General features: G+C 39.6%; 112 protein-coding genes and 1 rRNA gene (1 of these 113 running past the window's edge). 49 read left to right on the forward strand and 64 right to left on the reverse strand.

The genetic code is table 11. The features are described from left to right. Positions 1–198 precede the first annotated feature (198 nt). The 6 genes from rrf to AACZ73_RS08020 all read left to right on the forward strand — a co-directional run bounded on the left by rrf (position 199) and on the right by AACZ73_RS08020 (position 4,768). Positions 199–310 (forward strand): 5S ribosomal RNA (rrf, locus tag AACZ73_RS07995). A 224-nt stretch (positions 311–534) separates the two neighbouring features. Next, the gene (locus AACZ73_RS08000; protein ID WP_339876980.1) at positions 535–1,779 is read left to right on the forward strand and encodes a dihydroorotase; all 1,245 of its coding nucleotides are present in this window, start codon (positions 535–537) and stop codon (positions 1,777–1,779) included. Then, a complete protein-coding gene (locus tag AACZ73_RS08005; RefSeq protein WP_339876982.1) occupies positions 1,772–2,284 on the forward strand; it encodes a DUF4199 domain-containing protein in 513 nt (170 codons plus the stop codon). Before AACZ73_RS08000 ends, AACZ73_RS08005 begins: the two co-directional genes overlap by 8 nt. 7 nt (positions 2,285–2,291) lie before the next feature. Then, a complete protein-coding gene (locus AACZ73_RS08010; RefSeq protein WP_339876984.1) occupies positions 2,292–2,840 on the forward strand; it encodes a DUF4199 domain-containing protein in 549 nt (182 codons plus the stop codon). 3 nt (positions 2,841–2,843) lie between these two features. Continuing rightward, positions 2,844–3,806, forward strand: a complete 963-nt coding sequence (locus AACZ73_RS08015; protein WP_339876986.1) for a glycosyltransferase family 2 protein — start codon at positions 2,844–2,846, stop codon at positions 3,804–3,806. Next, positions 3,806–4,768, forward strand: coding sequence for a glycosyltransferase (locus AACZ73_RS08020; protein WP_339876987.1), 963 nt, complete (start codon positions 3,806–3,808; stop codon positions 4,766–4,768). Before AACZ73_RS08015 ends, AACZ73_RS08020 begins: the two co-directional genes overlap by 1 nt. On the opposite strand, the gene AACZ73_RS08025 is transcribed toward AACZ73_RS08020, so the two are convergent. Further along, positions 4,765–5,529, reverse strand: coding sequence for a class I SAM-dependent methyltransferase (locus AACZ73_RS08025; protein ID WP_339876988.1), 765 nt, complete (start codon positions 5,527–5,529; stop codon positions 4,765–4,767). The genes AACZ73_RS08020 and AACZ73_RS08025 overlap by 4 nt on opposite strands. 173 nt (positions 5,530–5,702) lie before the next feature. Here AACZ73_RS08025 and AACZ73_RS08030 point away from each other — a divergent pair, with 173 nt between their 5' ends. Further along, positions 5,703–7,196 carry a TolC family protein gene (locus tag AACZ73_RS08030; protein ID WP_339876990.1) on the forward strand — a complete coding sequence of 498 codons (1,494 nt, stop codon included), beginning with the start codon at positions 5,703–5,705 and terminating at the stop codon, positions 7,194–7,196. A gap of 13 nt (positions 7,197–7,209) precedes the next feature. Here AACZ73_RS08030 and AACZ73_RS08035 read toward each other — a convergent pair whose 3' ends face one another. The 11 genes from AACZ73_RS08035 to AACZ73_RS08085 all read right to left on the reverse strand — a co-directional run bounded on the left by AACZ73_RS08035 (position 7,210) and on the right by AACZ73_RS08085 (position 14,503). After that, complete coding sequence (locus tag AACZ73_RS08035) at positions 7,210–7,554, reverse strand: hypothetical protein (RefSeq protein WP_339876992.1); 345 nt, start codon at positions 7,552–7,554, stop codon at positions 7,210–7,212. A gap of 57 nt (positions 7,555–7,611) precedes the next feature. After that, complete coding sequence (locus AACZ73_RS08040) at positions 7,612–7,788, reverse strand: Arc family DNA-binding protein (protein ID WP_339876994.1); 177 nt, start codon at positions 7,786–7,788, stop codon at positions 7,612–7,614. 3 nt (positions 7,789–7,791) lie between these two features. Beyond that, positions 7,792–8,280 carry a hypothetical protein gene (locus AACZ73_RS08045; RefSeq protein WP_339876996.1) on the reverse strand — a complete coding sequence of 163 codons (489 nt, stop codon included), beginning with the start codon at positions 8,278–8,280 and terminating at the stop codon, positions 7,792–7,794. A 2-nt stretch (positions 8,281–8,282) separates the two neighbouring features. Beyond that, a complete protein-coding gene (locus tag AACZ73_RS08050; RefSeq protein ID WP_339876998.1) occupies positions 8,283–9,134 on the reverse strand; it encodes an SPFH domain-containing protein in 852 nt (283 codons plus the stop codon). Positions 9,135–9,318: 184 nt separating this feature from the next. Further along, on the reverse strand, positions 9,319–10,314 hold the full coding sequence (locus tag AACZ73_RS08055) for a hypothetical protein (RefSeq protein ID WP_339876999.1): 996 nt from the start codon (positions 10,312–10,314) through the stop codon (positions 9,319–9,321). A gap of 5 nt (positions 10,315–10,319) precedes the next feature. Beyond that, positions 10,320–11,774 (reverse strand): MBOAT family O-acyltransferase, encoded by a 1,455-nt coding sequence (locus AACZ73_RS08060; protein ID WP_339877001.1) that lies wholly within the window; start codon positions 11,772–11,774, stop codon positions 10,320–10,322. 770 nt (positions 11,775–12,544) lie between these two features. After that, complete coding sequence (ftsY, locus tag AACZ73_RS08065) at positions 12,545–13,504, reverse strand: signal recognition particle-docking protein FtsY (protein ID WP_339877003.1); 960 nt, start codon at positions 13,502–13,504, stop codon at positions 12,545–12,547. A 91-nt stretch (positions 13,505–13,595) separates the two neighbouring features. Continuing rightward, on the reverse strand, positions 13,596–13,748 hold the full coding sequence (locus tag AACZ73_RS08070; RefSeq protein ID WP_310108035.1) for a DUF4295 domain-containing protein: 153 nt from the start codon (positions 13,746–13,748) through the stop codon (positions 13,596–13,598). Between the two features lie 37 nt (positions 13,749–13,785). Beyond that, positions 13,786–13,968 (reverse strand): 50S ribosomal protein L33, encoded by a 183-nt coding sequence (gene rpmG / locus AACZ73_RS08075; RefSeq protein ID WP_057939355.1) that lies wholly within the window; start codon positions 13,966–13,968, stop codon positions 13,786–13,788. A gap of 31 nt (positions 13,969–13,999) precedes the next feature. After that, on the reverse strand, positions 14,000–14,242 hold the full coding sequence (gene rpmB, locus AACZ73_RS08080) for a 50S ribosomal protein L28 (RefSeq protein WP_057939354.1): 243 nt from the start codon (positions 14,240–14,242) through the stop codon (positions 14,000–14,002). Positions 14,243–14,344: 102 nt separating this feature from the next. Beyond that, entirely contained in the window at positions 14,345–14,503 is a 159-nt protein-coding gene (locus AACZ73_RS08085) for a DUF5522 domain-containing protein (protein ID WP_339877004.1), read from the reverse strand. 74 nt (positions 14,504–14,577) lie between these two features. Between AACZ73_RS08085 and rocD the strand changes: the two genes are divergently transcribed. From rocD to AACZ73_RS08115, 6 genes are all read left to right on the forward strand, one after another. Next, positions 14,578–15,813, forward strand: coding sequence for an ornithine--oxo-acid transaminase (rocD, locus tag AACZ73_RS08090; RefSeq protein WP_339877006.1), 1,236 nt, complete (start codon positions 14,578–14,580; stop codon positions 15,811–15,813). A gap of 111 nt (positions 15,814–15,924) precedes the next feature. Further along, the gene (locus tag AACZ73_RS08095; RefSeq protein ID WP_339877008.1) at positions 15,925–16,578 is read left to right on the forward strand and encodes an HAD family phosphatase; all 654 of its coding nucleotides are present in this window, start codon (positions 15,925–15,927) and stop codon (positions 16,576–16,578) included. Between the two features lie 3 nt (positions 16,579–16,581). After that, positions 16,582–17,550 (forward strand): porphobilinogen synthase, encoded by a 969-nt coding sequence (hemB, locus tag AACZ73_RS08100; protein ID WP_339877010.1) that lies wholly within the window; start codon positions 16,582–16,584, stop codon positions 17,548–17,550. 519 nt (positions 17,551–18,069) lie between these two features. Further along, complete coding sequence (gene amt, locus AACZ73_RS08105; protein WP_339877012.1) at positions 18,070–19,368, forward strand: ammonium transporter; 1,299 nt, start codon at positions 18,070–18,072, stop codon at positions 19,366–19,368. Positions 19,369–19,468: 100 nt separating this feature from the next. Beyond that, positions 19,469–20,659, forward strand: a complete 1,191-nt coding sequence (locus tag AACZ73_RS08110; protein WP_339877013.1) for a porin — start codon at positions 19,469–19,471, stop codon at positions 20,657–20,659. A 300-nt stretch (positions 20,660–20,959) separates the two neighbouring features. Next, complete coding sequence (locus AACZ73_RS08115) at positions 20,960–21,244, forward strand: hypothetical protein (RefSeq protein WP_339877015.1); 285 nt, start codon at positions 20,960–20,962, stop codon at positions 21,242–21,244. Positions 21,245–21,303: 59 nt separating this feature from the next. Here the strand turns inward: AACZ73_RS08115 and AACZ73_RS08120 are convergent, their stop codons facing one another. Together AACZ73_RS08120 and dnaK are read right to left on the reverse strand one after the other, a co-directional pair. Beyond that, positions 21,304–21,678: a co-chaperone GroES family protein gene (locus tag AACZ73_RS08120; RefSeq protein WP_339877017.1), complete on the reverse strand. Its 375-nt coding sequence runs from the start codon at positions 21,676–21,678 to the stop codon at positions 21,304–21,306. A gap of 127 nt (positions 21,679–21,805) precedes the next feature. After that, positions 21,806–23,731 carry a molecular chaperone DnaK gene (gene dnaK / locus AACZ73_RS08125; RefSeq protein WP_339877019.1) on the reverse strand — a complete coding sequence of 642 codons (1,926 nt, stop codon included), beginning with the start codon at positions 23,729–23,731 and terminating at the stop codon, positions 21,806–21,808. 438 nt (positions 23,732–24,169) lie between these two features. On the opposite strand from dnaK, the gene AACZ73_RS08130 reads away from it, so the two are divergent. Next, on the forward strand, positions 24,170–24,976 hold the full coding sequence (locus tag AACZ73_RS08130; RefSeq protein WP_339877021.1) for an MOSC N-terminal beta barrel domain-containing protein: 807 nt from the start codon (positions 24,170–24,172) through the stop codon (positions 24,974–24,976). Between the two features lie 27 nt (positions 24,977–25,003). On the opposite strand, the gene hemE is transcribed toward AACZ73_RS08130, so the two are convergent. From hemE to truA, 6 genes are all read right to left on the reverse strand, one after another. Next, entirely contained in the window at positions 25,004–26,026 is a 1,023-nt protein-coding gene (hemE, locus tag AACZ73_RS08135) for a uroporphyrinogen decarboxylase (protein ID WP_339877023.1), read from the reverse strand. A gap of 114 nt (positions 26,027–26,140) precedes the next feature. Next, positions 26,141–26,671 (reverse strand): hypothetical protein, encoded by a 531-nt coding sequence (locus tag AACZ73_RS08140; protein WP_339877024.1) that lies wholly within the window; start codon positions 26,669–26,671, stop codon positions 26,141–26,143. Positions 26,672–26,749: 78 nt separating this feature from the next. Further along, positions 26,750–27,265, reverse strand: coding sequence for a hypothetical protein (locus AACZ73_RS08145; RefSeq protein WP_339877026.1), 516 nt, complete (start codon positions 27,263–27,265; stop codon positions 26,750–26,752). A 4-nt stretch (positions 27,266–27,269) separates the two neighbouring features. Next, positions 27,270–27,851, reverse strand: coding sequence for a hypothetical protein (locus AACZ73_RS08150; RefSeq protein WP_339877027.1), 582 nt, complete (start codon positions 27,849–27,851; stop codon positions 27,270–27,272). Between the two features lie 38 nt (positions 27,852–27,889). Beyond that, a complete protein-coding gene (locus AACZ73_RS08155; RefSeq protein WP_339877028.1) occupies positions 27,890–29,662 on the reverse strand; it encodes an ABC transporter ATP-binding protein in 1,773 nt (590 codons plus the stop codon). A gap of 6 nt (positions 29,663–29,668) precedes the next feature. Further along, entirely contained in the window at positions 29,669–30,427 is a 759-nt protein-coding gene (gene truA, locus AACZ73_RS08160) for a tRNA pseudouridine(38-40) synthase TruA (protein WP_339877029.1), read from the reverse strand. 102 nt (positions 30,428–30,529) lie between these two features. On the opposite strand from truA, the gene AACZ73_RS08165 reads away from it, so the two are divergent. Further along, positions 30,530–31,006, forward strand: coding sequence for a DUF4293 domain-containing protein (locus AACZ73_RS08165; RefSeq protein ID WP_339877031.1), 477 nt, complete (start codon positions 30,530–30,532; stop codon positions 31,004–31,006). Positions 31,007–31,148: 142 nt separating this feature from the next. Here AACZ73_RS08165 and AACZ73_RS08170 read toward each other — a convergent pair whose 3' ends face one another. The 3 genes from AACZ73_RS08170 to AACZ73_RS08180 are packed head-to-tail and all read right to left on the reverse strand — an operon-like array spanning position 31,149 to position 33,137. Then, positions 31,149–31,907, reverse strand: a complete 759-nt coding sequence (locus AACZ73_RS08170) for a hypothetical protein (protein ID WP_339877033.1) — start codon at positions 31,905–31,907, stop codon at positions 31,149–31,151. Positions 31,908–31,929: 22 nt separating this feature from the next. Beyond that, on the reverse strand, positions 31,930–32,610 hold the full coding sequence (locus AACZ73_RS08175; protein WP_339877034.1) for a hypothetical protein: 681 nt from the start codon (positions 32,608–32,610) through the stop codon (positions 31,930–31,932). Then, a complete protein-coding gene (locus AACZ73_RS08180; protein WP_339877035.1) occupies positions 32,607–33,137 on the reverse strand; it encodes an RNA polymerase sigma factor in 531 nt (176 codons plus the stop codon). The genes AACZ73_RS08175 and AACZ73_RS08180 overlap by 4 nt, the downstream gene beginning before the upstream one ends. A gap of 160 nt (positions 33,138–33,297) precedes the next feature. Between AACZ73_RS08180 and AACZ73_RS08185 the strand changes: the two genes are divergently transcribed. Then, positions 33,298–34,398 (forward strand): aminotransferase class I/II-fold pyridoxal phosphate-dependent enzyme, encoded by a 1,101-nt coding sequence (locus AACZ73_RS08185; RefSeq protein WP_339877036.1) that lies wholly within the window; start codon positions 33,298–33,300, stop codon positions 34,396–34,398. A 35-nt stretch (positions 34,399–34,433) separates the two neighbouring features. On the opposite strand, the gene AACZ73_RS08190 is transcribed toward AACZ73_RS08185, so the two are convergent. The 7 genes from AACZ73_RS08190 to AACZ73_RS08220 all read right to left on the reverse strand — a co-directional run bounded on the left by AACZ73_RS08190 (position 34,434) and on the right by AACZ73_RS08220 (position 43,241). Next, entirely contained in the window at positions 34,434–35,171 is a 738-nt protein-coding gene (locus AACZ73_RS08190; RefSeq protein ID WP_339877037.1) for an MBL fold metallo-hydrolase, read from the reverse strand. 69 nt (positions 35,172–35,240) lie between these two features. Further along, positions 35,241–35,687, reverse strand: coding sequence for a DUF2214 family protein (locus AACZ73_RS08195; protein ID WP_339877039.1), 447 nt, complete (start codon positions 35,685–35,687; stop codon positions 35,241–35,243). 44 nt (positions 35,688–35,731) lie between these two features. Further along, positions 35,732–37,270, reverse strand: coding sequence for a YifB family Mg chelatase-like AAA ATPase (locus AACZ73_RS08200; protein WP_339877041.1), 1,539 nt, complete (start codon positions 37,268–37,270; stop codon positions 35,732–35,734). Between the two features lie 117 nt (positions 37,271–37,387). Continuing rightward, positions 37,388–39,085, reverse strand: a complete 1,698-nt coding sequence (locus tag AACZ73_RS08205; protein ID WP_339877043.1) for an arylsulfatase — start codon at positions 39,083–39,085, stop codon at positions 37,388–37,390. 164 nt (positions 39,086–39,249) lie between these two features. After that, positions 39,250–39,618, reverse strand: coding sequence for a hypothetical protein (locus tag AACZ73_RS08210; protein ID WP_339877044.1), 369 nt, complete (start codon positions 39,616–39,618; stop codon positions 39,250–39,252). A 29-nt stretch (positions 39,619–39,647) separates the two neighbouring features. Further along, on the reverse strand, positions 39,648–41,480 hold the full coding sequence (locus tag AACZ73_RS08215; protein ID WP_339877046.1) for an ABC transporter ATP-binding protein: 1,833 nt from the start codon (positions 41,478–41,480) through the stop codon (positions 39,648–39,650). 60 nt (positions 41,481–41,540) lie between these two features. After that, complete coding sequence (locus AACZ73_RS08220) at positions 41,541–43,241, reverse strand: hypothetical protein (RefSeq protein ID WP_339877048.1); 1,701 nt, start codon at positions 43,239–43,241, stop codon at positions 41,541–41,543. 284 nt (positions 43,242–43,525) lie between these two features. Between AACZ73_RS08220 and AACZ73_RS08225 the strand changes: the two genes are divergently transcribed. The 10 genes from AACZ73_RS08225 (at position 43,526) to AACZ73_RS08270 (ending at position 52,417) form a co-directional block, all read left to right on the forward strand. After that, positions 43,526–43,771, forward strand: a complete 246-nt coding sequence (locus AACZ73_RS08225) for a type B 50S ribosomal protein L31 (RefSeq protein WP_091695367.1) — start codon at positions 43,526–43,528, stop codon at positions 43,769–43,771. Between the two features lie 69 nt (positions 43,772–43,840). After that, a complete protein-coding gene (locus AACZ73_RS08230; protein ID WP_339877050.1) occupies positions 43,841–45,037 on the forward strand; it encodes a GlmU family protein in 1,197 nt (398 codons plus the stop codon). An 11-nt stretch (positions 45,038–45,048) separates the two neighbouring features. Continuing rightward, positions 45,049–46,185: a hypothetical protein gene (locus AACZ73_RS08235; RefSeq protein ID WP_339877052.1), complete on the forward strand. Its 1,137-nt coding sequence runs from the start codon at positions 45,049–45,051 to the stop codon at positions 46,183–46,185. A gap of 1 nt (position 46,186) precedes the next feature. Continuing rightward, positions 46,187–46,624 (forward strand): RimK/LysX family protein, encoded by a 438-nt coding sequence (locus tag AACZ73_RS08240; protein WP_339877054.1) that lies wholly within the window; start codon positions 46,187–46,189, stop codon positions 46,622–46,624. A gap of 61 nt (positions 46,625–46,685) precedes the next feature. Further along, positions 46,686–47,591, forward strand: coding sequence for a 30S ribosomal protein S6--L-glutamate ligase (gene rimK / locus AACZ73_RS08245; RefSeq protein WP_339877056.1), 906 nt, complete (start codon positions 46,686–46,688; stop codon positions 47,589–47,591). Further along, a complete protein-coding gene (gene hemC, locus AACZ73_RS08250; protein WP_339877058.1) occupies positions 47,588–48,517 on the forward strand; it encodes a hydroxymethylbilane synthase in 930 nt (309 codons plus the stop codon). The genes rimK and hemC overlap by 4 nt, the downstream gene beginning before the upstream one ends. Further along, positions 48,514–49,356 (forward strand): peptidylprolyl isomerase, encoded by an 843-nt coding sequence (locus tag AACZ73_RS08255; RefSeq protein WP_339877060.1) that lies wholly within the window; start codon positions 48,514–48,516, stop codon positions 49,354–49,356. The genes hemC and AACZ73_RS08255 overlap by 4 nt, the downstream gene beginning before the upstream one ends. Continuing rightward, a complete protein-coding gene (locus AACZ73_RS08260) occupies positions 49,340–50,263 on the forward strand; it encodes an SDR family oxidoreductase (protein WP_339877061.1) in 924 nt (307 codons plus the stop codon). Before AACZ73_RS08255 ends, AACZ73_RS08260 begins: the two co-directional genes overlap by 17 nt. Before the next feature lie 40 nt (positions 50,264–50,303). Further along, positions 50,304–51,689, forward strand: coding sequence for a sodium-dependent transporter (locus AACZ73_RS08265; protein ID WP_339877063.1), 1,386 nt, complete (start codon positions 50,304–50,306; stop codon positions 51,687–51,689). 137 nt (positions 51,690–51,826) lie between these two features. Further along, positions 51,827–52,417: a porin family protein gene (locus AACZ73_RS08270; protein WP_339877065.1), complete on the forward strand. Its 591-nt coding sequence runs from the start codon at positions 51,827–51,829 to the stop codon at positions 52,415–52,417. A 63-nt stretch (positions 52,418–52,480) separates the two neighbouring features. Here the strand turns inward: AACZ73_RS08270 and AACZ73_RS08275 are convergent, their stop codons facing one another. From AACZ73_RS08275 to AACZ73_RS08300, 6 genes are all read right to left on the reverse strand, one after another. Next, positions 52,481–53,656, reverse strand: a complete 1,176-nt coding sequence (locus AACZ73_RS08275; protein ID WP_339877067.1) for a hypothetical protein — start codon at positions 53,654–53,656, stop codon at positions 52,481–52,483. After that, on the reverse strand, positions 53,653–54,789 hold the full coding sequence (locus AACZ73_RS08280) for a hypothetical protein (RefSeq protein WP_339877069.1): 1,137 nt from the start codon (positions 54,787–54,789) through the stop codon (positions 53,653–53,655). Before AACZ73_RS08280 ends, AACZ73_RS08275 begins: the two co-directional genes overlap by 4 nt. Further along, positions 54,786–55,979 (reverse strand): hypothetical protein, encoded by a 1,194-nt coding sequence (locus AACZ73_RS08285; protein ID WP_339877071.1) that lies wholly within the window; start codon positions 55,977–55,979, stop codon positions 54,786–54,788. Before AACZ73_RS08285 ends, AACZ73_RS08280 begins: the two co-directional genes overlap by 4 nt. Positions 55,980–56,077: 98 nt before the next feature. After that, positions 56,078–56,770 carry an arylesterase gene (locus AACZ73_RS08290; protein ID WP_339877073.1) on the reverse strand — a complete coding sequence of 231 codons (693 nt, stop codon included), beginning with the start codon at positions 56,768–56,770 and terminating at the stop codon, positions 56,078–56,080. Positions 56,771–57,100: 330 nt separating this feature from the next. Next, positions 57,101–58,426 (reverse strand): PepSY-associated TM helix domain-containing protein, encoded by a 1,326-nt coding sequence (locus AACZ73_RS08295; RefSeq protein WP_339877075.1) that lies wholly within the window; start codon positions 58,424–58,426, stop codon positions 57,101–57,103. Positions 58,427–58,435: 9 nt separating this feature from the next. Next, entirely contained in the window at positions 58,436–60,880 is a 2,445-nt protein-coding gene (locus AACZ73_RS08300; RefSeq protein WP_339877077.1) for a TonB-dependent receptor, read from the reverse strand. 259 nt (positions 60,881–61,139) lie between these two features. On the opposite strand from AACZ73_RS08300, the gene AACZ73_RS08305 reads away from it, so the two are divergent. Together AACZ73_RS08305 and AACZ73_RS08310 are read left to right on the forward strand one after the other, a co-directional pair. Further along, the gene (locus tag AACZ73_RS08305; RefSeq protein WP_339877079.1) at positions 61,140–61,817 is read left to right on the forward strand and encodes an ABC transporter ATP-binding protein; all 678 of its coding nucleotides are present in this window, start codon (positions 61,140–61,142) and stop codon (positions 61,815–61,817) included. Continuing rightward, the gene (locus AACZ73_RS08310) at positions 61,810–64,332 is read left to right on the forward strand and encodes an FtsX-like permease family protein (RefSeq protein ID WP_339877081.1); all 2,523 of its coding nucleotides are present in this window, start codon (positions 61,810–61,812) and stop codon (positions 64,330–64,332) included. Before AACZ73_RS08305 ends, AACZ73_RS08310 begins: the two co-directional genes overlap by 8 nt. 67 nt (positions 64,333–64,399) lie before the next feature. Here AACZ73_RS08310 and AACZ73_RS08315 read toward each other — a convergent pair whose 3' ends face one another. Further along, positions 64,400–66,031, reverse strand: coding sequence for an ABC-F family ATP-binding cassette domain-containing protein (locus AACZ73_RS08315; RefSeq protein WP_339877083.1), 1,632 nt, complete (start codon positions 66,029–66,031; stop codon positions 64,400–64,402). Positions 66,032–66,268: 237 nt separating this feature from the next. Here AACZ73_RS08315 and AACZ73_RS08320 point away from each other — a divergent pair, with 237 nt between their 5' ends. Then, complete coding sequence (locus tag AACZ73_RS08320; RefSeq protein ID WP_339877084.1) at positions 66,269–66,997, forward strand: class I SAM-dependent methyltransferase; 729 nt, start codon at positions 66,269–66,271, stop codon at positions 66,995–66,997. Positions 66,998–67,017: 20 nt separating this feature from the next. Here AACZ73_RS08320 and AACZ73_RS08325 read toward each other — a convergent pair whose 3' ends face one another. Beyond that, positions 67,018–67,368, reverse strand: coding sequence for a hypothetical protein (locus tag AACZ73_RS08325; protein ID WP_339877086.1), 351 nt, complete (start codon positions 67,366–67,368; stop codon positions 67,018–67,020). Between the two features lie 495 nt (positions 67,369–67,863). On the opposite strand from AACZ73_RS08325, the gene AACZ73_RS08330 reads away from it, so the two are divergent. The 3 genes from AACZ73_RS08330 to AACZ73_RS08340 all read left to right on the forward strand — a co-directional run bounded on the left by AACZ73_RS08330 (position 67,864) and on the right by AACZ73_RS08340 (position 70,282). Continuing rightward, complete coding sequence (locus AACZ73_RS08330) at positions 67,864–68,418, forward strand: DUF2911 domain-containing protein (protein ID WP_339877087.1); 555 nt, start codon at positions 67,864–67,866, stop codon at positions 68,416–68,418. A gap of 120 nt (positions 68,419–68,538) precedes the next feature. Next, positions 68,539–69,714 (forward strand): dicarboxylate/amino acid:cation symporter, encoded by a 1,176-nt coding sequence (locus AACZ73_RS08335; RefSeq protein WP_339877088.1) that lies wholly within the window; start codon positions 68,539–68,541, stop codon positions 69,712–69,714. Positions 69,715–69,940: 226 nt separating this feature from the next. Then, a complete protein-coding gene (locus tag AACZ73_RS08340) occupies positions 69,941–70,282 on the forward strand; it encodes a phosphoribosylpyrophosphate synthetase (RefSeq protein WP_339877089.1) in 342 nt (113 codons plus the stop codon). Between the two features lie 54 nt (positions 70,283–70,336). Here the strand turns inward: AACZ73_RS08340 and AACZ73_RS08345 are convergent, their stop codons facing one another. Beyond that, complete coding sequence (locus AACZ73_RS08345; RefSeq protein ID WP_339877091.1) at positions 70,337–71,605, reverse strand: hypothetical protein; 1,269 nt, start codon at positions 71,603–71,605, stop codon at positions 70,337–70,339. A gap of 552 nt (positions 71,606–72,157) precedes the next feature. Between AACZ73_RS08345 and AACZ73_RS08350 the strand changes: the two genes are divergently transcribed. After that, the gene (locus AACZ73_RS08350) at positions 72,158–72,385 is read left to right on the forward strand and encodes a hypothetical protein (RefSeq protein WP_339877093.1); all 228 of its coding nucleotides are present in this window, start codon (positions 72,158–72,160) and stop codon (positions 72,383–72,385) included. 47 nt (positions 72,386–72,432) lie between these two features. On the opposite strand, the gene AACZ73_RS08355 is transcribed toward AACZ73_RS08350, so the two are convergent. Further along, complete coding sequence (locus AACZ73_RS08355) at positions 72,433–72,612, reverse strand: hypothetical protein (RefSeq protein WP_339877094.1); 180 nt, start codon at positions 72,610–72,612, stop codon at positions 72,433–72,435. Positions 72,613–72,813: 201 nt separating this feature from the next. Then, entirely contained in the window at positions 72,814–74,007 is a 1,194-nt protein-coding gene (locus AACZ73_RS08360) for a hypothetical protein (protein ID WP_339877096.1), read from the reverse strand. A gap of 403 nt (positions 74,008–74,410) precedes the next feature. On the opposite strand from AACZ73_RS08360, the gene AACZ73_RS08365 reads away from it, so the two are divergent. Continuing rightward, the gene (locus AACZ73_RS08365) at positions 74,411–74,860 is read left to right on the forward strand and encodes a KTSC domain-containing protein (RefSeq protein ID WP_339877097.1); all 450 of its coding nucleotides are present in this window, start codon (positions 74,411–74,413) and stop codon (positions 74,858–74,860) included. Between the two features lie 92 nt (positions 74,861–74,952). Here AACZ73_RS08365 and AACZ73_RS08370 read toward each other — a convergent pair whose 3' ends face one another. Then, the gene (locus AACZ73_RS08370; RefSeq protein ID WP_339877099.1) at positions 74,953–76,224 is read right to left on the reverse strand and encodes a DUF445 domain-containing protein; all 1,272 of its coding nucleotides are present in this window, start codon (positions 76,222–76,224) and stop codon (positions 74,953–74,955) included. A gap of 452 nt (positions 76,225–76,676) precedes the next feature. On the opposite strand from AACZ73_RS08370, the gene AACZ73_RS08375 reads away from it, so the two are divergent. Both AACZ73_RS08375 and AACZ73_RS08380 read left to right on the forward strand, forming a co-directional pair. After that, positions 76,677–78,836: a S9 family peptidase gene (locus tag AACZ73_RS08375; protein ID WP_339877101.1), complete on the forward strand. Its 2,160-nt coding sequence runs from the start codon at positions 76,677–76,679 to the stop codon at positions 78,834–78,836. 137 nt (positions 78,837–78,973) lie between these two features. Continuing rightward, positions 78,974–79,711, forward strand: coding sequence for a phytanoyl-CoA dioxygenase family protein (locus tag AACZ73_RS08380; RefSeq protein WP_339877102.1), 738 nt, complete (start codon positions 78,974–78,976; stop codon positions 79,709–79,711). A gap of 53 nt (positions 79,712–79,764) precedes the next feature. On the opposite strand, the gene AACZ73_RS08385 is transcribed toward AACZ73_RS08380, so the two are convergent. Next, the gene (locus AACZ73_RS08385; protein ID WP_339877104.1) at positions 79,765–80,226 is read right to left on the reverse strand and encodes an SRPBCC family protein; all 462 of its coding nucleotides are present in this window, start codon (positions 80,224–80,226) and stop codon (positions 79,765–79,767) included. Positions 80,227–80,762: 536 nt separating this feature from the next. Here AACZ73_RS08385 and AACZ73_RS08390 point away from each other — a divergent pair. Beyond that, complete coding sequence (locus AACZ73_RS08390) at positions 80,763–81,221, forward strand: small multi-drug export protein (RefSeq protein ID WP_339877106.1); 459 nt, start codon at positions 80,763–80,765, stop codon at positions 81,219–81,221. 131 nt (positions 81,222–81,352) lie between these two features. Here the strand turns inward: AACZ73_RS08390 and arr are convergent, their stop codons facing one another. Further along, positions 81,353–81,784, reverse strand: a complete 432-nt coding sequence (arr, locus tag AACZ73_RS08395) for an NAD(+)--rifampin ADP-ribosyltransferase (RefSeq protein ID WP_339877107.1) — start codon at positions 81,782–81,784, stop codon at positions 81,353–81,355. 80 nt (positions 81,785–81,864) lie between these two features. Further along, positions 81,865–83,046: an MFS transporter gene (locus AACZ73_RS08400; protein WP_339877108.1), complete on the reverse strand. Its 1,182-nt coding sequence runs from the start codon at positions 83,044–83,046 to the stop codon at positions 81,865–81,867. 167 nt (positions 83,047–83,213) lie between these two features. Between AACZ73_RS08400 and AACZ73_RS08405 the strand changes: the two genes are divergently transcribed. Further along, positions 83,214–83,666 carry a GNAT family N-acetyltransferase gene (locus tag AACZ73_RS08405; RefSeq protein ID WP_339877109.1) on the forward strand — a complete coding sequence of 151 codons (453 nt, stop codon included), beginning with the start codon at positions 83,214–83,216 and terminating at the stop codon, positions 83,664–83,666. A gap of 8 nt (positions 83,667–83,674) precedes the next feature. On the opposite strand, the gene AACZ73_RS08410 is transcribed toward AACZ73_RS08405, so the two are convergent. From AACZ73_RS08410 to recQ, 4 genes are all read right to left on the reverse strand, one after another. Continuing rightward, complete coding sequence (locus tag AACZ73_RS08410; RefSeq protein ID WP_339877111.1) at positions 83,675–84,130, reverse strand: gliding motility lipoprotein GldH; 456 nt, start codon at positions 84,128–84,130, stop codon at positions 83,675–83,677. Further along, the gene (gene ricT, locus AACZ73_RS08415) at positions 84,123–85,535 is read right to left on the reverse strand and encodes a regulatory iron-sulfur-containing complex subunit RicT (protein ID WP_339877451.1); all 1,413 of its coding nucleotides are present in this window, start codon (positions 85,533–85,535) and stop codon (positions 84,123–84,125) included. The genes AACZ73_RS08410 and ricT overlap by 8 nt, the downstream gene beginning before the upstream one ends. Positions 85,536–85,667: 132 nt before the next feature. After that, complete coding sequence (purD, locus tag AACZ73_RS08420; RefSeq protein ID WP_339877113.1) at positions 85,668–86,954, reverse strand: phosphoribosylamine--glycine ligase; 1,287 nt, start codon at positions 86,952–86,954, stop codon at positions 85,668–85,670. A gap of 14 nt (positions 86,955–86,968) precedes the next feature. After that, positions 86,969–89,146, reverse strand: a complete 2,178-nt coding sequence (recQ, locus tag AACZ73_RS08425; RefSeq protein ID WP_339877115.1) for a DNA helicase RecQ — start codon at positions 89,144–89,146, stop codon at positions 86,969–86,971. 96 nt (positions 89,147–89,242) lie between these two features. On the opposite strand from recQ, the gene AACZ73_RS08430 reads away from it, so the two are divergent. Together AACZ73_RS08430 and AACZ73_RS08435 are read left to right on the forward strand one after the other, a co-directional pair. After that, a complete protein-coding gene (locus AACZ73_RS08430) occupies positions 89,243–90,211 on the forward strand; it encodes a KpsF/GutQ family sugar-phosphate isomerase (protein WP_339877117.1) in 969 nt (322 codons plus the stop codon). 8 nt (positions 90,212–90,219) lie between these two features. Continuing rightward, a complete protein-coding gene (locus tag AACZ73_RS08435) occupies positions 90,220–91,290 on the forward strand; it encodes a mannose-1-phosphate guanylyltransferase (RefSeq protein WP_339877119.1) in 1,071 nt (356 codons plus the stop codon). Between the two features lie 31 nt (positions 91,291–91,321). On the opposite strand, the gene rlmB is transcribed toward AACZ73_RS08435, so the two are convergent. After that, positions 91,322–92,095 carry a 23S rRNA (guanosine(2251)-2'-O)-methyltransferase RlmB gene (rlmB, locus tag AACZ73_RS08440; RefSeq protein ID WP_092896414.1) on the reverse strand — a complete coding sequence of 258 codons (774 nt, stop codon included), beginning with the start codon at positions 92,093–92,095 and terminating at the stop codon, positions 91,322–91,324. Next, positions 92,068–93,303, reverse strand: a complete 1,236-nt coding sequence (locus AACZ73_RS08445; RefSeq protein WP_339877120.1) for a GWxTD domain-containing protein — start codon at positions 93,301–93,303, stop codon at positions 92,068–92,070. The genes rlmB and AACZ73_RS08445 overlap by 28 nt, the downstream gene beginning before the upstream one ends. Positions 93,304–93,364: 61 nt before the next feature. On the opposite strand from AACZ73_RS08445, the gene AACZ73_RS08450 reads away from it, so the two are divergent. Then, positions 93,365–94,141 (forward strand): class I SAM-dependent methyltransferase, encoded by a 777-nt coding sequence (locus AACZ73_RS08450; protein ID WP_339877121.1) that lies wholly within the window; start codon positions 93,365–93,367, stop codon positions 94,139–94,141. Between the two features lie 19 nt (positions 94,142–94,160). Here AACZ73_RS08450 and AACZ73_RS08455 read toward each other — a convergent pair whose 3' ends face one another. The 5 genes from AACZ73_RS08455 to AACZ73_RS08475 form a co-directional block, all read right to left on the reverse strand. Continuing rightward, entirely contained in the window at positions 94,161–94,775 is a 615-nt protein-coding gene (locus AACZ73_RS08455) for a MarC family protein (protein WP_339877122.1), read from the reverse strand. A 236-nt stretch (positions 94,776–95,011) separates the two neighbouring features. Beyond that, positions 95,012–95,896, reverse strand: a complete 885-nt coding sequence (locus tag AACZ73_RS08460) for a sterol desaturase family protein (RefSeq protein ID WP_339877123.1) — start codon at positions 95,894–95,896, stop codon at positions 95,012–95,014. 94 nt (positions 95,897–95,990) lie between these two features. Continuing rightward, the gene (locus tag AACZ73_RS08465) at positions 95,991–96,398 is read right to left on the reverse strand and encodes a hypothetical protein (RefSeq protein WP_339877124.1); all 408 of its coding nucleotides are present in this window, start codon (positions 96,396–96,398) and stop codon (positions 95,991–95,993) included. A gap of 133 nt (positions 96,399–96,531) precedes the next feature. Then, complete coding sequence (locus AACZ73_RS08470; RefSeq protein WP_339877125.1) at positions 96,532–96,747, reverse strand: dodecin family protein; 216 nt, start codon at positions 96,745–96,747, stop codon at positions 96,532–96,534. A gap of 122 nt (positions 96,748–96,869) precedes the next feature. Then, positions 96,870–97,724: a peptidylprolyl isomerase gene (locus tag AACZ73_RS08475; RefSeq protein WP_339877126.1), complete on the reverse strand. Its 855-nt coding sequence runs from the start codon at positions 97,722–97,724 to the stop codon at positions 96,870–96,872. A gap of 124 nt (positions 97,725–97,848) precedes the next feature. Here AACZ73_RS08475 and AACZ73_RS08480 point away from each other — a divergent pair, with 124 nt between their 5' ends. The 3 genes from AACZ73_RS08480 to AACZ73_RS08490 are packed head-to-tail and all read left to right on the forward strand — an operon-like array spanning position 97,849 to position 100,306. Continuing rightward, positions 97,849–98,199, forward strand: a complete 351-nt coding sequence (locus tag AACZ73_RS08480) for an MmcQ/YjbR family DNA-binding protein (protein ID WP_339877127.1) — start codon at positions 97,849–97,851, stop codon at positions 98,197–98,199. Next, complete coding sequence (locus AACZ73_RS08485; RefSeq protein ID WP_339877128.1) at positions 98,196–99,149, forward strand: ABC transporter ATP-binding protein; 954 nt, start codon at positions 98,196–98,198, stop codon at positions 99,147–99,149. The genes AACZ73_RS08480 and AACZ73_RS08485 overlap by 4 nt, the downstream gene beginning before the upstream one ends. Before the next feature lie 17 nt (positions 99,150–99,166). Next, entirely contained in the window at positions 99,167–100,306 is a 1,140-nt protein-coding gene (locus tag AACZ73_RS08490; protein WP_339877129.1) for a phosphatase domain-containing protein, read from the forward strand. Between the two features lie 77 nt (positions 100,307–100,383). Here the strand turns inward: AACZ73_RS08490 and AACZ73_RS08495 are convergent, their stop codons facing one another. From AACZ73_RS08495 to AACZ73_RS08505, 3 genes are all read right to left on the reverse strand, one after another. Then, entirely contained in the window at positions 100,384–100,914 is a 531-nt protein-coding gene (locus tag AACZ73_RS08495; RefSeq protein WP_339877130.1) for an FKBP-type peptidyl-prolyl cis-trans isomerase, read from the reverse strand. Positions 100,915–101,009: 95 nt separating this feature from the next. After that, a complete protein-coding gene (locus AACZ73_RS08500; RefSeq protein ID WP_339877131.1) occupies positions 101,010–101,729 on the reverse strand; it encodes a class I SAM-dependent methyltransferase in 720 nt (239 codons plus the stop codon). Continuing rightward, positions 101,716–104,127, reverse strand: coding sequence for a YfhO family protein (locus AACZ73_RS08505; protein WP_339877132.1), 2,412 nt, complete (start codon positions 104,125–104,127; stop codon positions 101,716–101,718). The genes AACZ73_RS08500 and AACZ73_RS08505 overlap by 14 nt, the downstream gene beginning before the upstream one ends. Before the next feature lie 160 nt (positions 104,128–104,287). Here AACZ73_RS08505 and ffh point away from each other — a divergent pair, with 160 nt between their 5' ends. From ffh to AACZ73_RS08520, 3 genes are all read left to right on the forward strand, one after another. Beyond that, positions 104,288–105,631 (forward strand): signal recognition particle protein, encoded by a 1,344-nt coding sequence (gene ffh / locus AACZ73_RS08510; protein WP_339877133.1) that lies wholly within the window; start codon positions 104,288–104,290, stop codon positions 105,629–105,631. Positions 105,632–105,882: 251 nt separating this feature from the next. Next, positions 105,883–106,368: a hypothetical protein gene (locus AACZ73_RS08515; RefSeq protein ID WP_339877134.1), complete on the forward strand. Its 486-nt coding sequence runs from the start codon at positions 105,883–105,885 to the stop codon at positions 106,366–106,368. 267 nt (positions 106,369–106,635) lie between these two features. Beyond that, the gene (locus tag AACZ73_RS08520; protein ID WP_339877135.1) at positions 106,636–107,109 is read left to right on the forward strand and encodes a hypothetical protein; all 474 of its coding nucleotides are present in this window, start codon (positions 106,636–106,638) and stop codon (positions 107,107–107,109) included. Positions 107,110–107,177: 68 nt separating this feature from the next. Here the strand turns inward: AACZ73_RS08520 and AACZ73_RS08525 are convergent, their stop codons facing one another. Then, the gene (locus AACZ73_RS08525) at positions 107,178–107,921 is read right to left on the reverse strand and encodes a LytTR family DNA-binding domain-containing protein (protein ID WP_339877136.1); all 744 of its coding nucleotides are present in this window, start codon (positions 107,919–107,921) and stop codon (positions 107,178–107,180) included. Between the two features lie 88 nt (positions 107,922–108,009). Next, a complete protein-coding gene (locus AACZ73_RS08530) occupies positions 108,010–109,083 on the reverse strand; it encodes a histidine kinase (RefSeq protein ID WP_339877137.1) in 1,074 nt (357 codons plus the stop codon). Positions 109,084–109,417: 334 nt separating this feature from the next. Here AACZ73_RS08530 and AACZ73_RS08535 point away from each other — a divergent pair, with 334 nt between their 5' ends. Next, positions 109,418–111,934, forward strand: a complete 2,517-nt coding sequence (locus tag AACZ73_RS08535; RefSeq protein ID WP_339877138.1) for a TonB-dependent receptor — start codon at positions 109,418–109,420, stop codon at positions 111,932–111,934. A 294-nt stretch (positions 111,935–112,228) separates the two neighbouring features. Here the strand turns inward: AACZ73_RS08535 and AACZ73_RS08540 are convergent, their stop codons facing one another. The 3 genes from AACZ73_RS08540 to AACZ73_RS08550 all read right to left on the reverse strand — a co-directional run bounded on the left by AACZ73_RS08540 (position 112,229) and on the right by AACZ73_RS08550 (position 114,995). Then, entirely contained in the window at positions 112,229–113,206 is a 978-nt protein-coding gene (locus AACZ73_RS08540; protein ID WP_339877139.1) for a pyruvate dehydrogenase complex E1 component subunit beta, read from the reverse strand. A gap of 83 nt (positions 113,207–113,289) precedes the next feature. Next, positions 113,290–114,660 (reverse strand): NAD-dependent succinate-semialdehyde dehydrogenase, encoded by a 1,371-nt coding sequence (locus AACZ73_RS08545; protein ID WP_339877140.1) that lies wholly within the window; start codon positions 114,658–114,660, stop codon positions 113,290–113,292. Beyond that, the gene (locus tag AACZ73_RS08550; RefSeq protein WP_339877141.1) at positions 114,657–114,995 is read right to left on the reverse strand and encodes a rhodanese-like domain-containing protein; all 339 of its coding nucleotides are present in this window, start codon (positions 114,993–114,995) and stop codon (positions 114,657–114,659) included. The genes AACZ73_RS08545 and AACZ73_RS08550 overlap by 4 nt, the downstream gene beginning before the upstream one ends. Before the next feature lie 128 nt (positions 114,996–115,123). On the opposite strand from AACZ73_RS08550, the gene AACZ73_RS08555 reads away from it, so the two are divergent. Next, positions 115,124–115,343 carry the start of a metallophosphoesterase family protein gene (locus AACZ73_RS08555; RefSeq protein WP_339877142.1) on the forward strand. 290 nt of this gene lie beyond the right edge of the window, so 220 of the gene's 510 nt are visible here — the first part of the coding sequence; its start codon is at positions 115,124–115,126; the stop codon falls past the right edge of the window.

Raw genomic sequence — 115,343 nt, forward strand, 5'->3', positions numbered from 1 at the left:
GAGACGATGACGTTGATAGGCTACAGGTGTAAAGGCAGTAATGTCATAGCCGAGTAGTACTAATTGCCCAAAAGCTTACCCTACGTTTGTTACAGTTTCTGCAAAGACATGTTAGTAACTGTCGGATGTTTGGTGTCGGGTGACCGGTGCAGACAAAGACAGAGAACTTAAGATATTAAGTGGTCATACCACAAAGATTTAGGCGGCCTAGCGCAGGGGTCCCACCTCTTCCCATCCCGAACAGAGAAGTTAAGCCCTGCAGCGCCGATGGTACTGGGGTTACACCCGGGAGAGTAGGTCGCCGCCTCATTTATTCCAAAGCCAGCTTTAAACAGCTGGCTTTTTCGCGTTTAAGACTATTCCGGTTTTGTATTAATCCATCCGATAAATCAAGTTTTGCCCGTGAACCTTATTCTGATCAAAATATCTGTGAATGATTTTAGTTGTATATACTTTGGTTTTTATCACACAATTTCAAATTCCACTTTTCATTTTTAGAATATTGTTGCAGTTTTGCATCAAAGCCCAATTTGAATGTCTATTCTATTTAAAGGTCTCCGTATTGTTAATCCTGATGGTATAAAAGAATCTGGGGATTATGTTTTTGACAATGGAGAATTGATTCTAGCTGCTTCTGGCAACTCTCTGAAATTTGATAAAGAAATTAATGCCTCTGGATGGTTATTGACAGAAGGTTGGATTGATCTCAGGTGCAGTATGGGTGAGCCTGGTCATGAATACAAAGAATCTATCGAAAGTCTGGCTGAATCATTGACTTCGAGTGGCTTTTCAGCTGCTGTTATTTTGCCAAATACAGATCCCGTTATTCAGTCTAAAAGTGATGTGGACTTTGTCATCAATCGTTCCAAACGATATACACCTGAATTTTTAATACAAGGAGCAGTGACAAAGAACACAGATGGGGAAAATCTGACAGAGATTCTGGATATGCATCATCAGTCCGGAGTTAGTGTGTTTGGAGAAGGTAATAAGCCTTTGTCAAATGGAGATCGGTATATGAAAATACTTCAATACCTTCAGAAATTTAACGGAGTATTATTTGATCACGCCTATGATCCACTGCTTGCCATCTTTGGTCAAATGCATGAAGGGGAGAATTCTACCATGTTAGGTGTGAAAGGTATTCCTAATCTTGCCGAAGATGTAGCTATTCAAAGGAATTTGGAGATTATTCGTTACGCAGGTGGGCGAGTTCATTTTCAGACCATCAATACAGCCAAAGGTGTGAACCTTATTCGCCAGGCAAAAGCTGAGGGATTGAATGTGACTGCTGATATTTCTATTTATCAATTGTTGTTTTCTGATGGGGACTTGATGGATTTTGATCCTAATCTAAAAGTTAAGCCTCCTTTCAGGGGAGACGCGGATCGAGAGGCTCTTATTGAGGGCCTGAAAGACGGGACTATAGATGCATTAGTAAGTAATCATCAACCTGAGGATCTTGATTCAAAGTTCATGGAATTTGATCTTGCCAATTTTGGAATGGTCGGGTTACAAACGTTTTTACCGGCATTGGTGGAACTTGAAAAAGAACTTGGATGGCCACTTTTGATAGATAAAATCACTGCCAAACCAAAATCCATACTTCCTCACAAATTGAGCGAGTCTTGGACGATCTTTGACCCGAAAGCTGAATGGACATACGATGAGAAATCCAATAAATCACTTTCATCCAATTCACCATGGTTTGAAAAGGAGCTTGTTGGACAAGTCAGATATGTGGTGCAGAAGGGACAATTAATAGAGGTAAATGTATAAATACTTTAGTACTGCTTATAAGTTTGGAGGTTTTGCGGGAATTTTGAGTATTCTTTCGTTTATAATTTTATCATTCTTATATCCTGATCCCACTAATCTAAATCTGGTCTTTGGATATGTTATAACCCCTGTAGCTATTTATCTTGCTATCAAATTCTTCAAAGAATATAGCAATACAGGTTACCTTTCTTTTGCTGAGGGAATGTCTGTAGGCTTTGTAACTTATATTTTAGAGGCTTTAGTGTCTTTGGGAGGAATCTGGATAATTTTGATTGTTCGTCCTGATTTATTTGGTCAAATAAAAGACTCAAAGCTAGCTGTGCTATCCACGAGTAAGGAATCCATAGTATCCCAAGTGGGAGAGAATTCTTTCAATATGACCTTAGAGAGCATCAAAAATATGATTCCTTGGGATGTGGCTTTGAATGATGCACTTTGGAAAATCATCCCGGGTCTGTTTTTTACTATTATTATATCTATTATTTTAAGGAAAAATCCTAACTAACGAACTTATGGAAGAGAAACAATCTCCTTTTCAGGCTGCAATTAAGCCAGGCTTAACTATTGGATTAGTGTCATTGGCACTTACTTTTATAGCATATTTTATTAATTCTACTCTACTTGGTTCAGCATGGTTTGGACTAGTAGCTATAGTTTTATTCTTTGTTTTGATCATATACTTTGGAAAGCAATATAGATCTGAAATAGGAGGTTTTATGTCCTTTGGGACAGCTTTTAATTTTAGCTTCACAACTATGGTAATCTCTGGATTAGTCGGTTTGATTGGACAAATACTTTTGTTCCAAGTCATAGATCCTTCTCTTGCTGGAGTTTTAGCAGACCAAGCATTTGAAAATGCTTTGGGTTTTATGGAGAATCTTGGTCAAGACCCAGATACAATGGATCCTGCCATTCTGGAGAAAATGCGAACCGACACTGCGAGTAGCTTTACTTTAGCAGGTCAATTAAAGAACTTTGGCTTTGGGCTTATTGTGTATGCGATTATTGCTTTAATTTTGGGAGCAATCCTAAAGAAGAGAGACAAGTCTCTCGATTATTAAATTATGACCCAAATTTCAGTTGTAGTTCCTGTATTTAACGAGGAAGAGTCACTGCCTGAATTAACTCAATGGATTAGCCGTGTCATGAATGATCACGGCTTTTCTTATGAGTTGATATATGTAAATGATGGCAGTTCGGACAATTCCTGGGGAATTATTAATTCATTATCACATCTTTCGACAGAGGTAAAAGGAATCAACTTTACCAGAAACTATGGAAAGTCAGCTGCACTGGATGCTGGGTTTAAGAAGGCTTGCGGAGATGTAGTAATCACTATGGACGCAGATCTCCAAGATAGTCCAGACGAAATACCTGGATTATATGTGATGATTACGCAAGGGAAATTTGACGTGGTCTCTGGCTGGAAAAAGGAACGTCATGATCCAATAGGAAAAACTATCCCTTCCCGTTTTTTTAACGGAATAACACGATGGATTTCCGGGATCAAATTACATGACTTCAATTGTGGACTGAAAGCTTACAGACTGAAAGTGGTGAAGAATATACAGATCTATGGTGAAATGCATCGGTATATTCCTCTGCTGGCCAAATGGAATGGATTTGGGAAAATAGGAGAGAAGGTCGTCCAGCACCAAGCTAGAAAATATGGGTATTCCAAATTTGGATTAGAAAGATTTTTAAATGGATTTTTGGATCTGATCTCTGTATCTTTTGTACATAGGTATAAAAAGAAGCCCATGCATTTTTTTGGATTATTGGGTAGTTTTTCGTTTCTCACAGGTTTTGCGATTACTTGCTGGTTGATATTTGAGAAAGTTTACGGCTTGAGCAAAGGATATAAAGTAAGAGAAATTACTGAGCAGCCACTTTTTTTCTTGGCATTAGTAGCTTTGATTATAGGTGTGCAGCTATTTGTTACTGGATTTATTGCTGAGTTGATGACTTCCAATCAATCAAAGGATACAGAATACAAAATTGATGAAGAGATTAACTTCGATTTTTGATGAAGTTTTCGGTAATCATACCGGTTTATAATCGACCAGAGGAATTAAGGGAATTATTGCGAAGTCTTTTTAAGCAAAAAGATGATGATCTTGAAATTGTTGTGATTGAGGATGGTTCCAGCGTAACTTCATCTCATGTGGTCGGTAGCTTTAAGAATGCTCTTCATATCCAGTATCTAATTCAAGAAAATACCGGGCAAGGATTTGCCAGGAATAAGGGTATGAAAAATGCCACAGGGGATTTTTTCGTGATTCTGGATTCAGACGTGATCTTGCCCGTCGATTATTTACAAAAGCTTTCAGAAGCTATAAAGGACAGACAATTAGATGCTTTCGGTGGTCCTGATGCTGCAGATGAGGATTTTTCTGCATTGCAAAAAGCAATGGATTTTGCGATGACATCTTTTTGGACTACGGGTGGTATTCGAGGTAAGATGAAAGATCTTTCAAACTATCAGGCTCGAGGATTCAATATGGGTGTCTCGCGGAAAGTATTTGAAACAACTGGAGGTTTCGTAGACCCAAATCAGGGAGAGGACATAGAATGGAGTATGCGCATCAAGAACGCGGGATTCAGACTTGAATTAGTTAAGGAGGCGTTTGTATATCATAAGCGTAAAAACACACTCAAATCATTTGCGAAACAAGCCTTTTCCTTTGGTAGAAATCGAGTGAATGTGTCAAGGTTTCACAAAGGAGCGATCAAATTGGTGCATTGGCTACCTACAGCTTTTCTCCTTTTTTGCCTGAGTATACCGATTTTTTACTTTTTGGATGCATTGCTTTTTAAGTTCAGTGCATGCTTATTTATGCTATGGAGTTTGGGAGTTGTTCTTTCTTCAGCTTTACAAAACGGCTCGGCCAAAGTAGGGATATTGAGTTGGGTTACTTCCCTCTCTCAACTTTGGTCCTATGGACTCGGGTTGCCTTTTGAGCTTTTCAAAAAAGTGATTAGAGGTTAAGCACCTTTTCTACAGACGAAAATTACCTCTTCCCGAGGAAGCGCATTTTGCTTGACTACCTCGGAGGAAATTTCCTTTACAAATTGATTTTCTTCAATTTTAATTCCCGACTTTCTTAAACGTTCAGCATAGTCTTTACCAAACTTGCGTACATGATCGCGCTGTCCAAAAATGCGTTCCCTTTCTACAGTGTCAGTAATTGTATTGTCTTCTAAGGTATTTTCGATTGGGTATACAGGCGATTGAAGTATACCCCATCCATCGGGCTTCAAAACCCGATTGAACTCAGAACATGCTCTTATGTCATCTTGTACATGCTCCAGGACATGATTGCAAAATACCACGTCAAAACTGTTTTCAGGAAAAGGGATCTCATGAACATCCATTTTCACTTTTGCCAAAGGGGATTCTATATCTGCAGTGATGTAATCAAGATTTTTTAACCCTTCAAAACGCTCAATAAAACAATGCTCGGGTGCGACATGCAAAACCCGTAGCGGAGCAGTAAAGAAGTCTGTTTTCTCCTGAAGAAATAGCCACATCAATCTGTGACGTTCCAAAGACAGGCAATTAGGACACAATGCATTTGCTCTTGCGATTCTACCATAGGGCAGAAATTTTTTATAACTGTGATTGCAGATTGGACAAGTGACATTTTTGCCAGAATTCATCTGCGCAAAGACTTTCATTACAAATGGGCTAATACGCTGTAATAGTGGCCTAGGTACGTATCTAATAACGAAACTGATGATGGATTTCATGGTGGGTTCTAATCAGGCTGCAAGTTACGCAAAGGGACAAAAGGAGGGTAATGAATATTAATGTTTCGCTTTTTTTAGATTTGATGAGCAATAAGATTCTTGTTTGTGATCAATCAATCAGTATTTTAGTTGATGAGAAAAGTTTTCCTTTTTCAGAATTAGAATTCCACTCCATGAAGATCAGAAGATTTCAATTTTTAACATCCTTATCCCTATTACTAATTTTCAGCTTATTTCCTAGCTTTTCCAGAGCTCAGAATAATCCGACTTTTACCTTAAAGGAGCTTGTGCAGCAAGCGAGGGATAATTCTCCGGCGGCTCTTCGTGCGAAAAACAGAAAGGAAAATAGCTTTTGGCAGTATAGGCTGTTTCGGTCCAATTACAATCCTCAATTAAGACTTACAGGGACAATTCCACAATATTATCAATCTTACAATCAAATTACTCAGCCCGATGGATCGATAGAATTTCTTGAGGTGAAGCAAAATTTGATGGATTTAGGATTAGGATTGGAGCAGGTAATTGGAGCTACAGGAGGAACCGTTTCCGTGAATACTTCCACTACAAGATTCGATAATTTTCTTTCATACCCTGGAGAACCAAAGACCCAATACTCAGGTGTTCCCGTAAGCGTAGCTTTGCAGCAACCCATTTTTGCATATAATGTATATAAGTGGGACAAGAAAATTGAACCATTGATTTTTGAAGAAAGTCAGAGGGCGTATGTGAAAGAAATGGAAGAAGTTTCGATCTATGTCACTCAGCTGTATTTTGAATATTTGATTGCCCAAGTCAATTCTGAAATTGCTACTTCTAATCTAAACAACACAGAGAATATCTTCACTATAGAAAAAAAGAGAAACGAAATTGGGGTCACACCGGAAGATGAGCTTTTACAGGTAGAATTGCAGGTGCTGAATGCTCAGCAAGAAATGGCGGAGGCACAACTTGAACTGGAAAGCGCCGCGTTTTCTATGAACTCTTTCATAGGATTAAATCAGTCATCCAAACTCAATCTGATCTCCCCCGAGAATATTCCTGACTTTGAAGTAGACGTCGATCGAGCGATAGAATTGGCCTTTCAGAATAGGGCTGAAGCTATAGGATTCGATAGGCAAAAGATTGAAGCAGCTTCTGCTTTAGCTCAGGCAAAAGGCCAACGATTTCAGGTAATGCTCAATGCACGATACGGCTACAATAATGCGGCTTTGAATTTTCCTGATATTTACCAAAATCCAAATACACAATCCTTGGTAAGTCTTGGGCTTTCGGTTCCCATCTTAGACTGGGGTAGAAATAAAGCCAGAATGTCCATGGCTATGGCAAATCAAGATCTGGTAGAGAATACACTGGCCCAGGAAAAGATTACTTTTGAACAGGAGATTTTCACCAAGGTGAAAAACTTTTTGATGATTAAAGAGCGCCTGAATGTGACTAAAGTTTCAGATGACGTAGCGCAGCGCAGGTATGATATCGCCTTAAGAAGATATCAAACTGGTAATGTGACCATCTCAAATCTTAACATTGCACAAAATGAAAAAGACTCGAATAAACGAGCCTTTTACACATCCTTACGCGATTTTTGGATGGCTTATTATGAATTGAGGTCACTCACTTTGTATGATTTCGAAAATGACCAACTTCTGTATGTCCCTGAAAAACAATAAACTTAAGTGTCAGTTAGGTATTTTCCTCAATGTACTCTTCAAGCTTTGACATTTTCTTTTCCATCTTTTCAATAGACTTGGATTGCTTGTCCATTTTCTTTGTGATTTTTGAGATATCATCTGGTGAAAGTTTTCCAGATGAGTTTTTCTTTTCAAAATCTTCTCTCAATTTTTGTCGCTTTTCAATTGCCTTGTCATAGTCTTCTTTATATTTTTCGAGTTTGACTTTTGCTTTCTCGACCTTCTCCATAGTTTTTGCGTCTACTGAAGAAGATATTACTGTCTGGGCTTTTACTTCAGGTGGAGATAGGTGGATCAATCCACCTAATAGTATGAATGCGAAAATTAGTTTTTTCATAGTTTCAGTAATTATAGTGTAAAGGTACAACGCTTAATAGTTTGGTGATGTTTGGAATTACTCTATATCCGAGTCGCTATTTCCTTTTGGTAAGCGGCTGGCTTTTTTAAGAGATTCCCGGATGATCCACTCAAGTTGACCATTTGTACTACGAAACTCATCTGCGGCCCATTTTTCAAGAGCTTTCATCATACTTTCATCCAGTCGTAGTGCAAATGCTTTCTTCTTAGACATAATTTATTCCTCCATCCAGTTTTCGATGAAATCTGCCAGTTCTTTAGATTTCATCGTTCCTATCAATATTTTTTTCTTTTCACCTACATTAATAAGTAGTCCTTCATTGCCCAGAACCGAGTAGGCCTTAGTAGTTTTGTTTCCTTTAAATCCCCATCCACCAAAATCGGTCAATGGGCTATAGTTGATTACTTTGGCATACTTTATTGCTTCCTTTGGAAATTGTCTCCATTTAAGAATAAATGGCTTGTACCGAAATGATATGCCTTTTGGGTCAATCCTCGTTTCCAGTTTTAGATTGGAAATCAGACCTAAGATCAGAACCATAGTACCAACAACCAATCCTAGGGCAAGCGCCATTTCTTGCTTTTTCTGGGACGTAGCGTATAAAACAATCAATAAGATCAGGACTGGAAGCTCTGTCAGTATGATTACATACATTACCCAGCTTCCTACATAAGATTGAGTCTCTTTGAAAATCCTGGTGGCCATGGCTATTGATTCAATGTTCCTACATTGAGAACAGGTGATGCGCTCTTATCTGAGCAAAGAACTACCATCAAGTTGGATACCATTACCGCCTTTTTCTCATCGTCAAATTCTATGATTTCTTTTAACTTTAAATCCTCCAAAGCCATTTCGACCATTCCAACAGCTCCTTCCACGATTTTTTGACGGGCTGCTACAATTGCAGTTGCCTGTTGTCTCTGTAGCATAGCAGAAGCTATCTCTGAAGAATACGCCAAATGGGAAATTCTAGCCTCTATTACTTTGATTCCTGCGTGATGTAGGCGTTCACTTATTTCTTGCTCCAGAGAATGATTGACATCCTCTACTCCAGATCTCAGTGTCACTTCCGCTTCTTCCGCTTCGAAATTATCATAGGGATACAAGCCAGCCATTTTTCTAATAGCAGCGTCTGACTGTAGGTGAACAAAATTCTCATAGTCATCTACATCAAAGGTAGCTTTGAATGTATCTTCCACTTGCCATACAACAATGGTCCCTATCATTACAGGATTACCTATTTTGTCATTTACTTTCACAGGCTTGTTTTCAAAGTTTCTCACCCTTAGGGAAATTTTCTTTTTTGTCATAAAAGGACTTACCCAGTAGAAACCATTGGCTTTTACACTTCCTCTATAATCACCAAAAAGCAGAAGAACCATCGATTTGTTGGGTTCCACGATAAAGAATCCACCAAGACAGATTAATGCTATCACCACTGATAAAATGCCGACTACAATCATTATTTGCTGAATAAAAAGTGCAACCGCGAAAATGACAAGTCCAATAACAAGCAGGATCATGATATATCCTGATATAGGTTTAGTTACTTTTTCCATATTTTTTTTGATGTTAAAATGATATCATATTGAATTACGCTAATTTTTCTGGAAAAGTTTGAAATCATCAAAAAAAAATACCCCGACCTTGGTCGAGGTATTTCTTGGTTTTACAGTTCCTGTTTTTAATGAAGATAAAATTGTGGTAAGTTTCAGGTTTTGAAATCCTGTCGTTGTACTGATTTTAGTAAATTTCCTCCATGATTTGCTTTCCAATATCCTTCCTGAAATGCATTGATTCATAGAAATTGTATTTATCTTCTGTTATAGCATTCTTACCGGAATAGTCATAAACATTATTTTCAAATATTTTATTAAGAATTTTCAAGTCTGCACTATTCATTTTTACCTGCGTATACATTGGACTGATTACAATCTTATATTTAGTATTGTGTTTGTCAAAAATTTCTTTTATTTGAGTTAAGAGCTTTGTTACGCTAGAATATATTAATCTCTTTGATACTTGTTCTTCTTTTGGTCTTTCATAGAAGATTTCTTCCTTTTCTTTATAATACTTATTTTTATCAGCATTAATTTGTTCTTCTAATTTTAGTGCATCAAAAGGGATAAATTTTTTACCAATTTCATTATTGTCTAACATAAGATACCCATCCATATAAGCTCTCTTTTTTCCGAAAATTTTGTAATCCAGATATCGTATAAAGAAGCCAGTAAAAATATAATCTTTTAAGTATTCAGAAATGAATGCGCTCCTACTTTCATGAGAAACTCTTGGATGTTTAATTACCAAATGGCCATGACTATTAATTAGTTTTTGCAAAGTTAATTCTGTGTCAATTACAATTAATACATTATCCATTTTTCCACCTAGCTCATCTATCAATTTTATTTTTCCCACTATCCCGAATATAGATTCATTGCCAGCAGAATATGGAAAAGGTTTGGCACTATCGGGAAGATGGGTTTTCCAATCACTAATGAGAAAGCCATATGCAGAACGTGAGCTTCCAAAAATAAACGAATCATAATTATCCGGTAAGTTTAAGTAACGCTCAGTATTTACATAATCTACATCATAATCTACTATAGAGTTGGTGAACTCGTCCTGATGATGAAGAATTTTAAATGGATCCATTATATAAAATGTACTGATTGGAATAGAACCTAAAAGTACTAATGGTATTAGAAAAAATATTGAATTGCGAATAAACTTGACCATATGAATTAAAATTGAAAATATATAAATTCTTGATTGCTGTTACCAAGAGAATTATACATAATAATTATAATAAGAGTATAATACATAGTGTATCTAACAGGTCTTTTCCATTTCAGGCCCAAGTTTGCTATTGCGAATTGTTGATCTCTCCCTATCCATTCAAAGCCTAAAAAAATGATTATAAAAGTAATTACCTGTGCCGCACCAAGCCTGTTTGAAAATACTGGAACTTGAAACAGTGACTGAGAGAAAATTCCTGCGATGTAGTCAAATGCGTGATGAAGATCTCTTGCTCTAAAAAATATCCAAGCAATCACTGTAAGCCCAAATGTCACCATAATAGAAATAAACTCTTTAAAACCAGGTAGATACCTTCCTTCTGCAATTGGTCCTAAATTATTTCTATTGTTATTGGTCAGTAAGAGAGGTAAAAAATAAATTGCGTTTAATAAGCCCCATACAATAAACGTCCAATTGGCACCATGCCAAAAACCACTTACTATAAATATGATAAAAGTATTTCTTACTTTCATCCAGATACCCCCTTTACTTCCTCCTAGTGGTATGTATAGATAATCTCTAAACCATGTTGAAAGTGATATATGCCAACGCCTCCAAAATTCTGCTATATCTCTTGAGAAATAGGGATAGTTGAAATTTCTCATTAAATCAAAACCAAATAATCTAGATGTTCCAATTGCAATATCAGAGTACCCGGAGAAATCTCCATAGATTTGAAATGTAAAAAATATAGCACCTAGAAGTAGTGTACTTCCTGAGTAGTCCGACGAGTTGTTGAAAATCAAGTTAGCGTATTGGGCACATCCATCTGCTATAACTATCTTTTTGAACAAGCCCCATAATATCTGCCTCATTCCATCTACAGCGAGATGATAATTGAATTCTCTTTTTTTATAAAATTGAGGTAATAGGTGAGTAGCCCTTTCGATCGGACCAGCCACTAATTGAGGGAAAAAACTTACAAACGTGGAAAATGAAATAAAATCAGAAGCCGGTTCTAATTTTCTTCTATATATATCAATCGAATAACTTAGTGTTTGAAAAGTATAAAAACTTATTCCTACTGGTAATATAACATTTAATGTATTAGGGTGTATTTCGCTTCCAAAAAAGGAAAATGCTTTAATGAAATTATCTATAAAGAAATTGTAGTACTTGAAAAAACCTAACAAGCCAAGATTTATAGCGAGACTTACACCTAATAGAAATTTTCTTCTAGTTTCATTATTCTCATCTTTCATCCTTTTGCCAACAAGAAAGTCAACAACGGTACTAAAGAAAATCAGAAATAAAAATCTCCAATCCCACCATCCGTAGAAGACATAGCTTGCAACGAGTAATAATGAATTTTGATTTTTTAAATTCTTATTTACTACAAACCAATATAGGATGAAAACAATTGGTAAAAATATAGCAAAGTCTAAGGAGTTAAGTAGCATTTGAAGTATTGTTAAAGCTTAGTTACTATAAAATAAAAATAGTTAAAAATTGAGTATGCTAAGTTTATGTATAGCGCTTCCAAAGATTTAAATAAGTGAGTTAAATATCCTCACTTTAAGTTCTTTTTAATATTCATTTATTTTCACAGCTATCTGTAAATTGAATAAGTTATACCGATTAATAATAATATAATTATTAAATTAAATCTACTGTGACTCTAGTTCAATTATCTAAATTAGAGAATGGATTTTTGCTTACCTTTCTAATTAGGCCGTTCGTAGATTGGGCATTAGTTTCCATATTTCCACTTTAGAAATTTGTTGTTTCTTGCTGATCGGTTCTGATGGTTTAAAGCAACACATTTTTTTTACCACTTTCTATTTTAAATTATTTTTTAAATCTAAAATATCCATAGGTGGTCAGAATATCACCTTGATGGGCTATTTACGCATCAAGTTTTATAATTTCGGTATAGTTGGTTGTGCTTTTGGTATCCAATTAGGGTTTCAATTTTTCCCGATAGCAATGGTGTTTTCAATTCTTTACCATATCTGGGTCATTTATTCTGTCTGGATCACCGATTTAAATCAGAGTTTTGATGAATATAAAATGAAGGATTTTTTTGCTTGAAAGCGTTAAAAATAAGTCTGTAAGTTCATAGGTGTAAATTCATCTTACAGGATACCAGCATTATCTCTTGCGAAAATTATAATGCAATGGTCATTTGCCAATATTGATTTATGGAAGAAGTATGAAAATTTAATTACAATTATTTCTTCTTCGTAAATAGCGAATCGACAAATTCTTTTCGATTGAAAATCTGTAAATCGGTCATTTTTTCACCAACGCCTATGTATTTGACAGGTATTTTGAATTGATCCGAGATTCCGATCACAACTCCTCCTTTGGCTGTGCCGTCCAATTTGGTGATAGCTAATGATGTGATTTCAGTTACTTTTGTAAACTCTTTAGCCTGGATAAATGCATTTTGCCCAGTAGACCCATCCAATACGAGCAAAATCTCATGCGGTGCATCTGGGATGAATTTCTGCATTACGCGCTTAATCTTACCAAGCTCATTCATCAGATTTACTTTAGTATGAAGTCGACCTGCCGTGTCGATGATGACAACATCTGCATTGGTGCCTACTCCTTGCTTAACTGCATCAAATGCGACAGATGCAGGATCTGTATTCATTCCGTGGGATATCACAGGCACGCCAACCCGATCTCCCCAGAGAATCAATTGATCCACTGCCGCAGCTCTAAAAGTATCGGCAGCTCCTAGGACTACTGACTTTCCAGCTGATTTAAAAAGATTGGCGAGCTTGCCTATAGTGGTGGTTTTTCCTACTCCATTTACTCCCACTACCATGATCACATACGGCTTTTTGCCTTCAGGTAGATCAAAATCAAGGAGGTCCTGAGTATTATTTTCTTTGAGTAGGTTTTCTATTTCTTCTTTTAGAATTACATCAAGCTCGGCGGTATTCACATATTTGTCTCTGGCTACACGCTCTTCTATTCTACGGATGACTTTTATAGTAGTATCCACACCGACATCTGAGGTAATAAGAATTTCCTCTAATTCATCCAAAACTTCATCGTCTACTTTGGATTTGCCGACGACAGCTTTGCTAAGTTTGGTAAAAATATTTTCGCTTGATTTCTGAAGGCCCTGATCAAGGCTTTCTTTTTTATCTTTTGAAAAGAAACCAAAGATTCCCATACGTGTGCTTTTTAAAAGTGGAATTTAACGAAAAAGTCCCTGCTGACCGATGGACAGAGGGACTAAAATGTCTTATGCTGCAAATTGCAACTTATTTTTTCAAGGTGTCCTGTACCAAAGGGGAAGGAACCATTTCTTCTCTGAAGGTATAAGCGCCAGTCTTTTCAGATCTAACTGCTTTAATTACTTTGGCGTAAGACACGCCACCTTCTTTTTTTAGGGTTGCTACTACTTTCTTAGCCATGGTCTTGTCGTTTTAACGGAATTGCTTCCGAGCTAAATTATTTAATTTCTTTATGAACAGTTACTTTCTTCATGATTGGGTTGAATTTTTTCAATTCCAATCTCTCAGTAGTATTTTTTCTATTCTTGGTCGTGATGTATCTTGAAGTACCTGGCAAGCCTGAAGCTTTGTGCTCCGTGCATTCCATAATCACTTGTACTCTATTGCCTTTCTTAGCCATCTTTAAATTAATTTAAGGGTCGTGACCTTGATTATCTGATTACAATCATCCCGTTATCCTGAGCTTCTTTCAAAACTGCAGTGATACCTTTCTTATTGATAGTCTTCAATGCCTTAGTACAAACTTTCAAAGTGATCCATGCATCTTCTTCTGGAACGTAGAACGTCTTCTTGTGAAGATTTGGGTAGAATCTACGCTTAGTCTTGTTGTTTGCATGGGAGACGTTGTTACCTACTCGAGGTCTTTTTCCGGTTATGTCACAAACTTTTGCCATGGTAATGTATAGTAAATTGTATCCGTTTCTGTAATGAGTCTGCAAATATCGGAACTTTTTGGGGATATACAACAATGCCTTTCAAAAATATTTCCTTTTATATCAGACTTTTGGATAGGGGCAGTGTTTGCAGCCATTGCCGCAGCAATATCCACGTTTTAAATGGTATTTTTTTGTAAATACCATTAATCCTTCTTCGTTAAAATAAAAGTCTTCCGAACTTAATACGGTAGCAGGGAAAGGCTTCTTGGGATCTTTCATGGTTCGGGTAAAGGCAATTACTATATTTGAACTTATCGAGTCCTTATTATATAGTATACAAAATTACGAAAAACATGCAGACTATCACTTCCAGTAAGCAGGCAATAGAATTAGAAGACAAGTACGGCGCACATAATTATCATCCATTACCAGTTGTATTGGCAAGGGGAGAGGGAGTATTTCTTTGGGATGTAGAGGGTAAGCGTTATTATGATTTTCTGTCCGCCTATTCAGCTGTGAACCAAGGTCACTGCCATCCCCGAATAAAAGATGCTTTGATAGAGCAGGCAAGTACATTGACTTTGACTTCGAGAGCATTTCACAACGATGTGCTAGGTCCTTTTGAAAAATACATTTCCGATTATTTCGGTTATGATAAAGTGCTTCCCATGAACACCGGAGCCGAAGGTGTGGAGACTGCGATCAAAATCGCCAGAAAGTGGGGCTATGAGAAAAAAGGTGTTGACGAGAATCGAGCAAAGATTGTCGTAGCTGAGAATAACTTTCACGGCAGAACCACTACTATTATATCCTTTTCTAATGATGAAAATGCGAGGAAGAACTTTGGGCCTTACACTGCGGGGTTTGTGAAAATTCCTTTTAATGATATATATGCGTTGAAAACAGTCTTAGATGACCCTGATGTAGTTGCTTTTCTAGTAGAACCAATCCAGGGCGAGGCAGGTGTATATGTGCCGGGACCAAACTACTTGAAAGAAGCAAAAGCAGCATGTGAGGCAAAGAACGTTTTATTTATAGCGGATGAAATTCAGACAGGAATTGCACGAACAGGAAAGTTGCTGGCTGTGGATCATGAAGAGGTACGGCCGGATATTCTGATTTTGGGAAAAGCAGTTTCAGGAGGATTTTATCCGGTATCTCTTGTTTTGGCAGATGATGCGGTGATGAATGTCATCAAGCCAGGCCAACATGGGTCTACTTTTGGCGGAAATCCTCTCGGGGCGAAAGTGGCTATGACTGCACTTCAAGTAGTGAAAGATGAGAAACTTGCTGAAAATGCGGAGAGGCTAGGAGAATTATTTAGACTGAGAATGCAGAAGCTTGTCGATAAATTTGATATCGTGAAGCTGGTTCGAGGAAAAGGATTACTCAACGCAGTAGTGATCAATGATACTGAGCAAAATAGTACAGCCTGGGATATTTGTGTTTCACTGATGGATAATGGACTATTGGCAAAACCTACTCATGGTAATATTATCCGTTTCGCACCTCCATTAGTGATGACCGAGGAGCAGATCCATGAATGTTGTGATATTATAGAGAAGACTATTGCTACATTCGAAAAGTAGGTGAAAGAGATTTCTTAAACTTTGATGAACCCTCCCTGGTAATTGGAACTTGGGAGGGTTTTTTAGTGTCTTATACTTAATTTTGAAAACTTAAAAAAACTTGACCAACACATGTTAAAGGCTGTAATTTTTGATATGGATGGGGTGATTTGCCATACCAATCCATTTCATTCTATCGCTTTCCAGCAGTTTTTCGCGAAGCGTAACCTCAATCCTACTGAAGCAGAATATGTAGAACATATGTATGGGAAAAACAACGGATATATCCTGAGTCATTTCCTTGGCAGAAAAATAGAGGGTGAAGAATTAGCTTTACTTGAAGATGAGAAGGAAGGGCTATTTAGAGAGATTTATAAGTCAGAAGTAGATCCTATTGCCGGATTTATGGAGTTTTTTGCGAAGCTAAAATCTGAGGGTTTGCTTACTGCTGTGGCCACGTCAGCTCCTCGAGCAAACCTTGACCTTATTATAGGTGTGCTGGGGATAGGAGGACAAATGCAATCACAGCTTGCATCAGAAGATGTGTCTAAGCATAAGCCAGACCCGGAAGTTTATCTGAAAAGTGCAGCGAATCTTGGTTTGAAGCCTGAAGAATGTTTGGTGTTTGAAGATTCTTTCTCAGGGGCAAGTGCCGGTATTAATGCTGGGATGAAAGTAGTAGGGGTACTTTCCAGTCATACTAAGGAAGAGTTACCAACGTGTGACCTATATATAGAGGATTATAAAAACTTAGATCTTATCCAAATTCAACAACTTTTCAACTAAATCATGCTAAGAAGACCTAGAAGAAATCGAAAATCCGAAGCGGTAAGGAATCTAGTAGAAGAAACCAGTCTTTCTGTCAAAGATCTTATCTTCCCCATGTTTTTGGTAGATGGAGTAAACAAGAGGGTTGCGATTGATTCAATGCCTAATATATATAGGTACTCTATAGATACTATGCTCGGTGAAATCGAAAGCTGTTTGAAATTAGGAATTCAGTCCTTCGATGTGTTTCCGGCTTATCCGGACACTTTGAAAGATACGATTGCTTCTGAAAGTTATAATCCTGAAACTTTTTACCTGAAGGCACTTCGTGAAATCAAAAAGGAATTCCCGGAAGTATGTCTGATGTCCGATGTGGCAATGGATCCCTACAGTAGTGACGGGCATGATGGATTGGTAAAGGATGGCAAGATCTTAAATGATGAGACTCTTGAAATTCTTGCAAGGATGTCTTTGGCCCAGGCTGATGCTGGAGTGGATATTATTGGCCCTTCGGATATGATGGATGGTCGAGTAGGGTATATACGTGAGTTGCTGGATGAAAATGGTTTTACTGACACCTCAATAATGTCTTACACGGCAAAGTATGCCAGCGCATTTTATGGTCCTTTTAGAGATGCTTTGGACTCTGCTCCGAAATTCGGTGATAAAAAGACCTATCAGATGAATCCAGCAAATTCTCAGGAAGCTTTGATAGAAGGCGATTTGGATACCGAAGAAGGTGCCGACTTCCTAATGGTGAAGCCTGCGCTTTCCTATTTGGACATTATAAAACTGCTGAAAGATAATTTTCCACTACCAATTGCAGCATACAATGTGTCTGGTGAGTACAGTATGATCAAAGCCTCTGCTGAAAAGGGTTGGATTGATCATGACCGTGCCATGCTCGAAGTTTTATTGAGTATCAAGCGTGCTGGAGCGAAGGTAATTCTTACGTACTTCGCCAAAGAATATGCAAGTTTGGTGAAATAGCATATTTTGATTCAATTTATAAGTAATTAACCGGCCTTGGTCGGTTTTTTTTATGTCTTCTGTTTAAAAAGTGACTGATTTTGTTCCAATTCAATTCATTTTTTTGAAAGTAGAGTAAAAAAATATGGACTTTCTAAAAATTTATATTTTTCGTAAAAGCAAACAGTTTACTTAAAATACTGTTTTTTTTTCTTTTTAAGAATAATATTCCTAATACCTAGTGTTTTTTTTGTCAAAGTTTGGAATTGACTAGTCAGTAATCAATTTCAGAGAATTTTATAAACATATACCAAATATTATTTTTCTGTATTATATGTTCGCAGAATCACTTGAAATCTAGGATTTATTGCAAAAAATGTAAAAAATAGATTTAAAATGACATTAAAAATCACTTTTCAATGTATTAATAGTAAAAATGGATTTGTTTTTTTAGGAATAATATAATTACATTCGGTTCAAGCTAACTAATTCAAACCTATCGTAAATTCTGAATAACGTTCTAAAAACTATATAAAACCTATGAAGTATTTCGCAACACTGCTGGCTCAAGATTCGGCCGCAACGATGGACTTGTCCGCTGAGATCGCTCAAAATTTACTGACGACAAACAATGTGTGGATGATGCTATCCACTGCCTTGGTATTTATTATGCACCTTGGATTTGCAGGTGTAGAAGCTGGCTTTGGTCAGGCCAAAAACACAGTAAATATCCTTTTTAAAAATACCATCACGCCAATCATTGGTATTTTATCTTATGCCTTTGTTGGCTTTTATCTAATGTATCCTGGTTTTGAAACTCCAGGATGGTTTGCTTTCGACTCTGCAGGATGGAGTATGTTCTGGTTTTCACCGGGTGATGCAGACGTGACTTCTGGTTATGCTGATGGAGGCTATACCTACTGGACAGACTTTTTGTTCCAGGCTATGTTTGCTGCTACTGCCGCTACTATCGTGTCTGGAGCTATAGCAGAGCGCGTGAAATTATGGGCCTATTTAGTGTTTACACTGATTTATGTAGGAATTATCTATCCATTAATTGGTAGCTGGAAGTGGGGCGGAGGAGCATTGGATGCAATGGGCTTCTATGATTTTGCTGGAAGTACTTTGGTTCACTCAGTAGGTGGATGGGGAGCTTTAGCAGGTGTGATCTTAGTGGGACCTAGAATCGGTAAATATGTTAACGGAAAAACAGTTGATAAGCCAGGCTCAAGTGTGCCTCTAGCTGTAATCGGAGTTTTCCTACTATGGCTAGGCTGGTTTGGATTCAATGGTGGTTCAGTACTTTCTGCGGACCCTGCATTAGTATCATTTGTATTGGTGACTACATGTCTTGCTGCATGTGCTGGTGGAATAGGAGGTTTCTTAGCAGGAAACATAGTTTTCAAAAGATTGGATTTGGGAATGGTGCTGAATGGTGTGTTGGCAGGTTTGGTAGGTATTACAGCTGGTGCCGATGTGATCAATCCTGGTTCAGCCATAATCGTGGGTTTCGTGGCGGGAATTCTTGTAGTGTATTCTGCAGTATTGCTAGATAAGCTTAAACTTGATGATGTAGTGGGTGCTGTTTCTGTTCACCTTACTTGCGGTATTTGGGGGACATTAGCCGTTGGCATTTTTTCTACAAATCCTGACCATACCTTCTTTACACAATTGATCGGCGTTGCTATTTGTGGGGTAGCAGCCTTTTCTTCCGCATTCCTAATCTTTTTTGTTCTGAAAAAAACTATGGGCATCCGTGTCTCAGAAGAGCACGAGCGTCATGGATTGGATTCTCACGAACATGGAATTCGAGGATATACTATTGTATATGACGAATAGTATTAAACAAATATTAACCCTAGCCAAGGAATATAAATCAATTGATTCCTTGGCTAGGGATTTCAGATCAAACCTATTCTTAACAAACACCTATTTAAACATGAAAAAAATTCAACTATCTCTACTTGCGTTGCTTATGTCAGTATCTTCTGTGAGTTTCGCGCAAGAAGTAATTATTATTGAAGAAGAAAGTGAGCCATCTAAATTCACTTTTTCAGGATCGGTAGATGCATATTTCCGAACCAACTTTAATGCTCCAAATAAAGGAGAAAATGCACTGGCACCCGCGTCTTCATTCGGTAACTTACCTGGCTTTTCTTTAGGTATGGCTAATATCATTGCTACATATGAAGGGCAAAAAGTAGGAGCAGTAGCAGATTTGGTGTTCGGTCCAAGAGGTGAAGATGCAGTTTTTGGTTCACCATTATACGCAGGAGGAATGGCTGGAAGCTCTCAAATCGTTAACCAACTCTACGTTTATTGGAATGTGAGTGATGCTGTGACTTTGACATTTGGTAACTTCAATACGTTCTTAGGTTATGAGGTTATCTCTCCAACTGGCAATTTTAACTATTCGACTTCTTATATGTTCTCCTATGGGCCATTCTCCCATACTGGCCTCAAAGCTGATTTTGCACTTTCTGACAAATGGTCATTGATGGCTGCAGTAATGAATCCAACAGATATGACAGAGTTTAATTTGGCTGGCACTTATACATTAGGAGCACAATTAGGGTATTCAACTGACGCATCAAGCACATACTTGAATTTTGTGTATGGAGATCAAGATGGAAAGCTTGATGTGGATAATGGTGGTTTAGTCCCTGGTCAAACTTCACTGGGAAGTACTTTTCAGGTGGATTTGACTACTGGGTTTGATTTGACTGAGTCATTATATTTGGGTATCAACACTACTTACAACACCACATCTGCCGGCGAAATGTACAGTGGAACTTCTGTAAGTGATTCCGATGGAGATGGTGCAGGTTTCTATGGTTTTGCTGGATACCTTCAGGCTTCTACTTCTGAGAATTTTGCTCTAGGCTTAAGAGGAGAATACTTTAATGTCTTTAATGGCGGGCTTGATGGTGTAGTAGGTCTAGACGGAAATGGTGATGGAAATGTATTTGCAGTTACTCTTTCGGGTAATGCAAAAATCGGTAACAACCTAACGCTAATTCCTGAATTGAGACTTGATAGTATGAGTGAGGAAAATTTGTTCTATGACAGTAATCTAGCTCCGAGCAAAAGCTTAGCTTCATTCCTTCTGGCTGCAGTCTTTGCTTTCTAACTAATAAAAATAAACAGGGTCTATTGTTAATCTAAAAGCCGGGATGAATTTCATCTCGGTTTTTTATTTTATGTATACTGGAAATAAATATTGGCTGATTTATCACCCTTTTATTCGAATAATATCTAGAGAAAATGGAATATTTGGTTTTTTCTGAAACCAGATAAAATATTACTATTTTAAAATATTTAAAATATAATTTTACATTTTGCTTATAATTATTCATTAAACAATGATTTTATGTAACCTTTTCGCTAAATGAAAGTATAGTTAGGAAAGAGTAAACTAATTATATACATTATGAAAAGATCGCTATTATTACTCGCAACTATGGTGGTATCTGCGGAAGGATTTTCACAATCTAAATTGAAAGGACCTAGAGCTAAAAATGCAACAGCTATTGAGCTAGCCGCTAATTCATTACCAATCATGTTCTATGAAGTGCCTTCAGATTTGAAAGGTCCTGAAGCGAAAAACAAAAAAGTTTGGGAGAGGGAAAATGTCAAAACTAGGACATTGTTTGGGAGAAGAAAGAAATATCTCGTGGGTCCGAAAGCTAAGAACAAGAAAGTATGGGAAGATTAAATTTCCAGCTTTTATTATATATATACAAAAAGCCTGGTTTATGCCAGGCTTTTTGTTTTTTATAGATCTTGTTCTCTTTCGAGCATTAGAATTGCTCCTTGGGAGACGATAAAATATTTTTCTCCCTCATAGATTACCTCGTGCGCTCCCGATAGTAAAAATATTGCTAAATCGCCTTCCTTCGCTTGAAGTGGGACATATTTTACTTTTTCTTCATTTTCCATCCAAGGTTCCTGATCTTCAGTAGCCAATGGAATCGGGTATCCCGGTCCCGCTTTGATGATGTAGCCTTGCTGTACTTTTTCTTTTTCCTGAACTCCAGGAGGTAGGTACAATCCCGAGCCAGTTTTGGCATTAGGTTTTTTCAAGCGGATTAAAACTCTGTCACCAACTACTATCAGTTTCCTAAGTTTATTGTCAGATGTCAATTGCATTACAGTAGTATTCTTCGTGAAATGAATGTTCAAAAGCCTGATAGAGATATCGTGGATTTTGTCTTTGTAAATAAAAAGGCATCTGTTGATACACAGATGCCATGTTAAAGCTGAATTTAGTCAGCTATTATTTTTTCTCTTCTTCGCCTACTTCTTCGTAATCGACATCAGATACTCCGTCGCCAGCTTCAGAAGAACTTGTTTCAGCATTTGGTTGAGCTCCAGCAGCACCTGCTCCTTCAGCTCCAGCAGCATTATACATTTCTGTTGATGCTGCTTCCCAAGCCTTATTCAAAGATTCCATTGCAGAATCAATTCCTTCAAGGTTTTGAGATTGATGTGCAGCTTTAAGAGTTTCTAATGCTCCTGAAATTGCAGTTTTGTTTCCTTCAGAAAGTTTATCCCCGTATTCTTTCAACTGCTTTTCAGTTTGGAACACTAAGCTATCAGCCTGGTTCAATTTGTCGATTTTCTCTTTTTCAGCTTTATCTGATGCCGCATTTGCTTCAGCTTCTGACTTCATTCTGTCGATTTCTTCCTGAGAAAGTCCTGAAGAAGCTTCGATCTTAATCTTTTGCTCTTTTCCAGTTCCTTTATCTTTCGCAGATACATTTAGGATACCGTTAGCATCGATATCGAAAGTCACTTCAATCTGAGGAACACCTCTCTGTGCTGGTGGAATGTCAGAAAGCTGGAATCTACCGATGCTTCTATTATCCTTTGCCATTGGTCTTTCACCTTGTAGTACGTGGATATCAACAGCTGGCTGATTATCAGCGGCAGTGGAGAATGTCTCAGACTTCTTAGTAGGAATAGTAGTGTTGGCTTCGATCAATTTGGTCAATACTCCACCCATTGTTTCGATACCTAGAGAAAGAGGAGTTACATCCAAAAGAAGAACGTCCTTCACTTCACCAGTTAATACACCTCCTTGAATTGCAGCTCCAATAGCTACCACCTCATCAGGGTTTACACCTTTAGAAGGCTTCTTACCAAAGAATTTCTCAACCTCTTCCTGGATTTTAGGGATTCTAGTAGAACCACCTACCAAGATTACTTCGTCAATGTCGGATGGGCTCAAGCCTGCATCAGCCAAAGCTTTCTTACAAGGCTCCATAGATCTTCTTACTAGATCTTCAGAAAGTTGCTCAAACTTAGATCTGCTCAAAGTTCTCACTAAGTGCTTAGGACCTGTCTGAGTTGCAGTGATATACGGCAAGTTGATTTCTGTAGAAGCAGAGCTTGAAAGCTCAATCTTAGCCTTCTCAGCAGCTTCTTTCAAACGCTGTAGCGCCATTGGATCTTGTCTAAGATCGATTTGTTCTTCAGATTTGAATTCTTCAGCTAACCAGTTCATAATCACTTGGTCAAAGTCATCACCACCCAAGTGAACGTCACCGTTTGTAGATTTTACTTCAAAGACACCGTCTCCAAGTTCCAAAACCGAGATATCAAATGTACCACCACCAAGGTCATACACAGCGATTTTCATGTCCTGGTGCTTCTTGTCCATTCCGTATGCCAATGCTGCAGCGGTAGGCTCGTTGATGATACGTTTTACTTCAAGACCAGCGATCTGTCCAGCTTCTTTAGTAGCTTGACGCTCAGAGTCATTGAAATACGCCGGAACAGTAATTACTGCTTCGGTAACCGTTTGTCCTAAGAAATCTTCGGCCGTGGTCTTCATTTTCTGAAGGATCATAGCAGAAAGCTCTTGAGGAGTATATGATCTGTCACCAATCTTCACTGCAATAGTGTCATTGGTTCCTTTTTCTACTTTATATGAGGCATGCTTTTTCTCTTCAGAAACTTCTGAGAATTTCTTGCCCATAAATCTTTTAACAGAAGAAATAGTGTTCTGAGGGTTAGTGATCGCCTGACGTTTTGCAGGATCACCTACTTTACGCTCACCATTTCCGTTGTCAAGGAAAGCCACAATTGAAGGTGTGGTTCTTCTTCCCTCACTGTTTTGAATGACTACAGGTTCGTTACCTTCCATCACTGCTACGCAGGAGTTGGTTGTTCCTAAGTCAATGCCTATGATTTTTCCCATGATTATATGTTTTTAAGTTATTTTTCAATTGAATACTTCTCCCTTTCTTCAATGGATGTGCCATCTGATAAAATGAATGATTTTGTGTCACATTGGCAGAAATTTTGGCTTAGGATCATTCAAAAAACTACGGAAATGTCATTCAATGTTGAAATCAAATCCGCAATCTGACAGTTTTTAGAATATTCAGCTTCGCGTTGCAACCATTTTACTGCCTTTTGCATCTATTAGGTAGAATGAAACTTTTTTTAAAGAGAAATATGAAAGAAAGATGTAGATGGAGCCTCGCAATTTTGCTGGGAATGGGAATTCTTTCCCTGAATAGAGAATTTAGAATTATTCCTACTGTATTGGAGTATCTGAAAGAGATAGTGCCAAATAGGTTATCTTTTTTCATTTGAAATAAGAATTTCCAATACGGTCTCTTATTTTTAGAACATGCAAGATTCTCTGATTATCCAAGACCTTTACATTTATCCAATCAAATCACTTAGGGGTATTCGTGTTGCTGAAGCTAAAGTGGAAGAGAGGGGTTTTAAACTTGATCGACGTTGGATGCTAATCGATGAAAGTGGTAAGTTTATCTCTCAACGCGCCTTTCCGATAATGGCTCTATTATCTGTAGAAATTGGAGAAGATTCTCTTACAGTATTTCATGTTTCCAATCCAGAAGAATCTATAGAAATTCTCTTTGAGGAAGAAGTAGAGGAAAAAGTTAGCGTTACTGTATGGGATGATGAAGTGCCAGCAAAACGCGTAAGTGCAGAGATAGATGAATGGTTCTCTAAGGTATTAGGAATAAATGTTAGTCTGGTAAAGATGCCACTCTCAACTGAGCGAAAAGTAGATCCGCGCTATGCAGTGAATGGTGAATCAGTAAGTTTCGCTGATGGCATGCCTTATTTACTTATCGGTCAAAAATCCTTAATGGATTTAAATAATAAGTTGCAAGAACCAATACCTATGAATCGGTTTCGGCCCAATATCGTCTTTTCAGGAGGAGAGTCATTTATTGAAGATTCTTTAAAGGAAATACGAATAGGTGAGGTCAATTTTCAAATCGTAAAGCCCTGTGCCAGATGTGTGATGACTACAATAGATCAAGCAACAGGCACCAAAGCTGCTGAACCATTAAAGACACTGGCTAGCTATAGAAAAGTTGGCAACAAAATATTTTTCGGACAAAATGTAGTGGCTTTGTCAGAAGGCACTATAAAAGTCGGAGATGAGCTGAAGCCAGCATAAAGTAAAAAGAAGCCGTTCGGCTCCTTTTTACTTAAATTCTTTTACAGTCTGTATAAAAACTTTGACCATTTCAGGATTGATATCAGGATAAACCCCATGCCCAAGGTTGGCGATGTGTCGACTTCCTTTGAATTGCTCCATCATGTTGATTGTGGCTTCCCGTACTTGATCGGCGTTGCCATAAAGTGCAGCGGGATCTAGATTTCCCTGTAGAGTCTTCTCTGGACCTATAAGTTTTCTCGATTCGGCAATCCCCATATTCCAATCCAACCCAATCGTCTCACAATTTAATTTACTCATTTCCTCCCTGGCAAAAAATGCACCTTTCGCAAAGACAGTCTTAGGTACAGAAGTGATGGCGTCACAAATCTGAGCTATGTATGGAAGAGAAAATTCTGCGTATTGTTTTGGACCAAGAATTCCAGCCCAACTATCAAATAACTGAACCAACTGAGCGCCTGCTTCTATCTGTGCTTTTAGATAATTGATCGTGCTTTCAGTGATCATCTGAAGCAGTTTATGGGAAAACGCAGGTTGAGTGTATAGCATCTGTCTAGCGGCTGAGAATGTCTTGCTGCCATGCCCTTCTACCATATAAGAGAAAATTGTCCACGGTGCTCCAGCAAAACCTATCAAAGGAACTCGCCCGTTCAAAGCAGCTTTGGTGATGCTGATCGCGTCTGTCACATACTGAAGTTCGGAGCCATCCGAAATGTGAAGCTTTTTCAGATCAGCTTCAGACTTCACGGTGTTAGGAAATAAAGGACCTCTTTTCTCTACCATTTCGTAGGGTAGTCCCATCGCTTCTGGAATAACTAAGATGTCTGAAAATATAATCGCAGCATCTACACCAAGAAGATCAACAGGTTGGATGGTAACTTCTGCGGCAAGCTCAGGTGTCTGAGCAAGCTCAATAAAACCGCTTACACTTTCCCGTACTTTTCGGTATTCAGGCAAAATTCTTCCAGCTTGGCGCATTAGCCACACAGGAGTTCTTTCTATAGTTTCGCCTTTAGCGGCTCGAAGTAAGAGGTCGTTTTTCAAATGCATGGGGCAAAGATAAGCGCCAAATTATTTTTGGCAGGAAAAATAACAACATAAAAAAACTGGATCGATGTTTATCATCAATCCAGCTTGTGGTAATCAGTTGGTCTAGTGTGATATTTATTTCTTTGGTTCTATTCTTACGAAATCATCGTCAGAAATGTTTAGTAGATCCATTGTTGCTTCGTAGTCAGTGTAATCTATTCTTGCAGATATTAGATCAGAAGGAACCACAACAACTCTGAATACGACATCTGTAGTATAATATGGGTCCAGCTGGGAGAAATCTATCGGAGAATCATCCATGAAAATACTGAAGTCTTCTAACGTATAATCAAAGTTGTAAACCAAAATACCTTCATCAAAATAGAATGTTTGAGGCAGAAGTCTCCATCCAAATGTACCTTGAGCCAGAGGTGACTCTTCAAGCATATATACAAGCAATGCATCCCCGTCAACTAATGGTTCGGTGAAGTCAAAAAACTCACCATAGTTATTAGCGCTGGTAAAGTCCATTTCTACTTCATAAGTAGTTCCTAATATGTTGACTCCTGGTTCTCCGGGGATTCCCTGTGGTCCTTCTGGACCTTCACATGCTTGAAATACAAACATCCCGAAAAGTGCTAAAATCAGTAAATTGATATTTTTCATAAGGTAGTTGTTAAAGTTAGTACGCTGTTTTCACGAATTGTGCCAAGAAATAGTTGGCTGAATTTCCTTAACAACTTTTTACTTTAGTGGAGCAATAACTTGAACTTCGTTTTCTGAGATTATTTTATCTATAAATTCACCACTTAGCTCAAGATTGTTTTCTGTTGCATATTCCGAAAGCTTTTCCTGTACAGTGGAAGGATTTGGCATTACCCATTTATTGCTTTGAATTTTTGCAAGCAGGTAACTGCTGTTTTCAAACTTTCTAAATTCTAACTCCGAAATAGGTAGAGATTGGTTGATTCCTACAAATACAATCATGGTGTCCAGCTTGCCGGCCGGTTCCACTTCATAGATAGTATGAAGAAAGCTGCCCGGATGCAGTCCCTTTTGAGTTTCCATTTTCCGGAAAATCTCACCCAACTCCTCATTTCCCGGAGTTCCTCTGTAAGTTATTCCAGCAAGACTTTCAGGCTTAGATTTAACTAATTGAATTTCTATCGGAGCATTTCCTCCTAATTTCTGAAATCCCCAGTATCCTGCAATGCCCAGAATTGATAAAAAAAGAATGCTTAAAACTAATTTCCTTTTCATTTTTTTAGAAAAGGTAGCGGACTCCAATTCCACCTTGACCTTTGATGTGTCCTATTCGATCGATTAATTCCAGAAAAAATCCTGCCTCTCCAAAAACTGAGATGGGAACATCGTCAAAATAATATTCAGCACCAATAAATACCTCAGGTCCAAAGTCCACATTAGTTCTGCTATCATTCTTTAAAAGAGAAGATGTTTGCCCGTCAGCATAGGAATAGGTGACTTTTGTGGTTCGAAGTTGAATGCCCGCTCCACCATAAGCAAGTAAGTATCCATCAGTGATTCCGAATATATCAGTTATATCCTCATGGTAGGCGGATCGCACGTTAAAGGATACTCCCTTTTTTGCATTGTGGGAAACATAAAAGGCGTTGGACTCTGGAAGATTGCTTTCAAAGTCCTTTTGGTAATAGCTTCCTCCATTAATTCCTGCGCTTCCTATCATTCCTTCGATGGAAATATATTCTGTTAGAAAGTCTTTGTATGTGATGGAAAGAGGTTCTCCAAGACGGATACCGACTCCTCTTTCTTGTGCAAAACTGATAAATGGCAATAATACCAACAGGGTAATTAATCTGTATTTCACTTGTTATATAGGTTTTGTATTTGAAGTTAAAAATCAGGCTAGATAGCCATAGTCTTTAGTTGCATCTGGTGCAATTGAGTGTAATAACCGCCTAACTCCAGTAGATAATCATGGGTACCTGTCTCCACGATTTCGCCTTTGTTTAGCACGATGATTTTATCTGCTTTCTGAATTGTGGAAAGCCTGTGTGCAATTACGATGGAGGTTCTTCCTGTCATCATAGTTTCTATAGACTCTTGGATCAATTCCTCCGTTTCTGTATCTACCGAAGAGGTAGCTTCATCCAAAATGATAATTTCAGGATTGTAGACCATTGCCCGGACGAAGGAAATCAATTGTCTCTGCCCAACGGAAAGAGTGGCTCCTCGCTCCATAACGTTGTAATCCAACCCTCCAGGAAGTCTTTCAATGAATTTTTTTGCTCCGGCAAGCTCAGCGGCATACATTACCTGCTCACGCGTGATGTTTGGATTACCTAACGTTATATTGTAAAAAATTGTATTGGAGAAAAGGAAAACATCCTGAAGAACTACACCGATATGCTTACGCAACGTGTCTAATTCAAATTCGCGGATATCGTGTCCGTCGATGGAAATATGTCCTTTACTAATTTCATAAAATCTGGAAATCAGATTAATTATAGAGGACTTTCCAGCTCCCGTTGCGCCAACCAAGGCCACTGTCTGGCCAGATTCTACTTCGAAACTGATGTCTTTTAACACATAATCTTCATCGACATAAGCAAACCAAACATTCTCCAGTTTGATATTTCCTTTGACCTTTTGGGGGCTAAAGTCACCTTCATTAGCGATATGCTCATTGCTTTCAAGCAATTTGAAAATACGGGAAGAGCTTACTACGCCCATTTGAAGCGTATTAAATCTATCCGCAATCATTCGGATGGGTCTAAAGAAAAGTTGGAGATACATGATGAAGGAAATCAAAACACCGATTTCGATGTCCATCCCCAATACACCTACCGCTCCGTACCAAACCACTAATCCTATCCCTATTGCTTGAATGATTTCTGCCACAGGGAAATAAATGGAGTAGTACAACACAGAGCGAATGTGTGCCCGTCTATGTTCTTTGTTGATTTCTTTAAATTTTGCGAATTCCCGTTCTTCCCGATTGAAAATCTGCACGATGTTCATACCCGTGATATGCTCCTGAAGAAATGAATTCAGATTGGAAACTGCATTTCTTACATCATTGAAAGTCACTTTGATTTTTTCCTTAAATACATAAGTGGAAATAATCATCAGAGGCAAAGTGGACAAGCTCACCAAAGTAAGCTTCCAGTCAATGTAAAACATTACACCTAGAATGGTAACCAGCTGCAGCAAATCTCCGATAATCGCAGCTAATCCCTCTGAGAACACATCTGCGAGTGTTTCTATATCAGATATATTTCGGGTGACCAATCTTCCGATTGGAGTATTATCAAAGAATTTTAAACGAAGCTTTAGAAGATGCTTATAAAGTCTTACCCGGATGTCACGTATGATTACTTGACCTATCCAGCCAGAATAATAGGTATGGGCCCACTGGACTAAAGCCTGTAAAATCATCAGCCCAACTAGGAGATAGATGATTTTCAAAAGACCGGCGGCATCACCTACAGCTACATAATCATCTATAGCCACCTGAATGAAATAAGGTCGGGTAGGCGCCAAAATGGCTAGTGCCACGGTAAGAAAGATTAGAAAATAGAACTGAGCTTTGTAGGGTTTTACAAAACCGTATAGCTGCTTGAGTACTTTCGAATCGACGATTTCGCCTGATGATGTTTTTTCCTGTTCTAAGCTCAAGGTAAACTAGTCTAAATAAATGTCTTCTGAATATTCAATTTTGCTGAAAAACAATCCACATGCAGGGGCAGATTTGCCTGCCTTTTTTCGGTTCCTCGATTCAATTATATGATGCATTTCCTCGGGTTCTATCTTTCCAAGTCCAATGTCCACGAGTGTTCCCACAATTGCCCTTACCATTCCACGCAAAAATCTGTTTGCGGTTATATGAAATTGCAATTCACCATCTTTTTGTTCCCAATGTGCAGATTTTATTTCGCAGCGAAAATGTTTGACTGCTGTATTTACTTTGCTGAAGCACTCAAAATCATTGTGTTCCAGTAGGATTTTGGCTGCTGCGTTCATTCTGCTTACATCTGGATTGAAATAATGTCTCCACACATAATCTTCAATGAACGGATTTTTTTGCAAAATCAATCTATAAATGTATGATCTGCTTTTGGCACTGAAACGGGCGTGCGCATCAGGTTTTACCTTGCGGATGGAATTGATGGAGATGTCTTTAGGCAAAATTCCATTAATAGCCCGGATGAATTTCTCTTTGTCAATATCTTGCTCAGTTTCAAAGTGGCAGATCTGCATATATGCATGTACTCCCGTGTCAGTACGTCCACTGCCCATTACTGGAATGGGTGTTCGAAAATAAGTGGAAAGTCCTGCTTCCAAAGCTTCTTGAACGGTAAATGCATTTTCCTGGATCTGCCAGCCGTGGTAGCGCGTGCCTTTGTAGCTGATGTCCAGGAAATATCTTTTGCTCTCACTCATACGGCTGCAAAGATACTATTCCCAAGCAAATCACGGTGAGAAACCTGCTTTCCTTGTTAATGAAGTCATAAGATCTTTTCTTTGCCAAAAAATCAGAAAGAAATGATCCAGCGCTTACAATCAATTTTCCTTTTCCTAGTGGCTGTAGTCATGGGATTGACTCTGGGCTTAGACCTTTGGACTCAAATAGCACCAGATTCCGGTGAGAAATGGAAGCTCAATGCTTTGTTTATGCAGCAAATCAGCTCAACAGGGGAAGTGATCCAGTCTTCATCCAATTGGTATATAGCTGCATTGGCTGCATTTGTTGGGCTTATGGCAATTATTTCAATCTTCCAATATAGAAACCGGGGCAGACAGATGATGATCAATATGGTCAACTCTTTATTAATGGTTGGATTAGTTGCAATCGTATTGTGGACCACAAGTGGAGTGAATAAAGAAATTGGTGCTGCGGATAATGGAGCCTATCAAATTGGCTTCTGGGCTATTCTTGTGGCGATGGTTTGTAATATGCTTGCTAATCGCTTTATCAGAAAAGATGAAGCATTGATTAAGTCGGTAGATAGAATTAGATAAAAAAGACGTTAGATTCAGGAATCAAGACAAAAGATTTTTGCAAGCGAAGCAATCCTATAAATATTTTAACCGAAAAGAGCCAGCAAATCGCTGGCTCTTTTCGGTTGTCAATCTTCTTTTTCAGAAGCAGGTTTCAAGTTTTTTACCAGAATCTAATTCCCACAGTAGGATAGAAGGTTTTGAAATTCTCTGTGGAAATTACTCCGGCTTGGATGGAGATATGCTGATTTAATTTACGCTTGTAAAAAGCTTGCGTAGTTGTACCTGAAAAGAGTTGACTTTTATTTTCATTGACTAGTAAGCCCACACCAAACATATTGCCTTTGTTGGATTTTGGGTTGCTGCGATCCCAACTGTATTCAAGGTTTGCAAACCAATTGCTGTTGACTTTGATATTGCCCTCTAGCCTTTCTGGGAAGAAAACATTATTGGTAATAGATCCGCCAATACCAAATTTCCGAAAGCTAAACATCATCCTTGCTCCGATTACTGGTGTGAAATCTCCTCCTGTATAGTCCATTCCTATCACGCCATTCAACTCCAGCTGATCGACATATGGCAGATAGTCTCTTTCCAAATCTAGAATAACAGCGTCTACTTGGGTTTGGGGGTATTCCTCACTGAGTCGGTATACTAATGTTTTGAACTCAGGAAATTTGGTAGTCTTCTTCAAGACGGGTTTGAATTTTTCTTCCAGATTTTTGAGTTCGTATTCAGAATTGTTAAAAAGCAACAGAAGCTTGCCGTCATTCGGGAAATCAAAAACCAAGGTGTCAGTAACAGGGTAGTCTTCATTCAATTTTTCCAAGTAGCTGCCAAAAGGCTTGTTTTCTATTTCCTGTGCGATTGCCATCTGGCAAAAGAGCATAGCAATTCCAGTAAGAAGTGTAATTCTTTTCATTTTAGTGTTTTTTTAAGGAGGATTAGTTATTTATATCTATGGTGACCTGAGCTTTCTGGTCGGCTGAAGCTTGTTGCTTTTGGTTTAATTCTGATTCCTGGCGTCCAAATCCAGTCGTTATCTGCATCTTAGGTTTGATTTTGCTCCAAGAAATAGTGACTTGATGCAAAGTTTTAGGAGGCTCAATTTCAGGCGCTGGAAGAATAATCAATTCCGATACAAATGTGTTTTCAATACTCAAATCTGCTAAGTTTAGCTCTGGAGTCTCAATTGGAGTAATCGTTTCTCTTAGAGTTGAACTCTGAATAGGTTTTGATAATATTGGTGTTTCTGCTTTGATCAGATCTGGTTTCAAGTTTTCAGATTCTGTTTTGGCTTTCGGGTTTGTATTAATAGTTTCGATTTCAGTTGGAGGTAAACTGACTTCAGTGATCAATTGAGTTTCCGCCTCTTTTTCTCCCAATTCAAAATAGGCTATTCCAGAAAAGGCCAAGATTAATGCAATCGCCGCAGCTGCCATTCCATATTTCCAAAGTGGAATTATTGGAGTCTTTTGATCAAGCTCTTTTTCAATTGCGTCCCAAAGATCCGCTTTAGGCATTTTCACAGGAAGATTTGGGATGTGCTCCTTCACCTGCGAATCAAAGTCTTTCCGCTGTTGAATTTTACTCCACAAGTCAGGTTTTGGACTATATTCTTTCATGCCTGCAGTAGTTTAGTGATGCGTCTTTTCAGAAGCGTTTTCGCGTAGTTCAACTGAGATTTTGAAGTATTTTCTGATATTCCCAGCATTGAAGAAGCTTCTCTATGTGAATATCCCTCTACTGATAAAAGAAGAAATACTGCTTTCGCACCAGTTGGTAAACTTTCTATAGCCTGGTCGAGCATCTCGGCATCAAACCATGAATCGAAATCATCACTTGAATCCATCTCTAAATTTCCGATTGGTTCAAAATGAATTTTCTTTCTGCTCTGCAAAATCGCTTTGCGAATCGTGATCGTTTTCATCCAGGAAAGCAATGCCTCAGGATGTTTCAAGGAATGGATTTTCTGGAAAATCTCTACATAAGCATCCTGCAAAACATCATTTGCTTCATCTTCATCATTCACTATTCTAAGGCAAGCTGAATAAAGCATTTCCTTGGTCAATTCAAAGAGCTGAAACTGCGCAGACCGGTCGCCTTTGAGGACGTTTTTGATCAGGTTTGTGTCTAGCTTTTGAAGATTCATAGATTTGGCTTATACTTAAAAGAGATACCTTAAAGACAAAAGGTTGGAATGGAACTCAAAGTTTTTTTTCTGCCTTATGGCATTTTACAGATTCTTTTCTCACTCAAGGAAATTATGCTAATTTCAAGGGCTGCCTTTTGCAAGTATTAACAATCATTCTATGAAACTCGAAACACTCGCTATACACGGAGGAAATATTGTCACGGATTCAGAAAAGCCAGTAGTGCAGCCGATTACGCTGAGCACCACATTTGTGCACCAACCTGAATCTATGATCTATGCAAGGGCAAATAATCCAAATCGCCATGCTTTAGAAAAGCTCTTGGCAGGTCTGGAAAAAGGTGTAGATGCTGCAGCTTTCTCTTCAGGCAATGCCGCGGGAGTTGCAGTGTTCCAAGCCCTAGAGCCAGGTTCGCATATTATCGCTCCTGATGATATGTATCATGGATTAAAAAATGCAATTCTTACAATCTTCAAAGGTGTCTTGGAGGCCACTTTTGTGGATATGACAGATTTGGTGAAAGTTGAGCAAGCTTTCAAAGAAAATACAAAGTTGGTGTGGTTGGAAACACCTTCCAATCCCTTGTTGAAGATTACAGATATAGCTGCGGTTGCAATTTTGGCTAAGGAAAAAGGAGCAATTTTAGCTTGCGATAACACCTTTGCTACCCCTGTTTTTCAAAACCCAATTGATTTTGGGGCAGATATCGTGATGCATTCCAGTACCAAATATTTTGGAGGGCACTCTGATATTATGGGAGGAGCATTGATTACCAAGGAAAAGGATGAATTTTGGGAAAAAGTGAAAAATGTGCAGATAGGTGGAGGTGCAATTCCCTCACCGATGGATTGTTATTATTTGTGTAGAAGCATTAAGACTTTACCCTACAGAATGAAAGGACATGCTGAACATGCAATTGTCTTAGCGAATTTTCTTTCTACTCATGAATCGGTAGAAAGGGTCTATTATCCAGGATTGAAGTCCCATCCAGGCCATCTGATTGCCGCCAACCAAATGACAGGATTTGGAGGAATTTTATCTTTTCAGGTAAAAGGTGACGCAAGTATGGCAGATAAGGTAATCTCTAAACTCAGGTTTTTCACGAATGCTACGAGCCTGGGAGGTGTGGAAAGTTTAATCGAACGTCGGGCTGCTTCGGAAGGGCCAGATACTTTGACTCCTCAAAATTTGATTCGAGTATCGGTAGGTTTAGAACATTTGTATGACTTGCTGGAGGATATGGAGCAAGCATTGCATTAAAGAAAGGGAGTAGATTATTTCTACTCCCTATTTTATTACTGGTTATACCAATTTCTCAAACGCACATCTACACTTGGAGCGGCTTCATTAACCATGGTTTTGAATTTTTCCACGTCGCTTAATCCATTTGTTCCTCTGTAGTGATATGGGTAAACAATTGCAGGTTTGAATTCAGAAACTGCACTTGCAGCCTGATCAACATCCATAGTGTAAGGCAAATTCATGCACACAAAAGCTACATCAATATTCTTAAGAGCTCTCATTTCCGGAATGTCTTCTGTATCCCCTGAAATGTAAAATTGTTTTCCTCCAAGATGAACAATGTATCCGTTTCCACGGCCTTTCGTATGTGGAGCTTCAGTGCTTTCGGGTAAATTATACATTGGTAATGCCTCGACCTTAATTCCATTGACAGCTTTGGATTGATTGTTCCCCAAAACTATCACTTCTTTTCCTGTGCCTGTAGTAAGCTTATCTGCTACAGCTTGTGGTGCAATGATGGTTGCACCAGAAAGGTCTAGTCCATCAAGCGTTTCCTGATTGAGATGATCCCCGTGAATGTCAGTGATCAACACCAATGTTGGTTTCTTCTGCCCTTCGAAAGCAGCCGCGCCACCATAAGGATCCACATAAATTACTTGGTTATCATGCTCTAATACTAATGTGCCGTGCGTGATAGGATTGATGGTAACATCTCCTTTTTTGGCAGGAATCATGTCTTGAGAAAAAGCACCAAAGGAGATAAATAGAATTAATAATGTTAAATATTTCATAGTTGTTAGGGATAGGTTTGTTGTCAAATAATATAAAGAAAAGCTAGGGTAAAGTGAAATCAGGGAATATTAGCCAAAGTATCCAACTCCTTTAGCCATTAATCCAGCTAATAATGGAATGATAAATAATAGCAGAAGTTCTAACCTGAGGAGCATAAAAATTGTTTTTGGGATTTGGACAAATTCATCTAGGTCTCCTTTTCTATTTTTGATGAAAAAAACCGTCGGATAAATCGACAAAATCCCAATTAAAGCAAACAGGGTGATTTTTATGTGGAAGATGAAATTGTAAGTATAAAACTCGGTAAGTTTTCCATAACCACCCAGCCAAAGCGAAAGTCCAACTGCCAAAAGAATCAATGCACCCATTCCATAAACTCCATCGATAGTAGCGATCCTTTTGATTTCCTTTCGTGTCAATTCCTTCTTAAGTAAAAGATGCTCCGAAACCAATGAGCCGACTATTGCAAAAATGCTGATAAAATGAAGGTAGCGAAGAATGATTTCTGGGGTCATAAATTGATTTTTTTTCAAATTTTAAATTCAATAATTTCAAATTCCTATCCCGCCCAACCTTCTCTGTCCAGACTTCTATACTGTATCGCTTCGGCCAGATGCTCGACTTTGATTTCCTCAGATCCTGAGATATCAGCAATGGTTCTGGCTACTTTCAGTATGCGGTCATAAGCTCTGGCTGATAATCCCAGTCGCTCCATGGCGGTTTTCAAAAGCATCTTGCCAGCTTCGTTGATTTGGCAGATTTGTTTTGTGAGATGCGAAGGCATCATGGCATTACAGAAAACCTCAGGATTTCCTTTAAATCGTTCCTTTTGTTTTTCTCGGCCTTTGATTACGCGTTCTCTTATTTCCTTGCTGGATTCTGTTTTCCGGGTGGAGGTCATCTCGTCAAATTTGACAGGTGTCACTTCTACATGCAGATCGATGCGATCTAACAGCGGTCCTGACACTTTATTCAAATACCGCTGCACTATTCCTGGACCGCAAACACATTCTTTTTCGGGATGATTGTAATATCCACATGGGCATGGATTCATGCTGGCGATGAGCATAAAGTTGGCAGGAAAATCCACCGACACTTTTGCTCTGGAAATGGTAACTCTGCGCTCTTCCAGCGGTTGACGCATGACTTCCAGTACAGTACGCTTGAACTCCGGCAATTCATCCAGAAAAAGTACTCCGTTGTGCGCAAGAGAAATTTCGCCAGGCTGGGGATTGCCTCCTCCGCCAACGAGCGCAACATCGCTTATGGTGTGGTGCGGAGATCGAAAAGGACGATTGGCAAGCAGTGAGCCGTTTCTGCCCAGCTTTCCAGCTACGGAATGAATCTTGGTCGTTTCCAAAGCTTCTACCAAAGTCAGTGGAGGAAGAATCGAGGGAAGACGTTTGGCAAGCATGGTTTTACCGGCACCTGGAGGACCAATCATAATTACATTATGTCCTCCTGCGGCTGCGATTTCCATTGCCCTTTTGATATTTTCCTGTCCTTGCACATCCGCAAAGTCAAATTCAATATCATCCAGTGAATGATAGAAAATCTCTCTGGTGTCCGTGACCAATGGTTTTATTTGAAGTTCACCCATCAAAAAATCAGTGGCTTGCTGCATCGTTTCTACACCAATTATATCTAGGCTATTGACTATCGATGCTTCTTTGGCGTTTTCTACCGGGAGTATAAAACCTTTGAATCCCTTCTTCCTGGCTTCAATAGCAATAGGTAATACTCCCTTGATTGGTCGGAGGTTTCCATCCAATGAAAGCTCACCCATAATTACATAGTCTCCCAATGTTGGAAATTCCACCTGCTCTGATGCCTGCAAGATTCCCATTGCAATCGGCAGATCATAAGCAGAGCCTTCTTTCCTGATATCGGCTGGCGCGAGGTTGATTACCACTTTTTGCCTGGGCATTCGATACCCGAAATATTTCAATGCACTTTCAACTCTTTGTTGGGATTCTTTCACGGCTGAGTCGGGCAGACCTACCATGAAAAAACTTGTTCCTTGTCCCACGTTCACCTCAATGGTGATGATATTCGCATCGACGCCTGATACTGCGCTTCCAAAAGTTTTAGCTACCATAATTCACAAAAAAAGGAAACCTTATTGGTTTCCTTAATATAAGGCTTTCATAAAATTAAATTCTTATTAAATACCTGAATTTTACTAGTCCTTCAACCAGCGATCAAGAGAATCATTTTATGGTTTGGGTATCACCTTGTTCTGAACCGCCCAGTTTTGCCAGAGGCTATCAAGTTCTTGAACTACTTCAGGGAAGTTTTCAGCTACATTTTTGGTTTCTGTAGCATCCTCATCGATTCGGAATAGCTGCCAAGGTTCTCTGGCATCCAAAGTAACCAATTTCCATTCCTTTGTACGTACCGATCTTCCTCCTTCATGCTCGTTGAAAAGTACGGAGTGACCTTCTCGTTCTTTTCCTTGAAATACAGGAAGTAAACTCTTTCCTGCAATCGGTTTGATTTTATTGCCTGCAAAATCAGTTGGATATTCAGCACCTGCCGCATCGATGAAAGTTGCCATGAAATCCATTACATGTCCAATCTGCTTAGAAATACTACCTTTTTTAGCACTGATTCCGGCAGGCCAAAATGCTATCATCGGTGTATGAACTCCTCCTTCGAAAGACTCCATTTTCCAATAGCGGAATGGCGTGTTTGATACATTTGACCAGCGCTGCCCGATAGAAGTAAAAGTTGTCTGGGGACCTGGCATTACATCTTTGTCAACCGGGTAAGCGATTGGTTCCCCGGATCTAGTTTGGCTCGGTCGATCAAAGCCTGGTCCATAGCGCATACTACTTTCCGAGCTTGCACCATTATCGCTTAAAAACACTATGAGGGTATTCTCCAGTTGACCGGTTTCCTTCAAGGTTTCTATGATTCTACCGATTCCCTGATCCATATTATCGATCATCGCCGCATGAACAGCCATGGCTCTTGCATCAAATTCCTTATCTGGATTATCTTCCCAGCTGAGCTCATTTTCCCATCTTTCAGAAAGGGAGTAGTTGGCTTCATCGATAATTCCCAACTCAATCAACTTTTTATATCGATTTTCCCTGATCTTATCCCAGCCTATTTTATATGTGTCTTTGTATTTTTCTATATCCTTCGGCAAAGCATGAAGTGGCCAGTGTGGCGCAGTGTGAGCTACATATAGAAAAAACGGTTTATCCTGCTCCGCAAATTGCCGGATATACACGGAGGCTGTATCGTTGATAGCGTCAGTATGGTAATAGTTATCAGGAACTTCAGTCACAGGCTCTGTGCCATTGACTAAGCTGAAAGGGTCAAAAAAATTGACTACGCCCCAAATATTTCCAAAGTACTTTTCAAATCCCCGATTGGTTGGGTATTGCTCAATCGGTGAAAAAAGTGGATGCTCTTCCTGATGATTTAGCCAAGCCAATTGCTTTTCAGGTGTTTCCTGAACCACGGTGTTGGAAACATGCCATTTCCCAACCATACCTGTCCTATAGCCTGAACTTTTCAAGACCTCGGCAATGGTTACGGCTGAATTTGAAATGTGTCCTCGGTAAGCTTCTTGCCCTGTGTCGGTGGTCATTTGGCCGATTCCAGCTTGGTGATTATAAAGCCCTGTTAGCAGCGAGGCTCTTGTCGGGCAGCAGCGCGAAGTGTTATAAAATTGAGTGAAACGTATCCCTTGACTAGCCAGCCAGTCAAGATTGGGGGTTTGTATTTCTCCTCCAAAACTCCCTAAATCTGAAAAGCCCAAATCATCTGCCAATATCAGGATGATGTTCGGCTTTCTAACTTCTTCATTGGAGTTGGTCTGACAGGAAAAGGCGAAAAATAGTATGCTTGCGAAGAAAAGTAGAGTCAGGTGTTTATTCTGAAAGAATAATGGAGGATTCATAGTGGGCGTTGTTTGATAGGAATTAAAGGTTGGAAAATCTTTTGCCATAGGATGCTATTTATTAGCCAGTTTCTAGAAAAAAGCCATCAAATAAAACCATTTTACAAAAAAAATAAGGAAGCCGTCGGGCTTCCTTATTTAACTACCATTAATTCATAGCAGAATTATTCTGTAATGTTTTGTCTTGGAGGAAGATTGCTTTGATCGGTTTCCTTTGGTTTAGATGGGGTGCTAGTAGGAGTATTTGTAGGTACTCTTGGATGCTCAAAATCATAGATTTTTGCTTTCAAGGCATTCATTTCGCTTTCCATCTTTTTGATTTGAGAGGAAAGACTTTTATAAGCAGCGTAGCTACTTCCCCATGCTGCTAAGAAAAGAATTAAACCAATCAAAATGATTGTAACCATGGAATCAGAAGTGATTTCTTCCATTCCAAATAGTCCACCTAGGGTATCGAACGCAATGAAGAAAATAAGAAAAGCACCAAAATAGACCAAAAGGGCTATTTGAAGGATTTGGTGAAGTTTTTTCATGGTAAATAATATTAGTTTTAACGAATATACTAAACTGACTGTATAGTAGAAAGTTTCTGATACAAGCCTTCAATTTGGCTCAAATCAGAATGGTTTCCTCTTTGTTTAATTTCTCCACGCTCAATTACCAGGATCTCATCCGCGTGCTGAATTGTACTCAGGCGATGTGCAATAACAAGAGTAGTTCTGTTGCTCATCAGTTTGGTCAAAGCTTCCTGAACCAAGTGTTCTGACTCCGAATCCAAAGCTGAAGTGGCCTCGTCTAGGATCAAAATAGGAGGGTTTTTCAATACCGCTCTTGCGATACTCAAACGCTGACGTTGTCCACCGGAAAGCTTAGAGCCACGCTCTCCAATGCTAGCTTGGTAGCCATCTTCCATCTTCTCAATGAATTCATGAGCATTGGCGATTTTCGCAGCTTCCATTACATCCGCTTCAGTTGCTCCTTCCACTCCAAAAGCGATGTTATTGAATACCGTATCGTTGAATAAAATAGATTCCTGAGTCACAATACCCATCAGGCTGCGCAAATCTTTCAGGTTGAAATCCTTCAGGTTTGATCCATCAAGTAAAATTTCTCCTTCAGTAGGATCATAAAAGCGAGGTACCAGATCAGCAAGCGTAGATTTCCCTCCTCCGGAAGGCCCAACCAATGCGATGGTTTTTCCACGTTCAAGTGTAAAATTGATGTTCTTTAATACCAACTGATCTTCGTAAGCGAAACTCACATATTTCACTTCTACAGCATGGTCAAACTTATTTAGAACTGATGGGGAAGTTGGGGAAGTGATTTGAGATGGTGTGTCCACTACTGTGAAAACCCGCTCCGCTGATGCTATCCCTCTTTGAATGCTACTCACTGCGCGGGAAATTTCCTTGGCAGGATTAAGCACTTGAGTGAAAATAATGATGTAGGTAATGAAGTCAGAAGCCCCCAGATCTGAGTTGCCACTCAGCACCATGCTGCCTCCATAAACTAAGATTCCAGCCACCACAAATACACCCAAAAACTGGGAAATAGGAGAGGCTAGTTCATTCTTACGGGCCATGTTTACATTGACGTCTGCATAGAAATCAGTCTCTCCATCAAATTTCTTTTTCATAAAACCTTCGGCATTGAAGGCTTTGATTACCCGCATTCCACCCAAAGTCTCATCTAGAATATTCACAATTCGTCCCAGAGATTGCTGGCTTTGCACTGCCTTTTTCTTGAGCCTCCTAGTGATACCACCGATGATCGCTCCTGAAATTGGTATGATTAGAATTGTGAAAAGTGTCAGTTTTACTGACATAAAAAACAACACAGAAAAGTAAAGGATTATAGTTGCCGGTTCTCTAAATACTACCCGAAGTGACTGAACGATTGTGTTTTCTACTTCCTGCACATCATTGGTCATTTTGGACATTAGATCACCTTTTCGTTCATTAGAAAAGTACCCAATGTGTAAGCCACTGACATGCTCAAAAATATCCATTCGCATTCTCTTGATGACGATAGCCCGCACCTTAGCTAAAATGATCCCAGATAAATAGGTGAAGAGGTTGGATAAGAAAACTGAGAGAACTATGATGATGCAGACGTAGAATAGTGTTCCCATTTTCCCATATTCTTCTGCGACTTGCAGAAAATTATAATTGAAGAGATGAGAGAAATATTCAATGGAAAAACTGAATTCAGGTTTATCTGCATATTTCGCCAGAGACTCAGGATCTACCTGCTCGAAGATCACATCGAAAAGTGGCTTTAAGAGAGTGAAATTCAGTAAGCCAAAAACGATGGAAAGAAAAGTGTAAATAATATAAGTAGGCACGAATTTTCCGTATGGCTTGGCATAAGAAAGAATTCGTAGATAGGTCTTCATAAACTAGTATTCGTGGAATAATCTCGCAAGTTACGCAAAAATGGCGCTGGAGGTTCCAACTTAATAGTTGTAATCAGGTCTGATAAAGTTCCAGCGGAAGGCTAGTTGCATGTATTGTGATGTTGCCGGGCTATCTAAATCCTGGGCTGTTCTTCGTCTGAATGTGTGTGATGCATCTATAAAGAAGTTGTGACGAAGCATATAGCTTGCATTTAAATTGGTCTGAATGACCTTGTTCTCTATGCCTTGCCCGATCACATTCCCGAATAATCCAGTTGGACTTCCTTCAAGTCTATTTTTCAAAACATCACCACCCCAGTTAGTTTCTAAGTCTGGATCTGCTCCATAGAGTTGATACATGGTAAGGAAAGTCAGGTTTAGCTTAGGAATCGGCTGATAGCGGATAATCCCAAGCATTTCGCGGAAGTTAGCTCCTCGCGGATGAGTAAGTGGAGTTCTCCAGTTGCTGTAGGATTGATAGTCGACTTTTTCCTGAAAGGTATAAGGTCTTGCGGAATTGTACTCCAATTGTAAATCTAGATTGGACACCTTGAAAAGGTCAATGTATTTGAAGCCAGCTTGAAGACCATATTTATTTCGCTTGGAGTTTTTTCCATCCTGACCGAAGAATTCAGAAAACACGAATTCATCCAGCGCAAATTGTCCATAGAGCTGCATCGATGGATAGAAATTCCATTTGTAATCTATCCCAAGCATCACCTTGTCCGGAGTACCCAGTGATTGCTCAACCCAGCGATAAAATACGATCGGGTTGAAGTAATTGAAATCTACTTTATCAGTCATCACCGATTCGAAGAATCCCAGATTTAGGTTTTTGCCAACATTAAAACCTAAACGGTGAAAAGAGAACCACTTTTGAGGATACCGCCCGTCAGTTGGTCTGCCTCTGTCATAATCCACATCAGCAGTCATTTGAGTCCAAATATTGGTCAGCTGGAATTTCCAAACCTGAGTATTGAACTTCACAAACATGTATGGATTGGAAAAGTCTGACAATAAAAAGGACCGATAACCTTCTCCAATAAAGTTTCGGTCATGTCCAACTTCTACTTGTATGTGCTTGGTGATATTATAGCTTACATGACCCAAGGCTGAGAAATAGCTATAACCATTGCCATTGTATTCTTTCCAAAATCCTTCACCAGGTACTGCGCCATTATATTCCGCATAGCCTTTCACCCAACTTGGGAAAAATGCCTCTGAGGAAGTGAAGTACGTGTAAAAACCAACTTTTTTGTCAATGGATCCGCGCAGGACAACTCCTCGGGAAAGGCGATTAGGGTTTTGATCATTGTCCGGCTCGATACCGCCATTTAAGTAAATGACAGGGCTGACATGAATATCAAATTCATCACTATAATAATGAGCAAAATCTCCTGGTCTTCGGTAAAGCCCCTTCAGAAATGGTTTTTTTGATTCAGGCGTTTCTCTGGTAATAAACTCCCAATTGTCCTGGCTTAAATATGCTAAGTTGAATTGATCAGATCTGGAACGGATTACTGCGTCTTGAGCTAGGCTGTCTAGGTAGGCAGCCACATGATCTCTTCGGTAAGGTTTTGCTCCGGTGTGGAAACTGGCATTGTTTCTTCCCTGTAAGATTTCGTATCGTTCGATTTTTTGATAATAGTCTCTGTCGAATGGAATGTAGCTTCCTTGGGCAAAGGCAAAAATTGGAAGAAAAAGAATACTTATTAAAATGAGCAGCCCAAGGCTTAGGTGGTTTTTGTATGATCTTAGCATTGACTAAATCTAAAAAGATTCCTGATTATGAACTACTGTCTTTGATGGTTGAAATTACTACAATATATCATTTGCCAAATGCTTAGGTGCTAATTTTGAGTTCAGTAGTTATGGGTTTTGATTTTATTTTCGAGTGAAAAGACCTTCTTTTGAGTTTTCAAATCCACTTTTTAAAACCTTTTGATCAATTGACTTAGAAATACTTGACAAAGATTTGGTGGATTTTCTGAAAAAGGGTAACTTTGTGCCTCATTTGAAAGAGGTACTATATAACTAGCAATAATATGAAAGCTGATATCCATCCAAACTACAGAGACGTCGTTTTCTACGACACTTCTAGCGAGTTTAAATTTCTTACTAAATCAACTATCGAAACAAGCGAAACAATCACTTGGGAAGATGGCAACGAATATCCTTTGTTTAAAGTGGAAGTGAGCTCTCAGTCTCACCCGTTCTACACTGGTAAGAAAATGATGCTTGATACTGCGGGTCGTGTTGAGAAATTCAACAGAAGATACGCTAAGAAGTAATTCTTCCTTATCTCAGGCTAAAAAGTCTCCCGGAGCATGGATTCCGGGAGACTTTTTTATTTTTGCCTCATGGACTCGATTTTGTTGTTTGATGATCCCGCTATCCGAGGATCATTGCTTCCCTTTACTTTTACCAGACCTGTATCGGATATACGCGTCGGGATACTGAAGATCTCAGAGAAATGGGGGCAGTTGACAGGAGCTTCGATTTCATTTCTTACCCAAGACTACCTTCAAAAGAAATTCCCACGTAAAGCGGGAAAAGCCTTAGCCATTAACGGCGCTTGGCTTCCTGATAACTTGAGTTTAGGAGTTTTAAAATCCCTTTCTTCCAAACAGGCGCTCTATTTCGGTAAAACACTAATCGCGACGTATATAGGCGAAACTGAAAAGAATCTAAGTGCTGTGAAGGATAAGGAAATTGTCCAGATGGATTCTGAGCCTACGCTTCTTTTGAAAACCTGGAACATCTTCCAACTCAATGGAGCTGAAATCAGAAAGGATTTCGACCTGATCACGAAGGGGAGAAAATCCGCCAAGATCACCGATCCTCATACCAAAGTATATTCTCCCGAAAACATTTTTATAGAAGAAGGCTCCGTGATTCGTGCTGCAGTTTTGAATGCAGATGGCGGGCCGATTTACATTGGCAAAAACACAGAAATCCAGGAAGGATCATTAATTCGTGGGCCATTTGCTCTTTGCGAAAGCTCAACCCTAAATATGGGAACGAAAATTAAGGGTGATACCACCGTCGGTCCTTTCTCCAAAGTTGGTGGAGAAGTGTCAAACTCAGTCATCTTTGGCTACAGCAATAAAGGCCACGAAGGATTCCTCGGTAATTCTGTGATAGGAGAATGGTGCAATATGGGGGCAGATACCAATACTAGTAACTTAAAAAACAATTATTCTCCAGTGAAACTTTGGGACTACACGGTTGGGAATTATGCCAACACTGGCCTGCAGTTTTGTGGACTGATGTTGGGTGACCATTCCAAATGTGGCATCAACACCATGTTCAATACGGGAACGGTGGTAGGAGTAGGGTCAAATATTTTTGGCTCAGGATTTCCACGTAAATTTATTCCTTCATTTGCTTGGGGTGGAGAGGAAGGATTTTCTACCTTTTTGTTTCCAAAGTTTCTTGAAACATCAAAAGCTGTAGTGGCTAGAAGAGGATTGGAATTGAATGTGGAGGAACAAGAGATCTTGCGCACTATTTTCGAAATGTCCAAAAACTATAGAATTTGGGAAACCTCATCCTGATTAATTAATTCATGCAATTCGCAGATATACCGGGACTTCCCGAGACAAAAGAGAATCTAATTAATGCCGTCAAAAATAACCATTTGGCGCATGCATTATTATTTCATGGACCTGAAGGCTCCGCTAATTTAACTATGGCGTTGGCGCTGTGCACTTATTTATACTGCGAAAATCCAGGCGCTACAGATTCCTGTGGAGTTTGCGCTTCCTGCCAGCGAATGACTCGTCTGGTTTTACCGGATTTGAATTTTGCCTTTCCTACGATCTCCTCATCCAAAGACGACGACAAAGATGACGATGAAAAAGTTGATCTTCTGACCAACTGGAGGAAGTTTACCACTGGGCAGCCTTACGGCAATGTCCATGATTTCATCTATTTCAATAACTTCGAAAAGAAGCAATTAAATATCTCCAAAGGCGCTGCGCGAAAAATCATTCAAGCGCTTTCCTTGATGTCTTTCGAAGGCGGCTATAAGATCATGATGATCTGGGCGCCGGAATTTCTTCACCCTTCAGCGGCAAATGCGCTCCTGAAAATTCTCGAAGAACCGCAGCCAAAGACGCTTTTTATTTTAGTGACAGGTCATGCTGATCAGCTCTTGACAACCATCCTTTCGAGAACTCAAAAAGTAATGATTCGAGGATTTTCTGATGAAGAAGTGAAAGGTCATTTGATTGAAAAAGGACTTTGCGACGAAGCCTCGGCCGATCAAATTGCCATGTTGGCAGATGGGAATCTTCGGGAAGCTTACAGGCTAGTGGATCAGGTGGAAGATCTGCAGGTAAAAAAAATCAGAGAGTGGTTCTTGTCTTGTTACAAAGCCGATTTCAAAAGTATTTTTGGCTTGGCTGATGATTTTCATAAATCCGACAAAGAAGCCCAGAAATCGCTTCTTTTAACTGGTTTGAATGTACTTCGGGAAATTTTGTTGAAGAATGCAGGGCTGGATGATTTGCTTCGTACCAATAATGAGGATCGCACATTTGTCAATAATATCTCGGGAAAAATTCTGAAGGAAGGGCACGTGGGTAAACTTTACGGAGATTTCAATACCGCACATTATCATTTGGAAAGAAATGGAAATGCTAAGTTTATCTTCACGGATCTTTCGATGAATGTGACCCGATTGATGGCGAAAATCAGCTGATATGGATCAAAAAATAATTGGTAGAAAAGAAAAAATATCACTTCCTGAGTTAGGACTGAAGTTGGTTTGGGCAAAAGTGGATACTGGCGCCTATACCAGTAGTATTCATGCTGAGAATATTGAAGTGATCGAGAAGGATGGCAAACGTATTCTTCGATTCCAGTCTTTGCTACCAGGACATAAATCCTTCAATGGAGAAATGGTTACCTTTGAACACTTCAGGGAGAAAAAAGTGAAAAATTCTTTTGGCCAAGCTGAAGTCCGCTATTTGATAGAAACTACCTTTGAGCTTGCCGGCGAAAGTTATTCGGCAGAGTTTACGCTTTCAGATCGGTCGAGCATGAGAAATGCGATACTACTCGGGCGAAAGATCTTAAAAAATCGTTTTCTTGTGGATGTGTCAAAGACCAATTTGGCCAGACCATACAGAACAAAATAACAAACATCCTCATCTGCATAACGAGTCTTAAACGGGGCTCAAACCATTTACTAATTTTCTCATGAAGATTGCAATCCTTTCCAGGAACCCAAATCTATATTCTACCAGGAGGCTTTATGAAGCAATTCACAAAGCTGGACATGATGCAATCATCGTGAATCATAGTATTTGTGATTTAATTATTGAGCAAGAAGGTCCATCTATTATTTACAAAGGCGAAAATCTTACTGATGTAGATGCGATCATCCCTAGAATTGGCGCATCTGTGACTTTCTATGGAACTGCCGTCGTTCGTCAATTTGAGTTGATGGGAGCCTTTTCAGCTGTCCATTCTCAGGCGATTGTCAGAAGTAGAGACAAGCTCAGAAGTTTACAGATCTTATCGAGCGCAGGTTTGGGGATGCCAAAAACTGCTTTCACAAATTTCTCCAAAGGTGGAGAAAAGCAAATTATCGAACATGTAGGTGGTGCTCCTCTAATCATCAAATTATTGGAAGGAACTCAGGGTTTGGGTGTTGTCTTGGCGGAGACCAAAAAAGCCAGCCAATCTGTAATCGAAGCTTTTCATGGGTTGAAAGCAAGAATTATTGTTCAGGAATTTATCAAAGAAGCGAAAGGAGCTGATATCCGAGCATTTATAGTGAACGGAAAAGTGGTCGGTGCCATGAAGCGTCAAGGTGCCGAAGGAGAATTTAGATCTAATCTTCACCGGGGAGGTAAGGCCACCATTATTAAATTGAGCCGTGCTGAGAAAGCAGCCGCTTTGGGTGCAGCAAAAGCACTTGGGTTGGATGTAGCTGGAGTAGACATGCTTCAGTCGGCTAGAGGACCTTTGATTTTGGAAGTAAATAGTTCTCCAGGATTAGAAGGCATAGAGAAAGCCACAGGGATAGATATCGCAGGAGCGATCATTAAATTTATAGAAGAGGGAGTGAATAAGCGCCCGATGAAAATTTCTAGTCAATGAGTCAGTTAGTGAAAATCGGTACACGTGGAAGCAAATTAGCGCTTTGGCAAGCATACCATGTGGAGGACCTATTACAAAAGACAGGTTTAGATACTGAGATAGTAATAATCGACACGAAGGGTGATCAAATTCTGGATGTTTCCATCGCCAAAATTGGAAGCAAGGGAGTTTTTACCCAAGAACTTGAGGATCAATTACTGGATGGGCGAATCGACATCGCTGTCCACAGTGCGAAGGACATGCAGTCTACTTTGCCTGAAGGTTTTGAAATTATAGCCTTTACCGAGCGTGAAAAAGAAAATGATGTGCTTGTCTCCCATGACAAATCAGTTTCTCTGAAGAAGGATGTCGTGTTAGGAACTTCATCTACCCGTCGCGTATCTACCCTGAAACATTTTTATCCACATGTAAAAACTGTGGAAGTTCGCGGTAACCTGCAAACGAGAATTCGCAAGATGGAAGAAGGGCTATGTGATGCGCTATTACTTGCTTACGCGGGTGCACATCGCATGGAATATGACCATATGATTGTGGAGGAGTTGGATTTGAATGAATTTACTCCAGCAGTTGGACAAGGTTCTGTTGCTATAGAAGTTGCATCGATATTGGATTCTGAATTGAAAGCGAAGATCACAGCAGCTTGCAATCATCAGGAAACTTCTTTGAGACTTCGTGCTGAGCGAGCTTACTTAAGAGTATTGGAAGGAGGTTGTAGCATTCCCGTTTTTGCGCTGGCAAATCTTTCGGGAGACCAATTAATTCTGACAGGTGGAATTGTGAGTTTGGATGGGAATGAACGCATTTCCATAGTAGTAGAAGGCAATGCTAATGAACCTGAGATGCTTGGTCGAGAGCTAGCCAAAGAGGTTTTTGCTTCAGGTGGAAAAATAATATTGGATCAAATTAAACAAACATTGAATAAATGAGATTTTTAAGAACCTTACTTGTTCTTTTCCTTTGCGCCAGCTCATTTGCCTGTGCTGCTGACAAAGATTATGTGGTCACTATCTCCACAAGTCATGGAGATATCGTGGCAGTTCTATTCGACGATACACCCGAGCATAAATCTAATTTTATCAAACTGGCAGAAGCTGGAAGATTTGATTCTACGGAGTTTCAGCGCGTAATGAAGAATTTCATGATTCAAGGCGGGGACGTTTTTACAAAAGAAAACCTACCTCCCCAGGAATGGCCTACGATACCGGCTGAAATTAGGCCTAATTATTACCACAAAAAAGGAATGATCGCCGCAGCGCGTCAGCCAGATGGGATTAATCCCGAACGACGATCAAATGGTTCTCAATTTTACATCACAATAGGGAAAGTTTATGATGAGCTTGAGCTTACAACTGACATGCAGGAGCTTCAAAAAGCACTTATGAAGTACATGGAGTTGGGAAGTCAGGAAGAGTTGAAAAACGAATACATACGTTTATATAACGAGCAGAAATTTGACAGTCTCACTAATTTGATTCTATCCAAAAGAGATGAGTTGGAAAAGTCTCTCAATGTGAAATTGACTAAAGATTACACGAAAGAGCAGATTGAGGCTTATACTACAGTCGGTGGTGTTCCGCACTTGGACAAAGAATACACTGTTTTTGGTGAAGTAATCCAAGGTCTGGAAGTAGCTGAGGAGATTTCCAATCTTCCTACCCAGAGGGATAGGCCGATAGAGCCTGTTTTTATGAATGTTACTGTAGAGAAAATGTCCCGAAAGAAAATTGAAAAAGAATATGGCTATAGCTATGCAAACGACAAATAAAAAGAAAGTATTCATCACAGGTGCAAATGGTTTACTTGGGCAAAAATTAGTTGAACAGTTAGTTGGAAAGGATGATTTCCATGTCATTGCCAGTGGAAAAGGAGAATGTAGATTGCCGGGAAAGGGATTTGAATATGTATCGCTTGACATCACCAATGCCCAAGAAGTAGAAAAAACCTTGGCAGATATCAAGCCGGAAATTATCATGCATTGCGGTGCTATGACTCACGTAGATCAATGTGAATTGAACCAAGAGGACTGCTATAATTCGAACGTCAACGCAACTGCATACCTTATTAAAGCTGCAGAGCAGGCTAAATCACATTTTATATTTGTCTCCACTGACTTTATTTTCTCTGGGGAAGAAGGCCTTCTGGATGAAAATGCGGAAGCAGCTCCAGTGAATTATTACGGCGAAACCAAGTTGGAAGCTGAGCAATTAGTAATGGCCTGCAAGACAAAGTGGGCAATTGCCCGTACTGTGTTGGTTTTTGGAATAGCTCACGACATGAGCAGGACCAATATTATACTTTGGGTAAAATCCTCACTTGAGTCGGGAAAGGAAATCCAGGTAGTAGACGATCAATTCCGGACACCCACGCTCGCTGAAGACTTGGCGGCTGGATGTATTTTGATTGCTGAAAAAGAAGCTGAAGGCATTTTTAATATTTCAGGACCGGACTACCTAAGTGCTTATGAGATGGCAATAATTACTGCCGACTTTTTTGGACTTGATAAAGCATTAATTAACCGGGCGGACTCAAGTACTTTCAGTCAGCCTGCAAAAAGACCCCTCAAAACAGGTTTTAACATCACAAAAGCGCGGGAACAGCTTGGTTTTGAACCGAAAACTTTCCAAACGGCAATTGGTATTTTAGCAAAACAAATTATCTTAGCCCGCTCTTAAAAAGCAGTTTATACACCCTAATTTAATTTTAAAATAATATATGGCAGTTAGCAACGATACCGAAGAAAGAGGTGAGTTTGGTTCTAGTCTCGGGTTTATCATGGCAGCAGCCGGATCTGCCGTAGGTCTGGGGAATATATGGAGATTCCCGTATTTAGTTGGTGAAAATGGAGGTGGGGCATTTGTATTTGTATATGTTCTTTGTGTATTATTTATAGCACTACCATTACTTTTTAATGAAATAGCACTAGGTAGAAAATCAGGTAAAAACCCAATAGGAGCCATTCGGGATACAGGAGGAAATGCCTTCTGGCAGATTGCTGGCGTACTTTGCGTTCTAGTTTGTTTTTTTGTTTTTAGCTATTATTCGGTAATTGCAGGATGGACAGTGGGTTATATAATCACTGAAATAATCAATGTTCCTGTTGATTTCGCGGAGTTTGTAAAGACTCCTTTATATGTAATTCCTCTGACCTTTGTATTTATTTTAGCTACTATATTGATTGTATTGGGTGGTGTATCAGGAGGTATAGAGAAAGCGTCTAAGTTTTTGATGCCCGTATTGTTTATCATCATCATCTTCATAGCAGGTAGAGCTGTGACATTAGAAGGGGCAAGTGCTGGTATAGAATATTACCTTAAGCCAGATTTTGGCAAAATCAATCCGGCAGTAATTCTTCAGGCTCTTGGTCAAGCTTTTTTCTCCATGTCTGTAGGTTGGGGTTTGATGATCACTTTTGGGTCTTATTTACCTAAAAAATCCAATATTATACAATCTGCGGGATGGATAGCAGGTATGGATACTTCAGTCGCTTTATTAGGTGGATTGATGGTGTTTCCGGCATTGTTTGCATTGCTTCCGGGTAAAGATCCTGCTGCAGGCCCAGCATTGGTTTTCGATGTATTACCAAAAGTATTTGCTGCTATGCCTGGCGGGCACATTGTAGGTGCTCTTTTCTTTATATTATTGATGGTAGCTGCGTTGACATCCACTATTTCTATGCTTGAAGTACCGGTGGCCTATATGATTGATGATAGGAAGTGGGGTAGAAAGCGCGCGACATGGACTATAGGTTTGGCAGCAATGGCTCTTTCCGTTCCATCAGCTTTATCCCAAATCCCGGGAACATTTTTTGCCAATTTACATATCAACTTTTTCGGAAATAGATTAGAAGGATTTTTCGGAATTATGGATTTTGTGTTCGGTACGTTTGCCGTAATCGTGATTTGCTTGATGCTTTCATTATACACAGGTTGGGCTTCGAAGATCTCAGAATATGCTGATGAATTGAGATTAGGTGCTCCTGGTTTCAAAGGTTTGTTCAGAGTCGGTTGGATATTCTTTGTAAAATGGATTTGCCCAATCGTAATCATTTTGTTGATCTTAAATATGGTTGGTGTATTTGGTACTGCACAGGCCGCATAATAGTTAATCCATTTCAATAATTAAAAGGAAGTCTTCGGGCTTCCTTTTTTCGTTAAGTTCCTTTGTTGGCAAAGGAATTGCTAATTTTTCTTAAAACCCTTCGTTACTAAGCATACTAAACCAATAATTATATAACCATGAAAAAACTAATTCTTTCTCTAGCGCTGTTTGTAATTGCACTGACAGGCTATTCCCAAGGGTTTTCTTTCGGACCGAAAGTAGGTCTAAGCCAAACCAAACTCGATCTGAAAAGTGATGAGTTCAAAAACGGAGATTCCAAATTTGGATATCATGTTGGGGTTTTTGCCAGAGTTGGCCTCGGTCCTCTTTATCTACAGCCTGAAGTACTATTTACTCAGACCCAAGGACAATTCACATTTAACCCAGATGATCAGCCAATCAGAGAATACGAAGCGGATTTTAATAGGCTAGATATTCCGGTAATGGTTGGATTTAAGATGTTCAATTTTTTAAGGTTACAAGCTGGTCCAATAGCAAGTATAAATATCAACTCTGAGATTAAAGATGCGACCAATACCGTCCAGGATGTGGATTACAAGGATGCCACTCTTGGGTATCAAGCAGGCCTTGGGGTAGATATTGGGAATTTGATTATCGATGCCAAATACGAAAGTTCACTCGATAATTTTTCCGGAAATGTTGGGAACTTCGAGACAGATCAGCGCACAAACCAGTTTATCCTTTCAGTTGGATTTAAATTATTCTAAAATAACTTGAATTGATATAAATGAAACCCGGTTGATGATCAGTATCAATCGGGTTTTTGCTTTTTAGTTAGAGATTAGTCTGGTTTTATAAATTACGGAATAATCGTTTTCCGCTGCTGAGAAATTCAGGGAAAACCACATTTCATCCTTGGAAATGTATTTATCAAGATTGCCCAAAATTTCCGGTTTTTCGATGGGTGAGCTGATGTTTTTTCCATCGAAGATTACAAATCCTCCTTTGTTGATTTTGCCTAATTCTTCCCATTGTTTATTGACGTCTTCTCCGGCTTTAGCCACTGTTTCATTATATTCAGCACCTGTCAAACCAGCCAGGTAATCTATCAGAAACTGCTGATCCTCTATTGCGATCATCTTGTTAATTGTCCCGGCATACAATTCACTGATAGTTATGTTATCGTCTACTTGATCACTTTTAGGCTCGTTTTCAAAAAATGAATCGAAAGGAATAGTTTTAGTGGATCCCAGTGTGGACAGGTCTGAAAGCGGATACGAAAAAATCTTTGGCTCATGCCTGTAAGAAATGTATAGACTGTCTTTTCCAAGAGAAATATTGGAATAGAAAGAATAGAATTTATAGGCCTTTTCTTCGCTGCTGAATTTGGAACTGCTCGGGAATGGTATGGCTGCCGTATAAGTCTCAGATTGAAGATCCAGAATCTCAACGTGCGTGGAGTTTTGCTGATAGTCTACTCCTTGGCTGCCAAATTCATCCGAGCCGCGACCAGGAAGATTAAGGTATAATTGATTTCCATTAACTAGTAAATTATCTGATCCGCCAATTATAATTTGAGCCTTGGGAGTAAAATCAGGCTTATAAATCTTCTGTAGCTGGCCCTTGATATCATACTTGTAAACTCCTCGTGTTGTAAGGATGAGAAAATCATCGTTAGTTAAAAACTTAATTTTTCCATACCGATTTGAAGTATATTGGTTTGGACCTTCTCCGCTCAGTTTGTAGTGATAAAGCTGCTCACCTGAAGAATTTACCGCAAAAATGCTGTCTGTAGTTTCGTCTACGAGCAAGTAACGGTCTCCATCAGGGCTAATATCCATTAGCGTAAGATTGCCAAGATAATCCACCACTAGCGAATCATAAATCTCAAATTCCAGTTCTTGATCTGAAAGAGGAGTGGAAGCTTTGGTTTCTTCACTTTCACGTGAGCAGGATAAGATGCTGAGCGCAAAAGGTAGAAGGTATAAATAGGTTAGTTTTTTCATTTCTGAACGAGTTTCAGTTTATAAAAAGTCAAATAATCCTGCTCTTCGCCAATGTACTCGTCGTTTCGGAGGGCATAGAAAGGTTTGGAGAGAGACTCTATGTTTAGGATCTGATCAATTGTATTTGGAATAATTATTTCATTTGACCAGGTAGAATCAGCATCCATGAATTTTAAAATATGCCGTTGAAATTCACCATATTTTGGGAAATTCTTAGGGTTTTTCAATTCATTCTGAGTAAAAATATCTTCGTTTATTCCTTCTGTATAAGTAACAAAGATCCCATCGGATCTAGGATAGAAACCTGAAATTCTTCCATCAAGCATTTTATACCTTGATATATATTCATACGCTTTATTGTGTTCTCCATTATCAAAAAACACAGATGGAGAAAAGCTAATAGTTTCTACATATTTGAAACTTGTATTCATATCATAAATATGGATAAATGGTTCATTGTTTAGAACCAAGTAAAGTAGCTCATCGACTATCCCAAATCTCAGCGATGTTCTTTCATAATAGTTATCGCTAGTGTATCGAGAGGTTTTAGGGAGTTTTATTATTGGTTCCGCTACTCCGCTTGTGAGATTTAGTTTTTCTAGAAGGTAGTGATCTCGGAAGAAAAATGGATCATACTGATTTGCTCCGTCCCTACCCGGATACCATGAGATGATGTGATTATTCCATGGCTCAAAATTTCTCCCAAATGACATTCCGTCGTTAGATTCAGCTAAAAATGGCATGTCGACTTGTCTTTTTAGAGTAAGATCAGGATTGAATTCATAGAGCCAACTAAGAAAGCTCATTCCGTACAGTTTTCCGTTGTCATCATAGCGAAGTGTGGTGGGATATATTACAGCCCCAGGTCCTTCCTTCGGATAGGAATGTTGATTTAATGTTTTTCCAGTTTCGTCAAATTCAACAAGTCCATTTGTTTTAAAATCAAAAATTACTCCTTTACCATTTCGGAATTCTCCTCCATCTACACTTCCTAGATAATCCACCTGTATAGAATCCACAATTTGCAGTTCCCATTCATTGGAGGTCTTATTGGATTCCCCTGTCTTTTCCTCGGACGAGCATGCTAGAAAACTGCTTGCTAAAAGTGCAGTTAAAATGTGTCTGTAAATCATTTTTCAGTCAATTTCATTTTATAAACTCTTAAAAAATCTTCCTCCACTTCAGGGTTCGGTGTTCTTTGAAAATATAGTGACTCTTTATCTGCCATAAATCCATCTTTATTTACGCCGACTGGGAAATCGACTGTTCCTAGATAGGAATTGTCCTTTTCGTCAAAAACCATTATTCCCGGTTTTATATTGGCTGCGCCTTTGGCATATACAGCCCCACCTTCTTCTTCTTTTCCTGAGCTCCAAAGTGCCCTTGCTTCCTCAATGATTTTTGGGTCTATACCTGGGTAATAATGCACCAGTATTTTTCCATCTAAAACCAGAATATTTCGAATGGCTGCAGTGCCTCCATTGATCGTCATACTTCCAGGAGAAAACTCAGACCTAGGGAGACCTTCTATTTCAAAGAAATCAGGTATATCTAAGTGGATAGCCGAATCGAGTATGGCATCTTCACTTGAGAAGTCATAAATATAAAGTGTAGGGTCTGTGGCATGAGACAGATATAATTTACCATTACTCACATGGTAGGCTGGCGCGTAATCACTTTGTACGTATCCCATACCATCAAGAAATTTACTTTCAGGTTCAAAAGGGCCAAAGTCCTGCATTTTCCCAGTTTCAGTATCAACTAACTCCACCGCCTTGTAGGAATCGTAAAATTTCTGTTCACCGGCATAGGTGTCGCGATTACGAAAGGACTTTGTCATCAGGTATTCTTTGTCGTCCAGTGAAACTATCTTGGCTGTCAAGCCTGAGAATGACATGGATCCGCCACTGCCCATTATTTCAGCATGATCGATTTTTTTGATCATATTACCACTCAGGTCATAGATAAATATTCCGTTCATTCCGATTAGGATAACTTTATCCTCACCCCAGATAATAGGCAATTCCAGCTTGAAACCGTAAGCATCAGGAGTATCTTCTTTTTTTGAAAATTTATTAAGGATGTCTCCGTTGGAATTTGTGATGATAGTCTCGCTTGAGGGATAATCATAAAATGAGAGACGTGTGCCGGAATTGTTAACAGAAGACATAATAGGATTACCTAGGATATTTAAATCCAAGGAATCAATTACTGTCCACTCATAGCTTAGGTGTTGTGGATCCGCCTTTTCCGTCTTCTCAGAGCAGGAGCTTATAAAGGCTATTAAATACAAAAATGAAAGCAGGATAAAATTTCGTTTCATAGCAGCATGTAAAAAGTCTTTTGCTTAATAATATAGTAGTTAAAAAATTGGGCACAAAAAAACTCGGCCAGTTTGACCGAGTTTATGTTTTTTTAGTGCTAGTTAATTTGACTTTTTATATAAGGCCAGATTGTTTTGAAAACGATTTTGTGCCCTTCTTCAGTTGGGTGAATGCCATCTGGAAGGTTTAATTCGGGAATCCCGCCAACATTTTCCAATAGAAAAGGAATCAAGGTCACATCTTTTTCTTCTGCTACTGCAGGATACATTTCTGTGAATTCCGTCGCGTATTCTTGACCCATATTTGGAGGAATCTGCATGCCTGCCAGAATGATTTTGGTGTTAGGAAATTTTGATCTGACCTTATCAATGATTTTAAGCAAGTTGCTTTTGGTTTCAGTCAGTTTTATTCCTCGCAAACCATCGTTTCCGCCAAGTTCAAGCACAAAAATATCAGGCTCATCCTCTAGAAACCAGTCCAATCTGCTTAGTCCGCCAGCAGTAGTTTCACCGGAAAGTCCGCCATTGATCACTCTGTAATTTAAGTCAAGGCTATCAATTCTTTGCTGTGTCAATCCTGCAAAACCGTCCTCGGGGTCGATTCCATAAGCAGCCGTGAGACTGTTGCCAAAGAAAAGGATGATTTTCTCATCTGATTTTTCTTCGGTAGTTTTTTCAGCAATTACTTCCGACTCGGCAGTTTCTGCCTTTTTCTCAGAACAAGAAAGCGTAGCCAATCCTACTAAGAGTACAGCCGGTAAAAAGAATGAGCGGTGAATATTGAATCGCATAGAAATCTGAATTGTAAACTGTAAAACTATATACCCAAAAGGATTTTTGGGCAAAAGGTTCAGTTAAAAGTAGCCTTTTACTTTTGTCAGATTAAAATCGCTAGTGTGATAAGGGACAAAAGGATGCAGAAAGCATGGAAATAGCGATTTCGGAATTTGAGTGAGCCGGCCAAAAACACTGTTGCCAGACCGCAAATTATAAGAGTCACTGGAGAGCTCGAAGTCTGTGCCTCGGGTAGTAGGCTTTTGTCTAATTCATAAATCAAGAAAACTCCAAAGAATGAAAGAAAACTTAAATTCAAAGGCAGTAAGTAGTGTTCGGTTAGCTGCTTAGACTTTTTCATGAGCATGTTCTTTTGAAGTTTTCTCCTTTTTCCAATACTGAAAAAGACTATAGGAAATAAAGCAGACCAGGAAAATATAAACTGCCGGTGTCATCAGCATAGTAGCATATGCATATCCGATAAAAACCGTGATCAAGGCCAATCCAATTATAATTGCGATTGTCGAAATAGAATAAATGAAGATGGTTTTCTTGACTTGATCTTTTTCTTCCGCTGTCTTTTTCTTGCGGAGCAAATAGATGAAAAAGCCAGTGATGGAAAGTACTCCGGAGGTGATTGCGAGAAGGGCATAAGCGATTTTCAGGAAAATCCCTCCAAATCTCCCAAAGTGCAACCCTTCTTGCATGTAATAGAACTTGTCCGAAAATGCCTGTTTGCGGATGTCATACACGTCCAATACTGCAAGCGACGTTTTATCCAAAACTACCTTTGATATATGTGGCTCAAAAGGTAGATGACCAGCGTCACCTTTTACCTCAATTGTATTTGTTCCGTTTTTGGAAGGGATGACTTGAGTAATGGTGAACTCAGGGATTTGAGCTTTGGCAACTTCCAGTGCCTTCCAATAATCGTATTCTTGATCGATGTCGATCTCTGGAGTGGAGGTTTTTTCTGTTCGCACAAAGGCATTGGGGGCTGCGATGTCAAAAGCTTTGATCAATATTGGCTGAAGTCCCAGCCAAGCACCAGTCCCAGCAATCATGAGATTGAAGAGTAAGGCTACCATCCCCACCAGCTTATGCCAGTCAGCCATCAGAATTCTGAGGTTTTTGGTTCTGATCGCTCCGAAAATCTGATTTTTCATAAACTGCCCATAGATCAGCAATCCGGTAATACATAAGATAAACAGGCCGATTCCTGCCAATCCTACGATTTGTCTACCCCACCAAGCGTCCATCAATCGCACGTGTATCTGACGGAGATAGTTGGAAAGGCTGTCGGTGTGGGATTTCTGACCAAGGATTGCGCCTGTATAGGGATTGATGAAAACTTGAACCCGTTGAGAATCTTTTGCTCCAGCATCCTTAAAAATATCCAATATCAGAGGATCAGTTGCTTTTGCTGGCGGCATAGCACCTAAAACCCGAAAGCCTGGATTTTCCAGTTGAACTTGGGTGATCACTCCATTCATCGGCACATAGGAATCCCCGGTTTCTGTCAGTTCATACTTCCGCTCCAGCAAGGCATCAATCTCAGGAATGAAAACGGCAACAGCGCCAGTAATACTGAGCGCTGCAATGACGATTCCCACATAGAGACCGATCCACAGATGGACCTTCCAAATAAGATTTTTAGATTTTTTAGCCGCCACTTTTGTTGATTAGAATGAGAAAGTGATTGTTCCCAATATATTTCTAGGAGCACCAGGGAAAAGTCTTAGGTAGTCGTACCCGCCAACCCAATGCGTCTTGTCAGCCAGATTATTGACATTTAGCTGAAGACGAACATTTCCAGTAGTGTAAAATAGTGCCGCATTCATCAGGGAATAGCCAGGAATGGTCTGAGTAGCATTAAGAGAAAGGTTTCTTTCGGTGACGAAATTCGCTCCAAACCCAATACCCAATCCTGTTAAAGCTCCTTGATCAAACTCATATTTTGTCCAAAGATTTCCTTGGTGTTTTGGTGCATTTGGCTTTTGTCTGCCAAGGTCTTCCTCATTAGGGCTTTCAGTGATTTCTGCCACATTATATGCATAGGAAGCCATTACACTCCAGTTCATCAGGATTCTTCCGGTTAGATCAAGTTCAACCCCTTTTGCAGTCTCCTTACCAATTTGCTGAAGAAGGTCAGTTTCTCCTGGAACTTGGTATAGGGTGTTTTTTTGATCGATTTGGTAGATTCCGGTAGTTAATTCCAATCTCTTATTAAACCAGTCGGACTTTATACCAAACTCCACCATGGAACTGATCAATGGATCAAATGGTCCGCCTGCATTTGGATTAGAGATCGTCGAAGCGGTTTGCGGATTGTAACCTTCTACATAGGTTCCGTAGAAATTCATGTGCTCATTGGCTTTGAACACCAAGCCGAATCTTGGAAGAAACACATCTTGATTTACTTTCTCTTCGTTTTCCTTTTTATAGTTTTCAAAGTCGGTATAAACCTCATATCTAAGTCCAATCATTGCTTCTAATTTCCCAAAGCTGATTTGATCCTGCACATAAAAACCGTTCAAATGATACAATGTAGGATCGTAACTTCTTTGTCCATAGAAGTATTTGGACATATCCTGCATGGTTTGTGACGCAATTGGATTCTCTAAGTCAAAGTGCGATACGTTCGGAACAGGATTTCCATTTTTATCCAATAAGTAAGCGTCTTTATTCGCTGGATTGTAGCTCGAAATTGAGCCGGTGTTTGTTGCATTTCTGTAGCCATTGGCAGTTAATTGAGAGCCTCCGGCAGGCAAAGTTTCCTGTGCATAGTCATACCCCACCACAAGTTTGTGGGCTAGCTTACCAGTATTTTTCTGAATGTTGAAATAGGCCGAAAGATTATCTACAAACCGAGTTCTCTTTCTGATGAATACTTGACGTCCTACCATTGTTCCAATCGTGTTTCCTTCACCGTCAATGGCATAGCTGTTAGAAGATCTGTGCTCAGTGAGGTCTTCGTTATAGCCTGTTTTCATGTAGGATGCGTTGAAGCTGATGTCTTTGCTAATTTGATGATTCAGCGAAGTCGTGATGGTGTAGGTCTGCTCCTTCAAATAGTCATTAGCCGTATTAAGGGATCTTGTGATTGGCGTAGAATACAAGTCGTTTTCGAAGGTCGACTGCCCTCTGTCTAAGCGACTGCTGGAATTATTAAAAACCAAATCTAAATTCACTCGAGTCTTATCGGAAGGGAGGAAAGATAGAGATGGTGCTACGACGATGTTCTTGTCAAACTGCAGATCTCTGAAATTCTGCGAGTCTTCGTAGCCAAGATTCAATCTGTAAAGTAATGTCTTGGATTCATTTACCGGACCAGTGAAATCAGCCAAACCTCTGAAATTATTGAAACTCCCAACGCAAAAGCTCAAGCTGTTTCTATTGATATCCAGTGGTTTTTTTGTTACTCTATTTACCACTCCGCCTGGGCTGGCATTACCAAAAAGTGCTGATGATGGACCTTTCAATACCTCAACCCTTTCCAGGTAATTGATCAAAGGCTGCTTCCAGAATCCAGAAGTCGAACGCATCCCATTTACTAACTGTGTGTTACTGCCTCCGTTGATTCGGAAACCACGAATAGTGATATCATCATAGAATGTGAACTGGCTTACTCCGGAGAAATTTTTCACCGTTTCGCCAACCCTCATCAGTCCTTGATCCAGGATCAATTCTTTGGTTACATAGGAAACCGACTGCGGTAAATCCTTGATATTGGTCTGTGTCTTGCTGCCAAGGAAAGTCGCTGTGTTTTTATACCCTTCCTCTTTTCTTCCGATAATTTCGACTTCCTGAAGACTGGAAGTCTCTTCTTCTAATTGGAAATTCCTAGTAGAAACTGGTTTTACAATGTTTATTCTTTCATTGACTGGAATAAATCCGATGAAGGATAATTTTAACTGGTATTCTCCCGGTTGCTCAAATACCAAAGAATAATTTCCATTTATATCTGTCACAGTGCCAAAAGAAGTCCCCGAGATCTGGATACTTGCACCGATCAAAGGCTCTCCTCCAATGGAAGAGATTGAACCTCTTAATTCATAGTTTTCCTGGCTTTGAGCGGATAAAATACTGATGAAGTATAGTGCAAAAAGGGTAAAAAGTCCTTTCATGTCCTTATTTAGATTAATTATTGATAGTGCAAAAGTATGGTAGGGATTTTAAATTAATTTTAAATAAAATTTTAAATGCTGTTTTAGTTGATTCTTAGTCCTTCCAAAATGGTAGGTCTAAGCGCCTTGTTTACAGTGGTTTTGATTGCTCATAAAAAGTGATTTGTTGGTTTGTGGTGGTATAGCTATCTTCCATCAACATTATTGAGGGTAATCCGTTATTGACTGATCAACCCGTTTCCCCACCCAAGTACAACAGATGAATATTTTATCAGTATCAAACCTGAGCAAGGTTTATCAAAGTGGCAGCAGAAAATTGACTGTCTTAGACGAGGTTACATTTGACATCAGAGCAGGAGAAATCATATCTATAGTAGGTCCCTCAGGTAGTGGTAAAACGACTTTACTTGGTCTTTGCGCCGGTTTGGATTCAGGTTCTACTGGAAGTGTGATTTTGGATGGTAATTCGCTTGAAAAGCTTTCTGAGGATCAACGCGCAGCGGTGAGAAACCAAAGTGTAGGTTTTATTTTTCAAAATTTCCAGCTTTTACCTACTCTCACAGCTCTTGAAAATGTGATGGTTCCTTTGGAATTGAAAAAGAGAAAAGACGCCAGAAAGAAAGCGCAAGAACTGCTTGATAAAGTAGGTTTGGGAGATCGAGGAACGCATTATCCCACACAACTTTCCGGAGGTGAGCAGCAGCGTGTTTCTATTGCCAGAGCTTTTGCCAATGAGCCTAAAATCCTTTTTGCAGATGAGCCGACGGGAAATCTGGATACAGAGACTGGAGAGATGATCGAGAAACTGATTTTTGATCTAAATAAGGAAGAGGGAACGACTCTGGTGCTGGTTACTCACGACTTGGAACTGGCGGCTAAAACGCAGCGCATAATTCATATCAAGGGAGGAAAAGTACAGGAGGGAACTCATGCCTGATTTCGGATGGATTGCTAAGATGGCTTTTCGGGATTTCCGGAAAAAAATCTCTCGACTTTTGCTTTTTGTTTCTTCTATTGTGGTCGGGATTGCTGCCTTAGTGGCTATTAGTTCTTTTGGGGAAAACCTCACAGCAGATATTGATAATCAGGCCAAGGAGCTTCTGGGCGCAGATTTGGTACTGGAAAATAACAAGCCAATAGGAGAGCAAGCTATAGATAGTGCGGCTACAAAAATGGCCTCAGAAGTGAATTTTGCGAGTATGGTCGCCTTTCCTGAAACTGGAGCGAGTCGACTTACACAAGTTCGTGCGCTGGAAGGAGCATTTCCGTTTTATGGTTTTTTTGAAACCATTCCCACTTCTGGTGATGCAGATTTCCGCTCAGGTGGGAAAAAAGCATTGGTAGAAAAGACCCTAATGGCTCAGTTCAATGCTGAGATAGGTGATCAGATTAAAGTTGGGGAAGTGTTATTCACCGTGGTTGGCGAACTACAAAGTGTGCCAGGTCAAACAGGAATAACTGCCTCTGTGGCTCCAGCTGTATATATTCCGATGGATTATTTGGCGGAAACAGGTTTGGTACAATACGGCAGTCGGGTAAATTACAGCCGTTATTTCCGATTTGCTGATGGTACGGACGTTGATGCCTTGATCAAACCATACGATGAACAATGGGAAGAAGAACGCATCGATGCAGATACAGTAGAGGATAGAAAGCGATCCACTGGGCGCTCATTTGCAAATATGTCTAATTTCCTGAGCTTGGTGGCTTTTATAGCTTTATTGTTGGGTTGTGTGGGAGTAGCTAGCGCGGTGAATGTATTTGTGAAAGAGAAACTGGCTTCCGTCGCAGTTCTGCGATGCCTTGGAGTTTCGTCTAGAGATGTCTTGCTGATTTATCTGTTTGAGATAATGATTATGGGAATGGTGGGAGCTATACTGGGAGCGTTTCTAGGTACGCTTCTTCAATTTGTTTTGCCTGCTGTTTTTGCTGATTTTCTACCTGTAGAAGTATCTTTTGGGATTTCTTGGCTTTCGATAGGTTTTGGGATCGTCACTGGGTTATTCGTGTCGGTATTATTTGCGCTCTTGCCTTTGCTGAAAGTCAGAAATGTTTCTCCTATGGCCACCTTGAGACCAGAGACTGGGGATTCTACTTTGCTTAAGGACCCCTTACGCTGGTTGGTGATCTTAGGGATTCTGGCATTCATCTGGGGTTTTAGCTTTTACCTGTTGGATAGAGTTGACTTCGCATTTGGCTTCACAGGATTTGTGGTATTTGCTTTTGGTCTGCTCTGGGCTGTAGCTCAAGCGATCATCTGGGCAGTGAGAAAGTTCCTGCCAATTTCATTCACCTATACGCTTCGCCAATCTTTGGCAAATCTCTATAGACCAAACAATCAAACCGTTTCGTTGATTGCGACTATTGGGCTAGGAACGGCTATGATTTCCACTCTTTTCTTCCTGCAAAATCAATTGCTGGAAGAAGCGAAATTTGCAGACAAAGAAGATCAGCCGAATATGTTGATGTTTGATATTCAGACAGCTCAGTTGCAGGATGTAAAAGCTACAGTTGAATCTCGTGATCTACCTATCATGCAGGAAGTCCCGATTGTGACCATGAATCTTAATGAAATCAACGGTATAGATAAAAAAGAAAATGAAGAGTTGCCTGATGAAGAGGATTATTCAGGCTGGCTCTACAATAGAGAATTTCGTGTAACCTATCGTGATACGCTAATAGCTTCAGAGACACTTACCGATGGGGAATTGATTCCAGTAGGAGCGAGAGGAGATAGCATTTTCGTTTCTTTCGAAAAAGGTTTTGCAGAGGGTAATGGGATGAAAATAGGAGACGAGGTGGAGTTCAATGTGCAAGGACGTCCTATCAAGACCTATATAGGTAGCTTTCGTGAAGTTAAGTTTAACCAAGTCTCTACCAATTTCTTGGTCTTGTTTCCTGAAGGAGTATTGGATCAAGCACCAAAGTTTCATGTTATAATCACCAAAACCAAAAATGACAGGGAAGCTGCTGATGTGCAGGCTGAAATCGTTAGGCAATATCCTAATATTTCCATTATCAATCTGGGAACCATTGTAGCCACACTGGAAGAAATACTGGGCAAAATCAGCTTTGTGATCCAATTTATGGCATTTTTCAGTATAGCTACAGGTGTATTGGTACTGATCAGTTCGCTGATTATAAGTAAATACCAGCGGATGCGGGAAAGTATATTACTTCGAACTCTTGGAGCTAGTTCAACAATCGTAAGCAAGATTAATACGTTGGAATACTTCTTCCTGGGAAGCTTAGCCTCCCTTTCTGGAATTGTATTGTCATTTGGTGCTACTTGGCTATTGAGTGAATTTGTATTCAATATCCCATTCCGTGGAGCATGGAAAGAAGCTTTGATTCTTTATCTGGCGATCACTGGATTAACAATAGTTCTTGGTTGGCTTAACGGTAGGAAGATTATCAATAAACCTCCAATGGAAATATTGAGAGGGACTTAAAGTATAGGGGGTTGAAGTTTGAAGCTAGAGGTTTTTAAGAGAGTTAATTGTTGTATCCAACATCCGACTACCTCTCTACCTCTTTCAAATTTTCAATTTTCTTATTTCTAAGAAATCCATTGATGTCCTCGAAGTGCTCTTTCACTCGCTTGTTTCCAAATTCAAACACCTTAGTCACTAATCCGTCCAAGAAATCCCTATCGTGGGACACAATGATCAACGTGCCATCAAATGCTTTTAATGCATCCTTGATGATGTCTTTGGTCTTCATGTCCAAGTGGTTGGTAGGCTCATCGAGAATAAGCAAGTTTACCGGCTCGAGTAAAAGTTTGATCATCGCCAAACGGGTCTTTTCTCCACCTGAAAGTACCTTTACCTTCTTATTGATGTCATCACCTTTAAACATAAATGCGCCAAGAATGTCTTTTACTTTCGTGCGAACTTCTCCTACAGCAATTTGATCAATAGTCTCAAAAATTGTCAAACTTTCATCCAATAGAGAGGCTTGATTTTGTGCGAAATAGCCAATCATAGAATTGTGGCCCAATTCGCACTTGCCTTCGAAGTCAATTTCTCCCATAATCGCCTTGATCATGGTAGATTTACCTTCACCGTTTTTGCCGACAAAGGAAACCTTCTGACCGCGCTCGATAGTCATGGAAGCATTTTTGAAAACCACATGATCGTCATATTTTTTGCTCATGTCTTCCACGATCACAGGATAGTTTCCTGATCTAGGAGACGGAGGAAAACGAAGTTTCAAGGCTGAGCTATCTACCTCATCCACTTCAATGATTTCCATTTTCTCCAGCATTTTCACCCGTGATTGTACCTGGAGTGTTTTGGAATAAGTACCCTTGAAGCGATCGATAAATCCTTGAATATCTGCAATCGTAGCTTGCTGCTCTTCGTACTGCTTCTGCTGCTGCTCACGACGCTCTTTTCTGAGCTCCAAATAATGAGAGTACTTTGCCTTGTAATCGTACATTCTTCCCATAGTAATCTCTATGGTACGTGTGGTAATATTATCTACAAATGCTCTATCGTGGGAAATCACCACCACAGCTTTAGCTTTGTTCAAAAGAAAGTCTTCCAGCCACTGAATGGATTCAATATCCAAGTGGTTAGTAGGCTCATCCAAAAGGATCAAATCAGGCTTTTGCAATAGGATTTTTGCCAACTCAATCCGCATTCTCCATCCGCCGGAAAACTCTGAAGTAGAACGTGTCAAATCTGCTCTTACGAATCCTAGGCCTAGCAATACTTTCTCAACCTCAGCCTCGTAATTCACTTCCTCAATAGCGTAGAATTTCTCACTCAATTCCGAAACCTGCTCGATCAGTTTGTAATATTCATCCGATTCGTAATCAGTTCTTACGGTCAATTCCTCATTAATGCGTTCGATCTCTGTCTTCATATTCAGATAGCTCGCAAAAGCTTTAGAAGTTTCCTCCATCACTGAGCAATCATCCGAAGTGAGCAAGTGCTGAGGAAGATAAGCGACAACAAAGTCTTTTGGGGCGGAGACGGAACCTGAGCTTGGCTTATTCTGACCTGCAATAATCTTCAGAAGTGTAGATTTACCTGCACCATTTTTACCCATCAAGGCAATCTTGTCTGTTTCATTGATGGCAAAGGAAATATTACTAAAGAGTGTGGAACCGCTGTGAATGACGGCGACATTATCTACTGAAATCATAAGCATGGGAAGTGAAGCGGCAAAGGTAAGAAAATGAAGATTGAAAAAAGGGTAGATTTTAAAATTGGGGTGAATGAGAGTTTTGGCCGCTTTCGTAAAATTAATTAACTGCACCCTTTAGGTTTCATTATCACTAGATTTCATCAAAAAATCTCCTTGACAGCCAGTTTAAAAATTGAATTGCTATCCTCGTAAACATACAATACTTGTAAGGAGTTGAACTTGAAAAGCCTCTTTATGAAAAAGTTAGCCATCCTCTTTATTTTAATTTCCTTCCAAAGCATTACTAATTCATGTCAGGCTCAGACTACAAGTGGCGGATCATACACTTTCAAAGAACCCAGTCGGGATGGTACTGGCAAAATCTATTTGGGAAGAGAGATATCCCACGTCATGGGTTTTGCAGGAAAAGAATGGCTGGAACGTGCTGAGCGAGCTAGGGAAGAAGGTGTTGCGGCTGCATTGGAAAATCTACCCATTAATTCAAAAACTGTAGTTGCTGACATAGGCGCTGGTTCCGGATATTATACTTTTAGAATCGCTCCACTAGTCGCCGAGGGCAAAGTATATGCGGTGGACATTCAGGAAGATGCAGTTGATTATATCCGCAACAGAAGTGAAGAACTAAAGATTGAAAATGTAATTCCAGTTAAAGGCACAGAAAAATCTCCTAATCTGCCTGAGGGAGAAGTTGATCTTATTATCATGGTTGATGTGTATCATGAACTGTCGTATCCACAGGAAATGCTTACAGCCATTAAAAAATCTTTAAGACCAGACGGAAAAATTTTGTTGCTGGAATATAAAGGTGAGGATCCTAGCATTCCGATCAAGCCTCTCCATAAAATGACTGAAGAGCAGGCGGTGAAAGAGCTGAATGCGAATGGATTTGAGTTAGTAAAAAATGGGAAGTTTCTCCCAATTCAACATTACCTTATATTTAAAAAATCTCCTTTAGCTAACTAAAGGAGATAAGTTGGTTCAGTTTAATTTCCTTCCTCTTCACCTACTGGTTCTGAACTAGTTCTTAGACTATTCCAATTTGGAGAACTGGAATTCATGTAAGCATAAATCGGTTTTTCATTTCTTACCAGATCTATGTAATTGGACAATTCATTAAAGGGGATGAAAATTGCCCCTACCTTGTTTGCTTCAATGTAAACAGGAGCGGGTACTGGACTTGCAGGATGTAATCCATATACAATGAACCGGTAACCGTCAGAACTGTAACAGGTCAAGTATCCTTGTATCAAAATAGATAAACCACTCCAGGAAACACTGCTTTTAAAGCCCATTTGAGCTACATAATTGGAAACGGAAAAAGTTTTGGTTGCCATGATTAAAGAATTTTTAGTATCACCTACTCTGTTAACGGATTTTCGGCATCCTCCTATTTTGAAAAATCAGTTGAAATAGTATTTGACTGCAATTGTGCTTTAAGGCTACTTTTTTAGATGAGTTACCTGATAGTTGCTTGCAGTGATTCAAATTTGCTCCTTATTTAAATTAACTCACAGCTTCGGTCTTGTTTAAACTATTGATATTCAATGATGTAAAAAATTAAAATATCAGTAATTAATAATTAGTAGTCGAAGAGAGATTTTACAAGGGAAATCAAGGATTAAATGCCAGGACTAATTATAGAAGCTTCAGTCATTATTTAATTAGAAATTAGATTCTATGGATACTCGCAATTTTAATGGACAAGTTTAAAGATGCTTATTTACGTTGCATGCAATTCCTTCCCATAAACTAGATGCTGAATTATACAAGAATGAGGATTTTCATTCATATAATTTTCCTAATTTGTTCAATTACTATAATGTACTGTCATGAAACACCTTGTTACCTTTCTAATATTTGTCTGCAGTTTTTCTTCTCTTTTGAATGCCCAGGATTTTCGAGGGAGTGACAAAAGCCCAATGGATGTAGCTTATTTGCCAGATAATTTTGCACATGACCGCAAAGCAGGAGAAGAAGCAATTATAAAAGTATATTACAGTAGACCTAATAAAGCTGAGAGAGCTGTATTCGGTGGCATTGTTCCTTTTGGCAAAGTCTGGAGAGTTGGAGCTAATGAAGCTGTGGAATTCAAAGCGTATAAAGATTTGACTATAGGCGATGAAAAGCTCACAGCTGGTACATATTCATTGTTTGCTATTCCGGGAGAAACAGAATGGACTATCATTATCAATTCCGATCTGGATTACTGGGGTGCTTTCAAATATGATGAAAGCAAGGATGTGATTCGTTTTACAGTGGAGTCCAAATCAATTCCTGAAGTATTGGAAGCATTCTCAATAAGATTTGCTGACCTTGGAAATAATACTGCCATCATGCGTATGGGATGGGATCAGACAATGGTAGAAATTCCGATTTCTTACTGACAGCGAGTCAATCGTCAATTATTTCAACCCCAATTGCCTCATCATTGACATTCCTTCTATCTTAGCAAATCAAAAAATCAAGAAGGAATTCCACTTCTAATTCAGAAGAATAGTATAAATATGAAGCAATTATTTTCCAATCTCCTCTTTAAAGTTTTTATCGCAATTGTATTAGGTGTTCTTTTTGGACTCTATTTACCAGAATCCATCAATAGAATTTTTGCAACCTTCAATGCGTTTTTTGGGCAATTTCTGAATTTTGCCATTCCCCTAATTATTCTGGGTTTAATTATGCCTGCCATCTCTGATTTAGGTAAGGGAGCAGGCAAATTATTGCTGATTACGGCAGCTATTGCTTATGGATCCACGCTGTTCTCCGGTTTTATGAGCTATTTCACGTCATCAACCATATTCCCATCTCTTCTTGCTTCTCACGTAAACGAAGCCACAGAAATCACTGAAGGCGGAAATGATTTAGTGCCTTACTTCAGCATTACTATTCCCGCAGTGATTGATGTAATGTCCGCTTTGGTGTTGGCATTTGTTATTGGATTAGGGCTTTCGTATCAGGAGAATTCTACCTTGAAAAAAGTGGTGAAGGATTTTGAAACCATCATCATGCAGGTAATTGAGAATGTGATCATTCCTCTATTGCCTATTTTTATTATGGGAATATTCGCCAATATGGCATTTAGCGGCCAAGTGTACTCTATACTTTCAGTATTCTTGAATATCATCGGAGTAATCTTCGCCATGCATATTTTCTTACTGATCCTTCAATATGTGATTACAGGCGCTATTGTCAAAAAAAATCCATTTCGACTTTTGGCTAATATGATGCCTGCGTATTTCACAGCTTTGGGAACACAATCTTCGGCCGCAACTATTCCAGTTACGTTAGAGCAAGCTGAGAAAAATGGAGTTTCACCAAAGATAGCTGGGTTTGTCATTCCTCTTTGTGCGACAATTCACTTATCAGGAAGTATCATGAAAATCACTGCATGTGCCATGGCATTGATGATTTTGGAAGGTATTCCTTTTGATTTTGGGATGTTTGCCGGTTTTATTTTTATGTTGGGAATAGCCATGGTAGCAGCGCCGGGCGTGCCGGGTGGAGCAATTATGGCAGCGATTGGAGTGCTGCAGTCCATGCTGGGATTCAGTGAGGAAATGGTCGGACTAATGATCGCACTTTACATCGCAATGGATAGTTTTGGTACCGCGTGCAATGTGACAGGAGATGGTGCAATCGCTTTAGTGGTAGATAAAATCACAGAAGATAACCAGCAACCTTAAAATAAAAATTAGTTAAAGGCTACTCATTTGGGGGCGTGGTTTCCACAACTTCCTGATTTGTTAATTGCGTGATATCTCTCTCCAGGTATCGAAAATTCATCACCTCCCTTTTAATGGCAATATTTCTCCGCTATGTCATCTTGATAAAATAGTTGGACTTGGACTTGTACTCATATTGCGGATTGGTGGAAATATTTCACCTTCTTTTCATTAAACCTTAGAAATCATGAGTACTTCCAAATCAATGACCACTTATTCCCAAGTGCTGAACATACTTCCAGAAAGAGGATACGGAAATGAACTGAATATCAAACGGGCCGGCGCAAGCTTTGACGGATCTGAAAAGCTGTTCCAACCGGAGCAACTTAAGATTATTAAAGTCTATAGATTTGAAGGCGAATCAGATCCGTCCGATATGGCCGTCATTTATCTTTTACATAGTGATACAGATGAAAAAGGCTTTCTGCTAAATGCCTATGGTACTTATTCAGATGAGGATAATCAATATTACGATGAGTTTATTAAACGGGTGCCGATAGATGAAATGGAAGGTTTTGAGTTGCATTAAGTTGAAATGTAGATTCTAGATTTTGTAAAACTTATAATTAGGTTAAATTCCTAGTTAGAAAATGTAGCCAAAAAGGAAGAAGTATCTCATCACTTTTGAACTCAAACTTGAATATACAGACATTCCGCTTCCTGATTCCGCTCTTAATTCGAGTGAATAATTGTTATATTTTAGTCCTGTACCGAGAATAAGCCCATTTTCATATTTGGCTACTCGGTCCAGCATTTGCCCTTCCTCTACTTTGTCATCAAAGTAAAAAGTTGATTCTACCTTTTTGTAATTTGTTGAACGTAAAGTAATTCCATTTGACATACCACCATTTATAAACATAAATGTAGAGCCAATAGGATATTTAAAACGGATTAAGCTATTGAGTTTTAGGTATGAGTTTGCTATTTGAGTTGCTGTGGAAGAGTAAACATTTTCATTCTCATATTCATCATATATGCCTTCAAAATTGTATGAAGTAAACATGAGCTCATTGTTAATGGACCATTTACCATGATTTCTAGGGAATATCAAATCCAGAAAAACCCCAACTGTAGGGTTTACTGATTGTCCATAATCCACATTGACTAGATAGGGGAAATTAATACTTTCAAAATTTAGTGTTGAAAGGGTAGCCCCAGCAAGAACTCCAAATTCAGTTGATAATTTTATCTCTTCCTTTTGAAAAGTGATATTGGATTCTGAGCATTCATTGTAGAATTTGAAAAGCTTGTAAAGACTGCCAAGATCGTATGAAACATTTTTAAGTTTGCCTTCAATATCAGTGCAATCATTGAGGTAGAGCATTAGTTGTCCGATGAACCTATTATTTTCAATAACTACATTTTTTCCATTCTGTATTTTTAAGTGCTTTTTATAAAGCAGCAATTCAAAATTTCCATTTTGTTTGATGTAAAAATTATCCCTTCTTTCTTGATTTCTATAAAAATACAGTTCCTTTTTTCCTTTAAATAGCGTTTGCAAAAATGTGGTATCTAATTTTGTATTTGGCCTGTTGTCAAATTCTAGATCAGCAGCATCAAGTGGAGACACTTCAATAGATATTATGGCACTTACATAAATCTCATCATTAACCCTGAATTCCAGAATTTCTGTCGGAGAATATAAAAGAGGTTTTTCATCAATAGATGTTTTGAATTTAATGAAGTCGGGGTTTTTATCCCAGTTTCTATAATCAACAAATCCGTTAATTGTATCTTTATTTATCTTTACGATCTGCCCAGCTATATAATTCTCTTGAGAATAAGATGAGAAATAAAGTAAGGACGCAATAGTCAGTAGCCCGACTTTTTTAAGTGTAGTTAAATTAGGCATAAAATCTATTATGTGAAGTATTTTCGTTGTGGGGATAAATCGAGCTTCTAGTGGAAAGCTATTAATTTTATTTAACGGAACCTGTGCATTATTTTTTATCTGAAGAGCTTATAGCGAAGTGACTAATTCCTTCATTTTAGCTCAATGACAAGTTTTTTTTTCTCTAATTTTTAGTAATCAGTATTAAAAAATTATTCTTTTAGTACTTCCATTTTCTAAGTTTTTATTAAAGAATGTTATGAAGCAAAATCCCTATTCTTAAATGAATATTTCTGTATAAACATTTATCTAGGTGCTTATTTTTTAGAATAAGTCTCGCGTGGTTTTATTTTAAGCGCCTATTGTGACTCGAAAATGATGTAGCTAATCAAAAGGATTGTCCCAATATATTTTTATTTGCCTATGTTATTAATCCCCACAGGATATCAATTGAGGCAATTTTGCCTCAATTGATATCCAAAAGAGTATTTTTTGAGCCCATTATGGCCCTATTAACTTTGCTCGGCGGTGGAATGATTATTGGGCAAGTGTGATAAAATAGATCATAAAACCATGCTAATAATAAACAACCAACCAACAGGTATTCTTCCGATGTTTTATTTAGGAAAGAAAAATGATAGCGTAGACAAGGGAACAACCCGTAAAACTCCCGGTGATTCAGACGGAGCTAGGCCTCCTCGGAAAGAAGAATTTAATGAAATTGAAAGGGAGAATGACAGGAAGAATGATCCTCAGGAAGAAACTGTAGATAATGAAGAGCGCGACAAAAATAAAAGATAATTTATTGTCACATGAAGAGGTGGAAATGCGTTGCTATTGATTGATAATCAATTGCTTTTATCATTGGAGTCAGGAAGATTCTTGCTATTTTCTTCTATAATAGATTCCAGCTTTTCACCTCTTTCTGTATCTCCTGCCCATTCATATAGTTTAGCAGCTTTTTCACCTGCTTTTTCAACAAACCCAGATTTGTCCATTTTTACCAACCAGCCAATAAATTTTCTCATAAACTTCAGATACGGAGCCATGAGCAAGGCTGTGAGGGCAATTAGTAGCCAACCTATCGGTATAAAAGGTATTGCTAGGCATACCAGCCCGGCAATGAATATAAAAAACGAGATAGTAGGTATGATGAATTTTCTCACTCAGCGAATATAATAGTTTTAAAAGATAAAGAAATTAGTAGTAGTGAGTTGAAAACTACAATTCTATCTTTCAATGTACATCACAGCGGAATCCTCTACGTATTTGGCTGGGTTAAAGCTTGAATAGAATTTATTACGCAAATTGTTAAGAGGACTATTCATTGCTAAGATCTTGGTTGTAAACTCTGCAGGAAATTTTCCAGGGTCTGAGTAGTTTTTTAAAAGCGATTCATATTGGTCGATATTTGCCAGCATTCTGGTAGTAAGCTGTCCAAATCTCAGTCTCAGAGACTGAACTTTATACATATAGGTTTCCACCTGACCAAGCCATTTGCCTTTAGTTTCCGGCGATCGGTCTAGTGTGGCTAATTTATCGGAAATGGATTTTCTGCATTCATTCTTAAATTGCTCCCGTTCTGAGTCTAGCGTCGCTCGGAGATATCTGCTTTCGTAGCGTGACTTATCTATGGCAAAGTAGTTCATCTGTTCATCCAGTAACTGGGTGTTTTCTTTTTGCAGTTGTTCCAGTTCTTGATTGATCAATTTCCATTCGTGGTCAATGATGGATTTCTGCTGTTCGAACTGGCTGGAAATAGTCAGAATCTTTAGCATTTCCGGAGTTTTGTCGTAGAGGTCTTTTTCTTTTTTGCCCAGTGTCCCCATCAAACCAGTTACTCCCGACACAGCACTATTCACCAACGTCCCATAAAGTGGCACTACGGAGGAAGTCGATGAAATTAAGGAAAGGGAGTTTTGAAGCAAAGCAGTCATAGCATCTGATTTACCTTCCTTGTCATACCATTTGTCAAATTCACTTTTCCAGCTTGTAAATGATTTGTACTGCTGGATTTTGCCGATACTCCCTAGCTGATCAAAAAATGTCTGGGAAGTTAGGAACAATTCAAGTGGCTGGATATCCCGTTGTATACTGAGTAGTTCAGTGAAAGCAAGTTGACCATTGAGGTTAATCTTGGTTTTTGGAGCTTCTTCCAGAATTTTCAGCCGGTTATCCAATGCAAACTGAAGTTTTTCCAAGTCATCGATTTTTTCCTTTTCCGATGCTGTTTTATATTCAGTTGCTGCAAGCTTCTCCGTAAGCTGATTGACCACCTCCTCGTTGTTTTTAAGTTTTTGATTTAGTTCTTTGAGCTGGTTATCGCGGTCGTTTTTAATTTGTTCGGTGATTTCCGTCTGTGCAATCACCAAACCTGAGATAGAGAGGAAAAGAAAGAGTAGTAAGTATAATTTTGAGTTCATCGAATAAATGTAGAAGTGAAGCATATTGAGTATGAAATGCAGATTTGCTCATACAACTTTAAGGATGACTTTTTCGCTGTATTAGACTTCCTAATCGAGTCATTAAAAGTGGGTTAAATAGGTCAAATCCCAAATATTCTGAGCTATTTTTTTTGTTAGCCATTCTACATTGAGGTAGGATCCAGAGAATGTGTTTGATTAATCAAGCGGATAGATTCACATTATCTCCAATCATTCTGCACAAATGGTGATTTCCGTGAAATAAAGATCTACTTTTGCGCCCGCAAAGAAAATACGATGGAAGATATAGCTTGGTGTAATTGCCCCGCTTTCTGATCATTTTCATAGCATAGAATTCCTACTTAAAGTTCGGGAAGACCTATAAAAATCAAAACTTAGATACATGAAACGCATCAAGGAATACAAGAAACTTTTTGGAGTGGAAAATGAAATCGATTTGTCGGTTTTGAAAAAGACTTATAGAAATCTGGTGAAGGAATGGCATCCTGACAAATTTCAGTATGGAGATGCTATGAAAATAGAAGCGGAAGTTCAAAGCCGAAAGGTGATTGATGGATATCATTTTTTGGTAAGCATAGCTCCGGAAACCCATGCTGCAAATTTGGAGGCATACACAGAGACGATAAATGTAGGAGGCATCGCTGATTACCATCATAAAGGAATGGTGCTGGAAATCACGTTTGTGGACGGATCGACTTATGAATACTTTGGTGTGACTCCCACAGTCTTTCAAAAAATGATAAACAGTGACAAGATAAACCGCTTTGCCAAAAGAGCTATCTATCCGAACTATGTCTATAGAAAGACCAAGAAAAGTGTAGATCAGGAATAAAGCCTTCTAAGTTTTGTGCAGCTTTTGTCTATTGCTAAAAGCACGTAGACGGTATATTCTCCAACAACTCTTAAATATTATTGGCGTTGGATTTAAATTAATTTAGCCAAGGCTATAAGTATTCCGACCAAGCCGCCCACCACAGCTCCGTTTAAGCGGATATATTGAAGATCATTACCAACTTTCTCCTCTATTTGGGTGACTAGTTCCTCGTTGTCAAGCTTGGTGAGACTGCTGCGTACCATATTACCTATCTCTCCATGATATTGGGTAATTAGGTGGGATACGGTTTCCTTAATCCAGCGATTGATTTTTCCCTGAACTTCAGGGTCGTTTTCCAATTCTTGAATCATCTTGTTCAAATTGGAAATGACAAACTGCATAAGTGGAGTTTTGTCATTTTCGAGTTGCTCCCGAATAGTTTTCCTGAAACCTGTCAAAAGATTTTGAATGATTTTCTCCGCGTCAGAATGCTGTGTAAATCCCAAGATGAAATTATCAATCATTTTTTTACTTTCTACATCGCCTGAAGAGAGTTTTCCCGCAAAATCCAGCATCCACTGATCAAATTTTTCCCGGATTGGATGGTTTGGATTTGCTTTAGCCTCAGCTAGAAATTCCTCTGCATTCCTAAGCAGATCTTCGGCAAGGACTTTTAGATCAATTCCTCCTAAAGATTTTGCCAGAGACATAGTAATCCCTTTTACAAGGCTTTTTTTTGCGTATTCAGCAGCGGCAAATTCCAGTTTTTCTAGTAAAAGTGTCCGGATGTCCGGACTGTATATGGAATTGGAACTAGCCTCGATCATCAGTTCCCAAAGCTGATGATGGTCACCACTTTTAATTGACTTCTCCAACCATTCCCCAAGTGTCGAAGCCAAATCCAGTTGCTTGATTTGGCCGTTGAGCATGGCTTTAAGAGAGGCAGCCATACCAGGGTTGTCCAATTCATCTGCTAGCTTCAGTACGATTTTCTTGACCACGTCAATAGTTTTCTGCTGATTGCTTGGGGTTTTCAAGTATGACAAAATAGCCTTGGTGGGATCCATTTCGCTCATTTTCTCAGAAATCACCTCAGGGGAAAGCCACTTATTGGTGACTAAATCCACTATTCCTTCGGTCAACTTATCTCTGTTTTTCGCAATGATGTCAGTGTGTTTTCTGAAATAGGGAATTGGGATTTCCCGGAAAAGAGCACTTACTGCAAACCAATCCGCAAAGCCTCCGACAGCAGCAGCTTCAAATCCTGCAAGAACTACCTTCCAAGCCTGATGCGTAAGAAAACCCATACGCAACATCACTTCGAAAAATACCAAGCCAATAATGGCAATGGCTAATGAAATTGTTCCAATTCTTTTTTTCATCTGATTGAAGAATTATAAAGACTAAAAGATTTGAAGGCGTCAATAATATAATCTGAGCTAAATTAATTTATCTGTATGCGCCATTTTACGAGCAAGGAAATTAATACATCATAAGCTCAACTCAAGAGTTAGGCCATTTGCCGTTTTCCTTATGTTGTCTCTTCTTTAATTCCTCAAAGCAATTACAGCATATCGAATCATTTCATATAATCCTATTAACTTTTATAGACACAATATTCAGAATGACTAAAAACAAAGAGTATTATACTTTTTAACCAAAGAATTAAAATAGAGATTCAATAAGTTGAAATTATCGATTCCTATCAAATGCTTATTCGGCATGTTGTCCTAAAATATTACTGCCAATCACGAATTGTAAAATTGCCTCGGCAATTTTTAATATGTTCAATATAAATACCATATAAGTATCCGACATCTTTAAAACCGACCTTATGAGATCAAAACGTACCACATTATTATTCACATTGCTGCTCTGGAGCTGCATCCTGTGGGCACAGGAAAAGAAGCCCATACAATTAAGCGATCTGGAGAAAATTGTAACAGTATCCGACCCAGAGATTTTGCCAGATGGAAAGCATGTACTTTTTGTTAAAAATTTCATCGAATCAAAAAAGAATGATGAATATGATTACAAAAGCCAGTTGATCATGATGAACATTGAAAATCCAGAAGAATTCAAGGTATTAAACAGTCCATCTTATGATCTCTCGAATTATAGCCTATCCCCTGATGGAACGAAACTGGCATTTACCAAGACATGGGAAGGAAAATCTCAGATTTGGATTTTGCCTATGAATGGGGGTGAAGCTCAAGTGCTAACTTCTGAGAAAAATGGAGCTTCTGGACCTATTTGGTCTCCTGACGGGAAAAAGATTTTATTTTCTGTATCAGTGCCTATGTGGGCTATTGAGGGCGATCCAGTCTGGCCAAATCCACGTCCAGGTCGCACATACGGAGACGAACCAAACTATGCAGCTATCAAGGAAGGTCTTGCCAAAGAGGAATCCAAGCCAAACATGGATGGGGATGTGAGTGAGTTGAGGGCTTGGCTGGCTAAAAATGCTTCGAAAAATGATCCTCGCGTTATAGATAGAATGAACTTCCTAGGTGAGCGGGGATTATCGACAGATATCAATTTCAGGCATTTGGGAGTAATCGACTTGGCTGATAAAAAATCTGAAGTCTTAACTTCCGGTTACCAAAATTTCGGATCGGCTGTATGGTCACCTGATGGCTCATATATTCTAGCCAGCAGTGTGGAAAGTGAGCAACATCCCGATGAAATAGAAGACTCCAGCCTCTACAAAATCAGTCTTGGGGACAAATCCGTATCTGTCTTTTTGCAAAAGGAGAATTACCGGTTCTATGGAGCGGAATTTTCTCCGGATGGAAATCTCATTATGGTTTCAGGGCAGCAAACAGAAGATAGATCGTTTAACCAAAGTCTGATTGGCACCATGAAACCTGATGGATCTGGACTGAAATGGTTTACTGAAGAACTTGATAGAAGAGTCGGAGGAGCAAAATGGAGTGATGACAGCAAGGAAATATTCTTTTCAGGAGCTAATAAAGGCGGACTGACTCTTTACAAAGCAAATGCGGCCAGTGGTAAAATTACCGAAGTAATATCAGGTCCGGTAGGAATTAATAGCTTTGATCTTCATGGTGATCAATTGGTGTATGCCAAGGCTGAAGTTGCCAATCCAAGCGAACTTTACTTTTCATCAATAAATGGTAAAAATGAAAAAGTGCTCACGGGTTACAATACGGCTTGGCTTACCGATCGCTGGGTTTCAATGCCTGAAGGTCATCATTTTGAGCAAGACGGATTTGGGGTAGATTATTGGGTAATGCCTCCTTATGGGTTAAAAGAAGGGGTTAAATATCCTACTTTGTTGGAAATGCATGGCGGACCTACAGCGATGTGGGGACCGGGAGAATCAAGTATGTGGCACGAATTTCAGGTACTGGCAGGAAGAGGATATGGGATAGTCTATGCCAATCCAAGAGGAAGTGGAGGCTATGGAAAAGATTTTCAAAAAGGTAATTATCAGGATTGGGGAGATGGTCCAGCCAAGGATGTTTTGACAGCATTGGATAAAGCCGGTGAGGAATACGAATGGATAGATGAAGATCAGCTGGTTTTGACTGGCGGATCTTATGCAGGATATTTAGCTGCATGGATAGTTGGTCATGATCACCGGTTTAAAGCAGCTTTGGCACAGAGAGGAGTTTATGAATTGACATTCTTTATGGGAGAGGGAAATGCTTGGAGATTGGTGCCAAATTACTTTGGATATCCTTGGGAAGAAGGAGTGAAAGAGATTCTAGAATACAACAGTCCCCAAACTTATGTACAGAACATACAGACTCCTCTGATGATCTTCCATGGAGATAATGACTTGCGAACAGGAGTGAGACAGTCGGAATTGCTATACAAAAGCCTCAAGATCATGGGTAAACCAATAGAATACATTCGCTATCCAAATGAGGGCCATGAGCTATCCCGATCTGGTGCTGTGCACAGGAGACTTGACAGGATAGGCCGTATTGTTGAATTTTTCGAGCGCTATGTGACCCATCCTAATTGATACTCAACACATCGTATTGATTTTCTAAAACGTGAAACCCCTCCAGTTTGAATAATTGGAGGGGTTTATTTTTAATCAAAAGTACCACTTCGGAATATCTACATATCTGTATATCTTAGGATTAAAAAAAGTCTGCTATGCTTACCCGTGAAGAAATCGAATTTTTAGAAGATCAGGGCTACCTGGATTTAGGTCAGCTATTGACCCCCGATGAAGTCAAACAAGTCAATGATAGAATATTGGAACTGATGGAATCCGAAGGTGAACATGCAGGAGCAGAACTCGCAGAATCTAAGTACATCCGACATCCCAAAGAAGAAGGCGCTGACCGATTGGCTGACTTGGTGAACAAGGGGCCAGTGTTTGATATTTTTTATACGCATCCTCGAGTGCTTGCAGGAATAGAAGTAGTTTTAGGAAATGCATATAAACTTTCTTCTCTAAATTATCGAGCGGCGAAGCCACAACAAGGACTTCAGAAACTGCATGTGGATTGGAAAAACACTGTGGTGAATAACGCTTTTCAAGTATGCAATAGCATTTGGCTGTTAGACGATTTCACAGCCCATAATGGCTCGACCCGGATTGTGCCCAAATCGCACAAGTTTAGCTCACTGCCGGATGAAGTGATGACAGATACCTTTGCCAAGCACCCGGATGAAATCAGGATTATTGCTCCGGCAGGTTCTGTCTTTATCTTTAACTCGCACGTTTGGCATGGAGGCACTACCAATCAAACGGAGGGAGTGAGAAGGAGCATTCACAGTTATTTTTGCACCAGACAGCAACCTCAGCAGATTGATCAAAAGAAATATATCAAATCGGAGACATTACAACGGATAGGTGAAAAAGGTAAATGGATTCTGGATGTCTAGTAAGTAGTGTTAAAAGATCAATCTCAATTCGATTCACAACAGAGAACTTTTATTCACTTGCCAAATATTTCAATCAGCTTTGCATGACGGTGATCAAAGATTTCATTCAATTTTTTTTCAATGATAAGTTTGTTGGTGAAACTCCCAAGAATGCCAAAAGGTGGCTGGTAAGTCACGATATCTTCCATCTCTGTTCCTTCGGGAGTTGTCCTTAAAAAGTGCTGATGATGCCAAAGTTTATAGGGCCCCACTCGCTGTTCATCCACAAAGTATTCATTGAGTTTAACATGCGTGATTTCGGTAATCCAAGTGGTCTTAATTCCTAGAAGCGGCGACACTTTGTACTTGATAATCATACCTTGATACATCCGGTCTGATAGATTCTTTGATGTAATGTCAAAACCCATATATTCAGGAGTTATCTTCTTCAGATTCCTAGGATCAGAAATAAAGTCCCACAGCGTTTCTATTGGTTGCTGAAAAGTTTGGATTCTTGCAAGTTGATAAACTCCCATTTTGACAATTTACTTAGTATATGATTTTGGTAATGTTTAACCATAAAAAATGGGAAATGTTTATATAGATACTTGAAGACATTCTGCTAATTACTAATCCACGGGTGGAGGCAATTAGGCAGTTTGTGTGTTGCCAAAATATAGACCTAAGTGTAATGGAGTGCCGGAACAAATAGGCGCTAACAATGAAATCTGTTATTGGCGCTTGTTTTATTTGAACGTGATCGGCTGGTGAAGCTGGTGTTATTTAATATGAATACTATCCAAGTGCAAATTCTTTTCAAGAGTGACATTAAGTATAAAAAGTAGAATAAGTAAACCATTTTGATTATCTAATTTTAATGTCACACTATCCATTTTTATCAGTAGAACAAAATTTCATTTTTTATTCTACTTACTAATGAGGGGGTTACATTTTGCAAATAAGAAAGGTCAACTCTTTTTCGGAGATTGGCGTTTCTAGCAATAGTTTGAGATTCTGACCTGCAGAAGTACTCAGGAACCCAATTATCTCAGCTGCATTAAATCACCCCAAAATGTTTCTCGACATACTTATCGCCATGCTTTGGAGTATTTCTCCATTTGGAGAAGCAAAATTAGGTATTCCATATGCGCTCCTAAACGATGTAAATATTTATCTGGCTTTTGCGCTTTGCTTTTTTGCCAATGTGCTGGTATTTCCAGTCATGACGTTTTTTCTGGATGTGGTAAATCGTTATTTCCTAAAATGGTATCATTACAAAAAGGCGGCGATTTATATTGGACGAAGAGCAAAATCAGGAGCAGGTAAAAATGTGGAAAAATATGGTTTTTGGGGACTGATGTTTTTTGTGCTTCTTCCGATTCCCGGTACGGGGGTTTATGCTGGAACTATTGCAAGTTATCTTTTCGGTATGGAAAGAAAAAAAGCCTTTCTGGCAAATACCATAGGGATTTTTATTTCATGCGTCATTGTGTGGGTAACTACGGTAGTTGCAACTGGAGGATTTAAATAACCTTCATTTTTATAAGTCATTTATAGAAAGGAAACCTGAAGATAAATTTTATCTCAATTCTTACCTGATCACTTTTAGACTAGTATTTGCTCTTCGCTTAGCCGATCTTTAAAGGCAATTATGAGTATGCTCTATTCGTCGTTAAGAGAATCGATTCCCTGATCTTTTAATTTTTCAAGTTGTGCTTTCATAGCTATGACAAGCTCTTCAGAATGTGATTTCCAATGACTGACTTCTCCTACTACCTTGAAAGGATCTGTAGATCGGTAAGATTTTGTTGGGTTTCCTGGGAATTTTTTGTCCGTCAAATCGGGATCATCTTCCAATGGACCTGTAGGCTCAACTAAGAAAATTCTTCCTCTTCCTTCTCCTGACGCCAATTCAGCTCCCCAGATAGCAGCGTCTAAAGTGGCGGTAAGAAAGATGTATTTCGCATTTTTCCTTTTCCCAAAATTGGAATTGTATCCTGCCTCTATTAAGTCTCCGAGTGCCAGGTCAGCTTTTGTGCCATGGAAGTAAGTTTGCGCAAAAGGTGTGGGATTTTGTTCTGTCGGATAGTTCACTTCACTATTATTTACTTAATAAAATCCTTTGAGCTTTTATAAATATAAAAAGTTTAATATGGTAAAATTGAATATGGATTTTAAGATTCAATGACGTTCAATTTCTTTCTCACTTTTTTATATAACCCTCTGGTAAAAAGCGTCATCAACAGAAGGAATATTCCCAAAAATCCTACTAAAAATGAATATCCTGTGAAAGTGGAGATCTTTCCAAAGATGAATGGCATCAGCAGAATTCCGACATATGCACTTGCCATTTGCATTCCCATGATTTTTTGAGAATTTTTTTCTCCAAAGTTCATTGGAGTGTCATGCAAAAGACTTGGGAAGATCGGTGCACAGCCTAACCCAACCAACAGAAATCCTGGTAAGAGAAATGAGGAAATGGGTAAGAATAATAAAATTAAACCGATAGCTATAATTCCTTGTCCCAAATACACAAGTTGACGGTTGGTGAAATATTCTGTAAGGAAACCGGAAAACAGTCTCCCAACTGTAATTCCTATATAATATAGCGAAACCAATCTTGCAGCTTGGTCTGCCGTATAGCCTTTTTCAAAGACCAAATAACTTGCTCCCCACAATCCGAAAGTAGCCTCAATCGTGCAATAGCAAAAGAAAATCAACAAAGCCTGGTTTAATCCTGGGATTGTTTTGATTAAGCTGAGTAGACTTTGAGATGATTCTTTTTGTTCTGTTTCTCCGTCTGGTTTTTTGGAGGTCCACAGTGGAAGTGATAATATCAAAATAGCCACGAGACCGATTTGGATCCAGGCGATGGTGTGGTATCCTTGCGACCAAACATCTCCTTTAGCTAGATAACCAGCCATGATTATCGGCCCAATAGCCGCGCCGACTCCCCAGAAACAATGAAGCCAATTCATGTGCTTGGACTGATAATGAATTGCTACATAATTGTTCAACGCAGCATCCACACTTCCCGCACCCAAACCCAATGGAATACCTAAAAGGCAGAGAAACAAAAAGTGTTGAGAATAAGAAAATCCCATCAACGCAATAGCAGTCAGGATAACACTCACAGTAGTCACCTTGGCCTCACCAAATTTTTGGATAAAATACCCACTTAACAAGCTAGAAATTACGGTTCCTGAAGCCACAATCATCGAAATAATTCCCGCATAGTCAATAGGAACTTTTAAATACTTATACATTTCTGGCCATGCAGAACCAAGAAGCGCATCAGGCAAGCCAAGACTGATGAATGCCAGATAGATGACGAGAAGTAGGATAAGCTTTTTCAAGGATGAATGTCATTAATAGTTTGGTTAAGAAAATCAATAACATTGAGTAATGCAATCACCTTTTCCCAAATAAACATATTTGAATTAAAGGCCTTTAAATACCCATTATTTACCTTATACAGGTATGAGAAATTCTTCCTAAATTTTCGTTTAATTATTTCTATCTCATGATCACACTTACACGCACCGATTCCTCCAATCCTGATTTTGTAGCCTTAGTCAAGCTACTAGATGCTTACTTAGCCGAAAAAGATGGCAGAGACCATGACTATTACAATCAGTTTAATACGATAGTTATGCTAAAAAATGTGGTGGTTGGCTATGATAATGATGAACCAGTGGCTTGCGGGGCAATCAAGGAATTTGATAGTGAGACTATGGAAGTAAAACGTATGTTTACCAAGCCTGAGGCTAGGAGCAAAGGGTTGGCATCCCGAGTACTCACTGAGTTAGAAAACTGGGCCGTAGAAATGGGCTATAAAAAATGTGTGCTTGAAACTGGAAAAAGGCAAGTGGAGGCAGTATCACTTTATAAAAAGAGAGGCTACTCCATCATCCCAAATTATGATCAATACATTGGGATTGAGAATAGCCTTTGTTTTCAGAAGGAGTTGAAATAACTAGGTAATTACTCCAAAATCTTAATCCCTACAGCTTCCACACCAGGAAGTTGATCTTGTCGCATATACTGCAGGAGAGTTACGCTTTTTGTGTTTTGGTGAAACAAGAATGGAAGTGTATCGTAACGAGTGTATGAATTACCAAACCCCTCACCAAGAGGTTCTCCGGATTTTGGATCAAATAAAATCATATTAACTAGCTTATTGTCCAAAGTTACTCCTGAGGAATCCTTGGAGATAATTCTCAGATAGCAGTTAGAAAACGCATATTCTTCATTGAATTTCACAGCCACTAAATCGGGAGTGTTTATCAATTTCACATCCCCTAGATCGAAAGTTAAACTGTCAGTAATTCCCCAAGTTTGATTGGGAAGACTTTTAAAATCCTCGTAAATCCGCTCGTCTGAACAGGCTGAAAATACGAGGATTAGTAGAGTTAATAGGCAAAAGTTTACCTTATTCATTCCCAGGTTTATTTGGATTTGGCCCTTGGTTTTTTCTCGGAGGAAATCTCTTTTTTCCTTTTGGTTTTGGCTTTGCATCACCTGAATTTGGATTTACAGTATTTCCTGTGTTGCCGTCATTAGCTTTTGGCTTCTGTACATTTTGCCTTTTTGGAGCTCCTGTTTGCGCCTTTGGTTGCTGAGGCTGAGGAACTAGAGTCTGAGCTGCACCTGCCTCAGGATTTCTAGGCTTATTTCTGCTTTTGTTATTTCTGCGTTTTTTAGGTTGATCACCCGCTGCTCTCTGATTTTGAGGAGCACTTGGTTTTACATCAGGCTGATTTTGTTTCTGCGCTGGTTGGTTCCCCGCTTGAGCATTTCTGACTCCTCCGGTATTTCTGTTCTGAGGGCGTGGTTTTTTCTTACGCTTCGGACTTGAGTTTGCAAACTTCTTATCCAAAAGTTCCAGTTCCCTTGTGGATTTAGCTGCTAGGTCTTCTATTTCTGACGCTTCGTTGTATTGAAGTGTAAAAACTTTAATTCCTTTCTCGTTAATCGCCTGAATCTCTTTCACACGCTCGCAGGTAATGCTATGCCAATCGTTATCGTTATTATAGCTAAACCACATCAGCTTGCGAAATATATCCGTCTTCTGGAGCTTTGCTGGGCCTGACTCGGTTTGCAATGGACGCTCCACAGAAGGAATGTCTTTTATTGCATCCATGTAGGTGTCGAGTTCATAGTTGAGACAGCACTTCAGCCTACCGCACTGGCCACTCAGTTTGCCAGGGTTGAGAGAAAGATTCTGATATCTAGCTGCAGAGGTGCTTACATTTTTAAAGTCAACCAACCAGGTAGAACAACAAAGCTCTCTCCCACAAACTCCAATTCCCCCAAGTCTTCCAGCTTCCTGCCGAAGACTTATTTGACGCATTTCCACACGGATTCTGAATTCTCCTGCGAGTGCTTTGATCAATTCACGGAAATCCACACGATCGTCTGCAGAGTAATAGAATGTAGCTTTGGAGTTGTCTGCCTGATATTCTATATCTGACATTTTCATCTTCAACCCAAATTCTTCTACAATCTGACGACATCTGTAAAGGGTAGGGATTTCCCTGTTTTGTGCTTCCCCCCATTTTTCCATGTCTTTCTGATTTGCGACACGGTATATTCTCAGGATTTCATCGTCATTCCTGATTTTTCTTTTTTGCATCTGAAGGCGAACGAGTTCGCCCTGAAGTGATACGTAGCCAATATGATGTCCACTAGGAACATCTACCACTACTGGGTCACCGGTATTTAAGGCAAGAAAATCTACATTTCTATAGTACTCTTTTCTGCCCCCTTTGAATTTGACTTCTACAATGTCAAAGTTGTCCACCTCGGGAATTCCCATGTGAGATAGCCAATCGAAAACATTCATTTTATTACAATCACTCGTCCCGCAAGTGCCGTTACTTTGGCATCCTCCGGTTCCTCCTGAGGAGGTTGAGCATGTGCTACATCCAGACATAATATATAGACAGGGTAAGACCCTGATTAGTTTTGGGTTTAATTACATTAAGTTCAGAATATCCATTCCGATATCCTTGCGGTAATAAGCCTGATCCCAGCTGATGTGTTTTACTGTAGTAAAAGCATTGCTAAGCGCTTCCTGCAGAGACTCGCCTCTGCCTGTGACGGCGATTACCCTACCACCTTGGTTGACTAATTCGCCCTTCTGATTTCTACTAGTCCCTGCGTGGAAAATTTCTGCTCCTTTGATGGCGTCAGGTAAAGTAATGACTTTCCCTTTTTCATAGGAACCAGGGTATCCACCACTTACCATTACCACAGTAGTTGCGTAATCAGGAGAGATTTGCAATTCGTAGGAATCCAGTGTCCCAGTTCCGATGCCATGAAGCAGAGCCAAGAAATCACTTTCAATTCTAGGCAGTACAGCTTCCGTTTCCGGGTCACCCATGCGTACGTTGTATTCTATTACCTTCGGTTCGCCTTCCTTATTCATCAAGCCTATAAACAAGAATCCTTTGTAGGGGATGTTTTCTTTGGCAAGACCATCTACGGTAGGCTTCACTACCTTTTCTTCCACTTTTGCCATAAAAGCTTCATCGGCGAAAATCACAGGGCTCACTGCACCCATTCCCCCCGTATTCAACCCTGTATCTCCTTCACCTATTCGTTTATAATCCTTCGCTTCCGGCAAAATCTTATAGTTTTTTCCATCAGTGGCCACAAAAACAGATAGCTCAATTCCTGTCAGGAATTCTTCAATTACAACTTTAGAGGATGCCTCACCAAATTTTTTATCAAGAAGCATTTCTTTGAGAGAGGTTTTAGCTTCGTCCAGAGTCAGGCAGATAAGGACGCCTTTGCCTGCGGCTAGGCCATCGGCTTTGAGTACTATAGGAAGTGTTTGCTTGTCAAGATAAGCTAGACCGGCTTCCAGTTGGTCTGCCGAGAAAGTTTCGTAAGCAGCAGTTGGTACATTGTTCCGCTGCATAAAACGCTTGGAGAAATCTTTACTTCCTTCCAGCGTGGCTCCAAGTTGGGATGGACCTACGACAGGAATATCTGCAGTTTCAGGTTGGGATAATAGGTAGTCTACGATTCCTTTGACCAAAGGCTCTTCTGGGCCTACAACTACTAAGTCAATATTTTTTGATGTGATAAAATCTTTGATAGCATCAAAATCAGTAATGCTGATCTTGACGTTGGTAGCGATACTTTCTGTGCCGGCATTGCCAGGAGCTACATATAATTGGGTACAATCTTTACTTTGTACGATCTTCCAAGCGAAAGCATGTTCTCTGCCTCCGCTTCCTAATAAGAGTATATTCATTGACTCAATTCAAGTTAATTCGCATGCTCAGAGATGAATTTAATGCGATAGACTCGCAGTTCATCCTCTGCAAAATCCTCATCCTCTAGTTCATCCAAAGCTGCTTTGATCTGATCACTCGTGGCATTCATGAAGTAATCGTGGAGCATGTCCTCCCGATCTTCGTCCATGATGGCCTCTATGTAGTAATCTATATTTAGTTTAGTTCCGCTATAAATGATCTGCTCTATTTCATGAAGCAATTCACTCATACTCATGTTGAGGTTTTCTGCTACCTCGTCCAAGCCTACCTTGCGGTCGATCTGCTGGATAATCGAAATCTTCACTTTTGAACGGGTTCCAGATGATTTGACTACTACATCTGATGCGGTCTCGATCTCATTCTCCTCTACGTAGTTCGCTATTAATTTCAGGAATGAAGACCCGAATTTAACTACTTTTCCCATACCCACGCCTATGATTTGCGCCAGCTCTTCACGCGTAGTGGGGTATACTGTTGCCATTTCTTCCAATGAAGGATCCTGAAAGATGACGTATGGCGGAAGCCCCTTGGCCCGGGCCACTTTTTTTCGCTCTGCTTTTAGCAATTCAAAAAGCTTCTCATCATAGGAAATGCCCGTGCTGATATCTATTTCTGCTTGACCAGTTTCTATTTCTGCAGCGAAATCGTGATCATGGTGAAGATCGAGTTTGTAAGGAGATTCCAGAAAATCTTTGCCTTTGGATGTGATCTTAAGTACTCCGAAATTTTCGATGTCCTTTTCAAGCATATTTAAAATCATCACCTGACGGATCACACCTATCCAAGTCTTCTCTGATATCTCTTTGCCTTTGCCGAAGGCAGGAAGTTTATCGTGTGAATAACTCACCACATAATCAGTGGATTCTCCTACGATTACCTTTACCAGATGATCCAGGCCAAAGCGTTCATTGGTTTGCTGAGCAGCTTCCAGTACGGTAATGACCAAATCCATTCCTTCGAATGTTTCGCGATGGCGCTTACAGTTGTCGCAGAAGCCGCAATCGTCATCCATTGTCTCTCCGAAGTAATTAAGGATAAATTTCCTTCTACATACCCCTGTTTCGGCGAATGCCGCCATTTCCTGCAAAAGAATTTTAGCATTTTCCCGTTCCGTGACTGGCTTATCTTTGTTGAATTTATCCAGCTTGACGATGTCTTCGTATTTGTAAAACATCAGACAATGCCCTTCCAATCCATCGCGTCCTGCACGCCCGGTTTCCTGATAATATCCTTCAAGGGATTTTGGAACATCGTAGTGAATCACATAGCGTACATCCGGCTTGTCAATTCCCATCCCAAATGCAATTGTCGCTACTATTACATCTAGCTCTTCATTGAGGAAATCGTCCTGAGTCTTAATCCTTACAGAGGAATCCAGCCCGGCGTGATACGGGGCTGCATTAATTTGATTAACCTTTAAGAGTTGTGCTATTTCTTCCACCTTTTTACGGCTGAGACAATAGATGATTCCGGATTTGCCTTTGTGCCCTTTAATGAATTTGATCAAATCCTTCTTCGAATCATTCTTTACTTTAGGCCGTACCTCATAGAAAAGATTGGTTCTGTTAAAAGAAGATTTGAACAAGTCGGCCTCTTCCATCTGAAGATTGCGCTGAATGTCCTGTTGCACCTTTGGCGTAGCAGTGGCAGTAAGTGCAATGATGGGCAGGTTAGGAGCGATTTGTGCTACAATAGATTTGATTCTTCGGTATTCCGGACGAAAATCATGTCCCCACTCAGAAATACAGTGTGCCTCATCAATAGCAACGAAACTGAGCTTCGCAGATTTGAGGAACTCAATATTTTCTTCTTTAGTCAAAGATTCCGGAGCTACGTAAAGCAGCTTTGTTTTTTTGCTTAGTACTTCACTCTTCACCTTGGCAGCTTCGGATTTATTCAGAGTTGAGTTCAGGAAATGAGCATTAATCCCCAAAGCCTGTAATTGGTCGACCTGATTTTTCATCAAAGCGATCAAAGGAGAAATGACTATAGCAGTGCCATCCTTCATCACTGCCGGCAATTGATAGCATAAAGATTTGCCAGCGCCCGTAGGCATAATGACAAACGTATTTCGTTTGTTAAGCAAGTTGTCAACGATCAACTCCTGATTACCACGGAATTGACTGAATCCAAAGATTTTTTTAAGATCTGCTTTTACTTTTTCTTCCACTTGTTAAGGGGCTAAAAGGGTAACTAAAGCCTGTAAACAGGAATGATTTATTACATTTATACCAGTGTTCAAAATTAGTTATAAACGCAGGTAAAATTGAATTTAGCTAAAAATATTAGAAATACAGCCACAAGAGTATTGCAAAACGAGGCGCAGGCAGTGTTAAATCTCGTTGATTTTTTAGATGGTCATTTTGAAGACTGTGTCGAGCATATTTTGAATTCGAAAGGGAGAGTGGTCATTACCGGCGTAGGAAAGAGCGCCATCATAGCCAATAAGATTGTTGCTACGCTAAATTCCACTGGAACACCAGCACTTTTTATGCACGCTGCGGATGCTATTCATGGAGATCTTGGGATGATTTTAGAAAATGATATTGTCATTTGTATCTCCAAAAGCGGAAACACTCCCGAGATAAAAGTTCTTGTTCCTCTTCTCAAAAAGCTAGGAAGCAAACTTGTAGCGCTTGTAAGCAATACTAAGAGTTACCTCGCTGAGCAGGCAGATTTTGTTCTAAATGCTACAATTGGAGAGGAGGCCTGCCCACATAATTTGGCACCAACGACCAGTACAACGGCACATTTGGCACTCGGTGATGCCCTTGCGGTGTGTTTGCTGGAAGCAAGAGGATTTACCTCTGAGGATTTTGCAAAATATCATCCCGGTGGATCTTTGGGCAAGCAATTATATCTTCGGGTAGGGGATGTACTGGGAAGCAACGAAGTTCCTATAGTTTCCGAAAATGCAGGATTGGCTGAAGTGATTCTGGAGATTTCCGGGAAAAGGCTTGGCGCTACGTCGGTAGTTGATGGCGAAGGCAATTTGAAAGGAATCATTACCGACGGAGATTTACGAAGAATGCTCCAAAAATCTCTTGACATTCAATTGCTTAAGGCTTCTGATATTATGACGGTAAAACCAAAATCCATTTCCACACAAGAATATGCCATTCGAGCGTTGAATATGATGAAAAATCATAATATCACTCAACTTGTGGCTATGAATGGAGATAAAATCGCTGGTTTTGTTCATATTCATGAATTGATGAAGGAAGGAATTGTTTAATTTTTGACATGCATAATAAACCCTATATTTTAATTATGGCTGGAGGCATTGGTTCCAGATTTTGGCCATACAGCCGGAGAAAGAGACCAATGCAATTTTTGGATATTTTAGGGACTGGTCGTACGCTTTTGCAGATGACGTTTGATCGATTTGAGGATATTGCAGAGCCCGAACAATTTGTAGTCATCACCTATAGAAAATACCTTCCGCTAGTCAGGGAGCAACTGCCGGAATTGAAGCCGCATCAGATTCTTACTGAGCCGATGAGAAAGAATACGGCAACCTGCCTCGCCTACGCTACCTATAAAATTAATTCCATTGATCCTGAAGCTACAATAATAGTGACGCCAGCAGACCACTTGGTTTTACAGGAAAAAAAGTTTACCCGTACCTTAAAGAAAGCGGTGGAATCTGCTCAGGAAGGAAAGTTGATAACACTCGGTGTCAAGCCAAATAGACCGGAAACTGGCTACGGATATATTCAATACATTGAGAAGCCTGGAACAAACGCTTTTCGTGTAAAGACATTTACAGATAAGCCGAATACAAAACTTGCAAAGACATTTTTGGAAAGTGGAGACTTCGTCTGGAATTCAGGCATGTTTGTTTGGAAGTCTAAAAGTCTTATTCATGCGTTCGAAAAATACATGCCAGACATGGCTGAAGTATTTGAAGAAGGAGAAGATATCTATGGCACAGCTGGGGAAGCGGAGTTTGTGGCAAGTGCTTATACTCAGGTGAAAAGCGTGTCATTTGATTACGGCGTAATGGAGAAGTCTAGTCATGTATATGTGGTCCTGGGTGATTTTGGTTGGTCAGATCTAGGGTCATGGCATAGCCTACATAGGCTAAAGGAAAAGGATGAAAACAACAATGTGGTGGAAGCAAATGCAATTCTTTACGATACTGAGAACAGCTATATAAAAGTTGAGGGCGAAAAGTTAGTGGTGATCGAAGGACTTGAAAATTACCTGGTAAATGAAACAGATAATGTGTTGCTGATCTGCAAGCTGGATTCTGAGAAGAAATTCCGTGAGTTTGTTTCCAACGCAAAAAAGAAAGGGGAAGACTTTATCTGAAATCTTCCCCTTTCCGCACTTTTATAAAGTTTTATTTTCGTTGCCTGATTGCTTCGTAAATCGCTACCCCAGCCGATACAGATACATTCAAACTTTCAATTCTTCCTGCCATTGGGATTTTTACTTTTTCATCCACAATTCCCATTAGTTCAGTAGAGATCCCGTCTTCTTCAGATCCCATTACCATTGCAACCGGAACTGAGAAATCTACATCGTACATAGTCTTTTCGGTCTTTTCCGTAATAGCTACTAAAACCAATCCTGACTTCTGAAGATCTCTACAGGTGTAAAAAAGATTTCGTACACGAACTACCGGAAGGAAATTCAATGCTCCCACGGAAGTTTTGATTGCATCAGAGTTGATCTGGGCGCTTCCTTTCTCGGGAATCACAATTGCATCCACTCCCGCACACTCAGCAGTTCTAGCAATAGCTCCAAAGTTTCGCACATCGGTAATTCTGTCCAAAATGAGTATCAATGGAGATTTCCCAACATTAAAACAGCTCTCGATCACGTGATCCAAAGAAGCATATTCTATGGAAGACATCTGCGCGACTACCCCTTGGTGATTTTTTCGGGTAATTCTGTTCAGTTTTGCATCAGGAACACGAACTACAGGGATTTTTTCAGCTTTGCAAAGTTGCAGAAGCTCCTTGATCAGGTCATTATTAATCTCCTTCTGCACCAACACCTTATCGATGTCTTTGCCTGCATGAATTGACTCCATGACTGCCCTGGTGCCAAAAATAAAATCTTTCTCGTGCTCGCCTTTTTCAATCAAAAAGCCATCTTTCCGCTTCTCCATATGGATATGTTTTTGAACCAAACCGGCTGATAAGAACGGGAGCGGTTCAATGTGTAATAGTGTGGGCTAAGTATGTTTTTAACCCGCGCAAAGGTAAAGCGAATTCTCGAACTCTCATTAGTTCCTCCATAACTCCACACTTCCCTGTCCAAATAAAAGTTAACTTCCTCGGGAGGTCCCATCACGATATAGATCATTCCTCTATCAGTTTTCCAGCCTTCCTTGAAGTCTGTAAAGAGAATATTGGCAAATTCTACTTGCCTAAAATATTCACGGATAAGCTCTTTGGATGTGTCTTCATTTCTAGTCAAACCTATCCAATAGGTATCCAAAGCCTTCTTTTTGTCTTCGGCAGCTAGTAGCGCTTCATGCTCTTTTCGGGTGGAAATATAGGTAACCATATCCACCATCTCATCCCAGTCTTTTACTTTGGGAAATGCTTCGTGCGTTGTTTTTAGCACTATTCCAGTGCGGGATGCAGTGTCACTTTGTACGAAGTAATATCCTATTTCATCAAAGGATTTTGGCACATTGGCTAAAAAATCCCCTTGATCTATAACCTGCAATTCTCTTGGAACTGCTGCTGGTTTCGTTTCCATAGGCGGGTAAGGTACTTCCAGACTGATAGGATAATAAAATCCGTGAAGATTCGGGCCGCCGTTAGACTTGAAAAGTAGGGATTCTCCTGCGGTCAAATAATTTTGGTCAAACCCTACATTGTTGGCGTAATAAGCTCCAAAGTTGGGGAGATCAAATACAAATCCACTTTTGATGTCGGTGGAATAATAATATTCGTCACCTTGCCTGGTGTCCAATGCGGTAAACAACGCTATAGCAGTCTCAGTGGTGTTGGGAATTTCGATGGATTTTTCAAATACCCAATGACGATCCGTATCATATTTCAGATCATCTGAGGTTAGGATATTTGTGTTGTCCGAGAGAATTTCCTGATCGTAGCTATCTAAAATAGAATAGGTAAAGCTATACAAGTTGAATTCTGGATTTTCTTCTATTTTTTCTACCTGAAACTGAAGTTTGAAACTCGTTTCCGATTCTTTTACAGGAATAATCTTCAGCGATATTCTGGAATACCTAGAATAACGAAGAGTCTGATTTAGACTGCTTAATGTTTTTTGTGCAAAAGAAGAGAATGTGCTTCCTACTAAAAGGATCAAAAAAATAATGAGTCGGCTTGTTTTGTAGTTCATTGGGTGATGATGTCGGGTTTGGGAAATTAACCTTACTTTTGACAAAATAGTAAATTTTTGTATGGCTACCTATACTACGGAAATCGCGTCTGACAAGTTGGTCAGTGACAATCCTATTCATCAACGCTTACTGAAAGCATACATTGCTGCTCAGCCCTGGATTTCTGGTAAATTACTGGAAGTTGGCTGTGGCGAAGGCCGTGGAGTGGAAACGCTCTTGCCCTATGCAGACAGCTATCTTGGCCTGGACAAAATCCGGGAAGTGATAGACGAACTGAAAGTTAAATTCCCTAAAGTAGAATTTCAGCAAGCAGTGATCCCTCCTTTTACAGGAATAGCGGATAATTCTTTTGATACGGTGGTAAGTTTTCAGGTTATTGAGCATATCCCAAATGATAAATTGTTTTTGGAAGAAATATATAGAGTTTTGAAGCCAGGCGGTAAAGCAGTGATTTCTACGCCAAACGTCAACCACACACTTTCAAGAAACCCTTGGCATGAGCGGGAATATACGCCCCAGCAATTGATTGATTTGTGCTCATCCATTTTTGATTCAGTAAAGGCTAAAGGAGTGGGGGGCAATGAACGTGTCTGGGCTTATCACGAGGCTAACCGCAAATCAGTTCAGAAGATTATGCGCTTTGATATTTTTAATCTGCAACATAAGCTGCCAGCAGCAATTCTGAAAATGCCTTATGAAATCTTAAACCGAAGAAACCGTAATAAACTTCACCAAGAGCAGGGAAAAAGCGTAGTGGATATATCCCATGAGGACTATCTTATCGTAGAAGATCCGGCTGTAGGATTAGATTTGTTCTATGTGTTGAGTAAGAAATAGGAATTTTAAGGTGAAGAGGTTATTCAAAAAATGCTGCTTTGATTCCTGAAATTATCATGTTGGTGCCGATGATGGCTATTATCAAACCCATGATCTTTCCAATCACGACGATTAGATTTTTACCCAGGCGTTTCACAATCTGGTCTCCCAGTTCAAATGCGATATGGGTCATCAGGCATAGCACAGCAAATACCCCAATGACTATCAGAATATTGATGTAATTGCCTTGAGAAGCGAAATTCATTGCTGTCACAATAGTACCTGGCCCTGCCAGAATTGGAATTGCCAGAGGTGAGATGGCAATGTTTTCTTCGGTTTCAGGATCTTTGATATGCTTGACGCTGGATTTTTTAGATTGCAGCATCTCGAATCCCACGAAAAAAATCAGAATTCCACCAGTAATCTTAAAGGCAGGAATGGTGATTCCGAAGATCTCAAAAATAAATTTTCCTAACACCACAAAGACCACCACAATCACGAAAGCTGTAAGAGTGGCCCGCTTGCTTATGCTCCTTTTCGTCTTTTTATCCAGATCATCTGTAAGTGATGCAAAAATTGGAACGTTTGCGATAGGATTCATGATGGCAAAAAAGCCTGTAAAAACGGAAAGAGTAAAAGCTAAAAGGCTATCCATGAAGGCTTTTTTCTGTGGTTAGTTGTGTGGATTTGGCAAGAGAACATGAAGGTATCTAAAACTATGGCCTAGCCCAAATCTCATTTTATCAGCAAGCGAAGAAAGGAGATTCCAAACTGAATGAATTTATAAATAGGTGCAGTAATCATTTGTTAAAAAGCTTTTTCAGGTTTAGAATTAATAATCTTTGAATGATTTAGCTCGCCAGAAGAAAACCAAGCCGAGAAAAAGAAAAATTATCCTTTCCTGAATATTCGTTTGAAAGGCTCTGTGGTTTGACCTATAAAATCTTCCGGAAACTTTTCTTCATCAGGAAGTCCCACAGGCAAGTTCTCGTCGTCTGATGGCCAGTAATCTGTCCTAAAAAGAAAGTCCCAGACACTTAGTGAAATTCCATAATTGAATCCATGCGGGTGGCTATCAGGCAAATCCTTTGCGTGGTGCCACAAATGCATTTGTGGACCATTGAGTATGTATTTAAATGGGCCCAATGGAATTTTGAGGTTGGCATGGCCAAGTTGACCAAGTACTAGCGTGAAGATGTGGACAATAAAGAAGTCTGTAATCCCAAATCCAATCATAGCTAAAGGAATGTATTCTAACGTACGATACAAGATGTTTTCCATCCAATGGTAGCGTAGCAAAGCTGCAAAACCCATCTCGCGTGTACTGTGGTGAACTTTATGAAACTCCCACATCCAGTCCACATGATGGTACATCCGGTGAATTGCCCACTGCATGAAATCCCTCACTATAAAAATGATCACCAGCTGCACCCAGCCGGGAAGTTGATCGACTTTTATAGCCACAGTGTTGGTTATACCAAATACGCCCAGAAAATCATTGAATGCTTCCACTGCTACCATCGAGAGTGCATTGTAAGCGACCAATGCAAATAGGAAATAATTCCAAAAAAGATAAAAAATATCCAGCCAAAAATGCTCACGGATTATAGGTTGGTTTTTTCTCCATGGAAAAAGAACTTCCAGTCCATAAATAACCAAAGATGCCCCCACTAGCCAGTAGAAGTAATTATGCCAGCTTGGGTGCAGGATTTCTCCAATAAAGTAATTCCAATAGCCATAATAGCCGTCTGAAACTGCTTTGATGTATTTTTCCATTTGGCAAAGATGTGGAAATTCTTTTGGTCAGTAGGTGAATTGAGTCACAGAAAAAGTGTAAGTCACTTGATTAAGATTTTGCTAATCAATTGGTTTAATCCGATTTAATTTTTGGCTTATCAGATGTAGGGTGTTGGAAAAGTATAATTCCAAAAGCAGTTCCAAATACAATATAAACGATTGCCACACACCAAATAGTGATAGGCAAATCTGGATTAGAAATAACACCCTTTATTAGCGCAAGCCCTGCGATCCCAAAATGGCAAAGATTTGCAACGGCAACGGGTCTATTGTAAATACCACCTATTGGTCGACCTTTATTCATCCAGTTCAGCATGGCGAATCCAAAATACAATGCCCCAAGAATTTGAAAGAAAAGTAAGGTGATTAGGTCTGTTCCAAGCTTCAAGAAGCTTATGATGTAATCAGATGCAAAAGAGAGGATTATTCCTGCTGCGCCCATTATTATAGCGCTCAGAGTCATAATTAGCTTGGTGTTCATTCTAAAATTATTGGTGATTCAGGTTTGAAATTAGGAATATGTTACCCTTATGCCAATCACCAGCTCATTTATATGTCCCCCAAAAAATAAAAGGAAAAAATAAGGGTGCAACATCTGCACCCTCCCAAATTTATTAAACGTTTTTGGACTGATCTACCCGGAACGAGACTTTGCAGACGCAGCCAAAGGAAGTCACCTTTCCTTCCTTCACGTGAGCTTTAATATCTTTCACGTATACTGAGTCAATATTATGGACAGTTTTAGAAACTTCATCTACTGCGTTTTGGATTGCATCTTCTATACTGTTTTCCGAAGAGGCGATTACCTCCAATACTTTTACTATTCCCATGGTTGTTTTGGTTTTGTGAAAATTAGGATTAAGTCTAATTTTTATGCAAGCGCCATGCTAATAATGGGAATATAGCAGTCTACAGTAGCGAAACGAAAAGTACATAGGAATTGGAAAAGCAATCATTCTTGCCTTTTGATCAAAGTGGAGGATAAAATCAGGATGTCATTTATCGGTCTGTCTTCCTTGTTTGTTTGGGCAGCAGCTATTTTGTCTACGACATCCATCCCAGATATTACCTCCCCAAAAACGGTGTAGCTCTGATCCAAATGGGCTGCTCCACCTTTTGTTTTATACACTTCGCGATGAGCTTCAGGAAAGAGGTAAGGAGTCATTCTTTGTTCTTCAATTCCAGCTAAAGAGTCAAGCTTGATTTTTAAAGCATTTCTAGCCTGTTCATTCTCTGGAGTGCGGTTTTCTAATAAATCCTGATAGTGCTCGAAGGTGGATTTATTTACACTGTCATTAATGATGTGATTGTATGCAAGTGATTTGTTGATGCGTTTTTCTGCGATGTCCAATGTGCTATCAGTATATGTATTTCCTTGCACAATATAGAATTGAATGAAGCTGCCTTTTTGCTCAGGATTCACATTATCTCCAAATCTTGCTGCACCCACTGCGCCTCTTTTATGAAAGTGAGTTGAGTTTATCTCTGCCGAAACTAGATCTTCAAATCCCCGTATTTCTTTTTTTCTCTGGAAGGCATCTTCGTTAACTCGCTCACCTGCTTGAACCATAAAATTTTCGATGACTCTATGAAAAAGTATGCTGTCATACATGTCTTGTTTGACCAAGCTGAGGAAATTATTGCGACTTAAGGGAGTGTCATCGTATAGGCGAAGCACAATGGTGCCCTCTGTGGTTAGTATTTGGATGTCTCTTGAAATGTCTTTTTTACTGATTTTTGATTTGCTCAAAGAATGACAGCCAGCGAGCAAAAGCATTACGGAAAAACAAAAGAAATTTATCTTCATAATTAGTAAGGTGGCTAAGCGGATTCGAGGTGAAAAATAGTGAATTCTGCCCCTTGCCAAAAACTACTAATATTTTTTCTACTCTGTCTTTTCCTTAATTTTCCTTTTTCAAATGAGATCCTCTATGACTCTAGAATATTATCGAGATTATTGCTTAGCTAAACCTGGGGTAACAGAAGACACGCCTTTCGATCAAGATGCACTTTGTTTTCGGGTGGGCAAAAAAATCTTTTCCATTTGTTCCATCTCGGCTTTTCAATACATCAATCTAAAATGTGATCCTGAGCGTGCGGTAGAATTACGGGAACAATATGAAGGAATCACTCCAGGATACCATATGAACAAACAGCAGTGGAATTCGGTGAGTACATCTGGAAATGTTCCAGATCGATTGATATTGGAATTGGCAGATCATTCATACGCCCTTATCTTTGGCAGCTTGACTAAAAAGGTGCAAGCTAAAATCCGCCCATGACATATTTTTCCATCTCTAATGTATCCAAATCTTACGATGGACACCCGGCTTTACTTCCCTTTTCCCTGGAATTGACTCAAGGAGAATTTCTAGCTATTGTAGGGGAAAGTGGCTCAGGTAAAAGTACATTATTGAAAATAATGGCTGGGCTAGAAGTTCAGGATTCAGGAGAAGTTTTCTTGGAAGGCAACGCTATTTTAAATCCCAATCAAAAGATTGTGTCCGGCTATGACGAGATCAAGCTAATCCATCAGAATTTTCATCTCTATCCTAATTCTACCGTAGAGGAGAATCTTTCAAGGCCATTGCTCCATTATGAGCGCGATTATGCGAAAAACCGAGTAGAGCAATTACTTCAGTTATTAAATCTTACTGAATTTAGGGACCGCTTTCCACATCAGCTCTCCGGTGGGCAAAAACAGAAAGTGGCTATAGGAAAAGCCCTCAGCGTGGAGCCGGAAGTTGTATTGCTTGATGAGCCTTTTAGTTCGTTGGATAGCATACAGACGCAGCAGCTGATTTTGGAAATGAAAAGCACTTTTCTAAAAATGGGAACCACGGTGGTCTTTGTAACACACGATCTGGACGACGCTCTTCGCCTGACGGATAACTTGATTATTTTGCAAAAGGGGAAGGTAGTGCAAAATGGAACTTCACGGCAACTTTGTGAGAAGCCGAAAACAAAATATGTAGCCCGACTTTTCAGCTCTATAAATAAACTTCCGGATATCAAAAACAGCTACATCAGACCTTCTGATTTGAAGATTCGTACCAAAGGCGGGTTACTCGCACATGTCACAGATTCACGTTTTTTGGTTCACTATAATTCCCTTCAGGTTTTGCTCAAAGAAAGTGGACTGACCTGGGAGGTAGATGATCCTCAGCGGAAGTATGAAATTGGTGATCGTGTTTATTTAAGTTGGGATAGTGACAAAGTGATGAAACTTTAGACATCAGGAGCACAACAATGTCCCAAAAAAGAAATATTCCTCTAACCATCCTGTATGAAGTCAAGCTGGCGATCAGTCAGGTGATATTATGGCTATGGATCAAACTTGGACTAGTGAGAAATATTTTGATCATACCCTACGAAGGATTTGGCAATGAGAAAGAAATTCTTCTGGTGGGGAGAGTGATCATGGATAATAGAATTGGTGTGTCAAGTCCTGAGGATAGCGTCTGGAGGAATATCGGTAGAATGCGGAGGCGATTTATGAGTGTAGTGATTCCTAGGGTACGGGTGAGAGCTAGGTTTCAAGATGAGGAATACTTCGTAAAGACAGATGAGGAAGGATACTTCGAATTTAAAATTCATCCAAATGCAAATATAAAATTGGCATCGCGCTGGCAACAGATCGAACTGACCTTGATGGATCGTGTAATCAGAAAACAGAAGGAAGTTATAGCTTGTGGAGACGTGTTTCTACCTGTTGGGAATATTGATTATGGAATTATTTCTGATGTGGATGACACCATTATTCCCACTGGCGCAATGCGAATGAGTGAGATGCTGAAGACTACTTTTGCAAAGAATGCGCATACCAGAGTGCCGTTTCCAGGAGTTGCGGCATTTTATAAAGCTCTCCAGAAAGGTACGGATGATATAGAGAGTAATCCGTTTTTTTATGTTTCCAGCAGTCCATGGAATCTCTACGACTTTCTCAAAGAGCTTATGAAAATCCATGATATTCCCAAAGGTCCATTGATGCTTCGGGATATTGGACTGTCCAGGACAGAGCTTATTTCAGGAAGCCATTCAGAACATAAACTGCAGCAAATCCGCCAGATTCTGTGTACGTATGCTCAACTGCCTTTTATACTAATTGGAGACAGTGGACAGGAAGATCCTACCATTTACCTGCAGATAGTCCGCGAATTTCCCGATAGAATTTTGATGATTTTCATTCGGGATGTTCATTCTTCCAAACACGATTTTGTAAATAAAGTAAAGACAGAATTGAAAACCTTAGGCGTTGAAATGCTGTTGGTAAAAACTACGGTGGAAGCTTCCCATTATTCACTTTCTAAAGGCTGGATATTACCGGAAGACATGGAAGAAATAGTGATAGAAAAAGTTAAAAATGAAGAGGAAAACGAACAGGTTTAAGACTCCTGATATTCCAAAAAAAGAAGAGGTAAGAACGGAAAACCTCTTACCCCTTATCTACTCGCTATTATAAATTACTACTCCTCGTCATGAGCTCCGTGTGCGCCATGCACATGTCCATGAGCAAGTTCCTCTTTTGTAGCTTCACGGACCTCTTCAATATTTCCATCAAAATGCAGATCAAAACCTACCAGTGGATGGTTAAAATCTAAAAGGATATCTTCTCCTAAGTCCTTTAGGATTTTTGCCTGCATAGGATAGCCGTCGTCGTCCATTAGTGGAAGGAAATTGCCTTCTTCCAGCATTTCTGGGTTGAAGCCATTTTCTCCTGAAAATTGAGATTTTGGAAGATTCACAATCAGTTCTTCATCTATTTCTCCGTATGCTTGTGCTACTGGAATGACAAAGGAAAAGTCTTCCCCTTTTTCTTTACCAACCAGCAGTTCTTCAAATTTCTCAGGCAAATCACTCGCACCAAAAAGAAAGTAAAAAGGATCTGCTGAATCGCGGATTTCTACACTAAATGGTGCTGATTCAATCTCATCGGCTTCTTTACTTACCTTAAGTTCATATGTAAGTCCTACAACTGTATTTTCTGCTATTTTCATATCTTAATATTGATTATTTATGGTCATCCAGATGGATCTGAAATGTCTAATTATACCTTCATATGTCGCTTAATCTCATGCTCGATAACATCATTCTATTTTCCTATTCCATGCTTAATCCTGATACTAATCCGCTCCTTTACTATTTCCCATTTACTTCTTGGGGTGGATTTAATTAGAGGTTTCGCTGCCCGAAATACAAAGTATTGATAATCTTTCTCTTCGAAAAATATAGAGTAAGTTTCCATTTTTTCCAGATAGAAGCCATTTGAGGTAATACTTTTTATAAGGTCACCTGAGTCTAAAGGCTGATCTATAACTTGCAGTTTTTCAGGTTCATTTTCTATCATCCACTGCAGATAGCGTGGAGCTGGAATATGGATGAATATGACAGAATCCTGATGGGCATGCTTTTGAATATTATTGAAAAGGCGAGGATGCTGATCAACAGGAATATGCTCCAACACATCAGGGAAAACAAAAAAGTCAAAAGTTCTGCCTCCTTTGTCAAAGTCAGACATATCAGAAACTTCAAATTGAAGGTTTGACTGATCTTTCCATAGTACCTCGGCTTTTTGTATGCTTTCCGGAGAAATATCTACAGCCAAGACATTCCCATTCTTGACTTGGTTAGCCAGCAAATGGCTCACGGTACCTATCCCACAGCCCACTTCCAGTACACTATGATTCGACCTCAGACCAGCAGCTTTTACCTTGTCAAGTATATTTAAGTGGCGGGAGTTTATCCCGGTCTTTGCTTGCTTCTCTGCAAACTGATCGTAAAAACTGACGACTTTATCCTTATCCTCTTCCATTCTTTTCTTTAATCGTGAAAAACACTCCAGCTATCAATGACAATACGATGAGGTATTGAAAGATAATCATCGGGGTTTTGGTGGCAGTGTAGCTTTTTGGTTCAAACTTGAAAACAATCTCATGAGTTCCGGCTGGAATCAGCAATCCACGAAGCAGATAGTCCGTCCTCAAAATCTCAGTTTTGTTCCCATCTATGGTTGCAGTCCATCCTTCAGGATAATGAATTTCTGAAAATACAGCCAGTCCTTCCTTATTCATCTCTGCCTGATATTTTAATTCGTTAGGAGCGTAGGATATATGGGTAATTTGACCAGAACCAGCAGCGATATTGCCGAATTCTTCTGTATTTATAGTTGCTTGGGATTTGGTATCTATTCTTCCCAGTTCTTCCATTTCTTCCTGATTTGTCTGAACTGATACGATCTGTGAAGGAACCCAAGCTGGGCCATTTGCTTCTGGATTCTCAAAAACTGCATTTTCAGCAGTTCCTGCAATTACGTATTTAGTATTCATCATATTAATTGTCTGAATCCCCGCAAAATCAAAATTCCCTTCCTGAGCTTTCTTGACAAAGTCATTCAATTCAACATTCAATCTGTTGTCCAGCAAATCCTGATACCTGCGTAGCTTGGCACCATGATATCCACCAAGGCTGTGGAATCTGTAAGGTGATTTACCCATGGCAGTCAGACCTTCGGTCAGATCTAAGACCCTGAAGTATGAATCATCCGTTGAGATGGTCTTGTCCGCGGGAGTTTCAGTAAAGTATGCTCTGCTAGGATTTCCCTGAAAAGAGTCGTCATTCAGATAGTTTTTATTTACTGTCCAAAGATCAACAGTAACTAATACAAGTAACCCAAGTCCGAGTGCCAGATCAGAAATCTTATTTTTCAGAGCGAAATAAATCAGTCCAAACGCAGTTGCCACAAATGCCAAGCTTCTCCATGCGCTTGCTAAAAGCATAGCTTTTCGATCTTGACGTATCGCATTGATCAACCATTCCGGCAATCCAGCATCCGCGGCCCCTTCGAATCTAAAAACTCCAGCGCCAATAGCGAGCAACAGTAATAGACCTCCCACTGCTCCTCCTGCTATGTATAGAGGTTTGAAGTCTTTACTTCTGTAAATTCTTTCCAGAGAGATAGCACCCAATGCGGGGATCGCAAAAAGGGTCATTCCTAAGGCCATTGAAACGGCCCTGAATTTATTATAACCTGGAAGAATGTCAAAAAGTAGGTAATTAAACCAACTAAGGTTTTTCCCCCAAGAAAGCATGAGTGACAAAATTATGATAGCACCGAATGTATAGAGACTTTCTTTTGGTGCAGCCCAGATACCAATCAAAGCGAGGAAAACTAAGATCACACCACCGTACATTGGTCCTCCAGTGAAAGGTTGATCTCCCCAATAGGTTGGCGCCCCAGCAAGAAATCCATTGATTTGAGCTGGGTCTAGTCCGTTGCTTCGCAAAGCTTTTTCAGATGCTGTGTTTTTACCAAGTGGTGTACTGCTCCCTCCTCCATAGAAATTTGGAACCAATAGAGTAAGCGTTTCCAGCTTGCCATTGGACCAGGAAAATGCGTAATCCTTATCCAGGCCAGCAGAAGCAGATTCCAAAGTGGCTTTACCGCGGGTGGAGTAGGGAGCATATTCAAGGGCAGTTGCCAATCTTCCAATATTTCCTCCTACTGCCAGCAACGCACCAAGTGCAAGAAAAGCAATAATTTTTCCAAGCTGGGCAAAGCCTTCCTTTTTCCAGTCAAAGACAAGTCGAACGATTACATATATCACAGCAATGATCAATGTGTAATAGGTGATCTGAACGTGATTGAATTTGAGTTGGAGCAATAAACCCAGTGCTAGTACCCCAGCTCCCAGTAGTAGCTTCTTTTTGAAAGCCAAATGAATCCCAAGTAGGATGACAGGCATTAAGCTAATTGCCCAGATTTTGGCATTATGTCCAGCTGCCAAACTTAAAAGGTTATAGGAACTCAGAGAAAATGCTACGCTGGCAATTACAGCAAACACCGGCCTCACTCCAAAAGTCAGCATCAGCACATACATGGCCACCATGCCCAGAAACAGGCTATTTACTGGATGTGGAAGCCCTAAAGTAAGCACGCTTACCAATGCGTTCGTGATATCTCCGGCAAATTCCAAACTTACAAAATAGGCTGGCATTCCCCCGAAAACACTGTTTGTCCAAAGAGCTTCCTCTCCCGTAGCAGCACGGTAATCTATCGCTTCCTGGGCCGATCCTTCCCATTTGAGGATATCACCCTGCATGATTACCTGATCCTGAAGTACAACAGGAGCAAAATAAACGACAACAATAGCATAGAAAATGGCGATCCCTACCAGATGGGGAAGTACGTCTTTTTTAAAATTCAGCTGCATGAAAAGAGTTTTTCTTTTGAAAATGGATGCGGACGCAAATTAGGGATTTATAGGCAAACACGCTCTACAAAAATAGCTAGTCTTGGGTTGCAATAGATGCAAGACTCCTTTCCATAGCTGATGAAAATCATTACTTTTGCACCAAATAGCCACATAAGGAATGTTTGATAATTTAAGTTTAAAATTAGACCGGGCTTTCAAAACGCTGAAAGGAACCGGAACAATCACCGAAATAAACGTCGCAACTACCGTCAAAGAGATTAGAAGAGCTTTGATCGATGCCGATGTTAACTATAAAGTAGCCAAAGAAGTCACTGATACCATCAAGACCGAAGCCTTAGGTCGTGATGTCTTGATAGCGGTTTCTCCAGGTCAATTATTGATCAAAATCACCCAGGAAGAGCTGACCAAACTCATGGGGGGAAAGAAGGAAGATATTAAAATCTCCGGCGATCCTTCTGTTATCTTGATCTCCGGTCTTCAAGGGTCTGGTAAAACTACGTTCACTGGAAAACTTGGTGCTCACTTAAAGAAGCAAGGCCGTCAGGTGTTGCTAGTGGCTTGTGATATCTACCGTCCAGCGGCGATTGATCAGCTGAAAGTGCTGGGTGAGCAGATCGGTGTGGAAGTATATGCTGAGCCTGAAAATAAGAACGCATTGGAAATCGCGAATAATGCGATTGCCTATGCAAAGAAGACAGGAAAGAAAACGGTCGTAGTCGATACGGCTGGTCGTCTGGCAGTTGATGACATGATGATGAATGAGATTGAGGCTTTGAAAAAGGCTTTGAATCCATCTGAAACACTTTTTGTAGTGGATTCCATGACGGGTCAGGATGCAGTGAATACTGCTAAGACCTTTGATGAGCGTTTGAATTTCGACGGAGTTGTGCTTACCAAACTCGATGGTGATACTAGAGGTGGAGCCGCGATTTCCATTCGTCACGTAGTGAATAAGCCGATCAAGTTTATCTCTACCGGTGAGAAGATGGAAGATCTGGATGTATTCCACCCAGATCGTATGGCTCAGCGAATCCTGGGAATGGGTGATGTGATTTCCTTGGTGGAACGAGCACAGCAGTCTTTTGATGAAGACGAAGCGAAGCGTATCAATTCCAAGATCCGTTCAAATAATTTCAACTTTGACGATTTCCTTTCGCAGTTGGAGCAGGTTAAGAAAATGGGTAACATCAAGGATTTGCTTGGTATGATCCCAGGGATGGGCAAAGCCATAAAGGGCTTGGATATAGATGACGATTCATTCAAACCAATAGAAGCAATAATCAGATCAATGACTCCAGCTGAGCGCGAGCATCCAGATTTGATCGATGGAAGTAGGAGAAAGAGACTGGCAGCAGGATCTGGCAGAACTATCGTGGAGGTAAATAACCTGATGAAGCAATTTTCAGATATGCGCAAGATGATGAAGCAAATGAACAAAATGGGAGGCGCCAAAGCCGCCATGAGCAAGATGCTTCCCCCAGGCAAAGCTGGAAGAAGATAATAATTCAAAACCCGATCTAGAGATCGGGTTTTTTGTTTTTAAACCGCAGTGAACTCTTTGAGTGAGGTAGGGGGCTGGAAGTTTGGATTGACGCTATTCTGCTTCTCCAGCGCTGGGCATATGTTTTTTCTAATCTCTTTTTGAAATTAAAGCTCTTATAAGTAACGTTATGATGATGATTGACGTAAAGTTTAAGATTTTGATTTCAATCTATCAGCCAAAACTTTTATTCCACACAAATCAATTCTCAGATGAAAATAAAACAGCTTGCTCTGTTCGTACTGTTCGCTATTCTTTTTAGCTGCAAAGATGATAATGACAGTATCAGCCCATATGTACAAGTCGAAGGAAAATATCTTTCGTCGTATGTAGTAAGCACACCTTTAGGCGATATTGATTATGTACATACACTGAAATTTAAATCAGATGGGACACTTTATGGAGAAGATTATGCAACTGAATCTGGTAAAGAGGAAATATTAGGATACACAAGATACTACACTGGTACTTATACTATCAAAAATGATATTTTAACTTTAAGCTTTGGTGATATTACTTCGATGTATTATGAAAATGATGTCCTTTATTTACCTAAAGAGGATTTGCGGCCATCTGAAGGCCAAGGTTCTACCAAAGATTATTCTATCCACGAGAATTATTCCCAATTAACTCATTTGTTCATCTGTGATTTAAATGTGAATTGCGCTCCTCCCGAGATATATGTAAAGGTTGATTGAATAGCAACTGAATAATATAAAAGGCTGGTTTCCTCCACTGAAACAGCCTTTCTTTTTGTATCTAACCCAATTAATGCATCCAGCGACTCATAAATTCCAAGTATTACTTCTCATAGTTTTTACTTACCGATAAGTTTTTTTTTGGATGAATTTTATATAAAAACATCAACTTGCTTGTAGCGTTTCTAACCTGATCTCCGTAAAGTTTAAGATTTCGTCTTTCGTTTTTCTAAGCAAATTTTATCATTAATTAAATTCCAATCCACTATGAAAAATAAACTATTACCATTCGTTGCCTTGGCTCTAATTATTTTTAGTTGTAAAGATGTGGAGGAACCATCTCCAAACTCCCAAATTGAAGGTAAATATGTGTCCACTACTGAAATTGAAAGGACAGGGGAGACATTGGATCTAGTGAATACGATCGAGTTAAATTCCGACGGTACATTTTATTCTGAAAACTATACCACTGAGGGAGGGAATGATAATATTCTGGGCTACAGATCTTACTACCATGGGACTTACACTATTGTGGATGGAAAAGTTACATTACGTTGGCAGGACAATTACGGAATGAACTTCTTCGATATATATTATTTGCCAAAAGCTGATTTAATCCTTACGGAAGGTTCTGATTTTTATTCCGATTACCTTATTCAAGAGAATTATACACAGCTTTCGTTTATATGCCCGCCGAATGCTAATTGTTCACCATCAATTCCTTATATCAAGATTGATTGATAAAAATATTTTATCGAAAAGGGCTGTTTTCCTCCACGGAAACAGCCTTTTTTTGACCAAATTCCACATCAATTCATCCAGCGACTCATAAACTCCAAGAATGACTCTTTGTAGTTGTCACTGACAGTAATATGATTTTTGCCGACCTGGATTACATTTTTTGAAACTGAATCTATGTGATCCAGCGCCACAATATAGGATCGGTGCACTCGCATAAATTTATCTGATGGCAACATTTCCTCCATACTTTTCAGACTGGTAAGAGAAAGCAGCGGGTTGGGTTTGGATAGCAAATGGACTTTTACATAATCCTTATATGCCTCAATGTACGCTATGTCTTTAAGCATCACCTTGACGAGCTGATACTCTACTTTCAAAAAAATATATTCCGGAGCGACAGCTTCCACAGATGTTGATTCATTTCTTGCTGAATCCTGCCTTTCGAAGTAAGAAAATGCTTTGGTGGCAGCATTCAAGAAGTCTTCGTAGCTGTAAGGTTTGAGTAAGTAGTCAAGGGCTTCTACTTTGTACCCTTCGATGGCAAATTGGTGATATGCTGTCGCAAAGATAATTCTGGTCTTGTCAGAATTTTTTTTTCCATCCAATACACGTGCTAGCTCCATGCCAGACAAATCAGGCATTTGAATATCCATAAAAGCCAATTGCACTTCATTTTGATTGATAAAACCCAAAGCTTCGATGGCATTCGAGAACTTTCCGATGAGATTCAAAAAGGAAGTTTGCTCGATGAATTTGCTCAGCAATTCCAGCGCTAAAGGCTCATCGTCTATGGCTACGCAGTTGAGTTTCATCTATTGCTTTTTTGGTTTTGATTGGTCAGATGAAATCTCGCAAATCTTTTTATCATTCCTGTTTCGAAGTATTTGATCTCGGTCGATTTCATCCGAGATTGATTGTGAGATTTACCCAATACTCCTGCTTTGCCTCGTCTTTACCAAATTTGAGACGATGTTTATCCGGATATAAAAGGCTGAGTCTTCTTTGCGTGTTTACCAGACCGATTCCATTTTCTTTAACTTCAGGACTTTCTGCATGAACAGGAAAAATATGATTTCGGGTTTCGAAGAAAAGTGTATTTCCCATAACCTCTAATTTTATCAGAATTTCGCTCTGTTGCTGACTGCTTACCCCATGCTTAAAAGAGTTTTCCATAAAAGGAAGCAAAAGCATAGGAGCGATCACCAGATCATCCTTTGGTTCGTCAATTGAGATATTCAGGGAGACTTTCTCAGTCAGTCTCATTTTCATCAGTTCTATATAGTCATTGATAAAACCTACCTCACGACTAAGCAAAGTTTCATTTTTCTGATTTTCGTATAGAACGTACCTCATCATCCGGGAGAGTTTCAAAAGAGCTTCTTGAGCCTTTTTCACATCCAGATTGGTAAGTGCGTAGATATTATTCAGCGTATTAAAAAAGAAATGCGGATTGATCTGAGCTTTCAGATAGGAAAGTTCAGTGTTGATCCGTTGCTGATCCAATTCTCTTCGCAGCGCTTCATCCTTTTGCCACTTCTGTACTGATGCTACTGAAGTACTGATTCCTATGGTAAGTAAATACAGCATGACATTGAAAATGTCTCCCGAAGTTCTGCGTGGTTTAGGAAAATAGGGTTCATCTGGATTAAAAGCCCTGTGCATCAATTCCGGTAAATTCAAAAAATTCTCTGCGTATATAAGAACTCCTACAAAAAGCACTCCTCCAAGAGTGATAGTCAAAAGGAATACAGCAAGCTTTCCCTTCAATAAAACCTTCGGGACAAACCACAGCATGTTTACATAAAATATGCAAAGAAGAAGAAGTGCCATGAATACTTGGCGAATCCAAAACTCTACAGGAATATCAACACGCCAAGAAAGAGGAGAGAGGAGAAGAAGCACAGTGCTGAGCATGGACCAGCCGAGAATGTGTACTAGAATCGAAACTCTTCTTTTGGGACTTAGATTGATCATAAATCTGATTTTCAGTATCCAAACTAACGTAAACCCGCTCTTTATATAAAATGTAATCTGCGAATCAGGCTGTTTTGACTACCAGTTGTCGATATAGGCGGATAAAATGAGTCATCGGTCAATATATCTGTTTTATCTGATGAAACTGGCTGTTTGTCGATGAAACCCTCCCAGCCGTCTATTTGAAGAAATACTGCGAAACAAACCCTGTTGTTTTGAGGTATCAAATAACACGAAGTCCAAGAATCGGAGTTAACTGATGAGTAAAAAGGGCTTCAATTTTAAGAAGGAGTCTTTCTATTCATCAGTTCAATTGAGCAACTATCTACTACAAATGAAAAAATTATTTAACATTATCGTATTACTTCTTCTGATCAGCACGAGTGGTGTGATTGCCCAGCAGGCTCCGGGGAGAGTGACATCTCCTTCCAAAATTATTGGTATTGCCAAAGATATGAAAACTGGCGATCCGGTTGCTTATGCTACTGCCGCACTCTATGTGGCTGGGAGTGACACAAATATTGCCGGTGCTGTTGCAGATGGAGATGGGAAATTTTTTATCACAGGTATGGATCCTGGGACCTATGATCTGAAAATAAGTTTTTTGGGCTTTGAGACTAAATCCATAAACGGTATCGAAGTAGTTTCTAAAACCGGTGATGTGAATATTGGTGAAATTGAAATGACTGATGAGGGCTTAGCCCTTGAAGAAGTGACAGTTCAGGGTCAGCGTGACTTGATAGAAGAGCGCGTGGATCGTACTATCTATAAAGCTGAAAACGACAAGACTACTGCTGGTGGTGATGGCACGGACGTACTAAGAAGAGTACCTATGCTTTCTGTCGATCTGGACGGTAACGTGTCCATGAGAGGATCCAGCAATATTACAGTGTTGATAGATGGTAGGCCTTCTGCTATTGCGGCAAGTAGCATTTCCGATGCATTGAAGCAGATTCCTGCGGATGAGATCAAATCTGTGGAAGTAATAACTTCACCTTCTGCGAAATACGATGCGGAGGGAACTTCAGGTGTAATTAATATCGTAACCAAAAAGAATAACCTTCAAGGAATGTCTGCCAACATTCGTACAGGTGTTGGTTTGAGAGGTTCTGATTTTGGATTAAACGCGAGCGCAAGGAAAGGTAAATTCGGATTTACATTAGGTGGATTTGGTAGAGCTGGCTATAATATCAATGGTAGCTTCGAGAACATGCAGGTGCTAAACAATACTGATGGAACTACCTCTACCGTAATCCAGTCTGCAGATACTAAGAGCAATCAGCTTTTTGGAAGATATAATTTCGGAGTTGATTACGAGATTGATAAGTATAATTTCCTGACAGCCGCAGTTAATTTTGGTATAAGAAACAGATCAAGCTATCAGGATGGTTTTCTTACCCAGAATTTCGTTGATGAGAACTTATTGAGAAATGCGCTTAGAGAAACTGACACTAAAGACAACTCAAATTCAGTTGATGTTAGCCTGAATTACACCAAAACTTTTGAGAAGAAAGGAAAAGAGATTTCAGTATTAACGCTGTATAATCGTGACAATAGAGAGAATTATTTTGTGAATACTCTTTTTGAGGAGGATATGTCTACCATAGACTCCCGCTTGAAAAATGACAATCCTAGCAAAAACGAGGAGTTTACTGTTCAACTTGACTTCGTTGAGCCTCTAGGAAAAGAAGGACAATCCATTTTAGAATACGGGGCAAAGACAATTTTGAGAAAAGCGTACTCTGACTTTGCGTACTTCCAGGCTGAAGGTGCTGATGGAGAATACGTGGAAGATCTTAATCCTAATTTAAGTAATGAATTCAGCTACGATCAAAATGTAACAGCAGGTTATGTTTCTTACACTGCGACATTATTTAAAAATTATACAATCAAGCCAGGATTAAGATACGAATACACTACCATCAATGCAGATTTTAAAACTGAATCTACCACTGCTGATATTCCTTCTTATGGGACACTCGTTCCTAGTTTGAACTTGAGTAGAAAGCTTGCAAATGGCAACTTGATCAAGGCTGCTTACAACAGAAGAATTTCACGTCCATCACTTAGATATTTGAATCCAAATATTGATGCTTCAAATCCACTACAGGTATCACAAGGTAATCCTGAGTTGGATCCAGAATATACTGACAATTACGAGTTGGGTTACAGCACCTTCTTTAAAGGCACAATGGTTAGCTTCAGTGGGTTCTTTAGAAATACAACGGGATCTATCCAATCAGTTAGAACTGTAGGCGATGATGGAATCATCTATACCGGATATGATAACATCGGCCATGAAAATGCAATTGGAACAAACATCTTCACCAATATCAGTATTAGCGATAAGTTCTCGTTAAACGGAAGTATAGATCTATACTATTCTATGCTTGATAATGGTCTTTCAGATCCGCTTTATGCCGCATCAAACGAAGGTTTTGTAGTAAGTGGTCGTATGTTTGGTAACTATACTTTACCAAAAGACTGGCAAATACAATTATTTACCTTTGCCAGAGGACGTCAAGTAGAATTACAGGGATCTTCTGGAGGATTTGCAGCATACGGCTTAGGATTGAACAAACAGTTTGCTGAGAAAAGAGGAACTATAGGTTTTGGAGCGGACAACTTCCTTACTAAAGAATTCAAAATCAAAAATGAGATTGTTACTCCTACCATTGTTCAGAACAGCACGAACATCATGCGTAACATGAATTTTAAAATCAACTTCAGCTACAGAATCGGCAAACTTAGTGTGGATCAGAGACAAAGAAGAAAGAAATCGGTGAATAACGATGACTTGAAAGAAGGTGGAAACGAAGGTGGAGGAGCTGAGATCCAGCAGAATAAATAATTAAAGAAAGTAAATAGTAGATTGGGTTACAAGAGAAAAACCCGTCCTTAATTGAGGGCGGGCTTTTTTATGGTTAGTATTTTATTTAATTAAGTAAGTAGAGCGAACAAAGAACACAATTCATACCCAAGTTCAATTTTTGAAATCTGCCTGCAAGTCAGTCTAGGGTCAATTCAATTTAAACCCATTGATGTATCTGATAATCACTTTTGTGGATGAACTGCTTGGATAGAAAAGTAAAAAGTCCGGCTTCATATTTTAGAAGCCGGACTTTTTTATTAGGATTGGAAAGGTCTATTTGTAGCAGACTTTCTTAATAGCATCTACAGTTCTCTTTACATTTGGCAAAGTAGCCTCAATATAAGTAGGGGAGTAGCTCAAAGGAATATCCATAGAATTCACTCTGATAACTGGTGAATCCAGGTAATCGAAAGCATAGCGCTGGAAGTGATAAGTCAATTCAGATGAAATACCTGCTATGGGATTGGCTTCCTCTACGATCACTACACGGTTGGTTTTCTTTACAGATTCCAGACAAGTAGCATAATCAATCGGTCTCACCGTACGAAGATCGATAACCTCGGCTTCTATACCTTCTTTGGCCATTTCTTCTGCTGCTTCCAAAGCAACTTTCATCATTTTCCCGAATGAAATCACAGTGACGTCTTTACCTTTTCGCTTAACATCCGCTACACCGATAGGAAGTAGATATTCTCCCTCAGGTACTTCTCCCTTATCAGAATACATCACTTCAGACTCCATGAAGATCACTGGATCAGGGTCACGGATGGCGGCTTTCATCAAGCCTTTGGCATCGTAAGGATTAGAAGGGACGATTACTTTCAAACCTGGAGTATTGGCAAACCAATTTTCAAAGTTAGAAGAGTGAGTAGCTCCTAGTTGACCAGCATTTCCCGTAGGACCTCTGAATACAACCGGTACGCTGTATGCTCCACCAGACATGGCAAGCATTTTAGCAGCTGAATTGATAATCTGATCTATGGCAACCAGAGAGAAGTTGAAAGTCATGAACTCGACGATTGGCTTAAGGCCATTCATCGCAGCGCCTACAGCTAATCCTGAAAATCCAAGTTCTGATATTGGAGTGTCATAGATACGCTCGGGACCGAATTCATCCAGCATTCCTTGGGATACTTTGTAAGCTCCGTTGTATTCAGCAACTTCCTCGCCTATCAGAAAAACGTCTTTATCACGTCTCATTTCTTCAGACATTGCCTCTCTTAGGGCTTCTCGAAACTGTATTTCTCTCATTAGTTTATGACAAAATTTTGGCTCGTAAAAATAGAAAGGAATTGGCCAAAACCAAAAATAAACCCTGCTTTATCCCTAATAGATTAGCCCAAATACACCGTTTTGGAATTAACGAACTCCAAAATCCCGTATCTGCTCAATTCACGCCCATATCCTGATTTTTTGACTCCACCAAAAGGTAAGTGCGGATTTGAAGCTACCATGGCATTTATAAAGACTGCTCCACTTTCTATTTTTGCAGCCAGTCGCTCCGCTTTTTCTTTGTCTTCTGACCAAATTGAGGCGCCAAGACCAAATTCAGAATCATTAGCCAGAACTATTGCATCTTCCTCGTTTTTAACTTTGAAAATGGTAGCAACAGGACCGAAAAGCTCCTCATAATAGGCTGGAGCTGTAGTTGGAATGTCTGTTAAAATTGTGGGTGTGAATGAAGAAGACCCATCTTCTGGCTCTTTGCCTCCCAAAAGTAAAGTAGCTCCCGCTTTTACAGACTTGTCTACTTGATCATATAATTCCTTGGCCAGATCTGGTCTTGCCATGCAGGCGAAATCAGATTCCTCTTCCATTGGGTTGCCTTCTTTTAACTTGTTTATATGATTAACAAAAAGTGTAAGGAATTCATCGTAAATATCTTCCTCGATAATAAACCTTTTAGCTGCAATACAGCTTTGGCCAAAGTTTACCATTCGTGCTTTCACAGCTGTTTCCGCAGCTTTTTTCAGGTCTGCATCTTTTAATACAATAAAAGGATCACTGCCGCCAAGTTCAAGCAGTGATTTTTTTATTTGCTTTCCAGCCGCAGACGCAACAGAAGCACCAGCTTTTTCGCTTCCCGTAAGCGTGACCGCTTTGATTCTATCGTCTTCTATAAGTTTGGTGGTTGCCTCAGAATCGATTAATAAACTTTGAAAAACTCCAGTTGGAAAACCTGCTTCTGTAAATAACTCTTCTATTGCTAATGAGCATTGAGGCACGTTTGAAGCGTGTTTTAAGACGCCCACATTTCCCGCCATCAGAGTAGGAGCGGCAAAGCGGAAAACTTGCCAAAAAGGAAAGTTCCAAGGCATCACTGCTAAAATAGTACCCAAAGGCTGATGGATTACTTTCGCTTTTTTACCCTCAGGCAAACTTATTGGTTCCTCTTCTAAGAATTTAGCACCATTCTCGGCGTAATATTCACAGACCAAAGCACATTTGTCCACCTCAGCTAAAGATTCTTTGATGACCTTTCCCATTTCCTGAGAAATGATTTTGGCGTATTTTTCTCGCCTGTCCTTTAAAACTTTAGCTGCCTTTTCCATTAATTCAGCTCTTTTTGTAAAATCTGTATCCTTCCAATTAGAAAATGCGACCGAAGCAGCGCTAAGCTTTTCTTCGATTTCTTTTTCTGATAATGAATGAAACTCTGATAATATTTCCCCTGTATAGGGATTGATTGATTTAATTAATGTCATTTTTTTATGGGTTTTCCAGCTTCTTGCCAGGCGTCAATGCCGCCCTCTAAAGAATACAAGTGGGTAAATCCAGCTTCCTGCAAAATAGTTGCCGCTTCATTGGACCTGCCTCCAGCTTTACAGTAAATCAAATATGTTCTTTTCTTATCTAACTTCGATATCTCGCTCTTGAAATTATCGCTGTTGAAATCAATGTTTATTGCGCCAGGCAAATATCCCCCTGCCATTTCTTCCGATGTACGCACATCTAAAACTTTAACCGCACCCTTATTCTTCATCAGTCCTTCAAATTCCGAAGGGCTAAGTGCCTTTACTTTTGAGGATTGTGCTTGCACGAAATTTATATTGATAAATGCAAAGGCAACTAATAAAATGAGGAAATTTTGAAGTTTGATGGTTTTGAGTTTGATGTGAAAAATTGAGAATCCATATTGAATTGAAAATTTAGCAAGATTAAATACAAATGTCCATCAAAATAGCTCTCATATCAGATTCACACAGTTACATAGACCACAAAACCCTCGCCTATCTGGCTGATGTAGATGAGATTTGGCATGCCGGTGATATTGGGAGTTTTGAAGTGATGGATGCATTACCTCAAGGAAAGCCTGTTCGGGCAGTTTTTGGGAATATTGATGATCAAGATATGCAGCGAGCCTATCCGGAATGGCAGGAATTTGTGC

This window comes from uncultured Algoriphagus sp., from assembly GCF_963974835.1.
GTDB lineage: Bacteria > Bacteroidota > Bacteroidia > Cytophagales > Cyclobacteriaceae > Algoriphagus.

What these genes read in the sequence shown, in the direction of transcription:
- AACZ73_RS08010 (WP_339876984.1), top strand. Translation starts at nt 2,292, where the DNA reads ATGGAAGAGAAACAATCTCCTTTTCAGGCTGCAATTAAGCCAGGCTTA.
- AACZ73_RS08045 (WP_339876996.1), bottom strand. Translation starts at nt 8,280, where the DNA reads ATGGCCACCAGGATTTTCAAAGAGACTCAATCTTATGTAGGAAGCTGG.
- AACZ73_RS08115 (WP_339877015.1), top strand. Translation starts at nt 20,960, where the DNA reads ATGAAAAGATCGCTATTATTACTCGCAACTATGGTGGTATCTGCGGAA.
- AACZ73_RS08060 (WP_339877001.1), bottom strand. Translation starts at nt 11,774, where the DNA reads ATGCTACTTAACTCCTTAGACTTTGCTATATTTTTACCAATTGTTTTC.
- ffh (WP_339877133.1), top strand. Translation starts at nt 104,288, where the DNA reads ATGTTTGATAATTTAAGTTTAAAATTAGACCGGGCTTTCAAAACGCTG.
- AACZ73_RS08345 (WP_339877091.1), bottom strand. Translation starts at nt 71,605, where the DNA reads ATGCCTAATTTAACTACACTTAAAAAAGTCGGGCTACTGACTATTGCG.
- AACZ73_RS08355 (WP_339877094.1), bottom strand. Translation starts at nt 72,612, where the DNA reads ATGAGAAAATTTATTGGCTGGTTGGTAAAAATGGACAAATCTGGGTTT.
- AACZ73_RS08050 (WP_339876998.1), bottom strand. Translation starts at nt 9,134, where the DNA reads ATGGAAAAAGTAACTAAACCTATATCAGGATATATCATGATCCTGCTT.
- AACZ73_RS08170 (WP_339877033.1), bottom strand. Translation starts at nt 31,907, where the DNA reads ATGAAAAGAATTACACTTCTTACTGGAATTGCTATGCTCTTTTGCCAG.
- truA (WP_339877029.1), bottom strand. Translation starts at nt 30,427, where the DNA reads ATGAGTGAGAGCAAAAGATATTTCCTGGACATCAGCTACAAAGGCACG.
- AACZ73_RS08465 (WP_339877124.1), bottom strand. Translation starts at nt 96,398, where the DNA reads ATGAACACCAAGCTAATTATGACTCTGAGCGCTATAATAATGGGCGCA.
- AACZ73_RS08070 (WP_310108035.1), bottom strand. Translation starts at nt 13,748, where the DNA reads ATGGCTAAGAAAGTAGTAGCAACCCTAAAAAAAGAAGGTGGCGTGTCT.
- AACZ73_RS08480 (WP_339877127.1), top strand. Translation starts at nt 97,849, where the DNA reads ATGACTCTAGAATATTATCGAGATTATTGCTTAGCTAAACCTGGGGTA.
- AACZ73_RS08110 (WP_339877013.1), top strand. Translation starts at nt 19,469, where the DNA reads ATGAAAAAAATTCAACTATCTCTACTTGCGTTGCTTATGTCAGTATCT.
- AACZ73_RS08285 (WP_339877071.1), bottom strand. Translation starts at nt 55,979, where the DNA reads ATGAAACGAAATTTTATCCTGCTTTCATTTTTGTATTTAATAGCCTTT.
- AACZ73_RS08485 (WP_339877128.1), top strand. Translation starts at nt 98,196, where the DNA reads ATGACATATTTTTCCATCTCTAATGTATCCAAATCTTACGATGGACAC.
- AACZ73_RS08035 (WP_339876992.1), bottom strand. Translation starts at nt 7,554, where the DNA reads ATGAAAAAACTAATTTTCGCATTCATACTATTAGGTGGATTGATCCAC.
- AACZ73_RS08185 (WP_339877036.1), top strand. Translation starts at nt 33,298, where the DNA reads ATGAAACTCGAAACACTCGCTATACACGGAGGAAATATTGTCACGGAT.
- AACZ73_RS08140 (WP_339877024.1), bottom strand. Translation starts at nt 26,671, where the DNA reads ATGAAAAATATCAATTTACTGATTTTAGCACTTTTCGGGATGTTTGTA.
- amt (WP_339877012.1), top strand. Translation starts at nt 18,070, where the DNA reads ATGAAGTATTTCGCAACACTGCTGGCTCAAGATTCGGCCGCAACGATG.
- AACZ73_RS08040 (WP_339876994.1), bottom strand. Translation starts at nt 7,788, where the DNA reads ATGTCTAAGAAGAAAGCATTTGCACTACGACTGGATGAAAGTATGATG.
- ftsY (WP_339877003.1), bottom strand. Translation starts at nt 13,504, where the DNA reads ATGGGAATCTTTGGTTTCTTTTCAAAAGATAAAAAAGAAAGCCTTGAT.
- AACZ73_RS08255 (WP_339877060.1), top strand. Translation starts at nt 48,514, where the DNA reads ATGAGATTTTTAAGAACCTTACTTGTTCTTTTCCTTTGCGCCAGCTCA.
- AACZ73_RS08540 (WP_339877139.1), bottom strand. Translation starts at nt 113,206, where the DNA reads ATGAGAGAAATACAGTTTCGAGAAGCCCTAAGAGAGGCAATGTCTGAA.
- AACZ73_RS08280 (WP_339877069.1), bottom strand. Translation starts at nt 54,789, where the DNA reads ATGATTTACAGACACATTTTAACTGCACTTTTAGCAAGCAGTTTTCTA.
- AACZ73_RS08335 (WP_339877088.1), top strand. Translation starts at nt 68,539, where the DNA reads ATGAAGCAATTATTTTCCAATCTCCTCTTTAAAGTTTTTATCGCAATT.
- rpmG (WP_057939355.1), bottom strand. Translation starts at nt 13,968, where the DNA reads ATGGCTAAGAAAGGCAATAGAGTACAAGTGATTATGGAATGCACGGAG.
- AACZ73_RS08215 (WP_339877046.1), bottom strand. Translation starts at nt 41,480, where the DNA reads ATGAAGACCTATCTACGAATTCTTTCTTATGCCAAGCCATACGGAAAA.
- AACZ73_RS08005 (WP_339876982.1), top strand. Translation starts at nt 1,772, where the DNA reads ATGTATAAATACTTTAGTACTGCTTATAAGTTTGGAGGTTTTGCGGGA.
- AACZ73_RS08210 (WP_339877044.1), bottom strand. Translation starts at nt 39,618, where the DNA reads ATGAAAAAACTTCACCAAATCCTTCAAATAGCCCTTTTGGTCTATTTT.
- AACZ73_RS08410 (WP_339877111.1), bottom strand. Translation starts at nt 84,130, where the DNA reads ATGAATAAGGTAAACTTTTGCCTATTAACTCTACTAATCCTCGTATTT.
- AACZ73_RS08445 (WP_339877120.1), bottom strand. Translation starts at nt 93,303, where the DNA reads ATGAACTACAAAACAAGCCGACTCATTATTTTTTTGATCCTTTTAGTA.
- AACZ73_RS08275 (WP_339877067.1), bottom strand. Translation starts at nt 53,656, where the DNA reads ATGAAAAAACTAACCTATTTATACCTTCTACCTTTTGCGCTCAGCATC.
- AACZ73_RS08530 (WP_339877137.1), bottom strand. Translation starts at nt 109,083, where the DNA reads ATGATCAATCTAAGTCCCAAAAGAAGAGTTTCGATTCTAGTACACATT.
- AACZ73_RS08235 (WP_339877052.1), top strand. Translation starts at nt 45,049, where the DNA reads ATGCAATTCGCAGATATACCGGGACTTCCCGAGACAAAAGAGAATCTA.
- AACZ73_RS08470 (WP_339877125.1), bottom strand. Translation starts at nt 96,747, where the DNA reads ATGGGAATAGTAAAAGTATTGGAGGTAATCGCCTCTTCGGAAAACAGT.
- AACZ73_RS08220 (WP_339877048.1), bottom strand. Translation starts at nt 43,241, where the DNA reads ATGCTAAGATCATACAAAAACCACCTAAGCCTTGGGCTGCTCATTTTA.
- AACZ73_RS08085 (WP_339877004.1), bottom strand. Translation starts at nt 14,503, where the DNA reads ATGAAAGATCCCAAGAAGCCTTTCCCTGCTACCGTATTAAGTTCGGAA.
- AACZ73_RS08305 (WP_339877079.1), top strand. Translation starts at nt 61,140, where the DNA reads ATGAATATTTTATCAGTATCAAACCTGAGCAAGGTTTATCAAAGTGGC.
- AACZ73_RS08265 (WP_339877063.1), top strand. Translation starts at nt 50,304, where the DNA reads ATGGCAGTTAGCAACGATACCGAAGAAAGAGGTGAGTTTGGTTCTAGT.
- AACZ73_RS08315 (WP_339877083.1), bottom strand. Translation starts at nt 66,031, where the DNA reads ATGATTTCAGTAGATAATGTCGCCGTCATTCACAGCGGTTCCACACTC.
- rlmB (WP_092896414.1), bottom strand. Translation starts at nt 92,095, where the DNA reads ATGGAGAAGCGGAAAGATGGCTTTTTGATTGAAAAAGGCGAGCACGAG.
- rimK (WP_339877056.1), top strand. Translation starts at nt 46,686, where the DNA reads ATGAAGATTGCAATCCTTTCCAGGAACCCAAATCTATATTCTACCAGG.
- AACZ73_RS08385 (WP_339877104.1), bottom strand. Translation starts at nt 80,226, where the DNA reads ATGGGAGTTTATCAACTTGCAAGAATCCAAACTTTTCAGCAACCAATA.
- AACZ73_RS08405 (WP_339877109.1), top strand. Translation starts at nt 83,214, where the DNA reads ATGATCACACTTACACGCACCGATTCCTCCAATCCTGATTTTGTAGCC.
- AACZ73_RS08535 (WP_339877138.1), top strand. Translation starts at nt 109,418, where the DNA reads ATGAAAAAATTATTTAACATTATCGTATTACTTCTTCTGATCAGCACG.
- AACZ73_RS08200 (WP_339877041.1), bottom strand. Translation starts at nt 37,270, where the DNA reads ATGGTAGCTAAAACTTTTGGAAGCGCAGTATCAGGCGTCGATGCGAAT.
- rpmB (WP_057939354.1), bottom strand. Translation starts at nt 14,242, where the DNA reads ATGGCAAAAGTTTGTGACATAACCGGAAAAAGACCTCGAGTAGGTAAC.
- AACZ73_RS08290 (WP_339877073.1), bottom strand. Translation starts at nt 56,770, where the DNA reads ATGCGATTCAATATTCACCGCTCATTCTTTTTACCGGCTGTACTCTTA.
- purD (WP_339877113.1), bottom strand. Translation starts at nt 86,954, where the DNA reads ATGAATATACTCTTATTAGGAAGCGGAGGCAGAGAACATGCTTTCGCT.
- AACZ73_RS08015 (WP_339876986.1), top strand. Translation starts at nt 2,844, where the DNA reads ATGACCCAAATTTCAGTTGTAGTTCCTGTATTTAACGAGGAAGAGTCA.
- AACZ73_RS08350 (WP_339877093.1), top strand. Translation starts at nt 72,158, where the DNA reads ATGCTAATAATAAACAACCAACCAACAGGTATTCTTCCGATGTTTTAT.
- AACZ73_RS08130 (WP_339877021.1), top strand. Translation starts at nt 24,170, where the DNA reads ATGCAAGATTCTCTGATTATCCAAGACCTTTACATTTATCCAATCAAA.
- AACZ73_RS08340 (WP_339877089.1), top strand. Translation starts at nt 69,941, where the DNA reads ATGAGTACTTCCAAATCAATGACCACTTATTCCCAAGTGCTGAACATA.
- AACZ73_RS08495 (WP_339877130.1), bottom strand. Translation starts at nt 100,914, where the DNA reads ATGAAAATAGCAGAAAATACAGTTGTAGGACTTACATATGAACTTAAG.
- hemB (WP_339877010.1), top strand. Translation starts at nt 16,582, where the DNA reads ATGCTAAGAAGACCTAGAAGAAATCGAAAATCCGAAGCGGTAAGGAAT.
- hemC (WP_339877058.1), top strand. Translation starts at nt 47,588, where the DNA reads ATGAGTCAGTTAGTGAAAATCGGTACACGTGGAAGCAAATTAGCGCTT.
- AACZ73_RS08270 (WP_339877065.1), top strand. Translation starts at nt 51,827, where the DNA reads ATGAAAAAACTAATTCTTTCTCTAGCGCTGTTTGTAATTGCACTGACA.
- AACZ73_RS08310 (WP_339877081.1), top strand. Translation starts at nt 61,810, where the DNA reads ATGCCTGATTTCGGATGGATTGCTAAGATGGCTTTTCGGGATTTCCGG.
- AACZ73_RS08145 (WP_339877026.1), bottom strand. Translation starts at nt 27,265, where the DNA reads ATGAAAAGGAAATTAGTTTTAAGCATTCTTTTTTTATCAATTCTGGGC.
- AACZ73_RS08230 (WP_339877050.1), top strand. Translation starts at nt 43,841, where the DNA reads ATGGACTCGATTTTGTTGTTTGATGATCCCGCTATCCGAGGATCATTG.
- AACZ73_RS08055 (WP_339876999.1), bottom strand. Translation starts at nt 10,314, where the DNA reads ATGGTCAAGTTTATTCGCAATTCAATATTTTTTCTAATACCATTAGTA.
- AACZ73_RS08435 (WP_339877119.1), top strand. Translation starts at nt 90,220, where the DNA reads ATGCATAATAAACCCTATATTTTAATTATGGCTGGAGGCATTGGTTCC.
- AACZ73_RS08260 (WP_339877061.1), top strand. Translation starts at nt 49,340, where the DNA reads ATGCAAACGACAAATAAAAAGAAAGTATTCATCACAGGTGCAAATGGT.
- AACZ73_RS08380 (WP_339877102.1), top strand. Translation starts at nt 78,974, where the DNA reads ATGCTTACCCGTGAAGAAATCGAATTTTTAGAAGATCAGGGCTACCTG.
- AACZ73_RS08240 (WP_339877054.1), top strand. Translation starts at nt 46,187, where the DNA reads ATGGATCAAAAAATAATTGGTAGAAAAGAAAAAATATCACTTCCTGAG.
- AACZ73_RS08025 (WP_339876988.1), bottom strand. Translation starts at nt 5,529, where the DNA reads ATGAAATCCATCATCAGTTTCGTTATTAGATACGTACCTAGGCCACTA.
- AACZ73_RS08120 (WP_339877017.1), bottom strand. Translation starts at nt 21,678, where the DNA reads ATGCAATTGACATCTGACAATAAACTTAGGAAACTGATAGTAGTTGGT.
- rocD (WP_339877006.1), top strand. Translation starts at nt 14,578, where the DNA reads ATGCAGACTATCACTTCCAGTAAGCAGGCAATAGAATTAGAAGACAAG.
- AACZ73_RS08475 (WP_339877126.1), bottom strand. Translation starts at nt 97,724, where the DNA reads ATGAAGATAAATTTCTTTTGTTTTTCCGTAATGCTTTTGCTCGCTGGC.
- AACZ73_RS08300 (WP_339877077.1), bottom strand. Translation starts at nt 60,880, where the DNA reads ATGAAAGGACTTTTTACCCTTTTTGCACTATACTTCATCAGTATTTTA.
- AACZ73_RS08500 (WP_339877131.1), bottom strand. Translation starts at nt 101,729, where the DNA reads ATGGAAGAGGATAAGGATAAAGTCGTCAGTTTTTACGATCAGTTTGCA.
- AACZ73_RS08030 (WP_339876990.1), top strand. Translation starts at nt 5,703, where the DNA reads ATGAAGATCAGAAGATTTCAATTTTTAACATCCTTATCCCTATTACTA.
- AACZ73_RS08520 (WP_339877135.1), top strand. Translation starts at nt 106,636, where the DNA reads ATGAAAAATAAACTATTACCATTCGTTGCCTTGGCTCTAATTATTTTT.
- AACZ73_RS08370 (WP_339877099.1), bottom strand. Translation starts at nt 76,224, where the DNA reads ATGAAAAAAAGAATTGGAACAATTTCATTAGCCATTGCCATTATTGGC.
- AACZ73_RS08505 (WP_339877132.1), bottom strand. Translation starts at nt 104,127, where the DNA reads ATGCAGCTGAATTTTAAAAAAGACGTACTTCCCCATCTGGTAGGGATC.
- AACZ73_RS08175 (WP_339877034.1), bottom strand. Translation starts at nt 32,610, where the DNA reads ATGAAAGAATATAGTCCAAAACCTGACTTGTGGAGTAAAATTCAACAG.
- AACZ73_RS08460 (WP_339877123.1), bottom strand. Translation starts at nt 95,896, where the DNA reads ATGGAAAAATACATCAAAGCAGTTTCAGACGGCTATTATGGCTATTGG.
- hemE (WP_339877023.1), bottom strand. Translation starts at nt 26,026, where the DNA reads ATGCATTTGAAAAACGACCTCTTACTTCGAGCCGCTAAAGGCGAAACT.
- AACZ73_RS08325 (WP_339877086.1), bottom strand. Translation starts at nt 67,368, where the DNA reads ATGGCAACCAAAACTTTTTCCGTTTCCAATTATGTAGCTCAAATGGGC.
- AACZ73_RS08180 (WP_339877035.1), bottom strand. Translation starts at nt 33,137, where the DNA reads ATGAATCTTCAAAAGCTAGACACAAACCTGATCAAAAACGTCCTCAAA.
- AACZ73_RS08225 (WP_091695367.1), top strand. Translation starts at nt 43,526, where the DNA reads ATGAAAGCTGATATCCATCCAAACTACAGAGACGTCGTTTTCTACGAC.
- AACZ73_RS08095 (WP_339877008.1), top strand. Translation starts at nt 15,925, where the DNA reads ATGTTAAAGGCTGTAATTTTTGATATGGATGGGGTGATTTGCCATACC.
- AACZ73_RS08330 (WP_339877087.1), top strand. Translation starts at nt 67,864, where the DNA reads ATGAAACACCTTGTTACCTTTCTAATATTTGTCTGCAGTTTTTCTTCT.
- AACZ73_RS08000 (WP_339876980.1), top strand. Translation starts at nt 535, where the DNA reads ATGTCTATTCTATTTAAAGGTCTCCGTATTGTTAATCCTGATGGTATA.
- AACZ73_RS08020 (WP_339876987.1), top strand. Translation starts at nt 3,806, where the DNA reads ATGAAGTTTTCGGTAATCATACCGGTTTATAATCGACCAGAGGAATTA.
- AACZ73_RS08195 (WP_339877039.1), bottom strand. Translation starts at nt 35,687, where the DNA reads ATGACCCCAGAAATCATTCTTCGCTACCTTCATTTTATCAGCATTTTT.
- AACZ73_RS08515 (WP_339877134.1), top strand. Translation starts at nt 105,883, where the DNA reads ATGAAAATAAAACAGCTTGCTCTGTTCGTACTGTTCGCTATTCTTTTT.
- AACZ73_RS08365 (WP_339877097.1), top strand. Translation starts at nt 74,411, where the DNA reads ATGAAACGCATCAAGGAATACAAGAAACTTTTTGGAGTGGAAAATGAA.
- AACZ73_RS08360 (WP_339877096.1), bottom strand. Translation starts at nt 74,007, where the DNA reads ATGAACTCAAAATTATACTTACTACTCTTTCTTTTCCTCTCTATCTCA.
- AACZ73_RS08375 (WP_339877101.1), top strand. Translation starts at nt 76,677, where the DNA reads ATGAGATCAAAACGTACCACATTATTATTCACATTGCTGCTCTGGAGC.
- AACZ73_RS08320 (WP_339877084.1), top strand. Translation starts at nt 66,269, where the DNA reads ATGAAAAAGTTAGCCATCCTCTTTATTTTAATTTCCTTCCAAAGCATT.
- AACZ73_RS08490 (WP_339877129.1), top strand. Translation starts at nt 99,167, where the DNA reads ATGTCCCAAAAAAGAAATATTCCTCTAACCATCCTGTATGAAGTCAAG.
- ricT (WP_339877451.1), bottom strand. Translation starts at nt 85,535, where the DNA reads ATGAATGTTTTCGATTGGCTATCTCACATGGGAATTCCCGAGGTGGAC.
- AACZ73_RS08525 (WP_339877136.1), bottom strand. Translation starts at nt 107,921, where the DNA reads ATGAAACTCAACTGCGTAGCCATAGACGATGAGCCTTTAGCGCTGGAA.
- AACZ73_RS08545 (WP_339877140.1), bottom strand. Translation starts at nt 114,660, where the DNA reads ATGACATTAATTAAATCAATCAATCCCTATACAGGGGAAATATTATCA.
- AACZ73_RS08205 (WP_339877043.1), bottom strand. Translation starts at nt 39,085, where the DNA reads ATGAATCCTCCATTATTCTTTCAGAATAAACACCTGACTCTACTTTTC.
- AACZ73_RS08455 (WP_339877122.1), bottom strand. Translation starts at nt 94,775, where the DNA reads ATGGATAGCCTTTTAGCTTTTACTCTTTCCGTTTTTACAGGCTTTTTT.
- AACZ73_RS08390 (WP_339877106.1), top strand. Translation starts at nt 80,763, where the DNA reads ATGTTTCTCGACATACTTATCGCCATGCTTTGGAGTATTTCTCCATTT.
- AACZ73_RS08165 (WP_339877031.1), top strand. Translation starts at nt 30,530, where the DNA reads ATGATCCAGCGCTTACAATCAATTTTCCTTTTCCTAGTGGCTGTAGTC.
- AACZ73_RS08190 (WP_339877037.1), bottom strand. Translation starts at nt 35,171, where the DNA reads ATGAAATATTTAACATTATTAATTCTATTTATCTCCTTTGGTGCTTTT.
- AACZ73_RS08450 (WP_339877121.1), top strand. Translation starts at nt 93,365, where the DNA reads ATGGCTACCTATACTACGGAAATCGCGTCTGACAAGTTGGTCAGTGAC.
- dnaK (WP_339877019.1), bottom strand. Translation starts at nt 23,731, where the DNA reads ATGGGAAAAATCATAGGCATTGACTTAGGAACAACCAACTCCTGCGTA.